The organism is Hymenobacter setariae (genome assembly GCF_007713685.1).
GTDB classification, from domain to species: domain Bacteria; phylum Bacteroidota; class Bacteroidia; order Cytophagales; family Hymenobacteraceae; genus Hymenobacter; species Hymenobacter setariae.
Map to the genome: position 1 here is coordinate 283700 of NZ_VMRJ01000004.1, position 115343 is coordinate 399042.

General features: G+C 58.3%; 97 protein-coding genes, 1 pseudogene and 1 riboswitch (1 of these 99 cut by a window edge). Of the genes and pseudogenes, 51 read left to right on the plus strand and 47 right to left on the minus strand.

The window, feature by feature from the left end; translation table 11 throughout:
* From FNT36_RS16080 to FNT36_RS16100, 5 genes are all read left to right on the plus strand, one after another.
* A partial coding sequence (locus FNT36_RS16080) for a PA14 domain-containing protein (protein ID WP_233635973.1) occupies positions 1-1498 on the plus strand: 1498 nt, incomplete at its 5' end.
* Between the two features lie 200 nt (positions 1499-1698).
* Positions 1699-2679, plus strand: coding sequence for a methylmalonyl Co-A mutase-associated GTPase MeaB (gene meaB / locus FNT36_RS16085; protein WP_144849783.1), 981 nt, complete (start codon positions 1699-1701; stop codon positions 2677-2679).
* Between the two features lie 177 nt (positions 2680-2856).
* On the plus strand, positions 2857-4083 hold the full coding sequence (locus FNT36_RS16090; protein WP_144849785.1) for an amidohydrolase family protein: 1227 nt from the start codon (positions 2857-2859) through the stop codon (positions 4081-4083).
* Positions 4084-4091: 8 nt separating this feature from the next.
* On the plus strand, positions 4092-4604 hold the full coding sequence (locus FNT36_RS16095; RefSeq protein ID WP_144849787.1) for a nucleoside deaminase: 513 nt from the start codon (positions 4092-4094) through the stop codon (positions 4602-4604).
* 52 nt (positions 4605-4656) lie between these two features.
* Complete coding sequence (locus FNT36_RS16100; RefSeq protein WP_144849789.1) at positions 4657-5142, plus strand: hypothetical protein; 486 nt, start codon at positions 4657-4659, stop codon at positions 5140-5142.
* 8 nt (positions 5143-5150) lie between these two features.
* Here FNT36_RS16100 and FNT36_RS16105 read toward each other — a convergent pair whose 3' ends face one another.
* Entirely contained in the window at positions 5151-6620 is a 1470-nt protein-coding gene (locus FNT36_RS16105; RefSeq protein ID WP_144849791.1) for a pectate lyase family protein, read from the minus strand.
* Positions 6621-6827: 207 nt separating this feature from the next.
* Here FNT36_RS16105 and FNT36_RS16110 point away from each other — a divergent pair, with 207 nt between their 5' ends.
* A complete protein-coding gene (locus FNT36_RS16110; protein ID WP_233635974.1) occupies positions 6828-8453 on the plus strand; it encodes a S8 family peptidase in 1626 nt (541 codons plus the stop codon).
* A 126-nt stretch (positions 8454-8579) separates the two neighbouring features.
* On the opposite strand, the gene FNT36_RS16115 is transcribed toward FNT36_RS16110, so the two are convergent.
* From FNT36_RS16115 to folB, 8 genes are all read right to left on the minus strand, one after another.
* Positions 8580-11180 (minus strand): DUF5916 domain-containing protein, encoded by a 2601-nt coding sequence (locus FNT36_RS16115; protein ID WP_233635975.1) that lies wholly within the window; start codon positions 11178-11180, stop codon positions 8580-8582.
* Positions 11181-11361: 181 nt separating this feature from the next.
* Positions 11362-12231 (minus strand): DUF4097 family beta strand repeat-containing protein, encoded by an 870-nt coding sequence (locus FNT36_RS16120; RefSeq protein WP_144849795.1) that lies wholly within the window; start codon positions 12229-12231, stop codon positions 11362-11364.
* Positions 12232-12387: 156 nt separating this feature from the next.
* Entirely contained in the window at positions 12388-13182 is a 795-nt protein-coding gene (locus FNT36_RS16125; protein WP_144849797.1) for a DUF4097 family beta strand repeat-containing protein, read from the minus strand.
* 128 nt (positions 13183-13310) lie between these two features.
* Positions 13311-14198 (minus strand): HEAT repeat domain-containing protein, encoded by an 888-nt coding sequence (locus tag FNT36_RS16130; protein ID WP_144849799.1) that lies wholly within the window; start codon positions 14196-14198, stop codon positions 13311-13313.
* A 74-nt stretch (positions 14199-14272) separates the two neighbouring features.
* Entirely contained in the window at positions 14273-14824 is a 552-nt protein-coding gene (locus tag FNT36_RS16135; RefSeq protein WP_233635976.1) for an RNA polymerase sigma factor, read from the minus strand.
* Between the two features lie 187 nt (positions 14825-15011).
* Positions 15012-17417 (minus strand): M56 family metallopeptidase, encoded by a 2406-nt coding sequence (locus FNT36_RS16140; protein WP_233635977.1) that lies wholly within the window; start codon positions 17415-17417, stop codon positions 15012-15014.
* Entirely contained in the window at positions 17395-17823 is a 429-nt protein-coding gene (locus FNT36_RS16145) for a BlaI/MecI/CopY family transcriptional regulator (RefSeq protein WP_144849806.1), read from the minus strand. The genes FNT36_RS16140 and FNT36_RS16145 overlap by 23 nt, the downstream gene beginning before the upstream one ends.
* A 155-nt stretch (positions 17824-17978) precedes the next feature.
* Positions 17979-18356, minus strand: a complete 378-nt coding sequence (gene folB, locus FNT36_RS16150) for a dihydroneopterin aldolase (RefSeq protein WP_144849808.1) — start codon at positions 18354-18356, stop codon at positions 17979-17981.
* 142 nt (positions 18357-18498) lie between these two features.
* On the opposite strand from folB, the gene FNT36_RS16155 reads away from it, so the two are divergent.
* Positions 18499-18876 carry a cupin domain-containing protein gene (locus FNT36_RS16155; RefSeq protein WP_144849810.1) on the plus strand — a complete coding sequence of 126 codons (378 nt, stop codon included), beginning with the start codon at positions 18499-18501 and terminating at the stop codon, positions 18874-18876.
* Positions 18877-18885: 9 nt separating this feature from the next.
* Positions 18886-19677 (plus strand): SDR family oxidoreductase, encoded by a 792-nt coding sequence (locus FNT36_RS16160; protein ID WP_144849812.1) that lies wholly within the window; start codon positions 18886-18888, stop codon positions 19675-19677.
* A gap of 241 nt (positions 19678-19918) precedes the next feature.
* Here FNT36_RS16160 and FNT36_RS16165 read toward each other — a convergent pair whose 3' ends face one another.
* Entirely contained in the window at positions 19919-20959 is a 1041-nt protein-coding gene (locus FNT36_RS16165; protein ID WP_144849814.1) for a DivIVA domain-containing protein, read from the minus strand.
* A 122-nt stretch (positions 20960-21081) separates the two neighbouring features.
* On the minus strand, positions 21082-22023 hold the full coding sequence (locus FNT36_RS16170; protein WP_144849816.1) for a WD40 repeat domain-containing protein: 942 nt from the start codon (positions 22021-22023) through the stop codon (positions 21082-21084).
* A gap of 109 nt (positions 22024-22132) precedes the next feature.
* Here FNT36_RS16170 and FNT36_RS16175 point away from each other — a divergent pair, with 109 nt between their 5' ends.
* Positions 22133-22852 carry a 4'-phosphopantetheinyl transferase superfamily protein gene (locus tag FNT36_RS16175; protein WP_233635978.1) on the plus strand — a complete coding sequence of 240 codons (720 nt, stop codon included), beginning with the start codon at positions 22133-22135 and terminating at the stop codon, positions 22850-22852.
* 50 nt (positions 22853-22902) lie between these two features.
* Entirely contained in the window at positions 22903-23472 is a 570-nt protein-coding gene (locus FNT36_RS16180) for a thioredoxin domain-containing protein (RefSeq protein WP_144849820.1), read from the plus strand.
* Between the two features lie 105 nt (positions 23473-23577).
* Here the strand turns inward: FNT36_RS16180 and FNT36_RS16185 are convergent, their stop codons facing one another.
* The 13 genes and pseudogenes from FNT36_RS16185 to FNT36_RS16245 form a co-directional block, all read right to left on the minus strand.
* A complete protein-coding gene (locus FNT36_RS16185) occupies positions 23578-24450 on the minus strand; it encodes a transglutaminase-like domain-containing protein (RefSeq protein WP_144849822.1) in 873 nt (290 codons plus the stop codon).
* Between the two features lie 176 nt (positions 24451-24626).
* The gene (gene poxB / locus FNT36_RS16190) at positions 24627-26354 is read right to left on the minus strand and encodes a ubiquinone-dependent pyruvate dehydrogenase (protein ID WP_144849823.1); all 1728 of its coding nucleotides are present in this window, start codon (positions 26352-26354) and stop codon (positions 24627-24629) included.
* Between the two features lie 58 nt (positions 26355-26412).
* Entirely contained in the window at positions 26413-27141 is a 729-nt protein-coding gene (locus FNT36_RS16195) for a hypothetical protein (RefSeq protein ID WP_144849824.1), read from the minus strand.
* Entirely contained in the window at positions 27128-27529 is a 402-nt protein-coding gene (locus tag FNT36_RS16200; RefSeq protein WP_144849826.1) for a GntR family transcriptional regulator, read from the minus strand. The genes FNT36_RS16195 and FNT36_RS16200 overlap by 14 nt, the downstream gene beginning before the upstream one ends.
* Before the next feature lie 12 nt (positions 27530-27541).
* The gene (locus FNT36_RS16205; RefSeq protein WP_144849828.1) at positions 27542-28315 is read right to left on the minus strand and encodes a hypothetical protein; all 774 of its coding nucleotides are present in this window, start codon (positions 28313-28315) and stop codon (positions 27542-27544) included.
* Positions 28299-29156, minus strand: a complete 858-nt coding sequence (locus tag FNT36_RS16210) for an ABC transporter ATP-binding protein (RefSeq protein ID WP_144849830.1) — start codon at positions 29154-29156, stop codon at positions 28299-28301. Before FNT36_RS16210 ends, FNT36_RS16205 begins: the two co-directional genes overlap by 17 nt.
* A 270-nt stretch (positions 29157-29426) precedes the next feature.
* Positions 29427-30215, minus strand: coding sequence for a DUF2490 domain-containing protein (locus FNT36_RS16215; RefSeq protein WP_144849832.1), 789 nt, complete (start codon positions 30213-30215; stop codon positions 29427-29429).
* Positions 30216-30414: 199 nt separating this feature from the next.
* Positions 30415-30663, minus strand: a pseudogene (locus FNT36_RS16220) (HigA family addiction module antitoxin); the annotation flags it as partial.
* Positions 30664-30766: 103 nt separating this feature from the next.
* Positions 30767-31249, minus strand: a complete 483-nt coding sequence (locus tag FNT36_RS16225) for a hypothetical protein (protein WP_144849834.1) — start codon at positions 31247-31249, stop codon at positions 30767-30769.
* Entirely contained in the window at positions 31234-31659 is a 426-nt protein-coding gene (locus FNT36_RS16230) for a surface-adhesin E family protein (protein WP_144849836.1), read from the minus strand. The genes FNT36_RS16225 and FNT36_RS16230 overlap by 16 nt, the downstream gene beginning before the upstream one ends.
* Before the next feature lie 43 nt (positions 31660-31702).
* Positions 31703-33331, minus strand: a complete 1629-nt coding sequence (locus FNT36_RS16235) for an acyl-CoA carboxylase subunit beta (protein ID WP_144849838.1) — start codon at positions 33329-33331, stop codon at positions 31703-31705.
* A 159-nt stretch (positions 33332-33490) separates the two neighbouring features.
* Positions 33491-34501 (minus strand): MlaD family protein, encoded by a 1011-nt coding sequence (locus FNT36_RS16240; protein WP_233635979.1) that lies wholly within the window; start codon positions 34499-34501, stop codon positions 33491-33493.
* Between the two features lie 131 nt (positions 34502-34632).
* Positions 34633-35478 (minus strand): N-acetylmuramoyl-L-alanine amidase family protein, encoded by an 846-nt coding sequence (locus FNT36_RS16245; protein WP_233635980.1) that lies wholly within the window; start codon positions 35476-35478, stop codon positions 34633-34635.
* 154 nt (positions 35479-35632) lie between these two features.
* Here FNT36_RS16245 and FNT36_RS16250 point away from each other — a divergent pair, with 154 nt between their 5' ends.
* Positions 35633-38638, plus strand: a complete 3006-nt coding sequence (locus FNT36_RS16250; protein WP_144849842.1) for a putative LPS assembly protein LptD — start codon at positions 35633-35635, stop codon at positions 38636-38638.
* Between the two features lie 76 nt (positions 38639-38714).
* Here FNT36_RS16250 and FNT36_RS16255 read toward each other — a convergent pair whose 3' ends face one another.
* Entirely contained in the window at positions 38715-39251 is a 537-nt protein-coding gene (locus FNT36_RS16255; RefSeq protein WP_144849844.1) for a 2'-5' RNA ligase family protein, read from the minus strand.
* Between the two features lie 92 nt (positions 39252-39343).
* Positions 39344-40348, minus strand: coding sequence for an SMP-30/gluconolactonase/LRE family protein (locus tag FNT36_RS16260; protein ID WP_144849846.1), 1005 nt, complete (start codon positions 40346-40348; stop codon positions 39344-39346).
* 139 nt (positions 40349-40487) lie between these two features.
* Between FNT36_RS16260 and FNT36_RS16265 the strand changes: the two genes are divergently transcribed.
* Together FNT36_RS16265 and FNT36_RS16270 are read left to right on the plus strand one after the other, a co-directional pair.
* Positions 40488-42659 (plus strand): hypothetical protein, encoded by a 2172-nt coding sequence (locus FNT36_RS16265; protein ID WP_144849848.1) that lies wholly within the window; start codon positions 40488-40490, stop codon positions 42657-42659.
* Between the two features lie 170 nt (positions 42660-42829).
* Entirely contained in the window at positions 42830-44746 is a 1917-nt protein-coding gene (locus FNT36_RS16270) for an ABC-F family ATP-binding cassette domain-containing protein (RefSeq protein WP_144849850.1), read from the plus strand.
* A gap of 156 nt (positions 44747-44902) precedes the next feature.
* Here the strand turns inward: FNT36_RS16270 and FNT36_RS16275 are convergent, their stop codons facing one another.
* The 3 genes from FNT36_RS16275 to FNT36_RS16285 form a co-directional block, all read right to left on the minus strand.
* Positions 44903-46015, minus strand: a complete 1113-nt coding sequence (locus tag FNT36_RS16275) for an acyltransferase family protein (protein WP_144849852.1) — start codon at positions 46013-46015, stop codon at positions 44903-44905.
* Between the two features lie 235 nt (positions 46016-46250).
* Entirely contained in the window at positions 46251-46583 is a 333-nt protein-coding gene (locus FNT36_RS16280; RefSeq protein ID WP_144849854.1) for a hypothetical protein, read from the minus strand.
* Positions 46584-46731: 148 nt separating this feature from the next.
* The gene (locus FNT36_RS16285; protein ID WP_144849856.1) at positions 46732-47067 is read right to left on the minus strand and encodes a cupin domain-containing protein; all 336 of its coding nucleotides are present in this window, start codon (positions 47065-47067) and stop codon (positions 46732-46734) included.
* A 145-nt stretch (positions 47068-47212) separates the two neighbouring features.
* Here FNT36_RS16285 and FNT36_RS16290 point away from each other — a divergent pair, with 145 nt between their 5' ends.
* Together FNT36_RS16290 and FNT36_RS16295 are read left to right on the plus strand one after the other, a co-directional pair.
* The gene (locus tag FNT36_RS16290) at positions 47213-48589 is read left to right on the plus strand and encodes a type IX secretion system plug protein (RefSeq protein WP_144849858.1); all 1377 of its coding nucleotides are present in this window, start codon (positions 47213-47215) and stop codon (positions 48587-48589) included.
* 318 nt (positions 48590-48907) lie between these two features.
* On the plus strand, positions 48908-49156 hold the full coding sequence (locus FNT36_RS16295) for a hypothetical protein (protein ID WP_144849860.1): 249 nt from the start codon (positions 48908-48910) through the stop codon (positions 49154-49156).
* An 84-nt stretch (positions 49157-49240) separates the two neighbouring features.
* Here the strand turns inward: FNT36_RS16295 and FNT36_RS16300 are convergent, their stop codons facing one another.
* Positions 49241-50065, minus strand: coding sequence for a polyphosphate kinase 2 family protein (locus tag FNT36_RS16300; RefSeq protein WP_144849862.1), 825 nt, complete (start codon positions 50063-50065; stop codon positions 49241-49243).
* Between the two features lie 202 nt (positions 50066-50267).
* Here FNT36_RS16300 and FNT36_RS16305 point away from each other — a divergent pair, with 202 nt between their 5' ends.
* The 6 genes from FNT36_RS16305 to FNT36_RS16330 all read left to right on the plus strand — a co-directional run bounded on the left by FNT36_RS16305 (position 50268) and on the right by FNT36_RS16330 (position 55955).
* Complete coding sequence (locus FNT36_RS16305) at positions 50268-51245, plus strand: M48 family metalloprotease (protein WP_144849864.1); 978 nt, start codon at positions 50268-50270, stop codon at positions 51243-51245.
* Between the two features lie 113 nt (positions 51246-51358).
* Positions 51359-52186 (plus strand): DNA-formamidopyrimidine glycosylase, encoded by an 828-nt coding sequence (gene mutM, locus FNT36_RS16310; RefSeq protein WP_144849866.1) that lies wholly within the window; start codon positions 51359-51361, stop codon positions 52184-52186.
* A 16-nt stretch (positions 52187-52202) separates the two neighbouring features.
* Positions 52203-53384 carry a UDP-4-amino-4,6-dideoxy-N-acetyl-beta-L-altrosamine transaminase gene (pseC, locus tag FNT36_RS16315; RefSeq protein ID WP_144849868.1) on the plus strand — a complete coding sequence of 394 codons (1182 nt, stop codon included), beginning with the start codon at positions 52203-52205 and terminating at the stop codon, positions 53382-53384.
* Positions 53381-54277: an aldo/keto reductase gene (locus FNT36_RS16320; protein ID WP_233635981.1), complete on the plus strand. Its 897-nt coding sequence runs from the start codon at positions 53381-53383 to the stop codon at positions 54275-54277. The genes pseC and FNT36_RS16320 overlap by 4 nt, the downstream gene beginning before the upstream one ends.
* Entirely contained in the window at positions 54259-55065 is an 807-nt protein-coding gene (locus FNT36_RS16325; RefSeq protein ID WP_233635982.1) for an SDR family NAD(P)-dependent oxidoreductase, read from the plus strand. Before FNT36_RS16320 ends, FNT36_RS16325 begins: the two co-directional genes overlap by 19 nt.
* 155 nt (positions 55066-55220) lie before the next feature.
* Positions 55221-55955 carry a cytidylyltransferase domain-containing protein gene (locus tag FNT36_RS16330; RefSeq protein WP_144849872.1) on the plus strand — a complete coding sequence of 245 codons (735 nt, stop codon included), beginning with the start codon at positions 55221-55223 and terminating at the stop codon, positions 55953-55955.
* Between the two features lie 12 nt (positions 55956-55967).
* Here FNT36_RS16330 and FNT36_RS16335 read toward each other — a convergent pair whose 3' ends face one another.
* On the minus strand, positions 55968-58112 hold the full coding sequence (locus FNT36_RS16335; RefSeq protein ID WP_233635983.1) for a T9SS type B sorting domain-containing protein: 2145 nt from the start codon (positions 58110-58112) through the stop codon (positions 55968-55970).
* A gap of 241 nt (positions 58113-58353) precedes the next feature.
* Between FNT36_RS16335 and pseG the strand changes: the two genes are divergently transcribed.
* The 6 genes from pseG to FNT36_RS16365 are packed head-to-tail and all read left to right on the plus strand — an operon-like array spanning position 58354 to position 65282.
* A complete protein-coding gene (gene pseG / locus FNT36_RS16340; RefSeq protein WP_233635984.1) occupies positions 58354-59397 on the plus strand; it encodes a UDP-2,4-diacetamido-2,4,6-trideoxy-beta-L-altropyranose hydrolase in 1044 nt (347 codons plus the stop codon).
* Positions 59398-59413: 16 nt separating this feature from the next.
* On the plus strand, positions 59414-59956 hold the full coding sequence (gene pseH / locus FNT36_RS16345) for a UDP-4-amino-4,6-dideoxy-N-acetyl-beta-L-altrosamine N-acetyltransferase (RefSeq protein WP_144849878.1): 543 nt from the start codon (positions 59414-59416) through the stop codon (positions 59954-59956).
* 49 nt (positions 59957-60005) lie between these two features.
* On the plus strand, positions 60006-61076 hold the full coding sequence (gene pseI / locus FNT36_RS16350) for a pseudaminic acid synthase (RefSeq protein WP_144849880.1): 1071 nt from the start codon (positions 60006-60008) through the stop codon (positions 61074-61076).
* Positions 61073-62368 (plus strand): glycosyltransferase family protein, encoded by a 1296-nt coding sequence (locus FNT36_RS16355; protein WP_233635985.1) that lies wholly within the window; start codon positions 61073-61075, stop codon positions 62366-62368. The genes pseI and FNT36_RS16355 overlap by 4 nt, the downstream gene beginning before the upstream one ends.
* A gap of 9 nt (positions 62369-62377) precedes the next feature.
* Complete coding sequence (locus tag FNT36_RS16360; RefSeq protein WP_144849882.1) at positions 62378-63781, plus strand: DUF7033 domain-containing protein; 1404 nt, start codon at positions 62378-62380, stop codon at positions 63779-63781.
* A 19-nt stretch (positions 63782-63800) separates the two neighbouring features.
* Positions 63801-65282, plus strand: coding sequence for a lipopolysaccharide biosynthesis protein (locus FNT36_RS16365; RefSeq protein WP_233635986.1), 1482 nt, complete (start codon positions 63801-63803; stop codon positions 65280-65282).
* Positions 65283-65353: 71 nt separating this feature from the next.
* On the opposite strand, the gene FNT36_RS16370 is transcribed toward FNT36_RS16365, so the two are convergent.
* From FNT36_RS16370 to FNT36_RS16395, 6 genes are all read right to left on the minus strand, one after another.
* Positions 65354-65896, minus strand: coding sequence for a PAS domain-containing protein (locus FNT36_RS16370; protein WP_144849886.1), 543 nt, complete (start codon positions 65894-65896; stop codon positions 65354-65356).
* A gap of 7 nt (positions 65897-65903) precedes the next feature.
* On the minus strand, positions 65904-66263 hold the full coding sequence (locus FNT36_RS16375) for a hypothetical protein (RefSeq protein WP_144849888.1): 360 nt from the start codon (positions 66261-66263) through the stop codon (positions 65904-65906).
* 136 nt (positions 66264-66399) lie between these two features.
* On the minus strand, positions 66400-67857 hold the full coding sequence (locus tag FNT36_RS16380; RefSeq protein WP_144849890.1) for an amino acid permease: 1458 nt from the start codon (positions 67855-67857) through the stop codon (positions 66400-66402).
* Positions 67858-68059: 202 nt separating this feature from the next.
* Positions 68060-68169, minus strand: a riboswitch (SAM riboswitch).
* A 53-nt stretch (positions 68170-68222) separates the two neighbouring features.
* On the minus strand, positions 68223-69185 hold the full coding sequence (locus FNT36_RS16385; protein ID WP_233635987.1) for a DUF6438 domain-containing protein: 963 nt from the start codon (positions 69183-69185) through the stop codon (positions 68223-68225).
* A gap of 75 nt (positions 69186-69260) precedes the next feature.
* Positions 69261-69911 carry an HD domain-containing protein gene (locus FNT36_RS16390; protein WP_144849894.1) on the minus strand — a complete coding sequence of 217 codons (651 nt, stop codon included), beginning with the start codon at positions 69909-69911 and terminating at the stop codon, positions 69261-69263.
* 45 nt (positions 69912-69956) lie between these two features.
* A complete protein-coding gene (locus FNT36_RS16395; protein ID WP_144849896.1) occupies positions 69957-70712 on the minus strand; it encodes a glycosyltransferase family 2 protein in 756 nt (251 codons plus the stop codon).
* Between the two features lie 118 nt (positions 70713-70830).
* Here FNT36_RS16395 and FNT36_RS16400 point away from each other — a divergent pair, with 118 nt between their 5' ends.
* Both FNT36_RS16400 and FNT36_RS16405 read left to right on the plus strand, forming a co-directional pair.
* The gene (locus FNT36_RS16400; RefSeq protein ID WP_144849898.1) at positions 70831-71130 is read left to right on the plus strand and encodes a YciI family protein; all 300 of its coding nucleotides are present in this window, start codon (positions 70831-70833) and stop codon (positions 71128-71130) included.
* Between the two features lie 29 nt (positions 71131-71159).
* A complete protein-coding gene (locus tag FNT36_RS16405) occupies positions 71160-72047 on the plus strand; it encodes a DUF1571 domain-containing protein (RefSeq protein WP_144849900.1) in 888 nt (295 codons plus the stop codon).
* Between the two features lie 73 nt (positions 72048-72120).
* Here FNT36_RS16405 and FNT36_RS16410 read toward each other — a convergent pair whose 3' ends face one another.
* Positions 72121-72993 carry an SDR family oxidoreductase gene (locus FNT36_RS16410; RefSeq protein ID WP_144849902.1) on the minus strand — a complete coding sequence of 291 codons (873 nt, stop codon included), beginning with the start codon at positions 72991-72993 and terminating at the stop codon, positions 72121-72123.
* A gap of 190 nt (positions 72994-73183) precedes the next feature.
* Between FNT36_RS16410 and FNT36_RS16415 the strand changes: the two genes are divergently transcribed.
* From FNT36_RS16415 to FNT36_RS16425, 3 genes are all read left to right on the plus strand, one after another.
* Complete coding sequence (locus FNT36_RS16415) at positions 73184-74041, plus strand: Rossmann-fold NAD(P)-binding domain-containing protein (protein WP_144849904.1); 858 nt, start codon at positions 73184-73186, stop codon at positions 74039-74041.
* A gap of 41 nt (positions 74042-74082) precedes the next feature.
* The gene (locus FNT36_RS16420) at positions 74083-75381 is read left to right on the plus strand and encodes a BaiN/RdsA family NAD(P)/FAD-dependent oxidoreductase (RefSeq protein WP_233635988.1); all 1299 of its coding nucleotides are present in this window, start codon (positions 74083-74085) and stop codon (positions 75379-75381) included.
* Between the two features lie 110 nt (positions 75382-75491).
* Positions 75492-75944 (plus strand): PA2169 family four-helix-bundle protein, encoded by a 453-nt coding sequence (locus tag FNT36_RS16425; protein ID WP_144849908.1) that lies wholly within the window; start codon positions 75492-75494, stop codon positions 75942-75944.
* Between the two features lie 314 nt (positions 75945-76258).
* On the opposite strand, the gene FNT36_RS16430 is transcribed toward FNT36_RS16425, so the two are convergent.
* Positions 76259-78241 (minus strand): DEAD/DEAH box helicase, encoded by a 1983-nt coding sequence (locus tag FNT36_RS16430; RefSeq protein ID WP_144849910.1) that lies wholly within the window; start codon positions 78239-78241, stop codon positions 76259-76261.
* A gap of 420 nt (positions 78242-78661) precedes the next feature.
* Positions 78662-78859 (minus strand): cold-shock protein, encoded by a 198-nt coding sequence (locus FNT36_RS16435; RefSeq protein ID WP_144849912.1) that lies wholly within the window; start codon positions 78857-78859, stop codon positions 78662-78664.
* A gap of 275 nt (positions 78860-79134) precedes the next feature.
* On the opposite strand from FNT36_RS16435, the gene FNT36_RS16440 reads away from it, so the two are divergent.
* The gene (locus FNT36_RS16440; RefSeq protein WP_144849914.1) at positions 79135-79557 is read left to right on the plus strand and encodes an acyl-CoA thioesterase; all 423 of its coding nucleotides are present in this window, start codon (positions 79135-79137) and stop codon (positions 79555-79557) included.
* Here the strand turns inward: FNT36_RS16440 and FNT36_RS16445 are convergent, their stop codons facing one another.
* Positions 79558-80043, minus strand: a complete 486-nt coding sequence (locus FNT36_RS16445) for a hypothetical protein (RefSeq protein ID WP_144849916.1) — start codon at positions 80041-80043, stop codon at positions 79558-79560. It lies immediately after the preceding gene.
* Positions 80044-80061: 18 nt separating this feature from the next.
* Here FNT36_RS16445 and FNT36_RS16450 point away from each other — a divergent pair, with 18 nt between their 5' ends.
* From FNT36_RS16450 to FNT36_RS16465, 4 genes are all read left to right on the plus strand, one after another.
* Positions 80062-83586 (plus strand): UvrD-helicase domain-containing protein, encoded by a 3525-nt coding sequence (locus FNT36_RS16450; protein ID WP_144849918.1) that lies wholly within the window; start codon positions 80062-80064, stop codon positions 83584-83586.
* A gap of 177 nt (positions 83587-83763) precedes the next feature.
* Entirely contained in the window at positions 83764-85479 is a 1716-nt protein-coding gene (locus tag FNT36_RS16455; RefSeq protein ID WP_144849920.1) for a S8 family peptidase, read from the plus strand.
* 38 nt (positions 85480-85517) lie between these two features.
* Positions 85518-86522 carry a YitT family protein gene (locus FNT36_RS16460; RefSeq protein ID WP_144849922.1) on the plus strand — a complete coding sequence of 335 codons (1005 nt, stop codon included), beginning with the start codon at positions 85518-85520 and terminating at the stop codon, positions 86520-86522.
* A 131-nt stretch (positions 86523-86653) separates the two neighbouring features.
* Complete coding sequence (locus FNT36_RS16465) at positions 86654-87490, plus strand: MOSC domain-containing protein (protein ID WP_144849924.1); 837 nt, start codon at positions 86654-86656, stop codon at positions 87488-87490.
* A gap of 22 nt (positions 87491-87512) precedes the next feature.
* Here FNT36_RS16465 and FNT36_RS16470 read toward each other — a convergent pair whose 3' ends face one another.
* Positions 87513-88538 (minus strand): LacI family DNA-binding transcriptional regulator, encoded by a 1026-nt coding sequence (locus tag FNT36_RS16470; RefSeq protein WP_233635989.1) that lies wholly within the window; start codon positions 88536-88538, stop codon positions 87513-87515.
* 128 nt (positions 88539-88666) lie between these two features.
* Complete coding sequence (locus tag FNT36_RS16475) at positions 88667-90946, minus strand: GH92 family glycosyl hydrolase (protein ID WP_144849928.1); 2280 nt, start codon at positions 90944-90946, stop codon at positions 88667-88669.
* Positions 90947-91478: 532 nt separating this feature from the next.
* On the opposite strand from FNT36_RS16475, the gene FNT36_RS16480 reads away from it, so the two are divergent.
* The 5 genes from FNT36_RS16480 to FNT36_RS16500 all read left to right on the plus strand — a co-directional run bounded on the left by FNT36_RS16480 (position 91479) and on the right by FNT36_RS16500 (position 100983).
* Entirely contained in the window at positions 91479-94634 is a 3156-nt protein-coding gene (locus FNT36_RS16480) for a SusC/RagA family TonB-linked outer membrane protein (protein WP_144849930.1), read from the plus strand.
* Positions 94635-94652: 18 nt separating this feature from the next.
* Positions 94653-96221 carry a RagB/SusD family nutrient uptake outer membrane protein gene (locus tag FNT36_RS16485; protein ID WP_144849932.1) on the plus strand — a complete coding sequence of 523 codons (1569 nt, stop codon included), beginning with the start codon at positions 94653-94655 and terminating at the stop codon, positions 96219-96221.
* A gap of 74 nt (positions 96222-96295) precedes the next feature.
* Positions 96296-97006, plus strand: a complete 711-nt coding sequence (locus FNT36_RS16490) for a basic secretory protein-like protein (RefSeq protein ID WP_144849934.1) — start codon at positions 96296-96298, stop codon at positions 97004-97006.
* 120 nt (positions 97007-97126) lie between these two features.
* Positions 97127-99427 (plus strand): GH92 family glycosyl hydrolase, encoded by a 2301-nt coding sequence (locus tag FNT36_RS16495; RefSeq protein ID WP_144849936.1) that lies wholly within the window; start codon positions 97127-97129, stop codon positions 99425-99427.
* Between the two features lie 134 nt (positions 99428-99561).
* Positions 99562-100983 (plus strand): glycoside hydrolase family 125 protein, encoded by a 1422-nt coding sequence (locus tag FNT36_RS16500; RefSeq protein ID WP_144849938.1) that lies wholly within the window; start codon positions 99562-99564, stop codon positions 100981-100983.
* 167 nt (positions 100984-101150) lie between these two features.
* On the opposite strand, the gene FNT36_RS16505 is transcribed toward FNT36_RS16500, so the two are convergent.
* Positions 101151-102056, minus strand: coding sequence for an NAD(P)/FAD-dependent oxidoreductase (locus tag FNT36_RS16505; RefSeq protein ID WP_144849940.1), 906 nt, complete (start codon positions 102054-102056; stop codon positions 101151-101153).
* Between the two features lie 460 nt (positions 102057-102516).
* Positions 102517-104112 (minus strand): PAS domain-containing sensor histidine kinase, encoded by a 1596-nt coding sequence (locus FNT36_RS16510; protein ID WP_144849942.1) that lies wholly within the window; start codon positions 104110-104112, stop codon positions 102517-102519.
* Positions 104113-104498: 386 nt separating this feature from the next.
* On the opposite strand from FNT36_RS16510, the gene FNT36_RS16515 reads away from it, so the two are divergent.
* Positions 104499-104711 (plus strand): DUF2461 family protein, encoded by a 213-nt coding sequence (locus FNT36_RS16515; RefSeq protein WP_144849944.1) that lies wholly within the window; start codon positions 104499-104501, stop codon positions 104709-104711.
* 115 nt (positions 104712-104826) lie between these two features.
* Complete coding sequence (locus FNT36_RS16520; protein ID WP_144849946.1) at positions 104827-106434, plus strand: tyrosine-type recombinase/integrase; 1608 nt, start codon at positions 104827-104829, stop codon at positions 106432-106434.
* Between the two features lie 418 nt (positions 106435-106852).
* Here the strand turns inward: FNT36_RS16520 and FNT36_RS16530 are convergent, their stop codons facing one another.
* On the minus strand, positions 106853-107476 hold the full coding sequence (locus tag FNT36_RS16530; protein WP_394348945.1) for a hypothetical protein: 624 nt from the start codon (positions 107474-107476) through the stop codon (positions 106853-106855).
* A 99-nt stretch (positions 107477-107575) separates the two neighbouring features.
* Between FNT36_RS16530 and FNT36_RS16535 the strand changes: the two genes are divergently transcribed.
* Positions 107576-107830 carry a hypothetical protein gene (locus FNT36_RS16535; RefSeq protein WP_144849952.1) on the plus strand — a complete coding sequence of 85 codons (255 nt, stop codon included), beginning with the start codon at positions 107576-107578 and terminating at the stop codon, positions 107828-107830.
* A gap of 64 nt (positions 107831-107894) precedes the next feature.
* Here the strand turns inward: FNT36_RS16535 and FNT36_RS16540 are convergent, their stop codons facing one another.
* A complete protein-coding gene (locus tag FNT36_RS16540) occupies positions 107895-108479 on the minus strand; it encodes a recombinase family protein (protein WP_144849954.1) in 585 nt (194 codons plus the stop codon).
* A gap of 295 nt (positions 108480-108774) precedes the next feature.
* Here FNT36_RS16540 and FNT36_RS16545 point away from each other — a divergent pair, with 295 nt between their 5' ends.
* The 6 genes from FNT36_RS16545 to FNT36_RS16570 all read left to right on the plus strand — a co-directional run.
* Positions 108775-109989 carry a PAS domain-containing sensor histidine kinase gene (locus FNT36_RS16545; protein ID WP_144849956.1) on the plus strand — a complete coding sequence of 405 codons (1215 nt, stop codon included), beginning with the start codon at positions 108775-108777 and terminating at the stop codon, positions 109987-109989.
* Positions 109990-110052: 63 nt separating this feature from the next.
* Positions 110053-110979: an alpha/beta fold hydrolase gene (locus tag FNT36_RS16550; protein WP_144849958.1), complete on the plus strand. Its 927-nt coding sequence runs from the start codon at positions 110053-110055 to the stop codon at positions 110977-110979.
* Positions 110980-111222: 243 nt separating this feature from the next.
* Positions 111223-112323 carry a glycosyltransferase gene (locus tag FNT36_RS16555; RefSeq protein ID WP_144849960.1) on the plus strand — a complete coding sequence of 367 codons (1101 nt, stop codon included), beginning with the start codon at positions 111223-111225 and terminating at the stop codon, positions 112321-112323.
* Between the two features lie 111 nt (positions 112324-112434).
* The gene (locus FNT36_RS16560; RefSeq protein WP_144849962.1) at positions 112435-113346 is read left to right on the plus strand and encodes an LEA type 2 family protein; all 912 of its coding nucleotides are present in this window, start codon (positions 112435-112437) and stop codon (positions 113344-113346) included.
* 373 nt (positions 113347-113719) lie between these two features.
* A complete protein-coding gene (locus tag FNT36_RS16565) occupies positions 113720-114916 on the plus strand; it encodes an MFS transporter (protein ID WP_144849964.1) in 1197 nt (398 codons plus the stop codon).
* A gap of 43 nt (positions 114917-114959) precedes the next feature.
* On the plus strand, positions 114960-115343 hold the 5' portion of the coding sequence (locus tag FNT36_RS16570) for an HAD family hydrolase (RefSeq protein WP_144849966.1). The gene runs 354 nt beyond the window's last position; 384 of the gene's 738 nt are visible here — the first part of the coding sequence; its start codon is at positions 114960-114962; the stop codon falls past the right edge of the window.

The following is a 115343-nucleotide window of genomic DNA, read 5'->3' on the forward strand; positions in this document are numbered from 1 at the left end:
TGTGGACGTGCCCGCCGATGGCGAATACACTTTCTACACCTCGTCGGACGATGGCTCGCAATTGTTCATTGGTTCGACGCTGGTCGTGGACAACAACGGGGCCCACGGCCTACAGGAGCGAGCTGGCAAAATTGGCTTGCTTAAGGGCAAGCACGCCTTCACCCTGACTTTCTTCGAGAACGCGGGTGCCCAGTTGCTCACGGCCAGCTACGCTGGCCCCGGCCTGGCCAAGACCCAGATTCCGGCCGCTGCGCTCTTCCGCACTGGCACCGCCACCACGCTGCCGGCTGCCGGGGCGCTGCGCGCGCCTGAAAACCCAACCAGCACGACAGCGGGTTTGACCTATCAATACTACGAAGGCACCTGGCTCGAACTGCCCAATTTTGCGGCGCTGACCCCCACCAAGACGGGCACCACCACTACCCCTACCCTAGACATGCGTAACCGGGACGACGACTTTGCCGTGCGCTACACCGGCTTCGTGGACGTGCCCGCCGATGGCGAATACACTTTCTACACCTCGTCGGACGATGGCTCGCAATTGTTCATTGGTTCGACGCTGGTCGTGGACAACAACGGGGCCCACGGCCTACAGGAGCGAGCTGGCAAAATTGGCTTGCTTAAGGGCAAGCACGCCTTCACCCTGACTTTCTTCGAGAACGCGGGCGCCCAGCTGCTCACAGCTAGTTACGCCGGCCCCGGCTTGGCCAAAACTCAGATTCCGGCTGCCGCGCTCTTCCGCGCTGGCAATAGCACTGGCACCGGTACTACAGCTAGCACTTTTTACCGGGCTATCAACCTGAATGGGCCGGCCCTTACGCTGGATGGTAACGCCTGGGAAGGCCGCACTACCACCAATTTTTGGTATGCTGGCAATACGCACGAAAACCAGGGTGTGGCGCTAGTGCCAGCTACCGACGCCGACCGCGCGCGCATGATTCGCTCGTTTGTGTGGGGCGGGGCGCCGAGCGTCACGCTCAGCGCCGTGCCTACGGGCGACTACGACGTGTATGTATACGTGTGGGAAGATAACAACTCCGAGACCTTCAGCATCAAGCTAGACGGCAAACTAGTGCTGAGCAACCACCAAAGCGGCAGCGCTGGCTCCTGGCAAAAGCTGGGCCCATGGCGGACCACCGTTGCCAATGGCACGCTCACGCTGAGTACGCAAGGTGGCGCCGCCAATCTGTCGGGCCTAGAGGTATGGCGCGCTGCCACCACCTCCACCCTAGCTAGGCAAGCCACCACAAGCAGCTTGGCCCAGGAAGAAAAGCTGGCCCTCTACCCCAATCCTAGCTCTTCGCAAGTGTACCTAGGCACCGAGGCCTCGAGCCAAGTAATAGTGCGCGACAGCTACGGCCGCGTGCGCCTAACCCAAGACCAGGCCAACGCCAATACGCCCCTCGACACGTCGGCCCTACCCAATGGCATTTACACGGTAGAAGCCCGCTCGGCCACGGGGCGCACACTGCGCAATAACCTGGTTGTGGCCCATTAAGCCACGTCCAGACCTGGCCGGCCGACGCAAGCAGAAGCACTACACGAGCGGCCGCCAACACCAAGGCCGGTGCTGCCCTAAAACTAGGGTAGCACCGGCCTTGGTGTTGGGTGGGTATTGCTAACAGCAAGCGTAGCGCCCAGGCCGCGTCCGGTACCAACCGGGCCAATACTTAACCTAGGCGGCGCTATTTTGCGGCCGTGCCTGCTCCTACTCTCACTGCTGCCGACTACGCCCAGGGCCTGGCAGCCGGCCAGCGCGGCGTGCTGGCCCGCGCCATCACCTTGGTCGAAAGCACCTTACCCGCTCACCAAGCCCTAGCCCAGCAAGTTTTGCAAACTGTGCTGCCGCGCACCGGTGGCGCCCTGCGCCTCGGTATTACGGGCGTGCCGGGGGTAGGCAAGAGCACATTTATCGAGGCCCTAGGTCTGTATCTGGTCGAGAAGCTGGGCAAGAAGCTGGCTGTGCTGGCCGTGGACCCCAGCTCGCCGCGGGGCGGCGGTAGCATTCTGGGCGATAAAACCCGAATGCCGCAGCTCACGGCGCACCCTAGGGCGTTCATTCGGCCATCGCCGGCTAGTGGCAGCCTAGGCGGGGTAGCTCGCGCCACCCGCGAGGCCCTGCTGCTGTGCGAGGCGGCCGGCTACGATGTCATTTTTGTGGAAACCGTGGGTGTAGGCCAGAGCGAAGTGGCCGTGCACGGCATGGTCGATTTCTTTCTGCTGCTCATGCTGGCCGGCGCCGGTGACGAGCTACAGGGCGTGAAGCGCGGCATTATGGAAATGGCCGACGCCCTGCTCATCACCAAAGCCGACCACGGCAACGAGAAAGCCGCGCGCCGCGCCGCCCGCGACTACGAGGGCGCGCTACACCTGTTTCCGCCCGCCGCCAGTGGCTGGGCCGTGCCCGTGCGCACCTGCTCGGCCCTCAGCGGCGCGGGCCTGCCCGAGGCCTGGGAGGTCATTGAGCAGTACGCGGCCCACACCCAGGCCAGCGGCTACTGGCAGCACCGCCGCGCCCAGCAGCAATTGCAGTGGCTCGAAGAAGCTGTGCGCCAGGCGCTCGAAAGCCAGTTCTACGGCCGGGCGGGCGTGCAAAGTGCCTTGCCTAGCGTGCGCCAGGCCGTGGCCGCGGGGCAATTGACGCCGTGGGCCGCCGCCGAGCAGTTGCTGGCGCACTAGCCGAGCGAGCAGCTGCCTTGGTAGTCCTGGGCAACTGCCAGCAATAGCGGGCCAAAAGCGTTTTTTACTCAGAGCCCAGGCCTATTAGCTCAACCTTTCCGGGGCTAGCCGTATAGCCAGGAGCCAGCGCACGGGCGCGGGCTTTTCTTTCTGCGGCTGCGGCCCGGCTAGGTCCTTATGCTAGATACACTCGTAAAAAATGCGCGCCTCGACGGCTACGAGGATAGCGTAGACATTGGTATTGTGGGCGATACCATTCAGCTGCTGCAAGCCACCATCACGGATGCGGCCCGCACCGTACTGGATGCCAACCACCAATTTGTGTGCGCCGGGTTCTACGAAACCCACATTCACCTCGACAAGTCCTGCATCCTGGACCGCTGCTCGGTAGAGAAAGGCGGCCAAGAAGAAGCCGCCGAAGAGTCGAAGAAGGCTAAGCAGGATTTTACCGAGGACGACGTGGTTGCGCGGGCGAGCCAGGTGGTCGAGATGGCCATTAAGAAGGGTACGATGGGGCTGCGCACGTTCGTTGAAACCGACCCTAGGGCCGGCTTACGCTCGCTGGCAGCCCTCAAGCGGGTGCGCACCACCTACGCCCACGCCCTCGACATCGAGCTGTGCGCCTTCGCCCAAGAGGGCCTGACCCAGGAAATGGCCACCTATGAGCTGCTGCGACAGGCGTTGCAGCAGGGCGCCGACCTAGTGGGTGGCTGCCCCTATACCGACCCGGACCCCGACCGCCACGTGGAGCTGATTTTTGACCTAGCCGAGGAGTTTGGCGTCAACGTAGATTTTCACCTGGATTTTGACCTAGACCCCACCCAGTCGGGTATCCCGAAGATTGCCGAAGAAACCCGCCGCCGCGGCTATCAGGGGCGCGTGTCGGTGGGCCACGTCAATAAGCTGAGCGCCATGCCCTCGACTCAACGCACCGAGCTGGCACAGCTGCTGCTAGAGGCCGGCATTGCCCTAACGGTGCTGCCGGCCACCGACCTGCTGCTGATGGGCCATGGGCAAGACCACCTCGTGCCACGCGGCATGGTGAATGCTAATGAACTGCGGGCCCTGGGCCTGCACACCACCATTGCCAGCAACAACATTCTCAACGCCTTCACGCCCTACGGCGATGCCTCGCTGGTACGCATGGCCAACCTCTACGCCAACGTGGCCCAGCTGGCCACCGACGAGGCCATCCGGGCGGCCTACGAGATGGTGACCACCGAGGCCGCTCGGCTGCTGGGCCAGCAAGCCCGCCTGCGGGTGGGCGGCCCGGCCACCTTTGTGCTGCTTGAGGCAGCTAGCGCCGTTGACGCTATCCGCACCGTGGCGCAGCCGCTGCTGGGCTACAAAAACGGGCGCCCCACGTTTACCAATTCGCCCGCCATCCTCCATTCGCCTGCCTAGGTCTTCTCATGCCCCAGCCCCTCACTCCTACCGACTTACCGTACCTGCGGCGATGCCTCGCCTTGGCCGCCGAAGCCCTGCAAGCAGGCGACGAGCCTTTCGGCTCCATTTTGGTTGATGCGCAAGGCCAGGTGCTGGCCGAGGCGCGCAACCAAGTCAATGACCTCAATGCCTTGGCCCACCCCGAGCTGGCCCTGGCGCAGTGGGCGGCCACCCACCTAGAATCCGCCGCTCGGGCGGCCACTACCCTCTACACCAGCGGCGAGCACTGCCCTATGTGCGCCGCCGCCCACGGCTGGGTAGGCCTAGGTAAAATAGTGTACCTGAGCTCGGCCGAGCAGCTCACCAAGTGGCTACAGGAGATAGGGGCGCCGCCCTCACTCGTGCAAATGCTGCCCATCCAGACCGTTGTGCGCGGGGTTGAGGTGGCGGGGCCAGCCGACGGCGAGCTGTTGCAGGCTATTAAGGACTTGCAGGTGAGTTATCACACCACAGCACTCAACGAACAACGGAGTAAATAATTGACTTCTTTACTATTAGCGTGAAGAAGAACCATGGCCCGCGCCTAAACTTATGGCTATCAGCATACTGAACTACCGAGAATGGGAGTTTGAGCTTGACCGCGAACTCACGCAGCAGATTTATGCCCGCGTGGCCAACAGCGGCGCCGATGCCTGCTCTTGCAACGACTGCAAAAACTACGTGGCTTACCGCGACCACGTTTTTCCGCCTGAGTTTACCTCGCTTCTAGCTGCCCTGGGTATCGACTACCGCAAGGAGGTAGAAGTGTTTCGCTATGAGCTACTCCCTAGCGGCCTGCACCACATCGCGGGCTGGTTTCACTTTAAGGGGCGGGTAGTGGTGGGCCCCGACTATCGAGACCCACTGCCAAAAGGTGGGCATACTATCCACCTAATCAGTATTACCGATAACTTTTCCGTCGGCTTTGCCGAAGGCAGTGACCTAACCCATTTCCCGGAGAAGACCGGCTTAGTACAAGTCGAGTTTGAAACGGCTATTCCTTGGGTAATTGACAAGTCGTTGGAACCCGGCGATTAAGCTAGTGCTTACATTTTCGCCAGCTCGCCTAGGTATACTTCCAGCATGGGGTAGCCGCCCGGCCCCGTTTTGGCGCGGTCGGCGGCGTCCTTCGGGTTAAGCTTATGGGCCGTTTCCCAGGAGTCGGGCATGCCGTCGTGGTCGGTATCGGTGGGAGCAGGTGCCGCTTTTAGCACGGGCCAAGCGCGTTGCGTAAGCGCGTAGGGCGTGCCGTGGGGGTAGCCGCCGGGCGCGTCGATGAGCCGGCCGGTGCGCAGGCGCACCTCGCGCACTAGGCGCTGGTCGAGGGTATCGCGGGCGGGGCGGGTAGCGCCGGCGCCGGCCAGCACCAGCGGGTAGGCTTCTTGGGCGGGCTGCGTAGCCATGGGCCCTAGGTCGAAGGGTACGGGGGCCTGAGCCAGCACCGTGTCGGCGCGGGTGCCTTCGTGCATTTCCACGCCGCGCCAGTTGTGGCGGGTTATGTCGGCACTAGCTTCTTGGTAGTTGCCGGTGAGGTAAAACTTGCCGTAGGGCAAGGGGTTGGCACCCTTGTCAAGCTTGTAGGGATTGAGCAGGCGGGTGCGCACGGCGGGCTTGGTGCTGGGGCCGGGCTTGTAGTAGTTGTTGACAATGTTGTAGTTGCCGCCCTCACCAGCATACACGTTGTTCTCGCCCCAGTCGTAGATAACGTTGTTGCGAAAGTCGCAATTTTCGAAACCCGCCGCATGGGTGTAGCGGCTGCCATTGAAGCGCGGGGTGCGGCTGTTGCAGTGCACAAACAGATTGTGGTGCATGCTGGCGTGCTGGCCGCCCCAAATGCCACCGTAGCCGTGGCGCTCGTAGTCAGTGTCACCCTTCTCGAAATGGTACGAGTAGTTGAGCGGCGGCCCAATGAGGTTCCACTGCAAGGTGGTGCTGTCGCCTTCGTATACCGAAAAGCACTCGTCGGTGCTCCAACTCATCGAGCAGTGGTCGATGACGAGCCGGTTGTTGCGCGTGCCACCTAGGGCGTCGTCGCCGCCCGCGCCGTCTACCATACCCTTATTCTGGTTTTTATCGCCCATCCGGAAGCGCAGGAAGCGGATGATGACATTATCGGCCTTCACCTGCACTGGGTAATCAGCCAGGCAAATGCCACCGCCGGGGGCCGTTTGGCCCGCGATGGTGGTGTTGGCTCGGTTAAAGGTGAGCGGCGACAGCAAGTGAATGGTACCGGCCACCCGAAACACGATGGTGCGGGCCGGGGCCTTAGCGGCGGGCAGTTGCACGGCGTAGCGCAGACTGCCGGGCAGGTTGTCATCGCGCAGGTTAGTAATCTCTAGCACCGTAGTGGGCACGGCGGCGGTACCGCGCCCGCCAGTGGTGTAGCGCCCAGCGCCCTCAGCGCCTGGGAAAGCGAGCAGCCGAGCGCCGGGCGCCGAGGGTGCCGGGCGCACGGCCCAGCCCGCCAGTAGGGTCGCCACAACTAGCGCAGGGCGTAGGCCTAGGTCAATAAACATCAGTAAAAGTGTAGGGTGGGAAAAGGAAGCCGCCCGGTGGGTGGCTCGCAAAGATGCCCGCCCAACTAGGCTAGCTGCGCTCCGTGGTGCCTTTTCTTTTGCGCAATCGTTGTCGGCAACGTTGCCAGGCGGGCGCGGGGCAGCGGCCCGCGCCGCCGTATCTTGGCCTTGATTTAGTTTTTGTTTGCTTTTACCGAGCTGCCAGCTATGCTGTCTTCCCTTATTTCGCTGCGCGCCATGCGCCGAGCCGCCCTAGGCGGTGTTTTTTGTATCACGGCCCTAGGGGCGCAGGCCCAGCTAGCGCCGGCTCAGCGCTGGCAGCACCTCGACCAGCAGGCCGATGGCGTGCCGGGCATCAGCGCCGACCGCGCTTACCGCGAGCTGCTGGCCGGCCGCACCCCCACGCCCGTGCTGGTGGCCGTCATTGACTCGGGCATCGACTCGGTGCACACCGATTTGAAAAGCATCTTGTGGCGTAATACCCGCGAAATAGCCGGCAACGGCAAGGACGATGACAAGAACGGCTACGCCGACGACGTGCGCGGCTGGAGCTACCTAGGCGGCAAAGACGGCCGCAACGTGGACGTCGAAAACCTGGAATCGACCCGCATCTACGCCCAGGGCCGCGCACGCTACGAGGGTAAAAAGCGCGACGACTTCTCCAAGAAAGAGCAGCGCAGCTTCGACCTCTACGAAACGGCTAAGACAGCCCACCTCCAGGCTCGCACCGAGGCCACAACCACTGTGCAGCGCATTGAGGGCTTACTGGCTCTCATCGGCCCGGCTGCCGATGCCCTGCGCCAGCGCTCCGGTAGTGCCGCCCTCGATTCGGCGGCCCTGCACCAAGCTGCCCAGGCCCAACCTGCCGTGCCCGGTGCGCCCCAGCTCTACGCGCTGGTGCACCGCCAGCAGGCCCCCGGGGCCGAGCCCGTGCTAGCCCGCGTGCGCGCCGCCCTGGCTACCACCAAAAGCAAGCTCGAAACCCAGCTCAACCCCGACTTTAACGGCCGTACCGCGGTGGGCGACGACCCCACCAACCTGAAGCAGCGCGACTACGGCAACGCCGATAGCCAGGGCCCCGACGCGGGCCACGGCACGCACTGCGCGGGCATTATTGGGGCCGTGCGCACCAATGGCGTGGGCATGGAGGGCGTGGCCGATGCCGTGCGCATCATGAGCGTGCGGGCCGTGCCCGACGGCGACGAGCGCGACAAAGACATTGCCAACGCCATTCGCTACGCCGTAGACAATGGCGCGCAGATTATCAGCATGAGTTTTGGCAAAGACTTCTCGCCGCACAAGGTGGCTGTAGACGAAGCTATGCGCTACGCTGACAAAAAAGGCGTGCTGCTGGTGCACGCCGCTGGCAACGACAGCCGCGACCTCGACGCCAGCCCCAATAACTTCCCATCAAACTCTTACCTCGATGGTAAGACTATTCCGAACCTCATCACGGTGGGTGCGAGTAGCCGCTTCAACACCCCCGACCTAGTAGCCGGCTTCTCGAACTACGGCCCGCAGCACGTGGACGTGTTTGCGCCCGGCGTGGCCATCTATTCCACGGTGCCGGGCGGCGGCTACGACCTCAAGAGCGGCACTAGCATGGCCTGCCCCGTGGTGGCTGGCATGGCGGCCGTACTCAAGGCCTACTACCCCACCCTCACCGCCACACAACTCAAGCAATGCATCCTGCAGTCGGCCGTGGTAAATCACACGCAAGTGCGCAAGCCCGGCACCAAGACAATGGTTGACTTCGCCACGCTGTCGCGCACCGGCGGCATCGCCAATTTGTATGGCGCGGTGCAGCAGGCGCAGCAGGTAGCAGGCAAGTAGAGCGGCGACGTTTAGAAAGAGAAGGGGGTAGGAAGCTGGGAAAGCGGGAGAGTTATTGTTTAACTCCCGCTTTCCCAGCTTCCTACCCCCCTTCCTTATTTGAGCAATGCCTGCCCTACTAGGCCCCTACCCTTTTGAGCGAAGCGGCCGCCTCCGCAGGTTGAGGTAGTCAAGATAATACAAGACTTTGATGGACACGTTGTTGTTGTGCGGCGTGTTGGCGGTATTGGCTAGGTTGTCGAAATACAGCGGGGTGGCCTCACTGCCAAGCAAGTACGACGAGGTAGCGTCCTTCCAAACCAAGCTCACCTGCGAGCCGGGCGCAAACCACCACACCAAAGCCGCGTCCACGTTGAAGGCGCTGAAGCTCGTGTCGTGGTTGCGGGCGTAGGTAGGCAGCATTTCCTCGGCCCCGCTGGGGCGCAGGCGCGCAAACTCGTGGTAGCGCACCGCGCTCACGTAGTGCCGCACGCGGGTGGTGAGCGAAAGCCGATTGGTGAAGGTGTAGTTGGCGTTCAGGGTATTGGTGAACGTGGACACGTTGCGGCGACCTAGGAGCACGTCGGTACCGAACGTGGCCAACAGCGGCTGGTCGAGCGGGTTGTTGGCATCGAGCCCATCGTTGACATAGCCTATCTGATTGTGCTTGAAATCGTAGTCGAAGGTGTAGCGAAAATTGAGCTGGTCATTGACCCGGTAGCGCGGGCTCAGGCTCAGGCCGTAGCTGATGCGCCGGGGGCGGTCGAAGCGCTCATCCAGGGCGTAGTACCGCATGCCCGCGTTCACGTCGAAGGCCAGCTTCTTGCGGTAGTCGGACGACACAAAGCCTCCTAGGTTGAAGTTGGCGGGCACCCGCACGTAGTACAGGCCCAGCGGGAAAGTACGCGGCTCGTAGTAGTCGTGTTTGGGCAGGTCCAGGTTAAAGTCGCCGCCGATAGTGAGGAAGTTCTTGGTAAACGTGGTATTGACGCTGCCGTACAAACCCGCATCTTGGTAGAGGCTGGGCTTGAACAAGAACGACTGATAGGCCCCTAGGCTGGTATAGAGGTTGTTGACCTTGCCAAACTGCTCGTACTTGTTGTAGTTGACCGTGGCCGACTGCGAGATATTGTTGTTGCCGAACAGGATGCCTAGGTCATTGGGGTTGTAGCTATCCGACTCGATGCCGTGGTCCACATTCCAGGTCCAGTTGCCCGATATTTTGCCGTAGTTGAGGTAGTATTTGTACCCGTTTTGGTCGTCGATGGGCTTATCCGAGTTCAGCACCGTGCCCCGGCGCCGCGAGTAGTTGACCTGCCCCTTGAGGGCGTACTGATTGCGCTTGTCGGCAAACTTGAAGAGGCCAGCCGTCACGTTGGCATCGTAGGTGCTACCAAAGCGCGTGACGTTGGTGTTGATGAGCGAAACGTAGCTGTTGTGCGGCAGACTCTGGTCGAGCACCACAATGTTGTAGTTGGTCAGTGGCTGGGTCAGCACGTTGCGCCGCTGCTCGCCGGTCGAGTCTTGCACCACGGCGTAAGAGGCGGCCGACACGGCATTGAACACGCCCACGCCCAACCCCTTGCGGGTGCGGCCCGATACCTTGGTGGCGTTGAGCAGGCGCGTGATGCCGGGGTTTTGGAACACGGCTTCGCCCTTGCCTAGGTTGCCTTCTACGTCATTAAAGCCCAGCGGCTGCGCCCCTACCCGCCGCGAGTAGAACAGCCCACCTTTATTGAACAGCTCGGTGCCTTCGGTGAAGAACGGACGGTTTTCCTGGTACTGCACCTCGAAGGGCGACAGGTTGAGCACCTGGTTGTCGCTGATGGTTTGGCCAAAGTCCGGGATAAGGATGGCGTCTAGGGTAAAACTCTCATTAATACCCCACTTGATGTCGGCGCCAGCGTTGAAGCTGGTGCTCATGTTGCGCTTGCCCTGCTCATTGTAGGGGTAGTGGTTGACGTAGCTGCTGACGTAGGGCGTGAGCGAGAGGCGCAGCGGCGGGTGCAGGTTTTCGAGCCCCGTGAGCTCGCCCCACTGGTTTACGAAGCCGTCTACCTCAGGCTTTACCTCGTTCCAGAAAAACTGTTGGTTGTCCTTCTTACGCTGCCGAAAAAACTGCACGCCCCAGGTTTGCACCGGCGCCTGGGCAAAACGAATGGCCGAGTACGGAATGCGCATTTCCACGGCCCAGCCCTTGCCGTCGGGAAGCGGGGCCACGCGGCTGTCCCACACGGCGTTCCAGGCGTCATCCTCGCCATTGGCCGGCGAAATACGCTGGTCGACCTGCACTCCTGTACTCAGCACGAAGAACGAGTAGCCGTTGAGGTGGTCGCGGTAAGGGTCTACGTAGAAGGCAAAAAAGTCTGTATTGCCAATGTTATCGCGCTGGGTCAGCTCGCGCCGAATACTGTCGGAGCTGGTTTCCAGCATCTTGGCACCCACGTACAGCGCCACGTCGTCGTAGAGCACACGCACCTCGGTGGGCAGACGCTCGCGGGGCCCTGGGTGCGGCCGAAACTGCGTAAACTGACTCGTGGTGGGAGCTGTGGCCCAAACCGCCTCATCGAGCACCCCATCGAGCTTGATGGGAGTGGCCGTGCGCTGGGCGGCCAGCTGGCGGCGCGCCACGGCGGTCGCTGCCTTAGGGCCGGGGGCCGATTGTGCGGCTACCTGGCCGGCAAAAGCCAGACACAACAAGCTCAGCAACCAGCGCGACAACGCCCGCTGGGTAGGCAACAAAAACATGATGGGTGGGTGAAGTAACGGGTGTAGCAGGGCCATAGACACGCCTTGCCCTAGGTTCGTTGTCCGGCACCGAAAATTTTTCTATCCTCGCTTATCTGGCTTTTAAGCCCAAGCGTAGGCCTTTATACCCTTCACCAGCCCGGGCGCGCGTTTAGCGCAGCGTAACTCGCACCAGAGAGGGTTACTTCTGCTTACGGAAAAACACGTCGCCGCTTACCGAATGCAGCGTGACGAGGGGCCCGCCGTTGCCTAGGCTGCCGTGCAGCTCGTAGCCCACGTAGGTGCGCTCCTTAAGGTTGCTGAAGGTCACGGCCGGGTCGGCGTACACCTCACCCGAGATGGTTTTCAGGTTGAGGGCGGCGCTCTGGGTGGCGGGCCAGCTCACGTCCACGTCGCCGCTGATGCTGGTAGCATCTACGGGGTTGTTGCCTAGGTTGCTGAGTTTCACATCGCCGCTTACGGTGCGCAGCGTTAGCGGGCCGGTGAGGTCAGTAGAGCGCACGTCGCCGCTAATGGTTTTGGCCGTCACGGCGCCATTGAGGCCGCTCAGGTCGAGGTCGCCACTGATGGTATTGAGGCGCAGGGCCGTGCCGGCGGGCACCGTTACTTCGTAGTCAATTTTGGTGCAGTAACTGTAGTCGTTGCCCCGGTGATTGCTGAGCGTGGGGCGCAGGCCCCCCGTTTTTTCCGAGCGCTTGTAGCCCACGTTGAGGCCGTGCGAGCCGTTGTTGCGGCTGCCACCGTCGCAATCGCCCGTGAATTTGGTTTGGCGCAGTTTCTCCTCATCCAGCTTCTCCACTACGCTTAGCTCGCCGCCCGCGGTTTGCAGCTCCAGGCTGTACAGGTCGTTTTGCTGGTTGTCATTGATAACCACACTGGCCCGCACGCTGAGGCCGGCACCCGCCCGCACCTTGATGTTGTGGGCGTATTTCAAATCGAGGTACACGCCCTGGCCCGCAGCCAGCGTGGCGGTTTGCGTGACGAGGCGCTGGGCCAGGGCCGGGCACGAGCCAGTAAGTAGTAGGCTGGCAGCGAGTAAAAAACGGTTCATCGGGCAGGAGAATTAGAGTAATAAAAAGGATAGGTTGTCATTGCGAGCATAGCGAAGCAATCGCACCCGGGCGGCACCCTAGGCGAACTCGTTTTGATGCGATTGCTCCGCTATGCTCGCAATGACAATCGCCTCTACCTCAACTTGGCAGACTGTTTACTTCGTCTTTCTCACGAAAATATCACCGCTTATCGTCTTGAGTGAGAAGGTAGTACCGCCACCGTTGGCGCGGCCATCCACCGTTTGGCCACCCACGTGCTTGAGGCCGCTGCCGCCCCCTAGGTTCAGGTCGAAGTCGGTGTAGATTTCGCCCGAAATCGAGCGCATCGAGAGGCTGAGGCGCGAGGGCGCGGGCAGGGTCACGTCCACGTCGCCGCTCACCGACGACACAGCGTTGGGCTGGGTGGGCACCACGTTGAACTTGATTTGGATGTCGCCGCTGATGGTGTTGGCCACCACCGGGCCGCTCACGTTCAGCAGGCGCAAGTCGCCCGATTTCAGGTTTACCTCGATGCGGCCCGAGATGTCGCGCATCGTCAGGTCGTCCGAGCCGCCCCAGCTATCGGCAAAGGCCACGTCGGTTTGGCGGGGCAGGCGCACGGTGTAGTGTCCATCGCTGCGCGAGGTACGCGCCACCCGGATGGTATTGTCGCCGGTAGGCGTCACGGCCAACCCTAGGCGGGTGTTGTCGGCTGCGCCGCCGCTGTACACTGGGCGCAGGCCCTGGGTCAGCGCTTGCTTCATGGCCGGCGACTCTTGAAAATTACCGGAACCCTTGATAATCAATTCATCACCGTCGTAGCCCTCCACCGTCACGTCGCTACCGCGCATGTCGAGTATCACTTTGCGGTTGGTGGAACTATTGAATTTCTGTCGAAACTCCTGGGCGCGCAACTGCGCCGGCAGGGCTAGCACCAGGGCCAGCAAGGTTAAATGCCACGTATTTTTCATGATAGAGCGAATAAGCGAAAGCAAAAAGGCAGCTTGCAGCACGGAGTGGCACTCCGCGCCCCACCTAGCTACAACGATGGCGGTGGGGATATAAAAACGGAGTGCCACTCCGCTTGTATAGGCTGAGGTTAAATCAATTGACCTATGCCACTCTCGGCCTGCTGGCGCACGGCGGGCAGCGCTTCGGGCTGTTGCGCCAGCTGCTGCAGCTCGGGCACGGCGCGCTTTTCGCGCAGCGTCACCAGGGCTTCGATGAGGGTAATCTGCACGTTAGGGTCGGTTTGCAGGGGCAGGGCCTCTACCAGCGCCGGGCCCACGCGGGGGTCGTTGCGCAGCCGCACCAGGGCCTCGCAAGCGGCCAGGCGCACGTTGGGGTTGGGGTCGGTGTCGAGCGTATGAATGAGCGTGAGCACGGCCGGGTCGTTGGGCTCGCTCACTAAGGCTGGGGCCTGGCTTACGAGCTGCAAGCGCTGGCTGGCCGAGGCCGGCTGCTGCCGGGCGGCGGCCAGCCGCGTCGAGAGCGTAGGCTGCTGGGGCTGCTCGGCAGTGGCCACTGTGGCGGCGGGCTGGCCGCCACGTAGCAACAGACCTAACACCGCGCCGATAGCCACCAGCGCCACGCTGGCCGCGATGCGGAGCCAGTTATTCGTGCTTAGGGTTTGGTGCTTAGCACTTAGCTCCTTGGGCTCTGGTGCGGCTGGCAAGGCTTGGCCGCCGCGCTGAGCGCTCAGAGGGCTGGGCGAAGCCGTGGCCAGCTTCGCCTTTTCTGCCTCTAGCATGGCTAGGAAATTATCGCGCAGCTCTAGGGGGGGGACTTCGGCAGGCAATGCGTCTAGGTCAGCAAAAAGCAGGCGCAACTCGGCCAGCTCGGCCTGGCAGGCGGGGCAGTCTGGCAAGTGCGCGGCTAGGTGCGCCGCTTCGGGCGGCAGCGGCTGGCCGTCGGCCAGCTCGGGCAGCCAGGGCCGCAACTCGGCGCAAGCGGCATTAGGGTGAGCAGGATTGATAGCGGAAGACATTGTGGGTAATTGTTAGTTGTTAAGTATCAATTGCTAATTACTCTGACGTATAGACTGTTAAAAAGCATTAAAACTCAGCTTAGATATATTTTACGGAGCGCATCGAGCGCCCGGTGGGCTTTTACGCGGGCGGCGCCGGCGGTGCAGCCCAGCTGCTCGCCGATTTCGGCGTAATCGAAGCCCTGGAAGCGGTGCAGCACCAGTACCTCGCGCTGGGCGGCGGGCAGCAGGGCCAAGGCTTCGTGCAGGGCCTGCTGCTGGTCGTGGTAGGCGCGCTGGGCCTGGGCGGCGCGGCCGTGGGCGGCCGTTTTTTCTACTTCTTCTAGGTCGGCGCTGGGGCGCTGGCGCTGGTAATGGTCGGCCCACACGTGGCGGGCTAGCTGGTAGACCCAGGCCCGGAAAGACTGGCCCGGCTGGTAGCTGGCGCGGTAGCGCAGCACCCGCATAAATACGTTTTGGGTCAAGTCTTGGGCCACCTCCCGGTCGCCGTTTGCGAGCCGGGCTAAGAAACCAAACAGCGGCCCCTGGTAGCGCTCAAACAGCCCGGTGAGGCAGTCGAGCTCGTCGGCCCGCACCCGCTCCATGAGGACTTCATCGCTGAATTGGATAGCGGCGGCGGCAGACATACGGGCAGCGAAAGGGTCGGAGGAATCAGGTTTTGAAGGGAGTACCGGCAGCGTGTCCATTCGTTACAGCGAGCTAAGAAAATTTTCTTGAAAAAAGGGGGCGACCTCCCTTTCCGGGCACAAAAAAGCGGGCTAGCTACCTGTTTATCAGATAACCAGCCCGCTTCTGGGCCTAGCAGGTAGCCGCTTAGTTTTCGTCTACCGTGATGCCGAAGTTCGTTTTGCTGCCCTTGATTTTAGTTGTGGGCAGGTTCAGCAACTGGCGGTACTTGGTGGCTTGCTCGGGCGTGAGGGCTTTGCCATTCACGCGCCCACCCTGGTCGTTGAGGTTAAACGAGAAGTGCTTGTCGTCCTGAATCAGACCGTCGTTGCGTAGCGCCTCGCGCAGCTTAATAGTATTGGGCGCGGTCGGCGGGGCCGGCGGGAGCGGCGCATTAGGCGCACCGGGGGCACCAGGCGCACCCGGGGCCGCTGGGGGCACGGGCGCAGCCGGAGCCACCGACCGGGGCGCCCGGGGGGGCCTAGGCGGTGCAGGCACCTGAGTTAGAGGCTGGCGAGCGCTAGAGCGCTCTAGCGCCCGCAGCTCGGCGGCATCGGCGGCAATGCGGGCGCGCAGCTCGGCGCGGCGGGCGGCTAGTTCGGTACGGTCGTTAGCACGGTCAGCTTGTTCGGCCTCGCGGTCGGCGCGGGCAGCCTCACGGTCGGCCTGAGCCGCATCGCGGTCGGCTCTACCAGTTAAGTCAAGCAGTTCAAACTGGCGTTGCGCTTTTAAAAAGCGCCGCTGGCCGTCGCGTAGGCGCTGCTGCCCTTCTTGCATGCGGCGCTGTGCATCCCGCCATTTTTCCGGGTTGTAGGCCAGGCCATTGCCAAGGTTGTAGGCGAGGCCATTCAGGTTGAGCCGTAGCTCTTGGCGAGGCTCAACCGTTAGACCTTCCAGTGCCTTACCCTGGGCTTTCAGGCGCCCTAGCTCGCGCTCCATTTGCTCCCGCTGCTCGGTGGTCAGCTCTTGGTTATTCAGGGCTTCAGCCAGGCCAAACTGCGCCATTTCGTTGGCTCGGTCGGGCGACATGTTGAAGCTGTACGTGCGGGCCCTAGGGCGCTCCAGGCGCTCCACCCGCACCGTCTCGTTGGGCACGCGCACTACTTCTACAGTGCGCACTTTTTCCTTCTTGTCGCGCTTGGCTTTTTTGCCGGAGGCGTCCGTTTCTACGGGCTGGCCGTTCACGAGCAGGTTCACGATGCGGCCCTTTTTGTCTTTCTCGATGACGACGGTGCTGGCCCGGTCGCGGCGCGGCGGGCGGCCTTGCAGCGTGGTAGCCATGCGTACCCGCGGCGCAGCAACTACAGCCGGCGTGCTTACTACTTCTTCACGCAAGTCGCTTGCATCGGCGGCGGGCCCAGCCATGACTACGGGGACTTTCTGAGTTGTATCGGCGGGAGCCAGCGCTTGCTTGCCGGTAGTAACCAAGGCCTTCACTACTCTATTACCAGCCGGGGCGGCTAGCGCTACGCCAGTACTCAGGCCAGCCACGCCTACCACACCCAGCAGCAGGGCCAGCAGGCCTTCGCCCAGTGTGGGTGCCTGGGGCCGACCTAGGGCCAGCCGCCGCACCCGCGCTAGCAGCGAGCCACGCCCGCCGGTGCCGGTGGCGGCCAGCGCTAGGCGCGGCGCCGTAGCCGGAGCGGCTTCTAGCTCGGCAAGGGCGGCCAGGGCACGGGCCACTCGCAGGCGGTCGCCGCCGCAAAGGGCCGCGGCTTGGTCGTCGCAGCAGTTTTCGCGTTCGGCCCGTAGGCAGCCGGCCATAAACCACACCGCAGGGTGGTAAAAGAATAGCACCTCCACCACGGCTAAGCCCAGGTTGAGCAGGTAGTCGCGGCGCACGATGTGGGCCAGCTCATGCGCCAGCAGCGCTTCTAGAAGCGCCGGGCTCAGGCCCGCCACTGCCCCTAGGGGCAACAGAATGGCTGGCCGCAAATGCCCCAGCACTAGCGGCCCCGCTACCCGGGCCGACTCGAGCAGTGCCACCGGTTGCCGCACGCCAGCTCGGCGCGCTAAAGCGGCTAGTCGCTGCTGCCACTCGGCACCTAGGGCTTGGGTACCTGCCCGGCGCAGCCTGTTGGTGTACACCAGGCCCCCAGCCAACCGGCCGCTCATCAGCAGCAGGCCCAGCAGCCACACTCCTACTACCGCCGGTAGGTACGGCTCTAGGTTACGCGCATTAGCCTGAAGCCACGCGAGCGGCGCCAGCTGGCTAGCGGCGGCCGGGGCGGCCAGATTAGTTGCGGCCGTGGCATCGGCAGCCAGTACCGCGTTGCTGGCCACTGGGCTAGCTGCCACCCATTGGCCGGTAGTTGCCGGCTGGCTTTGATAATAAAAGTTGAACGTCAGCCCCACGGCCAGCACGAGCGTGGCCAGCGCACCGGCCGACACTGCGTAGCGCACCTCGGCCCGGTGCCGGCGCAGCAGCGGCAGCACGCCCGCCAGCAGCACGGCCAATGCCCCACCCTGCCACAGCGAGTGCAGCAGCGCATAGCCAACGCCCCGCACCAGCGCGGGCGACAATACTTCTCTAAGCACCTGGGGCGTTGTCATCGGGGTTGGGATTGGGTTGGTTAGCGTTTTGAATCTCAATGTCATTGAGCAAGCGCCGAATCTGGGCTAGCTCGTCGGGCGAGGTGCGGCGGTGACCTAGGGCCTGCATTACCAGCTTCAGGGCCGAGCCGCCGAAGGTGGCTTCCACAAAGCGGTCTAGCAGCAGCCCTTGGGTATCCTGCTCGCGCACGGCCGCCCGGTAGATGTGGCTGCGGCCTTCGTCGTCGCGCTGCACGAGGCCTTTGTCCAGCATCAGCTGCATAATTTTCAGCGTGGTGGTGTAGCCCACCTCGCGGCTTTTGCTAAGCTGCTCATTCACGGTGCGCACCGTAGCGGGGCCGTGCTGCCACAGCACCTGTAAGATTTCCAGCTCAGCGTCCGTAGGTTTGGGAGGTGCTTTGGCCATAGTCAGACGGAAAAAGTTTCATACGAAGTATTTCGTAGGCCAAAGATTGTACGACACATTTCGTAGATGCAAGAATAACATACGAAATTTATCGTATTTTGAATCAACGCATTGATAGTCAATGCAATTATTTTTACAAGCTGACTTTATTACTTCTACGCCTCCTTGGTATGCGCCTGGGCCTTGCGGCTCAGTGTCACCCGGGCGCGGTGGCAGATGCCTCCTAAGGGCGGGTTGAATTTCGAGATACTCACGCGCCCGCGCTTCACCTGCGGAAACTCGTTCATGATGCGGTCTAGAATGCGGTGCCCTAGGTGCTCGAGCAAGCGCGCCGGCAGCTGCATCTCGGCCAGCACGAGGCGGTAGAGCACCTCGTAGTTGACGGTTTCGGCCAGCTTATCGGATGCGCCGGCGGCGTGCAGGTCGGTTTTGAGGTGCAGGTCGACACCGTATTTGTTGCCGATTTTTTGCTCTTCGTCGTAGTAGCCGTGGAAGGCAAAAAACTCTAATCCTTCGAGTGCGATTTGGCCCATGGGGGTAAGGAAATGACTTCGTGAATGATGCGGCCTAGGCCCGTCGAGGCCAGCCGCCAGGGCAAAAGTGCGGCGCAAATACTGCCCGGAGCCGCCTTAGCGGTTTGGCGGCTAACTTGGCCCGCTCAACCATCTCCTTCGCATGGAACCCACCCCTCAGGTTACGCACCACCGCTGGAACGACATGCCCGTCGACCAGCTTTCCGATACCATTGGCCGCCGCCTTATCACGGGCCAAGACATGATGCTGGCTCACGTGTACCTCAAGAAAGGCGCCATCGTGCCCCGGCACCAGCACATCAACGAGCAGATTACTTACATCTTGGAAGGTGCGCTGCGCTTTCACTTAGGTGATGACGCGGGCGAAGAAGTTATCGTGCGGGCCGGTGAAGTGCTCTGCATCCCGTCCAACGTGTGGCACCAGGCCGAGGCGCTCGAAGACACCCTCGATGTGGACGTATTCAGCCCGCCCCGCCAAGACTGGCTCGATGGCAGCGACGCCTACCTCCGCCAGAAATAATCCTTACTCATGGACCTAGGAATAAAAGGAAAAGTAGCCCTCGTAGCGGCCGCTAGTAAGGGCTTGGGCCGGGCCGTGGCCGAAGAACTGGCCGCCGAAGGCGCCTCGCTGGTGCTGTGTGCCCGCGGCGCTGAGGCCCTCCAGCAAACGGCCGCCGCCATTGAAGCCGCGCATGGCGTGCCCGTGCTGGCTGTAGTGGCCGACGTCTCGACGCTGGACGGCGTGGCGAGCGTGACGAAAGCCGCGCTGACTCGCTTCGGGCAAGTCGATATCCTGGTGACGAATGCTGGCGGGCCGCCCTCGGGCACCTTCGAGCAGCACGCCCCCGAGGCCTGGGAGGCTGCCACCAAGCTTCTGCTCACTAGCGTAATCGAGCTGACCCGCGCCGTGCTGCCCGGCATGAAAGAGCGCGGCTGGGGCCGCATTCTTAACATCACGTCCATCGCCGTGAAGCAGCCGGTAGCCGGCCTGATGCTGTCGAATAGCTTGCGCGCTGCCGTCACCGGCTTTGCCCGCACGCTGGCCACGGAGGTGGCGCCCTTCGGCGTCACGGTCAATAACATCTTGCCCGGCTACACCCGCACCGACCGCGTCGAGCACCTCGCCCAGGCCACGGCCGACCGCGAAGGCATCTCTACGGAAGATGCTACCGCCCGCTGGACCCGCGAAATCCCGATGCAGCGCCTAGGTGAACCCGCCGAATTTGCGGCGCTGGCAGCGTTCTTGTGCTCGGCACGTGCCAGCTACATCACGGCTAGCTCCATCCCGGTAGATGGCGGCTGGATAAAGGCGCTGTTGTAAGCTTCAGCGGCTCTACACAACACCGCTCTAGGCTTGCCATGAAAAACGAACCCCTCCCCCGCGCCTGTCATGCTGAGCTTGCGAAGCATCTTCTCACGATATAAACGACCTAGCGTGAGAAGATGCTTCGCAAGCTCAGCATGACAGGCGTAGGGGGAGGGTTTCTTCGCTTGATAATGTACAGAAACAAAGAAGGCGCTTGGTAGCTACCAAGCGCCTTCTTTATAAAGCAATGTGCTTCTTAAATCTCGTCGAAAAATGACTTCTCTGCTACCGGTTCGGCCGCGGCTTGCTTCATGCCGGGGTGCGTCATCGGCTCAGGCTGCTGAATCTCCGGGTAGTCGGGGCCGATGGGCTGAAACTCGGGGCGGGCGGGCTCCACGTAGGGTGCGGGCGGGTCGGGCACAGGCGAGGGGCTAGCCGGGTCTACGTGCGGTGCGGGCGAAATACCAGGGTTTTCGGAAGGCGCGTTGGGCCGCTCAATATCGGGGCTAGGCGCCTGGTTAGGGTCGCGGGGGTCGGGCTGCTGGCCCGGCTTGGGGTTGTAGCCAGCAGGCTGAGCTAGGCGCTCGGCACGGGCAGGCAGGCCAAACTCGGCGCTGGCTGGGGCGCTGGGGGCGCTAGCTACTGCGGCGGCCGACGGGGTAAAAGCAGGAATGTTCGCGTTCATGGCGGGGGTGGGCTTAGGTTCGGGGGCCGCCGGTTCGGCGGGCCGCTTTACCTGTACGCTTGCCGCCCGCGAAAGGATGGCCGCCGGGCCATTTTTGGGGCGGGTGCGGGCCCGCTCTACTTTTTCTAGGGCGTCGGAGGCTAGGTGGTGCAGGTCGCGCACTAGCGTGTCGAGCTGCTGCTCTAGGCGCTGGCAGTCTTGGCCTAGGCCAGCCACTTCCTTCTGCATGTCGGCCACCGTTTTTTCGGCGGTTTGGTAGGCCTCGTCCACGATGGTGCGGGCGCGCTGGCGGGCTTCGGCCAGCGTGTGCTCGGCCTGGAGCTGGGCCTCGCGGCGGCGCAAGTCGGCATCGCGCTGGGCCTGCTCGGTGATGGAGTTGCCGGTGTCTTCGGCCGTTTTAAGGGTGCGGTAGAGCGAGCTTTCCACCTCCCGCATCTTCTGTACATCTTGCTGGGCGTGCTCGAGCTTGAGGCGCAGTTCGCGGTTTTCGTCACCTAGGCGCTCCCACTGCTGCGACACCATGTTGAGGAAGGCCTGCACCTCGTCCTTATCCACGCCCCGGAAGGCTTTCTCAAACGTTTTTTGCCGAATATCAAGGGCGGTAATTTTCATAAATCAAGTAGCAATGAGCAAGAATAATAAATAAGCGAAAAGGCCTGAAAAGTTGTAAAAAAAAGTAGCAATGACCGACGAGCAACGATTTCAAACCGAGTGAAATTGCACTCTGCTCACTGCTAGTTGCTCATTACCAATTGCCACACGGCTAGGCTACGGTCATCGCTACACGAAACTAGCCGTTGCTGGCTACCCGGCCAAACCAGCTTATTGACGGAGGTGCCGTGGCCGGCCGCCCGCGCTCGGTCGAGCACCCGCAGCAGGGCTAGGCTATCGGCGTCCCAGAGCTTGATGCTTTTGTCGAGCGAGCAGCTACCTAGGTAGCGCCCATCGGCGCTAAACGACAGGTTGTTAATAGCATACATATGCGCAACAACTTCATCGACCAGCGCATAGCCAGCCGTGGCGTAGCGGCGCAGGTGGGCATCGCGCCCCGCCGCCAGCAGGTGCTGCCCATCGGGCGAATACGCCACGGTGAATACCGAATTGGTGGCTTCGGTGAGCGTCGTTTTTACAGCGAGCGAATCGAGGTCAAGCACTCGTACTAGGTGGTCGGAGCTGCCTACTGCCAACTCGTGCTGCGTTTCGCTCAGGGCTAGCGTGCGCAAGCTTTTATCGGTGATGCGCAGCAGGTTTTCGAGCCGAAAGTCGCTGCCTCGCAGCACAGCCAGCGTGCCATCGGCCAGGGCGCAATACAGGCGCTGGCGCGACTCCGAATACACCAAGTCGAAGATGGCTACTGGTGGTAGCGCAGTAGCGTACACGAGTGCCTTATTCTGCAAGTCAAGCACTTGCACGCCCTGAAAATTTTGCCCTAGGGCCAGTAAGCCGCGTGTCGGCAGCTCGCACAGCGCGTACACTGAGTTATCAACCCGCGCCAGTAGCTCGCCATCTTGAGCGGGCTCGGCTACATTCCAGGCCACCACGAGGCCATCGGCGCCACTCGAAAAAATACGGTCGGAGCCCGGCCGACCAGCCAGCGCGTACACGGCATCGCGGTGCCCAGCCAGGGTGGCAATGTTGCGGGCATTGGGGCGAGAGGCAGGAGCGGAAAGCGACATTAGAAAAGGGGCAAGCGGCGCAATGGGCGCGCAAAGGTCGGGCCTGGGCGGCAGTGCGCGGGCGGGTAGGTGCTATTTTCGCCGCTTGCCCGCCTGGGCACTGCCACCTATGCCGCTTCATTCCATCCGCCCGCTGCCCGGCGGGGCCCACCTAGGCCTTTGGCACCTCACCGAAACGCCCCTCGCGCTGTGGCCCCAGTTGTCCGCCCCCGATGCTTACCGCCCCCTGCTGCCCGCCCGCGCCGATGTCCCACGCCAGGCACAGTGGCTGGCCGGCCGCGTGCTGGTGCAACGAATGCTAGCCGCCGTGGCTCCTGATTCTGTGGGCCTGCTGCTGCACAATGATGCTACTGGTCGCCCCTTTCTGGCCAGCGGGCCCGACCTAGGGCCGGCCGTGTCACTGTCGCATTCTGGCGAGTGGGTGGCGGCGCTGCTGGCCCCGGCCGGCGCGGCCGTGGGCGTCGATGTGGAGGTGGTGCGCGACAAGGCACTACGCATCGCCCGCAAGTTTTTGACTCCTGAAGAATTGACTGCTAATGAGCTTATTATAAATAGCCAGCCGACGCTCGCTATCGAGCTGTTCAGCCTGCTGTGGAGCGCCAAGGAAACGCTTTATAAACTGGCCGGACAGCGTGGCATTATCTTCCGCCAAAACCTACTGCTTGACTTGCCAGCCCCTCCTACCCCACCCGCCACCTGGCCCAGCGCCGGCGAGCTGTCGGCGCGGCTCGAGCTAGCCGGCCGCAGTTCTCGGCACCGGATTTGCTACTTTCAGCCGGCCGGGGGCTATGTGCTCACCTACTGCTACTCACTTCCTTCTCTTACTTAGCGGCATCTACGCCATTCCTGCCTATTTCCTGGTTTCATTTTACTCCACCCATGTCGATTCGCAAACTTTCTTTAGTCCTAGCGGCGGCGCTGCTGGCCGCCACCATCACGGTGGGCGTCGTGCGGGCGCAGAGCGGCACCGTTAGTGATTTCACGGTGCAGAAAAACGGCGGTGGCAGTGCCTCGTTGAGCGCCTACGCTGGCCAGAAGGCAGTGGTCGTCATCTTCGTAAACCCGGCCTGCGCCTTCACCCGCCTCTACCAAGAGCGCCTCGCTGCGCTGAATAGCGCCTATAGCGGCCGGGGCGTGCAGTTTATGTTCGTTAACGTGCCCATCAACCTCGATGCCAATGAGGGCGGCGGGGCGTCGCTGGCCACCTACTCCGATGAGGCGGGCGCAGCCAGCGCAGCCCTAGGTGTCACTAAAACTACCGAGGCCGTGGTGCTGCAGCCGGCCGGTGGAGGCTTTGCGGTGCGCTACCGCGGCGCCATCGACGACAATCCGCAAGTAGCCGGGGGCGTGCAGCAGCGCTACTTGCAGCAAGTGCTCGACAACGTACTGGCCGGCCGGCCCGCCGGCGTGGCCGATAAACGGGCCGCTGGTTGCCTTATCAAACGATAGACTCACCCTAGGTCATCAAATAAAAAAAGCTCGCTGCCGTATTGGCAGCGAGCTTTTTTTACTGTTTAGCTTGAGCAACTCAGGCTTTGCGGTCCGGGCTACCGCTTAGTCTTCCTCACTTTCTGTTTCGGGCTTGGGCTTGTCGTCTGTTAAGATGGCTAGGAGCTGCGAGACTTCTTCGGCCTTGCCTAGCTCTTGCAGCTTTTCGAAGCTCACTTGCAGGTTGCGCATGGCGCGGCGCACGATGTCGAGGTTGGAACAGGGCTCATAAAAAGCCTCTTGCGACGTGATGCCGAGCTGGCCTACGTAGTGCTCGATGTCAGCCCGCGACAACACCACACCACGGTTGTAGCAGTTGATGTAGAACGGCTCAAACGCTTTGTTCTCGGGCTGGTAGGTGAGCACAAACAAATTAGGCAGATTCACGCCAAACACGGGCAGGTCGAGACGCTGGGCCACCAGCAGATAGATAACGCAGAGCGAAAGCGGATTGCCACGCTTGGTTTCTATCACGCGCTGAAGCATGGAGTTGGCCGGCGAGTGAAAGTGCTGGGTATTTGCCGAAAACTTATGGTTGCGGAAAATAACGTGGTTGAGCATCTGCACCTGGTCGGCGGGGTGCATCTCGGAACGCAGCAGCGTCCAGGCCTCGAAGCGCAACTGCTCGATGGCCCGGTTGAGGGCCTGCAAGTCAGCGTCAGGGTACTGGTAGGAGTTGAGCAGCCACATGCCCTCTAGCAGGTCTTGGGCACCGGCATCGCGCCACACTCGCAGCCGCTGCTGCAAGCCCTCAAACTGGAGTTGATGAATGAGGTCTTCGAGGCGCTGCTGCTGCTGAGGGTCAAGGGTTTCCTCCCACGACTCCTCTAGATACGGAATTATGGTTTCGCCCAGGTTCTGAATTTCACTCTGGATTTGGGGGGCAATTTCCGGGTCGTCGAGTAGCGAAATGAGGGCTTTTATTTCTTTCGTCGTCATGCTGATAAAGGCAACCCCGGTTGTGCGCCGGGGGCGAAATTTAACAGCGCCAAGCAGAATTTGTGTTCATTCTGACAGAGTTCTTTGCACAAAAAATAGCCAGTGAGGGAGTAGCAGCCGCATCTTGGGGGGCGGCTGCTACTCCCTCACTGGCTAGTAAAAGCCCTAGGTGTTCGCTAGCGCGTCAGATTGGTTTTAGCCATTTCGAGCAGTTCACCGCCGCGCCCATCCATGAGGGCTTTGAGGGCATAGAGACCAAAGCCGGTGGCCTGGTGGCGGTCGATGGTGGGCGGCATACTCAGCTCTTGGCGCTTCACCACGGCATCGACTACCACGGGGCCGTCGTGGGCCAGAGCTTCGCGCAGCACGCTTTCGAGTTGAGCGGGGTCGCTCACGCGGTAGCCTTTGACGCCCGCTGCCTCGGCCAGTTTGCCAAAATCAGGATTGTCGAGGGTAGTGCCGTATTCGAGCGTGCCGGCGGCTTTCATTTCTAGCTCCACAAAGCCGTAGGCGCTGTTGTTGAAGATGATAACCTTCACGGGCACTTTGAGCTGGCGCAGGGTCAGCAGCTCGCTTAGCAGCATGGCAAAGCCACCATCGCCACACATGGCAATCACCTGGCGGCCTTGCTCTGCTAATTGAATACCAATAGCTTGCGAGAGCGCATTGGCCATACTACCGTGGATGAAGGAGCCTAGCAAACGGCGGTGGCCATTCATGTGTAGGTAGCGGGCGGCCCAGATGGTGGGCGTACCCACGTCGCAGGTGTATACAGCGTTGTGGGCACCTAGCTCATCGAGCAGGCGGGCCACGTGCTGCGGGTGCAGGCTGGTATCGCCGGCGTCGCCAGTGGCGAGTTCGGCTAGGTGGGCATCGTCTTCGCGATGGCGCTGCTGGGCGGTGCGCAAGTGCGCCGAATCGGTACGAGTGCGCAGCTGTGGTAGCAGCAGCCCTAGGGTCTCGATGACAGAGCCATGCAGGCCCACTTCTACCCTAGTACGGCGCCCTAGGTGCTCGGCGCGTTTATCGATTTGCACCACCCGGGCATTTTCGGGAAAGAACTGCCGATATGGAAAGTCGGTACCTAGCATCAGGATGCCGTCGGCATCCATGAGGGCGTGGTAGCCGGCCGGCATGCCCAGCAGGCCAGTCAACCCTACATCGTAGGGGTTGTTGGGCTCGATGCATTCCTTGCCACGCAAGGCGTGCACCACGGGCGCCTGCAATGCCTGGGCGGCTTGCAGCAGCTGGGCGTGGGCGCTGTCGCAGCCTATGCCCGCCAAGATGGTCACTTTTTCGCACTCGTTGAGCAGGCGGGCGGCCTCGGCAATCTTGGTGCTGGCGGGCACTAGGGCGCTAGAATGACCTAGGGACGGAATACGGGGCTCGGGCGCGTCGGCCTTGAGGTGCAGCACATCGCCGGGCACTACCAGTACCGATACACCTCCTAAACCTATCGATGCCTGAATGGCACCCTCGACCATGCGCACGGCCTGCTTAGGGGTAGCTATTACCTGGCAGTAGTGGCTGCACTCTTGAAACGTGCGCTCGGGGTGGGTTTCCTGAAAATAGCCCGTACCGATTTCCACGCTCGGAATTTGGGCGGCTAGGGCCAGCACTGGCATGCGGCTGCGGTGGCAGTCGTAGAGGCCATTGAGGAGGTGGGTGTTGCCGGGCCCGCACGAGCCGGCGCACACGGTCAGGCTGCCCGTCATGCGGGCCTCGGCGCCAGCCGCAAAGGCCCCGGCTTCTTCGTGCCGCACTTGAATAAATTCTATCCCCTCGCGCGTCCGGATGGTGTCAGTCAGGCCATTGAGCGAGTCGCCCACCAGTCCGTAGACCCGTTTGACCCCTGCTGCTTGCAGCGTGTCAATGATAATTTCAGCAACTGTTTTCTGAGGCATGTAACCAAGTAGTTAATAAGCTAATGACTTCTGCTTACGGCTACTTTAGCCTCCACGTTCATTTTTGCACCAAGCTCCGCAGGGCGGCGCCGCTCAAAAAGGCTTGCGCACTATCCGACACCTGGTAGCGCAGTCCCGGAATCAGGATATTCTTCATCTTCAATTCGCTTTGGTGCCGCAGGTCAAGCTGGGCCGCTGCAATGCGGTTATCGGCTTCGATGTTGAGGCTAGCGTGGCTGCCGGGCATGGCCCCGGTGGTGGCGCGCAGCATGCTTAGCTGGTTGCCGGTCAGCTCTACGTGGCTGCCATTGTCGGCCCGCACGGTCAGGCTGTCTTGCACGAAGCCTTGCACCCGCACTATGCGGTTGTCGGGGTAGCCCTTGTCAACCCGCCGCTGGCCGGCTTCTAGGTACACCGCATCGGCACTCACGGCCGTGAGGCGCGGGCAGCTAATCACCACGCCGTCGCCCCAGCCTAAGAACTTCTGGCGCTCCGGAAAATCGGCCTCTATCACCAACCGCGTGCCTTGCTGCCGCACGTGCACAAACTCCTGCGCCCGGGGATTGATGCGCACGCTAAACGGGCCAGATACTATCTTAACACTCACCGTAGTGGCAGCCGGCACAGCCACTTCGCTGAAGCCCGTGAGCGGCAGTGTGGCAAAGCCGCGTAGGGGGTCTTTATAGGTACCTAGGCGGTATTCGGTGCGTAGGGCCATGTTGTAGGCCGTGAGTGAGGCCAGCAGCACCAACACGGCGGCCAGCAGAAATTTGCTACTGTTTTTCATGGGTCGAAAGCGAAGGAATGGCGGCCTGCGCGGCCTTGAACTGCTCGTAGCGCTGAGCCAGCTCCTCAAAGCCGATGCCCAGCAGCGAAATAGTATTGAAGAAATTGGGCAGCTCTTGCTGCAAAAACCGCTCGCGGCGGAAGGCCTGCACCTTCTGGCCCGCATCGGGGGCCACAAACATGCCTAGGCCGCGCTTATTATAAACCACGCCCTGGCCTTGCAAAAACTCGTAGGTGCGCATCACGGTGTTGGGGTTTACTTGCAGTTCGGCCGCTAGGTCGCGCACCGACGGTATTTTTTGGTCGGGCGGCCACTGCTGGCGCAGGATATTCTCGCCCACGTACCCAGCTATTTGCAGGTAAATGGCTTCGTTATCATTAAATTCCATAAGAGTTTCATGTTAAAGCTGCTTCTCGGTGAGCCGGGCGTAGGAGGCCGCCCACAGCAGCATGGCCAACGCAATAGGCAACAGCACCATAAGAAGCTGCCATTGATTATCAGGTAGTGAAAGCAAAGACGATTGCATTCCCTCCCCTACCCACACATCGCTGAAGGGGGCAATAGGCCGACTGCTCGGCAACAAGGCTAGCATCACTTGCCGATTCACTAGCAGCAATAGTAGCATCGAGCCAAAAATCAGAAAGGCAGTTTTGATGACATGCAGCCGCTGGAAGTAGATAGCTCCCCACAATGCGACACTATGCAAAAGCACGTAGCTTAGCAGTGGCGAAACCCACTCGCTAGCTCCACGCGAAAAATCATACAACTCATACGGGTGCCCATTGCTACCAACCTTGAGTATCAATAGATTGACACCCGTAAAAACCACTGCGTAAATTACTAGAAACAGTGGTAGCGAGTAGAACCATGCCACAAGGTATTTTTCGATGTGGGAGGTAGGCAGCAGCAACGCCGTGGCGGCTCGCTTGGGGTCACCAACTTCGGCGAACACCGTCGAGGTAAACACCCCGCCTGCTGCCAGAAGCCCGAATATGAATAGGATTAGCTGCATCTCGTGGTCAAGCGGCCAATGTCGCAGATACGTAAGACTGCCGAGCACCACTGCAATGCCGCCGGCCAGCACAGCGACGCTTATTGCGTAGCCCTTTATATGCTCAAGAGTGTGCTTGCGCAGCAAACGCCCAAAGCGGGCGAGATTAAAGTACTGGTTCATGTTGGCGCTGGGTTAGGTAGGAAGCCACGGCCGATTGCGGGCCGGTTAAGGCATTGAAAAGCAACTCTAAATCGACTTTGCTGTAAGCCCCGGCGTGGTTGGGCCGGATGACTTGCTGGCCGCGCGCCGCTACTTCGGCATATAGCACATCGGGGGGCGCCGTGCCCACTGGCGCCGTGCCAAAGCTGAGTTGCTCAGCTAGTTGGTCGATAGTTTCGTTGAGCACTATCCGGCGCTCGTGCAGCACCAGCACCGTATCGATAAGGCTGTCGAGGTCGCGCACCTGGTGCGTGGAAATGATAACGCACCGCTCCTCCCCTAGCGCCCGCGCCACTAGCTTGCGAAATTGTGCCTTGCTCGGAATATCAAGGCCGTTGGTGGGCTCATCCAGCACGAGCAGGCTGGTGTTGGTAGCCAGGGCAAAGGCAATCAGCACCTTCTTCTGCTGGCCGTAGCTGAGGGCCGTGAGCTGCTTCATCGACGGCACGTCGAGCTCGCGCAAGTACTCGTGAAACGCGCCTTCATCAAAGCGTGGGTAGAACACGCCCGTGCTGGCCGCTAGCTGCGTAGCCGTGACGGGCGGCACCTGCACATCCTCGGGTAGAAAGAACAGGTCTTGCAGCGTGTCGGGCCGGCGCCGGGCGGCGGCGTGGCCGTCGAGCTCGCAGGTACCCGACTGTGGGAAGGCCAGCCCCACGATGTTTTTGAGCAAGGTGGACTTGCCCGCCCCGTTTTTGCCAAGCAGGCCATAGATGCGGCCGCGGAGCAAGTCTAGGTTCAGGTTTTCGAGTTGGAGCGCTCGGCGGGAGTAGCCAAAGTGCAGGTTACGGATGCGGACCATGTGAGAGGCGCTTTAGTGTTCTACGTTACTAGTGCACTACAAACGTAGACACATTACGCAGCATTGATACCATTTGCTGCATATTTATTTTTACTCCCCGGGAAAAGTATCGCCTCCCGTTGCTGCGGCCATGGCACAAAAGTGCCTAAACATGCCACCTAGGGCATTTTTTAGAAGCTCCTGTGAGATTATGGTAATGCTTAGCCGCTAGCGACTGCGTCCGGGTTTTAGCTGAGCAAAGTTGCCATACTAGCCTAGGTAGGCCAGCGCTTAGTCGGGCTGCGAGGGCAGCTTTTCTACAGGCTGCGCTTTGGCGTTCTTATGCAAAATCTTGTAGGTCACGTTCAGCACCACATTGTTTTTGGCGGCCGTGTTTTGCAAGATGAACTGTCCCTGGCTGGCGGTATAGTTGTAGTTAGCTTGGTTGACGTAGCCGACCTGCAAAAACAGGTGCTTATTAAACTGGTAGCCTACGCCACCGTACACGCGATTGCGCTCAAAAACGGGCCCCTTAGGGTTGAGAAAAACTTCGTCGTAAGCGACCAGGAAGGCGGTACCAGGCTCTATTTTTTGGTGCCCAAGCGGCAGAAATGCATTGAGGCGGTAGCGGAAGCGCTGCCGAAACTCGGTGCGGTCGTCGCGAAACGTAAACCACCGCTGCTCGATGCGGTAGCGGTGCTCCAGCTTGAGACGGTGCGTGTACTGCGTAAGTACCAGTTGTTCCCACAAGCGCTTTTCGGAGTTGAGGGGGCCGGCTCCTAGGTCTTGGTATTCAGAAGTGGTGTAACGCCCCCCCGCCACGGTTGCCGTGAAGTTGGGGTCGATGTCGAAGCTGCCCCCCGCCTTTATCTCGTTGTAGAAATAATCGTGGAATACGGCATTGGTGCGTATCTGTACCTCGGCAAAGCCGCCCCAGCGGTTGGTGGCGCTGCCTGGCAGCTGCACCGTGCCCACCAGCCAGCTTCCCCAAGGCTGCTCAGGGTTGAGAACAGATTGGGCATGAGCCCGCCCGGCCACCCCTAGGGTAAAAAGCAACCCCGCAAACGTAGAAATACGCATTTGATAACATTAGCAGCACAAATGTTCACAGCCGCTTCACAAAGGTATCGCGAATGCGAAGTACACGCGCTTAGTGAGAGGCCTCGCTACTAGCACAAGTTACGCCTCGCTAAACTCGCGCCAGTTTAGAGGGGCAACCTAATCATTGCGCTAAGCTCGCGCCGGTTTAATACAGCTTGAGTATAAAACAAAAAGCCGCCTAGGCAGCGGCTTTTTGAGTGAAGGCTGGAATGCGGTCAAAATTCGCCACGTGGGCACGCTGTTCTTCTTCAAGGTCGTAGTCATTTTGCAATCCTAACCAAAATTTGGGCGAGTTGCCAAAATAGCGGGCTAGACGTAGGGCCGTGTCGGCAGTAATATGACGCTTGCGCTTCAGGATTTCTGAGAGACGGGTTTGGGGAATACCTACGTCTTGGGCGAGGCGGTAGGCGGTGAGGTTGAGTCCGGTTAGAAATTCCTCCTAGAGTACTTCGCTGGGGTGGGTATTGGGGAGCGTGGACATAGTAAAACTACTTGACGGCAAATTTCAATCTACCTGACGATTAAGTAAGTCAGCTTATTCTCAATCGCAGTTGGCGTGCTTCAAATATGTGCTCATGACGTTCTACTCCAGCCAAATCTCGTACGTAAGCCATCAATTGATTCCAAGCTGCTCCATCATGCCAATTGTTAGTGAATAAGAGGCGCTCTTGCCTGTTTCTTCTATCTGTAATGTGGGCTATTAGCACAATACCTTCAAGTCCAAAGTCCTTCTTATCCGAATCACTAGCCCAACCATCACGCTCTTCTATACGACACCGAATACCCTGCCACTCTAATACGTTACCAGTTACTCGCTGCCTTTCAGGGTCTTGTAAATACGCAGTATAATATTCCCTTTTAAGCACTAAAGTTGTCTTTTCCGGTATTAATACTGTTTCAATAAAGTATAACGTCTTCACTGGAATCACCTTATCACTTGGATACACATAGCCATCTTGGCCAATACGGTAGACTATTGAACTCATAAAATTTTCTTTTAAAAAAGTTGACATGCTTTGTTGAGTAGCATTTCCCCTATACTATCAGGAATAACTTCATCCCAAGTCCTTTCATATTCCTCTTCCTTATAGGTATTTACTACTAAGCCTTTTGAGTTATAAACTACAACCTGATAAAGCATAAGTCGCCTTGAATTGCAATCAAAACTATATAACTTTACTTCAGATGCATTGGGAAAAACAGCATCTCGCCCATCTTTCGTATGAGTAGTCAATCTGGGAGATGTATGTCGTACCCAAACCTTTTTATTGTAGGTGTATGCCTCATTCGAGGCACTTTTCATTGAATAGGATTCGCCATTAGGGTCTTTTGCTACCAAGGCCCACGCTTGCGAATTCGCAGGTATATTTTTAGTAAGTATGATAGCAAAAATTATCAAAAATCTAAATAGTACGGTTTTCATGCAATTAACAAACGTGAACTATTGAATTGAACTGCAAGGTAGTTCACACCTGAATAACGCCCACGTTATATGCTTTCTCAATCGGCGCATGGTTGGCGGCGCTGATTCCTTGCGAGATAACCTTACGCGTTTCAAGCGGGTCAATTACGGCATCGACCCAGAGGCGGGCCGCTGCATAGTAGGGTGATAATTGCTCGTCGTAGCGGGCCTTGATGCGGTCGAGCAGTTCCTTCTCGGCTTCGGGCGTGATGACCTCACCCTTGGCTTTGAGGCTGGCGACCTGAATTTGGAGGAGCGTGTTAGCGGCCGCGGCGCCGCTCATCACGGCGAGTTGGGCGGTGGGCCAAGCCACAATGAGGCGCGGGTCGTAGGCCTTGCCGCACATGGCATAGTTGCCGGCGCCGTAGCTGTTGCCAACTATCACGGTGAACTTAGGTACCACGCTGTTACTCATAGCATTCACCATCTTGGCGCCGTCTTTAATGATACCGCCTTGCTCGCTCTGGCTGCCCACCATGAAACCCGATACATCGTGCAAAAACACCAGCGGAATACGCTTCTGGTTGCAGTTCATGATGAAGCGGGCCGCCTTATCGGCCGAATCGGAGTAAATGACGCCGCCCATCTGCATACCCGTTTTCTTGCTCTTCACGATTTTGCGCTGGTTGGCCACGATGCCCACGGCCCAGCCATCGATGCGCGCCAGCCCGCAGATAAGCGTTTGGCCATACAAGTCTTTATAGGGCTCAAACTCCGAGTTATCGACCAGCCGGTTGATGATTTCCATCATGTCGTAGGGCTTGGCGCGGTCGGCGGGCAGCAAGCCGTAGAGCTCTTTCTCGGGCAACCTAGGCGCGGCGGGCGTGGCGCGGCTGAAGCCAGCCGAGGGCTGCGCGCCCAGCTTGTCGAAGATGTTACGGATGTGGTCGAGCGCCTCCTCATCGGTGTCAAACTTATAGTCGGTCACGCCCGACACCTCCGAGTGCATAGCTGCGCCACCTAGGGCTTCGTTGTCGATGGTTTCGCCGATGGCCGACTTTACCAGGTACGAGCCAGCCAGAAACACCGAGCCGGTACCGCTCACTATCATGGCCTCGTCGCTCATGATGGGCAGGTAAGCGCCACCCGCCACGCAAGGCCCCATGATGGCCGAAATCTGAACAATGCCCATCGAGGACATCACCGCGTTGTTGCGGAAGATGCGGCCGAAGTGCTCCTTATCCGGAAAAATTTCGTCCTGCATCGGCAGGTACACGCCCGCCGAATCGACAAGGTAGATAATCGGCAGCTTGTTTTCGATGCTGATTTCTTGGGCCCGCAGGTTTTTCTTAGCCGTGATGGGAAACCAGGCGCCGGCCTTCACGGTAGCGTCGTTGGCCACGACCACGCACTGGCGGCCTTGCACATATCCTAGCACCACAACCACGCCGCCGCTGGGGCAGCCCCCTTCGTCGGGGTACATGCCCTCACCGGCAAAGGCGCCAATTTCAACTTGGGCGGCGCCCTTATCGAGCAGGTAGTTGATGCGCTCGCGAGCGGTGAGCTTGCCCTTGGCCTTATGAGCGGCAATACGCTTTTCGCCGCCCCCTAGGGCTACTTTTTCAAGCTTTTTGCGCAGCTGGTACGTGAGCTGCTGCAGATGGTCTTCGTTGCGATTGAACTCGACGTTCATAACTAATTGGGTGGGATGGGGAGAGTGGCGCGAACTTTCAATCCGCGAAGCTTAATGCTATTCAGAAATAAGTAGTCGCGCACTAAAAGTCCGCGCTACAAAAAAACCCGCCCCTAATTGGGACGGGTTTCAAAGTTATAAGCAGAGCGAGGGTACTTATTAGTTTGCAAGCGCACTAGCCGAAGTAACCTTTTTTTGCTCAGTCTTTTTCGTACCGTCGGGCTGCGTCGTGGTTTCCGTTTTCACTTTTTTCTTACCACCGCCAAACACCGAGAAATGCACGTAGTCTTTGGGGTTTTCTTTCATGTCGGCTAGCAGCGCGTCAGCACTGGCGGCCGTGGCGTTCAAGTTGTTGTAGAGCAGCGAGTCGTTGATGAGCTTGCCCAGCGAACCTTTTTTGTCGTTCAGAGCCGTGCTTACGCCCTTGAGCGACGTTTGCGCTTCGGCGAGGGTAGCGTTCAGGTTGCGCAAGGCGGGGCCTACGGGAGCCGCTTTGAGCGAATCAGACAGTTGGGTGAAATTGTTGGCGATGTGGTCGAGCTTAGCAGTGCTCTTGTTAAGCGCAGCGCTCATTTGAGCCAGGTTACGAGTAATCTGGTTGATATTGGCTTGGTTGGCGGCGATGAGGCGTTGCAAGGCTTCAGTGCTTTGGCGAGCGCCTACCAGAGTACCCTGGATGTTGGTTTGCGCATCCTTATTCAGGAAGCCGTTTAGGTGTGCCAGTGTTGAGTTCACGGTATCGAGCAGTACTGTGGCGCGCGCCTGTACTACATCGGTAAGGCTCACAGCGGTGGTCGTTTTCAGGGTTTCGCCCCCGGTAAACTTCTTAGAGTCAGACCCTAGCACTAGCGTGATGGTTTTGGAACCAAGTAGCGAGCCACTGAGGCCAGCCTTGGTCGAGTCGCCTACCGTTACGCCCTTTTCGAGCTCTATCGAGGCACGCACACTGTTGTTACTCTCGGGCTGTAGCTCCAGGTTTTTCACCTGCCCTACTTTGATACCATTCAGAATGACCGGGGCGCCCACATTAAGACCATCTACCTTGGGATAAATAGCATAATAAGTGCGGTCGTTCGACAACAAGTTGCTGCCGCGCAGGAAATTGAAGCCTACCGCCAACGCCACTAACGCTACTACGGCCAATAGGCCTACTTTTATTTCTTTAGACACAGTATTGCAGATTAAAGCTGATTCACGGGTTTTGAGGAAGTGCGGATGCTTGCGCAGTAGCAAGCCCGCCTAAGGCTTCCTAACGTAAACGCCGCCCGGATGTTTACCTCCCCCGTAGGCAAGTCACTAACTTACTCAGCTGGTCCGCCTTCGAGGTCGTGCTTATACTCTCGAAAAGCGCGATAAATACCGCCCGCAATAGCCTGCTGCCCGGCCTTATTGCCGAGATAATTTTCTTCGGTTGGGTTAGTTAAAAAACCCGATTCCACGAGTATAGAGGGCATCGTAGACTTCCAGAGCACGATAAAGCCGGCCTGCTTGACCCCGCGCGAGCTGCGCCCCACGCTGGTGCGAAAGTGTCTATCCACGCGCTGGGCCAGGCGCAGCGAGTTGGTGATATAGGCGCTCTGAAACAGCGAAAACAGAATGTTGCCCTGCGGCGAGTTGGGGTTGAAGCCGTCGTAGCGGCGCTGATAGTCTTTCTCTTGCAAGATTACCGCGTTCTCGCGCTTAGCTACGCCTAGGTTGGCCTCGGTCTTGTGCGGACCCATACACCACACCTCGGTGCCGTGCGAAGCGTGCGGGCCGGCATTGCAATGCACCGAAATAAAAAGGTCGGCGTGGTTGCGGTTGGCAATAGCGGCGCGCTCGTCGAGCTCCACAAACACGTCGGTGCGGCGCGTGTAAATGACTCGCACACCGGGGTAGCCTTCCTTGATGCGGCGCCCTAGGTCCAGGATGATGGCCAAGGCTACATCGGCCTCGTGAGCCGACTTGCCCGAGCAGCCAATGTCTTTGCCGCCGTGGCCAGCATCGAGCACCACCGTGCGCAGGCGGTAGCGATTGGCCTCGTCGGGGCTGGCAATTTCCAGCAGCTGGCTGTCAGCCTTTTGTTCAGCCGAAGGCTTGTGCCCGACCGGGTTTTGGCTGCTTTGGGCCGTCGTTTTAGAAGGGCCGGAAAAAAAGCTAGCAGCCAAGAGCCAAAAGCTAACAGCTAAGGAAGCAATAATCCGCACGTCGTTCGTTGGGGGAAAAAGGCGGCACTGGGGAATGCCGCCGCAGCAGGTTGGCTGCCTGCTATCTTTGTTTGTCTGGAACCCCAAAAGTAATTCGCCCGGCGCTACCTTTCACTTGCTGTCTTCTGTCTTTCCTTCGGCCACTGGCTGGCGCGCTTGCTTATGGGCTGGCTGGGTGCCAGCTTGGCTGTGCTTTTTTCTGCTGCTGTTAAGCGGCCCGCTGGCCTTCGCCCAGACCAAGGCGGACTCTACGTCGGCCCCGCGCACGCAGGGCAAACGGCGGGCGGGCTCGGCGCCTACCCAGCCGGTACGCAACATCTCGGCCGACCCCAACGAGCCCCAGAGCCCACCCCCACCCGGCCAAACCAACACTGGCCGGCCGCAGGTGCCGTCCGTGTCGCGCAAGCCGGCTCCTAGCCTCAGCGGCGATACCATCGGCTTGGCCCGCGATACCAGCCGTGCTGGCCGCCGCGAAGACTCGCTGCACCTAGCCGACCTCAAGCGCCGCAGCCCCATCGAGACAACCGTGAAATACTCGGCCACCGACTCAATTCAGTTTGATGTGACCAAGAAGGTAGCCCGCCTCTACAGCAAGGCCAACGTGGACTACGGGGCCATGAACATGAAGGCCGACCTTATCACGGTGGACTACGGCCGCAGCACTGTGCTGGCCAACGGCCGCCGCGACTCGCTGAAAAATAGGACCATTGGTAAGCCTGTGTTCAAGGACGGCAACGGCAACTATACGGCCGAGGAAATCGCTTACAACTTCAAAAGCAAGCGGGGCCTTATTTCGGGCGCCATAACGCAGCAAGGCGAGGGCTACGTGCACTCGGAAGTAGCCAAGCGCCAGCCCGACAATACAATACATAACCTAGGCACCACCTACACCACCTGTAACCTCGAGCACCCGCACTTCTACATCAGGGCGGCCAAGGCCAAGGTGATACCGGGCAAGGCCATTATTACGGGGCCGTTTCACATGGTTATCGGCGATGTGCCATTGCCCCTAGGTCTACCGTTTGGCTACTTCCCCATGCAGCACGGTGGGCGGGGCTCAGGCATCATTATTCCGACCTTCGGGCAAGCCCAGGACCGCGGCTACTACCTCTCGAATGGCGGCTATTACTGGGCCCCCAACGACTACCTAGGGCTGCGCGTGACGGGCGACCTCTACGCCGGCAACGCCGAGCGCTTTGGGGGCTTCGGCATCAATACCGAGCTGACGTACAACAAACGCTACCGCTACCGAGGCAGCGCCCGCATCTCGTTTACCAACCGGCCCATCAATTCTATTTTGGGCACTGGCACGGCCAGCACCAGCCCCGACTACATTGCCCCGCTTTCGCAGAATAGCTTCTGGATTACCTGGAGCCACTCGCCCACGCCCACGCCGGGCGGCGGGGTTTTCACGGCCAGTGTGCAGGCGGGTAGCTCGTTCTACAACCGCGTGAATACCCTCGACCCGCGGCGCTACCTCACCCCGGCCTTCAACTCGACGGTGAGCTACTCCAAGCAGCTACGTCACCTACCCATCAACTACTCTATTCAGGCCAGCCAAAGCCAGAATACGCAGACGGGCGTTATGGCCTTTACCCTGCCCAACCTGAGCGTGGGCGTGGCGCGCCAGTACCCCTACCAGTGGCTGGGCATCAAGCCCCACGGCGCGTGGTACGAGCAGTTTGCCGTGAGCTACAACTTGGTGGCCCAAAACCAGCTAACCAACGTGGTGGCGGCCCGCACACTCAGCTCGGGCCTGCCGCTGCTTGGCGGCAGCACCACGGCGTACAATATTCCCTTTAGCCTCTCGAACATAAAGCCGCTGCTGCGCAACGCTCAGAGCGCGGCCCAACACCAGTTTCAGATTACGCTACCCTCGGCCACGCTTATTCGCCATATTCAGCTGCAGCCTTCTGTGAGCTATGGCGAAACTTGGTACCCGCAGTCGCTGAACTACCGCTACATTGAGCAGGCTCAGGCGCTACGCATTGACACCACTCGGGGCTTTAGCCGGGCGTATTCTTATTCGGCCAACCTGTCGGCCACGACGACTTTCTACGGGCAGCTGAATTTCAAAAGCAAGAACATCAAGGCTATTCGCCACAAAGTCACGCCTAGCCTGACGTATGCTTATTCGCCTGACCTTTCTAAGTCAGCGGCTTACCGAGGCATCTCACAAGAAGACTACGATGCCCTGAACAATGACCTACGCGTAGCCTACAATGGTGGGCGCCTCCTCGACCCGACTACGTTCACGCGCTATCAGGGCTTCCTATTTGGGCAGACAGCTAGCGCGCGAGTGAGCGCCCTTAACTTCTCAGTGCAAAACTCAATTGAGATGAAGGTGCGTAACAAAAATGATACTACGGGCACCGAAGAGTTTAAAAAAGTGAGCTTGGCCGATGGCATCGACTTAGCCGTAGGGTACAACTTCGCGGCCGATGACTTCACCCCTAAGCTTTCGCCCCTAACGCTGAACTACCGCGTGCAGGTGGCGAAAAAGCTCAACGTGGTGATTAGCAGCGCATTTTCCTTTTACCAGCGCGATTCGACTGGCCGCAATACCAACGAATACCTATTCAACCAGCGTAATTTCAAGCTGGCGCGCCTCACGGCAGCCAACTTGAGCCTAGGGTACCAATTCAACCCCGCTGCGCGGCCCAAGAGTGCGGCTAACATACCTAGGGCCGTGGCACCTTCCAACGACCCTGTGCTGGGTTCGCCGCTGCCGGTGGCCATCTACGCCGACTATATCGACTTTGATATTCCGTGGGAGGCCAGCGTGCAGTACACAGCTAGCTACAGCACCAACTCTGCGCCCTTCCGCAATGCGGCTTACGCGGCCCTGGTACCGCTGCTCGCCAACAACTCCATCACGGCCACGGGCTCAGTCAAGCTCACCGAAAACCTGCGCCTGAGCTCCACGCTCAACTACGATTTGCGCGCTAACACCTTTGTGTACCCGGTTATCAACTTCACCCGCGACCTGCACTGCTGGCAGATTACGGGGATGTGGATGCCCGTGGGCCAAACCCGTGGCTACAGCTTCACTATTGCGGCTAAGAGCAGCCTGCTTCAGGACCTCAAGCTCAACCGCAACCGCACTATCTTGAACCGATAGGGTATCGCATAACAAAGAAGGGGGAGCGGTTAATAGCTATTAACCGCTCCCCCTTCTTCGTTTAAGCACCGTGCTTTTACCCCTTAAACTCAAATACCTCCTCGCGCACAAAGAAGTCGCCATCGGGACGCAGCAGGGCGAGGTTGGTGATATCCAGCTCTAGGTTAAAGGTTTGGTTGTTGAGAAACTGCAATACCGGACCTAGGAGCTCGGGCGTGGTGTCGTGCAGGGCCAGCGACACGTGGGGCAGCCAGAGGTCGGGGGCGCTATACTTGTCGGTGCGGCTGCACATGGGTGTAGCTACCTCCAAAATGCGATGGTGCAGCTGATTAAGATAATCGGAACGCAGCACCGGAATATGAATAACGGGCCGCTCGCCCGGAAACATACCCAGCCCCGTGGTGTGCGCCACGAAGGACGCGGTGGTATCGGCTATTTGGCGCAAGCCAGCCTTTAGTTGGTCGAGGTCGAGCGGCTCTACTAGCTGGTAGGTGAGGTGCGGCTCGGGCGTGGCCTGCACGTCGGTCAGGCCAAACTCAGTTTCCAGGCTCTTAATGAGGGCGTTGATGTGGTCGGATGCCGGCGACGGCAACAGGGAGGTAATAGCGAGCATGAACGAAAGAGCCGGAGCAATAGAAACTAAAAGCCGGGGCTGCCTGCGGCGGCCCCGGCCTCAAAGCTACTGTGAGGGCGCCAATGTCCTCCCTAAAACGCCACGCGGGTGAGGCTGAACTTCTCCACGGGCGGGTTCTGCATCTGCTGCAAAGCATTGAGGTATGAGTACAACACGTAGCTCTGGCCATCGCGCCGGGCCAGGGTGGTGGGGTACACGGCGCCCGTGGCAAAGCTGCCAGTTTGGGTTACACTCGCAAAATTGTCGGTGCTGCTGAGGCGGTACACCTGGCCCTGGGCATTGCAGGCTACCAGCAGGGTGTTATTGTCCGTGAGTTGCAAGCCATCGTCGCCGGTCAGGGTGAGGCCAGTAGTCGTCACTTTGGTGAAGCTGCTGGGGTTGGCTAGGGGCACCTTAATCAGCGCCCCCTCATCTGACTTGGCCACGATGAGGTAGCCGCCGGGGTGGTACACGATGCCGTTGAGGCCAAACGCGCCGGCTGGAGCGGCCAGCGCCGCATTTTCTAGAAATACTGTAGCCACGCCCTGTAAGTCAATCTTATAAATGATGGGCGCGAAGCTGTCAGTCACGTAGGCATTGCCCGCATCATCGACGGCGATGTCGTTGGCAAAGTGGGCCGCAGCGGCGGGCCGCAGGCTCCCTAGGTTGACGTAGCCGGTTCGGGTGCCACTCGTGACGTCGAAGATGGCCACGGCGGCCAGCTTGCGGCGGGTATCGTTGGTGGTGCGCGTAGTGTTATAGCCAGGGTCTGACACAGCCGCCAGCAAGCGGTTGCGCCCGCTGGCCTGGTCTAGCTTGAGGCCGATGGTGGAGACGAGCCGCTCATCGTCGGCAAATTGCCTGTACGTGCCATCGTCGGCTACTTGCCCAATGCGACCTGCCGTTTGAGAGCTTACCAAAAAGCGGTCGTTGTCGTCGTCGTACTGCGTGCCTTCGGGGTAGAGGCCAGCCTGCGTGAAGGTGACTTGGGCGGGGTCATCGTTATCGGTATCGTTGTCTTTGTCGCAAGCGGCGGCCGAGAGCAACAGCGTGCCACCTAGGCTGAGGCGCAGCAGGAGAGAAGAAGCAGAACGCATTGGTATTGAATAGTGAAGAAATGGTAAATTTTTACTTCTTACGAGTGTCGTAGCGCCGAAGGTTGAGCTAATTCTCTTGCCACCGCAACCTTACCCAAGCGCTTTGCCGTTAGGAGGCACTCAGCTTAAGTTTCTGCTTTTGAGTAACTCATCCCCTTCCGCCGTCGCCCCTCCCCTTTGGCAGACCTGGCTACGCCGAGTTGGAGCAGCGCTAGTAGTGCTGCTGGTGCTGGCAGTAGCAGCGCTGTGGCTGGGCCTCGACCCCTGGCTACGCCGCACCCTCGAAAAGCAAGTAGCCGAGCAAACTCACGGCCAGTACCAGCTCGGCATCGGCAGCCTGCGCACCGAGCTTTGGCCGCGGGCTCTGCACCTGCGCCGGGTAGTCCTGCGCCCCACCGCCCGCCCGCTAGCCGACACCCTACCGCGCCTCACCATGTACCTAGGGCGGCTCGACCTGCGGGGCCTGGGTGTGCTGGCCTTGCTACGCGGCCGCACCGTACCGCTCGATAGCCTAGTGCTCGATTCACTGCGCGTGCAGGTGCTGGCCTTGGCCAAAAAGCCCGCCCCCCACCCCACCGCGCCGCTGTACCAGCAGCACCCACTGCGGCTGGGCTACTTGGCCTTGCGGCACCTAGGGGGCACTTTTGGTCCTAAAGCCGAGCCTACCATCCAAGTCACGCGGGCCGATGTGGAAGCTCGCGATATTCTTTTTACTAAGGCCGGCTTAGCCGATACCCAGCGCTTAGGAGGCGCGGCGACCTGGCAGGCCCTAGTTCGCTACCCACAGGGACGCCTAGGCGGCCACGTGCTCACGCTAGCCAAGGCCAGCTTTTCCACGCAGCAGCAATCTTTCACACTCGACTCCCTTAGCATTGAGCCGCCTGCGCCGGGCCAGGGCAAGCCCGGCGCTACGCAAGTGACGCTGCTGCTGCCGCAGCTGCGCGTGCGGGGCGTGCAAGCGGCGGCCTGGCAGCACCAGCACCGCCTGCGCGCCGACTCGGCCATAGTGCAGCAGCCACGGTTTGCCTTTCGGCCGCCTGCGCAGGCGCCGCCGCCCCTATGGCAGCTGGCGGCCCCGCTGGCCCGCCGCACCGACCTAGGGCACTTAGCCATCAACGATGGATTTGTGGCCATTGTGGGGCTGCGGCATAAGCCCGTGATGCGCCATTTCTACGCTACGGGACGCACTATTCGGGTCGATTCGTTGGGTGGGCAGGCCAACCAGGGGCGCATCTTGTACGCCCGCAGCTGGCAAGCTCATAGTGGCCGCCTCACGGCGGTGTTTCGGCCCCCGGCCTACCCTACCAGCATCGAGCGCGCTTCCCTCGACACCAAGGCTCGCACCATTCGCCTGACTGGACTCGCCCTCGACCCCATCTTCAGCCCAGTGCAGCTAAACCGGCGGACGGGCTACCAAACCACCCAACTGCGGGTGCGCATGACTGAACTACGAGCCCAGGGCTTCGATTTCAACCTGCTTTCCGACCACAGCCACGTGCGGGTGGCGCGTATCAGTCTCGAAAAGCCTTGGCTAGGGCTCAATAGCGATGGGCGCGGCCCCATGGGGCACAACCAGTCGGTGCTCACGCCCGAAGCCATGCGCAAGCTGCGCCTGCACCTCGAAGTAGGCCGCCTCGATGTGCGCAATGGCACCATCGCGGCCCGCTACCGCAGCGCCGAAACACCTCGCGTGGGCACCCTATCGTTCGACCGTCTCAACATTACCCTGCGCCACCTCAGCAACAACCCACGCACCCAAACCCTAGCTAACCCGCTCACGGGCGAGGCCACTGGCTACGTACAAAACCGCTGCTACGTGCAGGCGCACCTGCGCGCGCCCATGCTCGACCCCCAGGGCCGCCATCACCTCTGGGGCTACTTTGGCGCCACGCCTTTTAGCATCCTCAACCCAATGGTGAAGCCCACCAAGCTCATTGAGTTTAAAAGTGGTATTGCCCAGCGCATTGCCTTCGACATGCACATCGACCGCCGGCGCGTGGCGGGTACTATGCAGGCCAGCTACTCCGACCTCAAAATCGCGATGTATAAGTACAAGGATGGCGAGCTGAAAAAGCCGCTCTTCAAGCGCTTCCTCAACGGGCTGCTCAATGGCCTTGTTATCCGCGATAACAACCCGCGCCCCAGCGGCCGCTTCGTGACGGGCGAGATGAACACCCGCCGCGAGCTGCGCTCGTCGGTGTTTTCGGCCTGGCGGCAGGGCCTCATCAGCGGCGGCCTGCACAGCGTGGGCGTGCCCCAAAAAATAGCCCAGAAGCTCAGCCAAAACAACGACACTGTGCCGCTGCCCTAGGTACCAGCTACTCTCAAAAACTACACGTACCGCCCGCCCCAGGAGGCACTTCCGAAGCTAAAAGGCTGTTCTAGTGCTAGAACGGCCTTTTTTATGCGCCCGCAGCAGCGCCGCTTGTGAAGTTCGCGCTGCTGTGCGCCGTACCTTTGTGCCTGCATATCCGCTGCGTAATGATTTCCATCTCCGACCTAGACTTTCACTTCGGCTCGCGCACCCTCTACGACGGGGCCAGCCTGCACATCAAACCCAAGGATAAAATTGGCCTGGTGGGCCTCAACGGCACCGGCAAATCGACCTTGCTGCGCCTGCTGGTGGGCGAGTACCGGCCCGATGGCGGCTCCATCTCGATGAGCAAGGACGTGAGCCTGGGCTTCCTGAACCAGGACTTGCTGAGCTACGACTCGCACGAGTCCATTCTCATCGTGGCCATGCAGGCCTTTGCCGAAGCCCTTGAGCTTCAGAAAAAAATCGACGAGATTCTGCTCAAGTTTGAAACCGACTATACCGATGACCTAGTCGACAAGCTGGCCAACCTGCAAGAGCGTTTTGAGGCCCTAGGTGGCTACACCATGCAGTCGAAGGCCGAAGAGATTCTGGAAGGCCTGGGCTTCTCGACAGAGGACTTGCAGAAGCCGCTCAAGACGTTTTCGGGGGGCTGGCGCATGCGCGTGATGCTAGCCAAAATCCTGCTCCAGCAGCCCTCGCTGCTGCTGCTCGACGAACCGACCAACCACTTGGACCTGCCCTCCATCAAGTGGATTGAGACCTACCTGGCGAGCTACGAAGGCGCGGTTATCATCGTGAGCCACGACCGCGAATTCCTCGATGGCACCACCAATACCACCGTGGAGGTGAGCGGCGGCAAGCTGCACCCCTACGCCGGCAACTACTCGTTCTACCAGGAAGAGAAGGTGTTACGCACCGAGATTCAGCAGGGCGCATACGACAACCAGCAAGCTGCCATCAAGCAGGCTGAGCGCTTTATCGAGCGCTTCAAGGCCAGCGCCAGCAAGGCCAAGCAGGCCCAGAGCCGCGTGAAGGCCCTCGACAAGCTAGAGCGCATCGAGGCCGTAGCGCCCGACGCCGCTCGCGTCAACTTCAAGTTTACGTTTTCGCAGCAGCCTGGCCGCCATATTCTGCGCATGGAGCATGTGGGCAAAAGCTACGGCGAGAAGCTCATCTTCCGCGACACGCACGTGCACATCGAGCGGGGCGATAAAATCGCGCTTATTGGCGCCAACGGCAAGGGTAAATCGACCTTGATGCGCCTAGTGGCCGGGGCCGAGCAGCCCACCGCCGGCAAGCACCAGCTCGGCCACAACGTGATTATGGCCTTCTACGCGCAGCACCAGCTCGAAAGCCTGACCATCGACAACGAGATACTGCAGGAGATGAACGAGGCCGGCTCGAAGCGCAACGAGATGGAGCTGCGCAGCGTCCTAGGTTCGTTTTTGTTCACGGGCGACGACGTATACAAGAAAATCAAGGTGCTGAGCGGCGGCGAGAAAAGCCGCGTGGCCTTGGCCAAAACCCTAATTTCGGAAGCCAATTTCCTGCTGCTTGACGAACCGACCAACCACTTGGACATGCAGTCGGTTAACATCCTCATTCAGGCCCTAGAGCAGTACGAGGGCACGTTCATTGTGATTAGCCACGACCGTTACTTCGTGGAGAATGTGGCCACCAAAATCTGGTATATCGAAGACTACCAGTTGAAAGAGTACCCCGGCACCTACCACGAGTACGAGCAGTGGCAGGATGAGCGCGAGAAAGCCGCCAAGAAAGCCGGCCTGCCCAGCCCCTCGGCGCCCAAGCCAGCCCCCAAGCCCGCTGCCGTAGCCGAGCCCGTACCCACGGTAAACAAAACTTCTTCGCCCGACCAAAAGAAGGCGTTGAAAGAGTTAGCCGAGGTAGAAGCCAACATCGACAAACTGGAAAAGGAAATGGCCGTGTACGAAAAGCAATTGGCCGACCCCAAGATTTACCAAAACACGGCGCAGCTCAAGGACACGACAGTGAAGTTTGAGCAAGTGAAAAAAGAGCTGGCGAAGCTCAACGACCGCTGGGAAATGCTGGCCGAGATGTAGCCAAACCAACCACAAAAAAGCCCCGCCAGAGTCTATAGGTTTCTGACGGGGCTTTTTTGTGGCCGCGCCTAATGATTTATTGCGTGCTGCTGTAGGCGGCCACCTGCCTAGCACTAACGGACCTAGGCAGGTGCAGGCAGCTAAACTAACATGGCATTACTTCAGCTTTTTTCGCAGCCAAGCTCTCACTGGCTCATCGTAGAGCTTCAGGCTGGCGTAAGCTAGTATGATAGCTCCCGAAAAAGTAAGCAGTGCATAAGGCCAGGTCTGCCCTAGGGTAATGCCTTTGTGATTGCTTATCCAGGCCACGTAGAAATAAACAAGTACATAGTGCGTCATGTACAAGGGGTATGAGATATTACCCAGAAATCGGCAAATCCTATCTTCTGCCTGGTTGTGGACCACCCCGCTAGCGCCGATGTACACGATGAGCGGAAAGACAATAATGATGCAAAAAGCGTCATACAACCCATTCAGCCACAAGTGCGTTGCCCCGCCTATCCTTGGCATCAGCAGCACAACGGCGACTAGTGCACTGCACCAAAAGAAAGCATTTTTGATATAGGTTGGCTTTGCCACCCGTGATAAAAGCAAGCCGGCAAAAAATGGAAATAGGGTGCGCGTGATGCCAATGCGTAGATGCTCGGCGTTCAGGGTCCAGCCACCCGCAACGTCGCCGTTCGGATTAGTTAGGGCAAAATGTAACAGTAATGCGCCGGCCGCTGCTACCAAACCAGCCAGCGCTTTATTGGACAGCTTTCGGATGCCGAGCGCGTAGAGAATATTGGCTACATACTCGAAAAACAACGACCAGCCAACGCTATTGAGCGGGTGCATTTCTTGCCAGCCCCGGATGTCCATCGACAGCGGAATGGGCAGCACCGTATAGCCTATCAGCATGACCACGAGCAGCTTCCACACCGGCACCGTATGGATGAGCGGCCAGATAGTAGAATCGGTAAAGTAAAAGCCCACGGCGCCGAGCGTCATGCCCAGCACCACGAGTGGCTGCAACCGCTCGAAGCGGCGCCGCAGAAAGCCCCCGATGGTCAGGTTGCTCCACCTGTCGTCGTAGGCATACCCAATGACAAAGCCGGACAGAAGAAAGAAAAAATCGACCGCTAGGTAGCCGTGATTGACAATATTGTCGAGGTGGCCGCTGGCAAGCGGCTCGGCCAGGTGAAAAAACACCACGATAATGGCCGCCACGCCCCGCAGCCCATCTAGTATTTGATAATGCGGCTTTGTACCTAATCTGTTATTGTCCATGCCTTTGCCTTAGGGTATTCAAGCAGCAGGGCACCTCTTCAGCTGCCAATGAGGTGGCTAAGGTCGTTGCTGAGTGGTGGCAAGTGCCCAGTACACTGGGCCACCTAGGGAGCACTCGTGCTGAGCTCGCTGCTAATTACCGAAAGAGAAGCTCGCTACGCGCTAGCGCAAAAGGCCCCCGCTCGCAGCGATTTGCTGCGAGCGGGGGCCTTTTGTTGGCGGAAATGAGTAAGTGTTATTTCAGATTAGTTACGCCTTTGATGAACTGAATGCCTCCAAACAGAATGGCACCCCAAAACACAAAGCCTACATCGGCTAGTGTAAGCGCGAGGCCGCCCACGCACCAGAGGCCGCCATACAACATATCTTTTTTAGCCTGGGCTTTTCGGACATCTTGCACGGGGTTTTCCAGTTCGCCCACCATAGCACTGGCGTCGTCGGCCGCGAGGCCTTTCAGCATTAGCAGGCGCTCTACTTCGGTGCTGCTTTTGCCACTGGCCAGGAGGTTAGCGGCGTACTGATACAGGTAGTTGTCGGGTTGCTGGTCGGCAGCTTGGCTTGCTTCCATCTTATTGTTTGCAGAAAAAAGTATAATTTAGTGTACTGATGCTCAACGCCCTGGCAATGTACCACCTAGGCCGAACTCTCACCAACTCCTATACTTTAACCTAGTAGCCCTTTGCTACTTTCGGACTGCCACCAGCGCACCTAGGAGCCTACTTGGCAGGCGTGCCCGCATTCCAAACCAGAATGGTGCAGCCGCCCGAGCCGGCGGGACTGCTGGCATAATGGTCGGTACCGGGCGGGTAGTAGAGATAAGAACCAGCCGCAAACGGGCGGCCGTTTTCCACGCCGGGGTCGCTGTACACGCCCTCTACCACAAATACCTCGTCGGGAGTGGCGTGAGCATGGTGGGGGTAGGTGTGGCCCGCTGCTATCTTGATGAGCACGCGCTTTTCGCCGGGCTCGGCACGCAGCACAGTGCGCGTGACGCCCTCGCTCACAGTTTCCCATATCTGGGCCTGCGGCTCGGTCGTTACTGCTGATTTCATACTAATTATGTTCACAAGGTGGGGAGTATTTTCAGCTAAACCAGCTGCTTAGGCCACTGTTTGCGCCAGCGGCAGCCCATGGCACCCTAGGTCTACTTTTCTGCAATGCTTCACCTTCGTATCTCCCTAGCCGTACTTTCGCTCTATGCGCTTTCGCCACCTTCCCTACCCACTTCTGCTGCTCGCCACGGCCTGCGTACCCCTAGGTACCCCTATCACCAATGCCGACCTGCCCGCCAGCCAGCAGCGAGCTGCCGCACCGGCCGCCAGCGCCCAGCTGCGCTACTACGACTACATCTACGACCCCAGCGTGAAGAGCGTGCAGTGCTACGTAGGCACCGGCACCACCTCTACCCTCACTACCACGGGCCTGGCCACCAACCCCACGGCCGTGCTGAGCCCGCCCATCGTGCCCCTCAGCCAAGAGCAGCCCATTACGCTGGAGTTTGACGTGCTGGGCGAGCAGCCGCCGCGCCTCACGGCCAAGCTCATCAACTGCGATATCAATTGGCAGCCCTCCACGCTCACCGATTTGCAGTTCTTAGATGATATTAATGAGATTAATATCAATAGCTACCGCACTTCCGTCAATACGAAGGTGCCTTACTACCACTACACGCTGGCTGTGCCTCGCGTAAAGCTGAGCGGCAACTACCTGCTGGTGGTGCAGGGACGGGGCGGGGCGCCGCTGATATCGCGCCGCCTGCTGGTGTATGAAAACCAAGTGGTGGCCAGCCTCGCGCCGGGCATCCTGGCCGGGGGCGTGGAGGCGCGCTACGCCTACCAGCAGCTCAATTTTCGCATCAACTACGCCGCCGTAGAGCTGTTGAACCCCGCTCAGGAAGTGAAAGTGGTGCTGCGCCAAAACTTCCGCTGGGACAATGCCCACTACAACCTGCGCCCCACCTTCGTGCGCGACGCCGAGCGCGTGCTCGAGTACCAGTACATCAACTACGAAAACGCATTTCCGGGCCTCAGCGAGTACCGCTACTTCGATATGCGCTCTTTGCAGGCCAATGGGTTGGGCATCGCGCGCCTAGGTCGGCAGGCCAACCCCGTGCAGGTAGAGCTGCTGCCCGAAGCCACCCGCAACGGCCAGGCCTACAACCAGTACGAGGACGCTAATGGCAAGCGCATCTTCGAGAACCGCGAGTTTGGCGAGGGCGCTATCAATGGCGACTATGCCCAAGTCACCTTCAACCTGCGGGCCGAGCGGCCCGCGCCGGGCCCAGTGTACGTGCTAGGCGCCCTCAGCGACTGGCAGCTTAAGGACGAGTTCCGGCTCACCTACGACAGCTTGCAGCAGCGCTACACCGGCCGGGCCCTGCTCAAGCAAGGCTACTACAGCTACAGCTACGCAGTGGCACCTAGGGCTGCCACTGCACCGCCAGACGAACTTTATTTTGAAGGCACTCACACCGAGACCGAAAACCAGTACGACCTGCTGGTGTACTACCGCCCGCCGGGCACCCGCACCGACTTGCTCATCGCTTACCAGTACCTCGACCTGAACAAGCGATAGCCCTAGGCCTCGTTGCTACAAGCATTTGCATTACTACGCGCAAAACCCCGCCCTGCCAAACATCCGGCAAGCGGGGTTTTGTCGTATCTTCACCAATAATTCATCTAAAATGGAGCGTATAGGTGCACTAAAACCTGGTGACATGGCTATTGGGTTTACCTAGGGCCACTTTTAGTAATCAGCAGCTTACCGAGTAGCCACTGGCTTGGTGAGTGAACGGGGCAGCTTCCTTGCATCTTCATCTTAGCGTAGTTAATTAGTCTCACTTTTGCTTCCCAATATTTTTAGTTTTTTCGAAAAAAATTCGTATCTTTGGTTATGCGTAAGACTCAGCTTCCTACTCCCCTTCCGGTGCAGCAATTTGCCCGCTGCGTAAATGATGCGAACCCACCCGCTGGCTACGTAGGCGACTGGCCCACGGCCGGCCGGGTATACCCGGTGCGCGTGCTGCCCCATGTGCGCAGCGGCCAGCCCCAGGTGCACGTGCTGGGCTTCTATGCCGAGCGGCCCTACGGCGCCTTTGCCGCCCACCGCTTCGAAGAAGTAGCCACCGTATGGCTTAACTAATAAATAACTGGCGTAAGAGGTAAGGGGGTGATGCTGTTCAGATTGTGCGAACAGCATCACCCCCTTACCTCTTACGCCAGTTATTTATTCTACTACCTGCGCGGCTACGTCGAAGTCGGCGGCGGGCGGCTGAGGGTTCATCTCGGCTAGGGCAGCCACCACTATCTCGGCAATGGCGAGGTCGCGGGCCCACTTGTGGTTGGCTGGAATGACGTACCACGGCGCATCGGGCGTGGAACAGGCCGCCAGCGCATCCTGAAACGCCTCTTGGTAGCTGTCCCACAGCTTGCGCTCCTTGAGGTCGTCTGGCTCAAACTTCCAACGCTTGGCAGGGTCGTCGAGGCGGGCTTGCAGGCGCTCGGCCTGCTCCTTTTTAGAAATATGAAGGAAGAACTTAATGATGCGGGTGCCGTCGCGGGTCAGCAGTTGCTCAAAGTTGTTGATGTCCTCATAACGCGGCACCCACACCTCAGGCCCAATGAGGTTGTGCACGCGGGTCACGAGCACGTCTTCGTAGTGCGAGCGGTTGAATACCCCAATGTGGCCTTTGCCTGGCGTTTGCTGGTGCACGCGCCACAAAAAATCGTGGTCTAGCTCTGCTTTGCTAGGTGCCTTAAAGGCCGCTACCTGCACCCCAGCCGGGTTAAGGCCCGTTAGCAGCTTGCGGATGGCCCCATCCTTGCCGCCCGTGTCAATGGCCTGAAATACCAACAGCAAGCTCTGGCGGTGCTCGGCGTAAAGATTTTCCTGCAAGTCGCTGAGTTGTTTGCGCAGTTCTTTTAAGCGCTCTTTCGCGTGCTTTTTATCCTTGAAGGGCTTGGTATTGTCGGGGTCGATGTCGGCGAGGCGCAGGGGCTTGCCGGGGGCCACGCGCACAGCGGGCGTAGTGGCAGAATGGTCGTGGGGCATAAGTCAAAAAACACAAAAGCACGGCCAGTAGTGGCCGTGCTTTTAGTAAACGAAAAAGGGGGGCTTTTGCGTTGTATAAATAGCTGAAAGCTGCCGGCTGACCCGGCTTTTTGGCGTCAGAATTGCCTTTGAAAAAAGCTTATCATTGCCGTGCTATGCTCGCAATGACACATGATTCCCCTCGCCTCTTTTCTTTTTACCAATGCCCTTTCTTCCCCGCTTTTTCCGCCCGCTGGCGGTGGCCCTAGGGCTGCTGGCCGCGGCCCCCGCCGCCCAGGCCCAAACCACCCCCGACCTGCCCGCCAGCCAGGCGGCCGGCATCATTCGTGAAATCACCGAGGCCGTGGGCTTGCAGCCGCGCTTCGAGCTGCGGGCTACTACCGTGGTGCCCAATGCTGCCGCCGTGGCCTACAATGGCAAGCGCTACCTGCTCTATAATCCTAAGTTTTTGGCGGCCGTAAACCGTGCCGGCCATACCGACTGGGGCGGCATCAGCATCTTGGCTCACGAAATGGGCCATCACCTCAATGGCCATACGCTGCGTAGCGGCGGCTCACAGCCGCAGGATGAGTTGGAAGCCGACGAGTTTTCGGGCTTTGTGCTGCGGCGCCTAGGTGCCAGTTTGGCGCAAGCTCAGGCCGCTATGGCTACCGTGGCCGACGATGAAGGTTCTGCCACCCACCCCGGCCGTACGCCTCGCCTGGCGGCCATCAGCCAGGGCTGGAACCGAGCCAATACCCAGTTGGCCGCCGTGGCCAAAGCTGGTACTGCCGCGCCTTCGGCCCAGCCTATCGCACTGGCGCCACGCCCCCAGGTAGCTGATGCGGACGAGACTGACGAAGCCATCAGCCGCTCGTCGAGCGCTACGGAGGCCTTGGCACGCGGAGTTTCTAATGCACCCGTGCGGCTAGTGGGCCAGCTCACTTTTCGCGATAACCCTGAGGTGCCCTTTTACCTCACCAGCGCCCTGAGCGTAGTGCGCCTAGCCGACGAGAGTAGCGAAACCGACGACGAGGCCAGCCGGGTGCGCGCTGCCGAGGTAGTGGGCCGCCTGCGCCGCACCGGCAACGCCGCCTTCCCCTACGTGCTCGAAGACAGCCAGCAGCGCGCCCTTTTCGTGACGCCTCGCGGCGATGTGTATAACAAAGCTGGTCAGCGCGTAGCTAAGCTCCACGACTAGCCGAAGTTTAAAAGCTCAACGTATAGCGTCCGTCATGCTGCGCTGCGAGCATGACGGACGCTATTTTTTGCGGCCTCGCTGTTCTTATTCCTTGCTACTTACTTATTATAGAGATGCCCGAACTACCCGAAGTCGAAACCTACCGCCGCTTCATCGATGAAGTAGCGGTGGGCCAGACGATTACTGGCCTCGAAGTGCGCGACGCGCATGTGCTGGCCGTGCCCGAAGACGAGTTGCGCGCCGCCGTGGTGGGCCGCACCATTACCGGCACTGGCCGGCTAGGTAAAAACTGCTTTTTGGAGCTGGATAACGGCCGCTTGCTGGTGCTGCACTTTGGCATGACTGGCGACATCGGAGCCTTTCGCGACGCCCCTGATGCCCCGCGCTTCACTCGCGTGGCGTGGCAGCTGGCCGACTCGGGGCTGAACCTAGCCTTTATTGACCCGCGTAAGTTTGGGCGCATCCGGCTGGCCGGCAGCGCCGAGGCATATCAAAAGGCCAAGAAGTTAGGTCCCGATGCCCTGCAAATAACGCCCGCCGAGCTGCACCAGAAACTGAACCGCCGCAAAGTATTTGTGAAGCCGCTGCTGCTCGACCAGAGCCTGACTGCTGGCCTAGGCAATTGGATAGTGGATGAAGTGCTATTTCAGGCGAAAATCCACCCCGAGCGCTTAGGCAACTCGTTTACCGAGAAGGAAACCAAGGCCCTGCACGACGCTATTCAGCTAGTGCTGACAACCGCCATACAGCACGAGGCCAACTACCGGCACTTCCCGGCCAGCTTCCTCATCCACGCTCGCGAGTGGGACGACTCGGCTACGCCGGGCACTGATGCCCACACTTTCTGCCCGCGCCACCCCAAGACCAAAATCGACAAAGGCTATGTGGGCGGCCGGGCCACCTACACCTGCCCTAGGTGCCAGCCTACGCCAGCCGGTTAGCGTACTTTTGCGGGCCATGCCCACGCCTCCCTCTCACCCCCTACCCTACGGCCGCCAGCACATCAGCGACGCTGACGTGGCAGCCGTGGTCGAAACGCTCCGCTCCGACTTTCTGACTCAAGGCCCGAAAGTGGCCGAGTTCGAAGCTGCATTTGCGACCTACGTCGGCGCCAAGCACGCCGTGGCCGTCACCAACGGCACGGCCGCCCTGCACCTATGCGCGCTGGCGCTGGATGTGCAGCCCGGCCAGCGCGTCATCACTACGCCTATCACCTTTGCGGCGTCGGCCAACTGCGTGCGCTATTGCGGCGGTGAGGTACACTTTGCCGATATCGACCCAGCCACGGGCCTACTTGACTTAAAAGCCGTTAGGAAGCTGCTTGAAGCGCACCCCAAAGGCCATTTCACGGGTCTGATTCCGGTTGACTTTGCTGGCTTGGCCGTAAACCTGGAAGAAGCCCGGGCACTGGCCGACGAGTTTGGCCTCTGGATAATCGAAGACGCCTGCCACGCGCCGGGGGGCTTCTTTTTGGACAGCCAAGGCCAGGAGCGCCGCTGCGGTAGCGGCCAACTGGCCGAATTGGCCATTTTCAGCTTCCACCCCGTTAAGCACATTGCCACCGGCGAGGGCGGTATGGTCACTACCAACGACGACGCGCTGGCTCGCCGCCTGCGCCGCTTGCGCACCCACGGCATCGAGCGCGAGGCCACCGGCCTACTGCGCCAAGACGAGGGCGGCTGGTACATGGAAATGCAAGAACTGGGCTACAACTACCGCATTTCGGATATCAACTGTGCCCTAGGTGCCAGCCAATTAGCTCGCGCCGACGAAGGCCTGGCCCGCCGCCGCCAGCTAGCCGCGCAGTACGACGCGGCCTTTACCGATATGCCGGGCATATCTGTATTGGCCCCTGGCCAGCCGGGCCACGCTTACCACTTATACGTTATTCAGGTTGAGAATAGGCGCGGTCTCTACGAGTTTTTGCGCACCAAAAACGTGCTAGCGCAAGTGCATTACGTGCCCGTGCACCGGATGCCGTACTACGAAAACCTAGGGTGGAAATTCGGCGATTTTCCGTACGCCGAGGCATATTATAGCCGCTGCCTCAGCTTGCCGCTCTACCCCACCCTCATCGATGAGGAGCAAGCCTACGTGGTAGCCTGCGTGCAGGAGTTTTTAGCCCACAACCCCGCGTGAGCACCGCGCCCGACACCGCGCATCTTGCGCAGCGCCTGGCCCTAGGCACCGCGCAGTTTGGCCTGGCCTATGGCCTGAACAACCAGACGGGGCAGCCATCTACCGAAGCCGTGGCCGAGGTGCTGGCCGCTGCCCAAGCCGCTGACCTCACGCTGCTTGATACTGCCGCCGCCTATGGCAATAGCGAGGCTCGGCTGGGTGAGCTAGCAGGCAAGAATCCGGCTTTTGAACTGATTACTAAGCTGCCAGCCGGACCGCCCGCGCAGGTGGCACAGCACCTGGCCGAGTCCCTAGGTCGGCTGCGGCGAAAGAACTTATACGGAGTCATGTTTCATGCCTTCAAGCCCTTGCAAGACGAGCCAGCCGCCTGGCAGGCGTTGCAAGCAGCGCGGGCGGCGGGGAAGGTGGCGCGCATCGGCGTATCGCTCTACCACCCGCACGAGGCTGAGTGGCTACTAGCCGAAGGCTGGGATATAGACCTAGTGCAGGTGCCCTACAATGTACTCGACCAGCGCTTTGCGGCCGTGCTGCCGCGGCTGGCGGCGCATGGGTTAGAAGTACACGTGCGGTCGGCCTTTTTGCAGGGTTTATTGCTGCGCGAGCCAGCCACGCTGCCCGATTTTTTTCGGCCCCTCACCCCCAAGCTGACACGCCTGCGCCACCTCGCGGCCGACGCGGGCGTGCCACTGCCTGCCCTCTTACTGCTGTTTGCGGCCTACGCGCCCGGCGTGGTACGCACCGTAATCGGCGTCGATTCGGTGGCTAATTTGCACGAAAACTTGGCCGCCGCGCCGCACCTAACCACCGCCGAAGCCCTACGCCCGGCCCTGGCTGAGCTGGCCGAACCTACTGACACTTTTATCCTGCCTTATACATGGCCGCCGCGCCCCTGACCGCCGATTTTTACCGCACTATGTTCGACCTCAGCGGCCAGGTAGTGCTGCTCACGGGGGGCTACGGGCACCTAGGGCAGGCCATCGCGGCAGGCTTGCTGGCCCACGGCGCACACGTAGTAGCGCTGGGGCGCGATGAAGAGAAATTCAAAAGTGCTTTTCCAGAGCGGCCCGCCACACTGCACTTCCTTGCCTGTGACGTGGCCTCGACTGACTCGGTGCGGGCGGCGTTCCGGCGCAGCCAGGAGCTGCACGGCCTACCGAGCGTGTTGATTAACAATGCCTACTACGGCCGCGGCCAACAGCCCGACGCGCTTTCCGATGAAGATTTTGCACTCAGCCTCGACGGCTCGGTGGGTGCGGCCTATCGCTGCCTGCGCGAGGTGCTGCCCTACTTGCGCGAGCGCGGCGCGGGCAAAATCATCAATGTGGCCTCTATGTATGGCATCGTGGCGCCCGACTTCGCGGCCTACGACGAGTACCCGCAATTTTTGAACCCGCCGCACTACGGCGCGGGCAAAGCGGCCATGATTCAGCTTACCAAGTATTTCGCCTCCTACCTAGGGCCCGAAAACATCCAAGTCAACTGCGTGTCGCCGGGTGCGTTTCCTTCTGACAAAGTGCGCGAAAAAGATGGCTTTGAAGGCGAGCTGCGCCGCCGTATTCCGCTAGAGCGCGTGGGCGAGCCCCAAGACTTGGCCGGCGCATTCGTATTTCTCAGCTCAGCCGCGTCGAACTTCGTAACTGGCCATAATCTCGTTGTGGATGGCGGCTGGACCATCCGCTGACGTCTTGTTATCTATCCTGTAGCGCAGCAAAGCCTCTCACACACCTAGGTCTGCGAGCGCAAGAAGTTACTGCGCTCCGCCAGCTGCTTCGCTGCGCGCTACAGGTATGGACGTTATTTCACAGCACATAACTTTCTATTCGCTAGAACAAAGCCATGACGCTAGCCCTTATTCAGGCCCGCCTAGGCTCGTCGCGGCTGCCGGGCAAGTCAATACTGCCGCTGCCCCTGTCGGCCCTAGGTGATACTAGCACCATTTTAGGCCACGTGGTAAGCCGAGCACGGCGAGCAGCTTGCATCAGTGAAGTCATCGTCGCCACCACTACCCAGCCGCTTGACGAGCCGCTGGTAGCCTTGGCCGCTCGCTTAGGCGTGGGCGTGTTTCGAGGCGATGAGCAGGACGTACTCAGCCGTTTTGCGGGGGCGTTGACGCAGGCGGGCAGTTTTCAAACCATTGTGCGCCTCACCGCCGACAACCCGGCCATTGACCCAGCTTTTATAGACGCGGCCGTAGCTCACCATCTCGCTACCGGGGCCGACTATACCTATACCAGCGGCCTCCCGCTAGGTACTAATATTGAAGTTATTAGCGCCGCCGCGCTGCTACGCGCTCATCAAGCTGCTAATCAGCCTGATGAGCGCGAACATGTGACACCTTACCTGCGCCGCCACCCGGAGCTATTCCGACTCGAAACATTGGCATTAGCGGTAGTGCCTGCCGTGGCCGGACTGCGCCTTACGGTAGACTACCCCAGCGATTACGCCTTGCTAAGTCTGCTATTTAGCCACCTAGGGTCTGATTTCTCGCTCACCGACCCGGCCGGGCTACCCGCCTTGCTGGCACAGCATCCGTGGCTAGCGGCCATCAATGCGGATAACGTGCAGCGGTAGCGCTGCTTCTTATTAGCTACCGCGTATCACTTCTACCCACCCTTGATGGCGCTCGCCGGTGGCGGGGTTATTGAGCAAATAGTAATAAAGGCCAGCCGATTGACCGGTTGCATTCCAACCATTATCATACTTGGCTCGGTCATATACCTGCCGGCCCCACCGGTCGAAGATGCGCAAGCTCCAGTCGCTAGGAGTTAGCCCCTTGAGCACAAAAAACTCGTTTTGTGGGTCACCATTAGGCGTGATAACGTTGGGAATAAGAACAGGGCAGTCCTTTGGGCTAGCCAATAGTGTAGCTGTGGTCGGGCAGCTAGTGGCCGTGGCTCGCACCTCTACCGAGTACTGGCCTGGTCCCCGCGCTACATAGGTAGCGCCCGTCGAGCCATCTTGCCAGCGATACAGCGAGCCAGCGGGTTGTAGGCTAGTTCGCAGCGTCCACACTGCGTTGGGGCACACCAGAGTATCGGCCCCTAGGCGCACTACAGGGGCATTGCTCAACTGCACTCGGCTAGTAGCTGTCCCTACGCAGCCCTGAAGCGTCGTTACCTGCACGCTATAGGTGCCACTAGCTTGGGCTAAGTAAGTAGCACCAGTACTACCATCTTGCCAGCGATAAGTACTACCAGCAGGTTGCCCACTTAGCCGCAGTAGCACCGAGGCGGCGCACACAGCCGTATCGGCAGGCAAGCGAGGCGTAGGAGGCGCACTGAAGGTTACTTGCCTGGTAGCCGTACTAGCACAGCCAGCGGCCGAGGTTACCGTTACGCTATACATGCCCGTAGCACGGGTCAAATAGGTTGCCGCTGTCGAGCCATCTTGCCAGCGGTACGTAGTGCCGGCTGGCTGCGCATTGGTGGTAAGAAGCAGTTGATTTCCGCACAGCGTAGTATCACGTCCTAGCCGCACTTGCGGCAATGGCGCCACCGTTACGGCCTGCGTAACGGTAGCCGGTGTAGCCAGCGAGGGGTCTGTTACAGTTAGCGTTACTTGATAGGTACCAGCGCTAGTGTAGATGTGGGTAGGTGTTAGTCCGGTGGCCGTATTAGCACTGCCCGAAGCAGGGTCGCCAAAATTCCAGGTAGCTACGGACCCAGCCAGTGTGGGCGTGGTAGTGCCTGCAAAAGACACCGCTGCCCCAGCGCAGCTTGGCGTGCTGGTAAACGCAGCAGTGGCTATTACAGGCGCTGCACTTTGTCCGGCCGGATAGTTGGGCAAACCTATTTGGGCTACTTTGCCACCTAGGTACACTGCATCAGCTTGAAATCCGCAGCCTGTCCCACGCACGTTAGGGTTGTTGATTACGGCTAGGTACGAGCTGTTATTGATAGACACGTACATCTTGCCATCTGGACCTATTTGCAAGCCACCAGAATTATCTGATGTATTCGCGATAACAATGCCAGAGTTGGCAATAGCAGCAGCTGAGCCAGCCTGCGTATCAAATTGATATACCTCTAAATAATTCAGGTTAGTACCGTAAAGCAACCGGCTGTCGGGTGAGAAAGCTACTCCATAACTGCGGAAAGTATAGCCTAGCTGAATATAATTGGACAGTCGGCCAGTGGCAGGGTTGAAGTCAAACAATTCAAAAGATGCATCTCGTACTCCAACAGCTAGCTTAGTTCCATTGGGCGATGCGCGCATATAGCCTACCGAATTGGCATTGCCAAAATTGCCGCCCCCACCGTTATGTATTGACCCAATATTTGTAACAACTGGCGTAGTCTGCAAGCCGCTAGGGCTCAGCAGGTAGGCGTAGAAAGCGTTCGTTTGCCAGCCGTGAACCAGCACCCAAGTATCGCGGCCGTTAGCATGGGGCACGGTAGTCAGCTTTTCTGTTAGTGGCACTGACGATACCTGTATTCCGCGGCTAGTTACTGCCCCCAAGCCACCTTGTTGAGCCATGTCAACCAAGCTGTATTTAAGGCCTCCAACCAACTGATTTTCAGCTCCATCTACTACAAACACATAGTACTGCTGCGCATTAGTAAGGCTTCGTACCGATATCACCCCCTGTGAGGCCGACTGATGCCCTCCTAGGTTGGCGCCATTCAACATTACTTGGTTATTACGGTTCCAAATATTCTCGCTGTTGCTGTAGAATAGTAATTGGCCGGCACCATCCGAAACTGTTGTGGTAGCTTCGTAAGTATTCATTGCGCTGCTCGTTACAGCTACTGGTGCCCCGGTAACAGGAAAGTTTAGCGCAGCATTGATGCCAAAGTACCAATTGCTATTTTCACGCTGGCCAAAGGCTGGTATGCGGCTGCTAAGTAGAAGTAAGCTTAACCCGAAAAGTACTTTTCTAATCATCTGCTGTTCTTGAGCAATATATTTTTACAATAGTACTACGGCCTGCTTTTATGGATGAGCAAATCTTCCCAAAACCTGCATCAACTTGAGCGCTTCCGCTGTTCCTCGCTTGCTATTTCGGGCTGACGGTAATGCCCAAATCGGATTGGGACACTTGATGCGCCTATTGGCTCTAGCCAACCAACTGCAAGGGCTAGCTCTTGGTACGTTTTTGGTGCGCGAGCCTACAGCCGCTGTTGGGCAAATGTTGGCAGCTAATGGCTGGATAGTGCAGCCGTTGCCAGCCCAGCAGTCTTGGCTAGCCGAAGCTGACTGGCTAGCCCAGCAAGTGCTACAACCTAGCGATGTGCTTGTACTTGATGGCTACTACTTTGGAGCCGACTACCAGCAACGGCTGCGCGTTAGTGGTTGCAGTCTCGTTTACGTCGATGATTTGCAAGCGTGGCCAGTAGTAGCCGACGTGCTCATCAATCACTCTCCGGGTGTCATGGCTACCGATTACCAAGCGCCGACTACTACGGACTTCTTACTAGGACCGGCTTTTTCGCTACTCCGGCAGCCATTTTTAGAGAGTGCCGCGTTGCCTCAGTGGCCTACAGCAATTGAGAGTGCGCTAGTCTGCTTCGGAGGTGCCGACCCACTGCGCCTCACCGTTCGTATCATTCGCGCCCTACAGGCTCTGCCTCAGCTACAGCGGCTGGGAGTGTTGTTGGGTAGTGCTTTCGGCGACGCAGCAGCCTTGGAAGAACTAGCTGCTACATCTTCAGGAGTTATTATTACTTTTCACCGCAACATAGAAGCGGCCCCACTGGCCAATTTACTACGCGAACATGACATGGCTATAGTGCCTGCCAGCACTGTGCTCATTGAAGCATTAGTGCTAGGTCGCCCTTCCATCACAGGTTATTATGTTGACAACCAGCGGGCACTAGCTTCCTACGTTCATGCACATCAACAGGCCTTTTCAGTCGGCAATTTTGCCGAACTTAACGATGCAGGCCTGCTGGCTAGGTTACATGATGGTATAGCATGGCTGGAAACCACCCCACGCCAGCCTTACGTGAAACAATTGAGGCCTGACTTGCTGCGAGCGAAAGTGCAACAATTACTTGACCGTGCTCTACCCTAACTACTTGCTATTACCTATGAATATTGACTTGCTGCGCCCGTTAGAACCCGAGCACCTAGAACTAGTACGTGCCTGGCGCAATTCGCCAGCTGTAGCTCAGTATATGTACACAGCCGAGCCCATTTCGGCCGAGCAGCAACAGGCGTGGTACGCCCGCATCAGTCAAGACGCGAGCACGAAGTACTGGCTGATTTACTATCGGGACCAGCCCGTAGGCGTTGCCAATCTCTATGACATCAGCGAACGCAACCGCTCGTGTTATTGGGCCTTTTATTTAGGTGAGGAAAACTTACAAGGCAGCGGCTTAGGGGCTAAAGTAGAACTAGCTGTATTGGAGTATGTATTTGAGGAATTAAAGCTTAACAAGCTGGCTTGCGAAGTTTTTGTGACCAATGAAAAAGTAATAGCAATGCACGAAAAATTTGGCTTTCGTCGCGAAGCCTACTTCCGGCAACACATTTACAAAGACAAAGCTTTTCTTGATGTAGTGGGCCTAGCTATGCTACGGCGCGAGTGGCAGCAGTTGCGCGATGCGTTGCGGCCACGCCCGCGCAGCTAGCTAGTGCTGAAGTGGGGTACCCGTGCAAGGTCCGCCTTAACTTTGCCTTATGCCTACGATTTCTATCGGTGGCCACGCTGTGGGCCCCGAATTTCCGCCCTTCATCATCGCCGAGATGTCGGGCAACCACAACCAGAGCCTCGACCGGGCGCTGGCCCTCGTGGATGCCGCCGCTGCCGCCGGCGTGCACGCTCTCAAGCTGCAAACCTATACCGCCGATACCATCAGCATGGATACGGGCTTCGTGATTCGCGAAGAGGGCAAGTCGCTGTGGGAAGGCAAGAGCTTATATCAGCTTTATAAAGAGGCCTATACGCCCTGGGAGTGGCACGCCGCCATTTTCGAGCGGGCGCGACAGCACGGACTACTGGCGTTCAGCTCGCCGTTTGACGAGTCAGCGGTCGACTTTCTGGAAAGCCTCGACGTGCCAGCTTACAAAATTGCCTCTTTCGAGAACGCGCACTGGCCATTGCTGCGCCGAGTGGCAGCCACTGGCAAGCCCGTTATTGTGAGTACTGGTGCGGCTACGCTCAGCGAGATTGACGAGGCTGTGCGCGTGCTGCGCAATGCAGGCTGCCGCGAGCTAGTGCTGCTAAAGTGCACTAGTACCTACCCCGCCTCGCCGGCCACTACCAACCTGCGCACGATACCCGTACTAGCCGAAACCTTCGGCTGCCCAGTAGGCCTCAGCGACCATACCATGGGCGTGGGTGCCAGCGTGGCTGCCGTAGCGCTGGGCGCCTGCGTCATCGAAAAGCACTTCACCCTGCGCCGCGCCGATGGCGGTGTCGATTCGTCCTTTTCGCTGGAGCCTGAGGAATTGAAACTCTTAGTTGAGGAAACCGAGCGTGCTCACCAGGCCCTAGGTACTGTGCAACTATGCGTGCAGACCAGCGAAGAGAAAAGCCGCATTTTCAAACGCAGCATTTACGTAGCCCGACCGGTGGCAGCGGGCGAGGAATTAACCGCGGACAACTTGCGCATTATCCGCCCTGGCGATGGATTACTGCCCCGCCATTGGGACGTAGTATTGGGGCGCCGCGCCGCCCGCGCCCTACAGCCCGGTACGCCGCTGACCTGGGACGCGCTGCTAGGCGAGCAAGCTGCGCCGCAGTCGTGAGCAGCCAAGTAATCCGGCTGCGGAATATCTTACAACTACGCTTCACGAACTTATTCGCCGGGTTACCTGCATCGGTACTGAATAGCATTTCGCCCGCCAGCCCGCTCAAGCGGCTAGCGCGGGTGGCGGGCTATGCAGGGCTGCGGCTAGTGGGGCACCTATTTCAGCCCATCCACAACGCCGACCAGCTGCATGGCGCGGTGTGGCTCTATGTGGTGAGTGCCAACAACTATGACGCGCTCAGCTTCATCAAGGACGCCCGGCCTGAGGCAGTACTAGTAGCGGGCCAGGGCAAGAATATCGGGCGCTACGGCAAGGCCGTAAATAGGCTTTCGCTGCGGCGCAAACTATTGTATTACTGGCAATACCCTGCCGCCTTGCTCGGGTTGCGGCGCGAAGTAGGCAACCGGGCGCTGCGGTTCTTTGACCTCGTTTTTTACGCCTTAGGCTACTACGAGGTGTACAGACGGGCCTTGCGCCACTACCGGCCACAAGCTGTGGTTTTTGCCAATGACCACAATGACGATGCCCGCGCTCTGCTACTAGCCTGCCGCGCCGAGGGCGTGCCTACTGCCTACGTGCAGCATGCCAGCGTGAGTACCAATTTTCCGCCCCTAGGCTTCGACCTCAGCCTGCTCGAAGGCCAGGATGCACTTGATAAATACCACCAGTGTGGCCCTGTGCGCGGCCGAGTCGAGCTGGTAGGTATGCCCAAAGCTGACGCCTTTTTGGCGCAGCGCAACACCGCGCCGCAGGTGCGCCGAGTGGCCGTGGCCTGCAACCTGCTCGATGAGCTGCCTGCCCTGGCTGAAACCCTTGCCTACCTGCTACGTGAACTGCCCGCGCTTACTTTTACCCTGCGCCCCCACCCCGGCGACCAGCGCGACTTCAGCGCCCTGCGCCACGCCCTGCCCGGCTTGCACTGGAGCGACCCGCACAAAGAAAACGTCTTCCAGTTTCTACAAGCCCACGACGCGCTAGTGGCCGCCGACACTAGCACCCACCTCGAAGCCACGCTGCTCAACGTGGCTAGCGTGTACTACCGCTTTTCGCCTACGCCCACGCTGGCCGACTACTACGGCTACGCCGCCCACGGCCTCAGCGAGTGGGCACACTCGCTGCCCGAGCTGGCGGCGGCCCTAGGTCGGCTGGCGCAGCACAAGCCGCTCGACCTGTATCGCCGCGCCGCCTACTACAACGCCACCCTAGGTACGCCCGACGAAGGCCACAGCCGCGAGCTGGCTGTGCGCCAGCTAAGCGAGTGGCTGGCGGGCCCAGCGGCAGGGGCGTAGTTTTGATTTATGCTGCCTCCTTTGCCACCTCTACCTGCGCCACCCGTAGCCATCTCGGCCGAGATACGGCTGGCGTATGTACTGCGGCATTTCAGGCTGGCCTATCCAGGTGCGCCTACCGTTTTGGTAGACTACGCGGGCACACAGCCGCAGGTGGAAATTGCGAATTCGGGCGCTGGTTTCTTTGCTACTAATGAGCCCTACCCGACCGCACCTAACTGGCGCGATTGGCAAGGTCAGCAAGTACCATTTTTCTTTGATAATGCGCCTGAAATACCGCTACTTATTTTACGAGAAAACAAAGCATTTATTTCAGCTGATATCATTTCGGCGGCGTTTTACTTGCTGAGCGGCTGGCAGGAATATTTCTCAATTGAGCGCGACCGGCACGGGCGCTTTCCCTACAAGGCAAGCGTGCAGAAGCACTACGGCTTCGTGACGCTGCCGGTGGTTAATTATTATTTCGACGTGCTGCGCATGGCAGTAGAGCACGTGAGCAGGCAACCCTTGCAGCCCCGCTCTTGGGACAGCCAGCAAGCCAACTTCGCTGCATTCATTTCGCACGATGTCGACAATCTATGCAGCGCTTGGAAAGCTCCTATCAAAGCAGCCTTGCAGCAACGCCAGTTCGGCCGCTTTGGCAAATTAATTTGGCAGCATCTAACCCAGCCCGATGCCTGGGATAATCTAGAGGAGGTGGCAGCGGCGGTGGCGCAGTATGGAGGTCGGTCTACGTTTTTTATTCTGCCAACTCGTCGGAAAGCTCTCAATGGTACCCCCAACGCTGACTATCGCTTAACACGACAGAGACAACGGCAATTATGGCGCTTAGAAGAGCAGCACTTCGAAATGGGAGTGCATATGCCCCTTACGGGTGATAAGATGACGCTACCAAACGTTTCAGCCTTTGACTTACCGTTTCACGCCATTGGCTGTCGTTTTCATTACCTCAACTGGGAGCCACGCCTTACACCGATTACAATCAGTGTAAACCCCATAGCGGCGGCTAGTAAGTTTCAGTACGACTCTACATTAAGCTTTGCCGAGCATTTTGGATTTCGCCATAGCTATTGCTTGCCCTTCTACCCTTTCGATTTTGCGGTCAGACGGGCAGTTGATTTCCTCGAAATTCCACTTAATGTGATGGATGCCACGCTGCACCATCCCAACTACTTGCAGCTGGAACCTAGCGAAATTCTACCGGCGCTCGCGCCAATGTTTGCTGAGATAAAACGCTTTGGGGGCGTGGCCTCGGTACTATGGCACAACCAGAACTTCGACCCAGCCAACCAACAAAATGGCCCGCGCCAGTTCCATGAAATCATGGCGCATCTCCAGCGGGAGGGCGCAACTTTTCGCACTGGCCGCGAAATCTGGCAAGAATTTACCGCCGAGTCAACCCAACACTCTTAACTCAAAACTCCTAACTCATTTGGGTATCGTTCAGCGGCAGGGGCTGCGCAACACCGTTATTTCCTACGTCGGGCTGGGCATCGGCTTTGTCAATACTACGCTGGTGCTGCCTAGGCTGCTGGAGCCGGCACAGCTGGGCCTGACGCAAGTATTAGTATCCTTGGCCACGCTAGGGGCGCTGGTGTCGGCACTAGGTTTTACCAATACTACGCTGCGGTATTTCCCCTATTTCCGCAATCGCGAAACGGGCCATTCGGGCTACTTACCACTGCTGCTAGGCGTGCCGCTGGGGGTATTTGGGCTAGTGGCACTGGCGCTGTGGCTGGGCCGGCCGCTGGTGCTGCGGTGGTATGCCCACGATGCGGCGCTACTAGGCCCGCACTACGGGGCTATGCTGGCACTGGCGCTGTGTATTTTGGTTTACAACCTACTAGAATCTTATACCAAGTCACTGTTTCACACCTCGTTTTCCTCGCTTCTTACCGACGTGCTCCAGCGCTTGCTTATCGTAAGCTCGGCGGCGCTTTATGGGGCAGGCTACCTCACCTTCGATGGCTTTGTGATGGCGTACCTAGGCAGCTATGCCGTCATTGCGCTGCTGCTGCTAGGCTACCTAGGGGTTATTGGCGAGCTACACCTGCGGCCCACACGTGCGGTGCTGCAAGTACGACCCATGGGCGAGCTACTCCGCTTTGGCAGCTTCGCGCTGCTGGGTAATATTTCGGGCACAGTGCTCGTCACCATCGACTCGCTCATGCTGGGCTCACGCAGCTTTACCGACGCAGGTATCTACGCCATTGCCCTCAATATCAGCACGGCGCTGGCCATTCCCTTTCGAGCACTGTACAAGACGGCCTACCCGCTCATTGCCGAGTATTGGAAAGAGGGCGCGACCGCCAAAATGCTGGATTTTTACCAGCGCACCACGCGCCTCACCACCGCGCTGGGCGCCTACTTGGCCCTAGGTATCGGCCTCAACTTGCCCTTTATCTACGGCCTCATTCACAAGCCAGCGTTTGCCACCGGCACGGTGGCGGTGCTACTACTGCTGGCTGGCCGCCTCACCGATGGCATCACGGGCGTAAACGGCATTATCGTGGTCACATCGCCGCGCTACCGCTACGATTTGCTGTTCAATGTAGGTTTGTCGGGCCTTATCATTGGGCTCAATGCGCTGCTGATTCCGCGCCTAGGGCTCACGGGAGCAGCCTTGTCTAATGCCCTGGCACTGGCCAGCATCAACTTGGCACGCACCTGGTTTGTGTGGCGCAGCTTTGGCTGGCAGCCGTTTGACCGGCGCATTTTTTACATCCTAGGGCTGGCGGCGGCGGCTGGTGCGGTAGCCTGGGCGCTGCCAGCGCTGCCCAACATCTGGCTGACACTGCTATTGCGTGGTGGCGTGCTCACGGCGCTCTATGGCGGTGGGCTGCTGCTCACAAACTGGGTGCCCGAGGTGTCGGCGGTGGCCCAGAAGGTGCGCAGCTTAATGGGCAACAAATAAGCCTCGATGAGCGGGCGCAACGCGAAATTTCGCATTGCGCCTGCCCATCGAGGCTACCCCTTATAACTCAATTAGTTGCTAGCTTCTTGGGCTGTGGGCGTCAGGGCCGCCAGCTTAGCGCGCAGCTGCTGCACCTCGCGCTCCAGCTCCAGGTTACGAAAGGTCACTTTCACCTCTAGGTCTTGGTACGAGCGGGTCAGCTGCTCCTGCATCTGGCGCATGGGGGTCACATCGGAAATGGTGCCGATAAAGCGGTAGACCTTGGTGCGGGCCTCATCGAAAAAAGCTCGGCCCGTGGCCTTGGCCCACACAAGGGGCTGGCCCGGCAGTTGCCAACGAGTGCGGTACTCAATGTCATAGCTGCCTGAGCCGGCTGGGTCGAAGGCCTGCTCTACGGCGGCCACGGTGGCGGCCCGGTCGTCGGGGTGCACCAGCTCGACAAAGTCAGCGTAGGTAACCGCGGCGTCGACTGGCACGCCAAACAGCTCTTTGCAGCGGGGCGACCACTCTAGGGTATTGGCTACCAAGTCATAGTCCCAGGTGCCCACGCCCGCAGCATCAACAGCCGTTTGCAGGCGCTCGAAGGAGGTAAAATCGGAGGTTGTCAAGGGCATTTAAAAGCTAGGGATAAACCAAGAACAGCTCCAGGCCCGACTGAAAATACAGCACGAGTGTGCGGTACGCGCCATCGGCCGAGCGGCGCAGCCGCGTGACCAGGGCCGTTACGCTTTCGGTGGCTAACTGCAGCTGCAAATAGGGACGGCTCAGCAGGCTGTCACGCTCCACCGTCCAGCGGCCAGAGGCGGGGGCCGCCCCTGTCTCAAGTTGCCAATGGCCATCCTGCAGGTGCAGAAAGGTGGCCTGCGCCAGCGGCGTAGCCGGGTCGGCCTGACTGAGCACGCGGTCTACCACGCGCCAGCTACCGTGCAGATAGGGGTCGGGTACTTGTTGCAGATTGACATCAAGCAGATACTGAGTCATAAAGGAGAACAGCTTATAGCTGTTTAGTCAGGGTGAGAGGTAGCAGCTAAGCGCTAGTACCACACAAAGGTACCGCCCTATTTTTTACCTGAAAAGTACCTAAGCTAAACAATTAGAAATGATAACTCAGCCGCTGTTAAGGCTGCTGCTCGCCCCTAGCTTGCCGTCCGAGCTTGCTGTGCTTTTTACCGTAGCCGAAGTAGATGGCCATACCCACTGCCAGCCACACGGCCAGCCGCAACCACGTTTCCCAGGGCAAGCTTACCATCATCACAAGGCAAGTAACGATACCTAGGATGGGCACCACCGGCACCCACGGCGTACGGAAGCTGCGGGGCGCATTGGGGTTCGTGCGGCGCATAATGAGCACCCCTAGGCACACCATTACGAAGGCTAGCAGCGTGCCGATACTCGTCATTTCGCCTACTACCGAGATGGGCACAAAGCCCGCAAACAACGCGATAAAGGCACCTAGGAGCAAATTCGACTGCACTGGCGTGCGAAACGTGGGATGCACTTTAGAGAAGGCTGGCGGTAGTAGCCCGTCTTTCGACATTGAGAAAAATACCCGCGACTGCCCCAGCAAATCAACTAGAATAACAGAGGTATAGCCAATGAGAATAGCTCCGATGATAGCGCCACTCAGCCAGCCATAAGGCGTTTTTTCGATGGCGATGGCCACTGGCGCGGCACTGTCCTTAAACTCTTTGTAGTTGGCCAGGCCAGTCATGACGTAGCCAAACAGCACGAACAAAATGGTGCAGACAATGAGCGAGCCCAGGATGCCGATGGGCATATTGCGCTGCGGATTCTTGGTTTCCTGGGCCATGGTAGCCACAATGTCGAAGCCAATAAACACGAAGAACACTACGCCCGCCCCGCGCAAAATGCCGCTCCAGCCAAATTCGCCAAAAGTGCCCGTATTAGTCGGGATGTAAGGATGGTAATTGGCCGGGTCGATATAATTCCACCCTAGGGCGATGAATACCAGCACCACGGCCACCTTCAAGGCTACCACCAAGGCATTGAACCAGGCCGAGCCCGATGTGCCCCGAATAATGATAGCCGTAATGGCAAGCACCACAGCCATGGCCGGCAGGTTGGCGTAGCCGTGCACGACTGAGCCATCGGCCAGGGTAGCCGTTTCGAAAGGCGAGAGCACCAGCCGCGCGGGCAGGTGCAAGCCGTACTTATCCAGAAACTTGAGCAGGTACTGCGACCAGCTGATGGCCACCGTTGCCGCGCCCACCGAGTACTCGAGCACAAGGTCCCAGCCGATTATCCAGGCAAATAGCTCGCCCATAGTGGCGTAGGAGTACGTGTAGGCCGAGCCCGCTACCGGCACCAGCGCCGCAAACTCGGCGTAGCACAGCGCCGAGAACGCGCAGCCTACTGCCGCCACCACGAAGGAGAGCGTCACGGCTGGCCCGGCGTGGTTGGCCGCCGCGAGGCCCGTGAGGGAGAACAAGCCTGCCCCGATAATCACCCCAATACCTAGGGCAATGAGGCTGATGCCGTTGAGACTGCGCTTGAGCGTGCCGGTGCCCGATTCGGCCGCTTCCTGCCGCAGCAGTTCGAGTGATTTTTTTAGCATAAAGTGTATCGTAGACTCCGCGAGCCTGCGCTTAATAATGACCCAACTACTTCCGTACGCAGTTGCGCCCGGCTAGTCGTAGTCAACCCTTAAAAATGAAAGACTTACTTGGTGCTTACCCGGCTCAACAGCACCCGGCACCTTGTGCAGGGCTACCAACTACGTGAGAAATACCAGGAAAAAGAGAAAAAACAGCCACGGGCTTTTATATGGGCCACCATAGTTTGGGGGCCGGTCGGTTGGCACCGTTCCGCTGAGGCGGGGGTTGCCGGCGCGTCGCAGAGCCTATCTCTCAGCGCCTCTTTATAAAAACAAGCTTGGGCCTAGGTAGCCGTACTTGACTAGGGCAAAGGTACGCTAGGTGACTACTTCCACGCTTGTGAGCCGCGCAATGCAAACAATAATTTGTACACCCGCTGCAAGCCAAATGTACCCTGTTCGCCATAATCCACAATGGTCTTGACCTTCCCGTTGGCATAGGTAATAGTTAGCGTACAGGTAGGTTGGTCGCTAATACCGACCGAATATTTTTCTTCCAACTGTGGAAAATCTAAGTAATTAAGCAGAGTCCATAGCTCCTTTATAGTCGGCGCATCAACCATCGCGGTGAATGTTCCCTTTTGCTTATTATATGCTTTGGCCCGGTAGGTCGCGGCCCCATTGCGGGACAGGCACAGGTCGAATATCGGGCAGCTGCCAAAGCAGGCTTCCGTGCTGAGCGCTATCTGTTGGATTTGGTAGTCTTTCGGTGCTCGGTTGTACTCAATAAACCCTGGCTCTTTGAAGACCAACGTATCGGCTTGACACACTAGTTGCGGGCTAATATTAGCTCGCAGCTTCTGCAGCCTACCGTACAAAACATGGGCATACCGAATAATTGGCTTTTTGTTCAGATAACTTACTTGAGCCACAGCACAATTATACTCACCCTTAGCTAGCCAAACTGACTGCAAGCCTGGCTGGCGCTTGTTTAAAATGCAAATAATATTTCTTGCCGACAAAAAATGTTTGCTATTGCGGCCAGTTACCAGCAAATCAGTGCGTCCATCTCCGTCAAAATCAGCTTTCACCCAGCTCCGACGTTTTTCTGGGCTGAGACACAACTGTGTAGTTGTACAGTTTGGGGCAAGCGAGTCAGCTACTATAAACCCATAGCAATAGTCTCCCCAACGCCGCACGAACTGCTGTACCTGCGCACGTGTAGTAAGGCTATCTATTGCTGTAGCAGTTTGCACACCACTTAATGTTTGGTAGTTGTCATTCTGCTCACAGCCGACGCACACAACGGCTGACAGACCTAGGAACCAAGATAGAGAGCGGATGAGCATAGTAAGAAAGGCCATAAGTAAGTCTAGGCTTTTGCGATGCCAAACTCACACATAATGCACAAACTGTCTATTCATCTACTCAGGCAACCCGTCTTGCCCCCAGGCGTTGAGTTCGGCTTGTAGGTTGCGGCGGGCGGGCGCGTCTAATTCCCCGCGCAGAGCAGGCGTGTGAAAGAGTACTGGGGCAGCGAGCAGCTTGGCGAGCACTTTGCTGCGGCCGGGGCGGTAAAGCTCTTCAGGTACTAGCTGATACTCGCGGCGTATCTGGCGGGCATAGTCCCAGTAAGCTGCTTCTGAAGCACCTAGGATGCTTAAATCAGCATCCAGAAATAAAAGCAAGTCTGAATCAGCCGGTGGCTGGGGCTGGGTATGGTCTTGGGTACGCCGGATGAGGTCGGCCACGCGCTCGCGGCGAGTGGGCTCTAAGCTGGTTTCTTGCAGAAAAGCTAGCGCCCACTCAGCGCTCTTGGCTTCATTATCAGCGCGCAGGGCGTCATACACGGCGTCGTGGTACCAGACGGCTAGCTCTACCACTACCCCGTCCTGCAAGGGATGCGCCTCTACCCTATTCAGCAGGTTTTCAATGTGCCCTAGGGTGTGGTAATGGCGCTCGGGCGCATCGTAGGCGTCGGCCAAGCGCTGTAGCTCGGCTTCGCGGCGGGTGGTGTCGGGCAGCAAGGGCGCAGTAAGCGCGTGCCAGCGGGCGGCGAGCGTAGGCGTAAGCATGCGCCAAAGAAACGCATACTTACGCTTAATCGCTGAATTGGTCTTCTAGGGCTCGCCCACGCCTAACTGCTGTAGCTGGTCGGCATACTTGGCGTATATCACCTGTAGGTCGGCGCGGTGCTTGTCGGCATCTACGCCGATACTCACGTTGTGCGTATGAAAGCGGTGCAGGTGACTGATGTGCGGGCACACCACTGGCAGGTGCCCAGCCAGCAAAAAGCGCACGTAGAGGTCTAGGTCTTCGGCCATGGCTAGCTCGGCATCGTAGCCGCCTACCTGGTCAAACAGTGCCCGACTGTAGCATACGTTGCCTTGAATAAAGTTTTCGGCCCGAAAAATGGCTTGCAGCATTTGGCGCGGCGACTCAAACTGCCAAGCGTAATAATCCTCGTTGGGCAGGTAGCGGCGCTGCTCATCCATGCGCAAGAAATCGGCCACTAGCCACGGGCGGCCGGGGTGGCGCTGTATCTCGTCGGCGTAATGAAACAGAGTGCGCTGCAGCATGATGTCGTCATCATCGAGCGGCACAATCCAGGTATCGGCCTGGGCCTGAGCCACGAGTTGGTTGCGGCCCCAGCCGGGGCGCTGCAGCTCGGGGTGCTGCCAGTAGCGGAGGGCCGAGCCAGGCTGCGTAGCCGCCTGGGCTAGCACCTCGGCGGTCTGGTCCGAGGAGCCGGTTTCGTAGAGTAGGTGCTCCCACTGTACCTCGAGGGGAGCGGCGGCAGTGGCGCGCACGCTGGCAATAGCTTCGGGTAAAAGGTCTGCCCGCTGGTGCGTAGGCGTGATAACGGTAAAGTGCATGAGGTTTTTAACTGAGAAACTAGCGGCCTAGGCTACCCAAAGGCCACAGGCAGGCACCAACTTTCTGCCGACCCGCGGCGTTATGCCAAGAGCCGGGCTAGTGGTGGCCCGCCCGCTTATGCCTACGTTTGTTGTTACCCTACGTTTACCCGACTCGTTCGGCGAGGACTTCATCGCCCTCATTCCCAGTCACCGGGATTTTATAAATCGCCTGCTTGCCGACCATATTATCGAGGCCTACGCCATCAGCGCCGACCGCAGCCGTGGCTGGGTTACGATGAATGGCGAAAGCGCGGCAGCCGTGCGCGCCGTGGTCGAGCAGTTTCCGCTCTACCAGTACTTGCAGCGCATCGAAATAGACGAGCTTTTTATCTTTGACAGCGCGGCCGCTCGGTTTCCGCGCATTAGCCTCAATTAGTTTTCTTTCGCTTTCCTTTCTTCTGCACTTTGTCTTTCCGTATTGCTACCCGCGCGTGCGCCGGGCGTTTTAGCTTCCTAGGTGTGGCCGCTGGGCTGGCCCTGCAAGTAACGGCTCACCCAGCCGCCGCGCCGGCCCTGCCATCCATCACCACGCCACAATTGATGAGCCAGCTCACGGTGGCTATCCAAAACCTGAAAACCCTGCGTTGCGCCGCCGATGCCAGCGAACGTATTGGCACTAAATACGTCAAGGACCACTCGGTGATGAAGCTTGCCTTCAATCCGTTGCGCGTGTACCTTAAAAATGGCAAAGGCGTGGAGGTCCTTTACCTCACGGGCCAGAATAACGGCGACGCTTGGGTCAACCCTAATGCTTTTCCCTACGTCACGCTCAGCTTGGCGCCCGAAGGCTCACTTATGCGCAAAGGTCAGCATCACACGGTGTTGCAAGCAGGCTTTGGCACTATTACCGACCTACTAGAAGGGTCAGCCAACCGGCCCGACAAGTCATTTAATCGCTCGTTTCGCTACGCAGGCGATACTACCGTGCAGGGCCGCCCGCACTACATCCTGCGCTCCGATTACCCGCAGTTTCGCTACGTAGTCTACAAAGCCAGCAAAAACGAAACGCCCGCAACCGTGGCCGCTCGCTTTGGCTGCGGCGAGTACCGCATTTTGGAGCGCAATAAGCTCGATGTTGGTGAAAAGCTGGCTGAAGGCCAAGTGGTGCAGGTGCCCAATGCGTATGGCCGCCGTACCCTCGTGGTCGTGGACCCTAAGACCTTCCTACCCACAGCCGTGGCGGTGTATGACGACCGCGGCCTCTACGAAAAATACGAGTTCTCCAACGTGGTAGCCAACCAGCCCATTCCGCCGGCTGAATTCACAAAAACCTACCAAGGCTACCACTTCTAAACCACAGATTCAAACGGGTTGGACGGATAGAGCGGATACGCCTGCCTCCGACCAATCCGTTTGAATCTGTGGTTTAGCGGCGCATGGTTTTTTCGATTTGGTCCCACATAGCTGGGGTAAGGGCACCTAGCTTATTAAACTCGCCGGCGCCATTGAGCCACTCGCCCCCGTCTATGGTGACAACTTCTCCATTGACGTAAGCCGAAAAATCGGATACTAGGTAGGCTGCTAGGTTGGCTAGCTCCTGGTACTGCCCCACGCGCTTGAGCGGCACACTGGCAGCCGGGTCGAGCTGACTAGCCAAGGGCTCAGGAAAAAGCCGACTCCAAGCGCCTTCTGTGGGGAATGGCCCCGGAGCGATAGCATTGGAGCGAATGCCGTACTTGGCCCACTCCACGGCTAGCGAGCGCGTAAGCGCCAGCACTCCCGCTTTAGCCGCTGCCGAGGGCACCACAAAGGCCGACCCCACCGAAGCGTAGGTAGTTACAATATTAAGAATAGTGCCAGGCTGCTGCTCCGCTATCCAGCGCTTGCCCACGGCCAGGGTGCAGTTGTAGCTGCCTTTCAGCACAATATCCACAATTACATCAAATGCTTTGTGGCTTAGGCGCTCGGTCGGGCTAATAAAATTACCGGCCGCATTGTTCAACAGCACATCCACCCGGCCGAATTCTTCGTAAGTGCGCGCTATCATTGCCTCTACGGCTTCATACTTCCGCACATCACATGCTACGGCCAGCACCTTCCCACCCGTTTGCTGGCGTAGCTCGGCCGCCGTCGCCTCTAGTACCTCAAGTTTGCGGCTTGTGATGGTCACATTCGCCCCTAATTGTAAAAAGTACGTAGTCATGGCACGGCCTAGGCCAGTGCCTCCCCCCGTTACGATGATGGTCTTCCCCGCCAAAGCATTGTCGCGGAGCATGGGTTGAGTGTTGGTTGGGCTCATGGGGACTTACTGTTTTTTACGCAACGCAAAGATGACACTATACAACTGAAAAATACTGAACGTCTATTGTCGGGCTTTTAACCGGCAAGAAGGCCATTTCAACGAAATGCTCCGGTATTATTTTAAGATTTATGTGCATCTTGCATACTTATTACTCAAGCTTAGATTTAAGCATTAGTTCAAAATCTTCATGCCTTTTTCCCCTGCTACTACGGGCGCTACCGTAGCAGTGCTGGGTTGCGGTTGGCTAGGTCTGCCACTGGCCCAAGCCCTCCTAACTCAGGGCTATCGAGTACTGGGAACTACCACTACCCCTGAGCAACTGCCGGTGCTGGCAGCTGCAGGCATCGAGCCTCACTTACTACAGTTGGGTGCTGATTTCAGTGCGGACGACGAGCTTCGTTTGACCGGCATTCTCCGCCAAGCCAACATTCTAGTTATCAATATCCCGCCTCGCGCAGCAGTAGCAGGCGGCTATCCACAGCTGTTGCGCCCGGTGCACCGGGCAGTAGCCGCGGCTCGCCTGCAGGCGGTATTGTTTGTGTCGACCACTGGCGTGTATCCCGATGAGCCTCGGCTTATGCGTGAGCAGGATGCCATCAGTACTCGCGATGCCTCGTCCGACGTGCTGCGTACCGAAGGTCACTTTGTGCCGCGCTATGGGCAGTGGCAAAGCACGGTGGTGCGCCTAGGTGGCCTCATAGGGCCAGGCCGGGCGCCGGGCCGCTTCTTGGCTGGCCGCCAAAACCTAGCGCAGGGCGATGCCCCCGTTAACCTACTGCACCTTACCGACGCAGTCGGCGTGCTAGGCACTATCATCAAGGAAAGTATCTGGGGCTATACCCTTAATGTCTGCGCTGCCTCGCATCCGCCGCGCCGCGAGTTTTACGTAGCCGCCGCCGAGTACCTAGGCCTTACGCCTCCCACCTTCCGCCCCGAGTTCAGCACCAGTAAAATCATTGATAGCAGCTTGTTGCGCACGCTCGTGCCCTACACATTCCAGCACGATGACGTGCTAGCTGCCATTCCATATTGTAGCCTAACGTAATCGGCAGGAGGTATCTTTGTAAGATGCCGTTGTCTCTTTCTTTGCCCCCTGTTGCGCCAGTAGCACCGGGCCCGGTAGCCGGGCCTATTGTTGTGCTAGGTGGTGGAGCAGCGGGCTTTTTTGGCGCTATTGCCTGCGCCGAAGCTCACCCTACGCAGCCAGTGCTTCTGCTCGAAAAAAGCCCGAAGCTGCTCGGCAAGGTGCGTATTTCGGGCGGCGGGCGCTGCAATGTCACGCATGCCTGCGAGTCGGCGGCTCAGCTCATTCAGCACTACCCGCGCGGCGGTCGGCAGCTCAAGGAGGCTTTCCAAAAGTTTGGGGTCGTTGATACTATCGCCTGGTTTGCCAAGCGTGGCGTCGCACTCAAGACAGAAGCCGACGGCCGCATGTTTCCGACTACCGACAGCAGCGAAACCATCGCCCGCGCCCTCGAAGACGCTGCCCGCCAGGCCGGCGTGCGCATCTTCACCCGCACTGCTGCCGAGCAGATTGTGCCGCTACCCGCGGGCGGCTTTTCGCTTACGCTCAGTGGCGAAGGCAGCGCGGCCCTAGGTACCACGTTGCAGGTGAGCCGCTTACTAATAGCCACGGGCGGCAACCCTAAGTCGGGAGCCTACGACTGGCTGCGCAAGCTGGGTCACACGGTGGCCGAGCCGGTGCCCTCGCTTTTCACCTTTAATGTACCGGCCTCACCCCTGCGCGAGCTGCCCGGCGTGAGTGTACCCCATGCCCGCGTGGTGATAGCTGGCGAAAAGCTACAATACGAAGGCCCGCTGCTGGTAACGCACTGGGGGGTGAGCGGCCCTGCCGTACTCAAGCTATCGGCCTGGGGCGCCCGCCGCCTGCACGAGCTAGGCTACCATAGCACAGCCCTCATCAACTGGGTACCGGCCCACACCGATGAAACGCTGCGGCCCTGGGTGCAACAGTTTCGCCTCGATAATGGCAAAAAGCAGGTGGCGGCCCATCCGCAGTTTGGCTTGCCCACGCGCCTGTGGCGCACACTGGTCGAGCAGGCCGGCCTAGGTCCCGAAACGCGCTGGAGCGACGTGCCAGCCAAATCCCAAAACCGCTTGCTAGAGCTACTGCTACGCACGCCGCTGCAAGTGCAAGGCAAAACGACCTATAAAGAAGAATTTGTAACCTGCGGCGGTATTCCGTTGGCCGAGGTCAACTTCAAAACCATGGAAAGCCGCCGCGTACCAGGCCTCTATTTTGCAGGCGAAGTACTTGATGTGGACGGCATTACGGGCGGATTCAATTTTCAGGCGGCTTGGACTACGGGCTTTCTGGCGGGGCAGGCAATGGCGGCAGCCACAGCACCGCAGGTGGTAGCCTAGGGTGGCCGAGGGCAGCACAAAATAGGGGTATCTCGGCGCTGGCCGTAACCTTGTGGGCGCTGTGCTAGTAAACCCAGCAGAACCCTCCCACTTTAATTTTCTTTCCTGTCATGGAAGCCAAAGTAACCCAGACCGCCCTCAACGCCCTCATCACTGTTCTTAAGGATGGCCAGAAAGGCTACGCCGACGCGATGGTTGACGTAAAGGACCAACACCTGAAAGACCTGTTTAAGAAATATTCGGCCCAGCGCGCTAGCTACGTTACTGAGCTGGAAGACCAGATGTTTAAGCTTGACCTTAAGCCTGACACTAACGAAGGCTCGTCGATTGCTGGTGCTATCCACCACGCTTGGATTGACCTGAAATCTGCTGTAACCGGTCACGATAACCACGCTATCCTTGCCGAGTGCGAGCGCGGTGAAGACGTAGCTAAGAAGGCTTACGAAGAAGCTTCTAAAGTTCAGGACCTGCCCAGCGAACTGAAATCAATCATCGAGAAGCAGTCACAAGGTGTATTAGCTGCTCACAATGAAATCCGCAGCCTGCGCGATTCCTCTAAATAGACTACCCTTATTTAACTGATGTGGCAGAGCCACCGCATTTAGCGGACTGACCATTATTAGTTTACCACTCTTCCTTTTTCTTGAAAGCAAACTAAAAGGGCCACCCGTTGGGGTGGCTCTTTTTCTTGTTTTACTCTTTTTCAAAACAATAGCCTATTGATGGCTTCTTGCGCTTTTACCTATCCCCTAGGTATTACTATCAGCAACGAAGGGGCGCAAGCAATACTAACTTAAAAAAGGCCACCTAACGAATTAGGTGGCCTTTTTTAATTAGCTAGACAGCCTGCCACAAACAAGCGTGTCTCCAATATAATCTATTCGTCGAAGCTTTCGCGCTTGCCGCCGTAGCCACCGCGGTTGCCACCGTAGCTACCGCCACCTTGGCCACCTTTGTAGCCGCCACGCTGGTAGCTGCCGCCTTCGCGGCTACCGCCACCAAAGCCCCCGCGGCTACCGCCGCCGTAGCTGCTACCGCCATCGCGGTTGCCTTTGTAGCCACCGCCATAGCTGCTGCCACCTTCACGGCGGTCGCCGTAGCTACCACCCCGGTTGTTGCTGCCGTAGGGCGGGCGGCCACCTTCGCGGCGGTCACCGCCAAAGCCACCACGACGCTCACCGTCGCCGAAGCCCCGGCGCTCGGGACGGTTCTGGCCTTCTTCTTTAGCAGCCGCATCTTGCACAGGCGTAGCAATGCTAAACGTAACCGGCTGACCTTGGATGCTGCTACGACCTAGCTGGCTTACTACCTCATCGGCAAACTCAGCAGGCACTTCTACAAAGCTAAACTTATCGTAGAGGGCGATATCGCCTACTTTGTTGCCTTGCAGAGCCGTGTTCTCCGAAATCAATTCCACTACATCGCGGGGATGCAAGCGGTCTTTCTTGCCCATGCTGATGAAGAGGCGCGTGTAGCCGGGGCGGCTAGCCCCACGCTCGCGGCCAGCGTCGAGGCTTTGCTCAGCGCGCTTGTCTTCTTTCATCGTCATCTTGAGCAGCGCGGCGGCGATGTCAAGCGAAGTCACGTCTTCGCTCTGGTCGAGCAGGCGCTGCACGCGGCTTACGTACTTGTCGAGGTTGCCTTTCTCAATCACTTCTTTGATTTGATTGAGGAACAACGTGGTTTTCACCTCCGACACATCAGCAAAGCTAGGTACTTGCTCTAGCTTGATATCAGCCTTGGTGAAGCGCATGATGTCGCGCAGCTTGTAGATGTCGCGGCCACTCACAAAAGTGAAGGCGCGGCCATTTTTGCCAGCGCGGCCCGTGCGGCCAATGCGGTGCACATAGTACTCCTCGTCGGCAGGCAGGTCGTAGTTAAAGACAGCTTCTACGTTATCAACGTCGATGCCGCGAGCAGCTACGTCGGTAGCGACTAGGATTTCTAGAGTGCTTTTGCGGAATTTATCGAGCGTGTTCTGGCGCTGAGCTTGGCTCATGTCGCCGTGCAGGCCATCGGCAAAATAGCCCTTGGCTTGCAGGTCCGATACAATCTCATCAACCATGCGCTTCGTGTTGGCGAAGATGATAGTCGATTTGAGGTTGTACATATCAAGCACGCGCGTGAGCACGTCCTTCTTCTGTGGGCCGCGCACCTCGAAGTAGCTCTGCTCAATGTTCGACACCGTCATCTCCTTGTGGTTGACCTTTACCGTCTGCGGGTCGCGCTGGTATTTTTTGGTCATCTCCAGGATGGGCTTGCTCATCGTGGCCGAGAAGAACACCGTTTGGCGGTTCTCGGGCATTTTGCTAAGCACATACTCGATGTCGTCGCGGAAGCCCATATCGAGCATTTCGTCGGCTTCGTCGAGGATAATTTTGGTGGCTTTGTCGAGCTTCAGCGTGCCGCGCTCGATGTGGTCCATTACGCGGCCGGGCGTACCGATTACGATTTGCACACCGCGCTCTAGGGCACGGAACTGGCGGTCGTAAGACGAGCCACCATAAATCGGCACTACAGCCAGGCCTTTCTTATACTTGCCTAGCTTCTGGATTTCGCCCGATACCTGCACCGCAAGCTCGCGGGTGGGGCACAGCACAATTACTTGTACATCACGGCTATCACCGTTAACGCCCTCGATAGCGGGGATGGAGAAGGCGGCCGTTTTGCCGGTGCCAGTTTGGGCCTGGCCGATTACGTCTTTGCCAGCGAGCAGCACGGGGATAGCGGCCGACTGAATCGGCGAAGCTTCCTCGTACCCCATCTCGGTAATGGCGCGCTGCACCTCGGGCGAGAGGCTCAACTCATCGAAACGCACTTTTGCTTTATCAGCAGTTTTTTCTACTTTTTCGGGTTCCATATCGGAATGAAAGAGGGTATACGGCTACCCTAGGTTCCAAACCCAGGTAGCCTAAGGGGAATGAGACTACGCTCTGAAAACAGCCGGCTCAACAGCGGCGGCGCTTCTTCCCCCTCAACCTTTCCTAACAACGACAAGGCGGAAAAAATACGACCGAACTAAACGGGAACTACTCGGCAGCCTACTTCTTTACTCTGGGCCACCCCGGCCACTAAAATGGGGCCGTTCTCAAATGCGGGTGCAAAGGTACGTATTTTATTTGAAAAAAGCTATTATTCGTCTATTTTTAATCAGCTATTACTTGTATACCTCTAGGCCAATGCCCCTCGCGCCGACAACGACCTAGGGTAGTATAAACATAAAAAAGCGCGTTCCCGAGTTGGAAACGCGCTTTTTACAGCACTTTAAAGATTCACTAGCTTAGAGCAGCGATACTTTAACAGCGTTCGGGCCTTTACGGCCTTGAGCTTCTTCGTACTGAACTTTGTCTTTCTCGCGCAGCGACTTGGCATCTACGAGGTCCGTGACGTGAACGAAGATGTCTTCGCCAGTTTCGTCGTTTTTGATGAAACCAAAGCCTTTGGTCTCATTGAAGAATTTTACCGTTCCGGTCGGCATGATAAAAAAAATAAATTGGTGTCGTCAACGCCCGGCGTAACGCTGGGGACCTAAGATGTAACTACACCGGAGCGGACCGGAACAGCAACACAGAGCCTTGAGTTGCGCCAAAGATAGACAGAATTTCCGAACTTCACCCGTCGGCCAAAAAAAACTTCAGTTGAGTTTGTTGGTACTACTTAGCTGGCCAGCAGCACTAAGCTAGGGGCTTTGGGTTATCCTAACTGCTCCCACATGCGAGCCGCCAGCTTTCTGCCCTCCCCTACTTAGCGTTTATGGACACATCTAGCGCCCCCGCGCACGCCTTTCAGCACACCTTCACTGTCGAAGACTCAGATATTGACCAGCTCGGCCACGCCAACAATGTGGCTTATGTGCGCTGGGTGCAAGATGTAGCCGCCGCCCACTGGCATTCGCTCTACCCACCTAGCGCCGAGCAGTCGCCACAGGTGTGGGTAGTGCAGGAACACCAAATACGCTATCTGCGCTCGGCTTACGCGGGCGAGGAGCTGCGCGCCCTCACTTGGGTGGCCGACGTGAAAGGCGCCAGCTCGAAGCGTTGCACTCGCATCGAGCGTGTGGCTGACAGCCAACTGCTATGTGCAGCTGAAACGCAATGGGTACTGCTAGATGCGGGCAGCGGCCGGCCTATACGCGTACCGGGCGAAGTGGCGGAGCGGTTGATGTTCAGCCATTAATCAAGCAAAGCCGTGAATGCGAATAACGCTCGCCTTTTTGGTCTTTAGGTTGATAGTGGTGTTAAAAAAGCTGCTACCACCGTCGAAGACAATGACTTCTTCAGAGTTTAGATTTCTGTAATGAGAATCGTTACCCACTTCTTTAGCAAACGCATTTATCTCGACTAGTTTATCACCATTCTGACTAAGCGTGACTTTATACTGTATTCCATAGTTTGGTTGTACAATTCGCATATCACTAAATCGCTTAGAAATCCGTCGATTGTAATCCCTAACTGCATTTGCTAGAATATTCTTCATCAACTCAAGCTCTACTGAACTAAGCTCTGTGGCAGAGGGCAGCTTATAATATTCGTAGCTAGGACCCTTCGTGTTGACAATACTGTTATGCGCGAACGAATTAGATGCGGAATGACCAGAAAGTAGTCGAGCGTTTACTAAAACTAACCAGGAAGCTAGTAAAACTTTGTTGATAAGTACGCTCATAGATTTAAGAATCGTTTAATGCCCGCCCCTTTCCGCATCTATTCCGCCTCGGCCGGCTCCGGCAAGACGTATCAATTAACAAAAGAATACCTCAAACTGGCCCTAGGGTACCCACAGCCCGCCGACCCCACGGGTGAGCGCAGCTTCAACCCAAGTTATTTTAAGAGTATTCTGGCCATCACCTTCACCAACGATGCGGCGGGTGAAATGAAGGAGCGCATTGTAGGGGCGCTGCGGCGCTTTGCGCAAGGCACTGAGGACAAGCCGGATGCACTACTGGCAGAGGTAGCGACCGAACTGGCGCAGGAAGAGCAGTTTCCGCCGCACCTAGCTACGCCCGCTGAGTGGCAGCGCGAAGTGCGGCGCCGGGCAGCGGCCACCTTCAAGCTGGTGCTATACCACTATGCCGACTTTGCGGTGAGCACGATTGACTCGTTTGTGCAACGCATTGTGACGGCCTTCACGCGAGAGCTAGGATTGCCAGCGTCGTTTGAGGTGGAGCTGGATACTGATAGCGTGCTGCGCTCGGCGGTGGCCGCGCTGCTCGATAAGGTGAACCGCGACCCGCAGAGCAAGCTCTTGAGCCAAACGCTAGCTGACTATGCCCTAGGGCAAGCCGAACAGGGCCGCAACTGGAATAAGCTGCCCGATGAGCTATTGGACTTCGGCCGCAACTTGTTTAGCGAGAGTGTGCATGAGGCGGTGGCGCAGCTCGGCCAGAAAACAATGGCCGACTTCCGAACGCTGGACCAGGAGATACGCCAAAGGCTGCACGAAACCGAAGAAGCCGTACAGGCCCAAACCGACCGCGCCCTAGCAGCGCTAGCCAGCGCCGGCATCGAGGCCGAGCACCTAGCGGGCGGGGCCAACGGCATTCATGGGCACTTTCGCAGCTGGGAGCGCTGGCTAGGCGCCCCCGACGCCAAGGCCGATTTTCCGACGGCCACTGCCCGCAAGGTGGTGGAGAGCGGCAAGTGGTGGAGCGACAAAGCCAAAAAAGCCGGCTTGGTGCCGGCTGTGGAAGCTGTGCAGCCCGAACTGGAAGCGGCGTTTGGTGAGTTGCTGGATTTGCGCTTGACGCATCTACCCAATTACTTGCTGCTAAAGGCCTTGCAGCCATTCTTATTCCATGCCTCGCTGCTGAGCGAGTTGAACAAGCTGGTGGAGGAAATCAGCCGCGAGCGCAACGTGGTGCTGATTTCAGAATTTAACCGACGCATTGCAGCCATTGTGCTCAATGAGCCGGTGCCGTTTCTGTACGAGCGCCTAGGGGAGAAATATCGCCATTTGCTAATTGATGAGTTTCAGGACACGTCGGTGCTACAATGGAACAACCTGCTGCCGCTGGTCGAGAATGCGGTGGCCAACGGCGGCCTCTCGCTGGCGGTGGGCGACGCCAAACAAGCTATATACCGCTGGCGCGGCGGCGAGCTAGAGCAGATTCTGCGTCTCTACCAGCGCGACACGGGCGCCCTAGCATCGCGGGCCCGCGACGCGGACATGCAGCGCCTGCTGAGCGAGCGCTACTACACCCTGCAAAGCACGCTGGAGCCGCGTTCGCTGGCGGTCAACTTTCGGAGCGAGCCCGCCATTATTGGGTTTAATAATGAGTTCTTTACCTATGTGCGCGAGCGCAGTGTAGAGGGTGAGCTAGTGGCCGGCATTTTTGAGGATGGTTTTCAGCAAGCAGTGCCGGAAGCTGCGCCTAGGTCTCTACCAACCGGCTATGCGGACATAAGCGCTGGTGCGTCAGCAGGCCATGTTGAACTACTTTTTACCCAGAAAGATGCTCCGGCCCGCCGCTACGTGCCCACCACCGGGCAGTACCTCGACGAGCCCTTGCCGGGCTACCCAGCTGAGGCAGTACTCGACTATAATGAGAGTACCTGCTACCTGGCCTTGCAGCTTATCGAGCAGGCTCTAGCCGAGGGGCACCAACTACGCGAGGTAGCCGTGCTATGCCGCACGCGCTGGCAGAGCCGCCTGGTGGCCAAGTTCTTAAAAGAGCGAGGCTTTCCTATTATTTCGGCCGATTCGCTGGCGTTGCAGTTTGCTGAGGTAGTAAACCTGCTGGTGGCCATTATGCGGGTGCTGCACCAGAGCGGCGACACGCTGGCGCGAGCCGAGGCCCTACTGCTGGTCGATAAGGTGGTGCGGCGCGAGCCCCCTACCCCCGAGCGTGCCCGCCACATTGCCGCGGTAGCTAATGACAAGGAGAGCGGCAAGCCGTTTTTTGATGAGCTGCGCCGCCTGGGCTTCGAAGTAGAAGAACACAAAACGGGCAACCTAGGGCTGTATGAACTAACCGAGCGGCTACTAGGCATTTTTGGGCTGCTGGGGGCCAATGCGGAGAGCGATTATTTGTTCCGCTTCCTGGATTTGACGCTGGAGTTCAGCCTCAAACACGGCAACAACCTAGGGAGCTTTCTTACCTATTGGGACGAGCGCAAGGGCGCGCTTAGCATTAATGCGCCGGGCGGCACCGATGCTGTTACCATCACTACCGTGCACAAGGCCAAGGGCTTGGCCTATGGCATTGTCATTGTGCCCTTTGCCGACTGGACGCTGGTGCCCCGCACCGACACTATGCTGTGGGGCCACCTCGAAACGGCCCACAAGCCCCTACCCGATTTGCCCGACGTGGCCGTGGTGCGGCTCAACAAAAGCTTAGCCTACACGCCCCTGGCTGAGCAGGATGTGGAGGAGCGCGAAAAAACGCTGCTCGACGGCCTCAACACGCTGTATGTGGCCTTCACCCGGCCACGGCATCGGCTTTACATCATCAGCAAGGCGCCGGCCGAGCCGCGCAAAACCACCGGCGAACTACCCCTAACGGCTACCCCTGAGCCGGCCGCTACCCAGGGCCCGGCCCGCGATGTAGCCGACCTGCTAGCTGGCTACCTGCGCCACCTAGGCCGCTGGCAAGAAGAAACGACCAGCTTTGTGCTGAACCCAGGCACTACCCAGGCCCCAAGCACAAAGCCGCAGAAGCCAAGTGCCCACTTCGCCCTTACCAACTTGACCTCCACGCCTTGGAGTGAGCGGCTGAAGCTACGCCGCCATGCCACTACCGTATTTGACTTTGACGAGCAGGAGCACCTAGGCGAGTTCAACCGCAAGCTGCACTATGCCCTGCGGCGCTTGCTGTCGGCCCAGGACCTAGGGCGCTCGCTGCGCCAGCTGGTAGCCGAAGGCATCATCAACCAAAAAGAGCGGCCCGAACTCGAAACCAATTTGAAAGCGCTACTAGCCGACCCACGCCTGGCGCCCTACTTTGCCGAAGGCCTAGCCGTGGAAACGGAGCGCGAAATACTGGTGGGCGGCCACACGCACCGCGCCTACAAGCCCGACCGCATAGTGTTTGGCGAGGGTCCGAGCCGCGCTACCCAAACCGTGACCATGCTCGATTTTAAGTTGCCCCCGCCGCAGGACATTCATAAAATTCGTCTGCGCGAGTATGCCCGCCTGTTTCGGGAGCTAGGCTATGCCGATGTGCGTGGAGTTATCTATTACTTCGGCTCGGGCGAGGTAGTGGAGGTATAGCATCTTTTTTGGACTTTTGGGTTAGCCGATGGAGTTTTTTTGGCAGTCCGTTGTTTCCGGCCTATTCGCAATCAATTGCGCGTGGCTACGTTACTCTTCGGTTTGGCGCAACACCCGCGGCCTCGCGTCCGTCTATCCGTGCGCGGTCGTTTCTTGCGCCGCTTTTATTTCTCCTGAATGATTTCTAACCGCATTTCCTGCTGGCCGCGCCTGGCGCTGGCTGTTTCGTTGAGCATCCCCGCTACCGTTGTGGTAGCCCAAACTACCCCTACTCCCATTCCGGAAGCCGCCGCGCCTGCTACCACGGCTACTCCGGCTGGCCCCACCGTGGCCGAAGCCGCTGCTGCCCAATGGTATCTGCGTGACCCACAGCAGGACAAAACTCCCGGCGTGGGCGCCACCCGTACCTACGCCGAGCTGCTAAAAGGCCGCGTGCCCACCGCCGTGGTGGTGGCAGTTATTGACTCGGGCATCGACACAGCGCACGTGGACCTCAAGCCCGTGCTCTGGCGCAACCCCCGCGAGATTGCTGGCAATGGCATCGACGACGACAAGAATGGCTACATCGACGACATTCACGGCTGGAACTTCCTAGGGGGCAAAGACGGACGCAACATCTCGGTCGAGACCCTAGAGGTTACTCGCGTAGTAGCGAAGCTAGGTCCACGCTTCGCGGGCAAAACCAGCACGCAAGTAAAAGCTGCCGACAAGGCCGACTACGCCACTTATCTGCGGGCAAAGAAAGCCTACGATGCCAAACGCAAAGAGCTCACCGAGCAGCTCCAGCAGGCCGACCAAGGCACCAGCCCCATGGTATCGCTCTTCGACGCCCTCAAGCAAAAGCTAGGGGTTGAGAAGCTCGACACGACGACGCTGCGCAAAGTGGCGGCTCAAGTACCCGATGCTAGCCTGAAAACCGCGCTCTCGTCGCTGTACAAGGATATGCAGCAAGGCGGCATTGCCGATACCGACGCGCTGGTAGCCGAAATCAACAACGAGGTAAAAGACCAGCGCGACCAACTGAACTACAGCCTTAATACGAAGTTTAACGCTCGCGCTGACATCGTGAAGGACAACCCCGAAGATGTGACCCAGCGCGACTACGGCAACGCCGACGTAACCGGCCCCGACGCCTTGCACGGCACCCACGTGGCGGGTATCATTGCGGCCGCGCGCGACAACAACCTAGGTGTGCAAGGCATTGCGGGTGCGCCGGTGCGCGTGATGAGCGTGCGCGCGGTGCCCAACGGCGATGAGCGCGACAAAGACGTGGCCAACGCCATCCGCTACGCTGTAGATAATGGCGCGCAGATTATCAACATGAGCTTCGGCAAGGAGTTTTCGCCCCAGCGCCCGGCCGTGGAAGCCGCCTACAAGTATGCCGAGGCCAAGGGCGTGCTGCTCGTACACGCCGCTGGCAATGAAGATGATAACCTTGACGTGGCGCCTCACTACCCGGCTGCCTTCTACCTCAACGGCGCCGTGCCCACCAACCTACTGACCGTGGGCGCCTCGGGCCCTACCGACGACGAAAGCCTACCCGCCAGCTTCTCCAATTACTCTAAGCGGCAAGTAGATGTGTTTGCGCCCGGCGTAGGCATCTACTCTACGCTTCCGGGCAGCAAATATGGCTCGGAGAGTGGCACCAGCATGGCTGCTCCCGTGACGGCAGGCGTGGCGGCGGTGCTCAAGTCGTACTTTCCTAGCCTCACGGCGGCCGACCTAAAGCGAATTATTCGGGAGTCGGCGCAGGTGCACCACACGCAGGTGCTGGTACCTGGCGAAGGTGGCAAGAAGGCTGATTTTGCGACACTTTCGGCCACTGGTGGCATCGTTGACCTGTACGCGGCAGTGCAACTAGCGCTACAATTAGAAACAGCTAAAAAGCAATAAATCTTGGCGGAAGCAGGTTTTCTTACGTAAACTGGGTCATGCTTCCTCAATTATTCATTTTAGAGCGACTACGGCGGTTGCGGGCCGATGGACCGCAACCGCAGCTAGCCTTAGCTGCCGATGTAGCCGCCCACCCTGCTATTGCCGACGCGCACCAGCCAACCACTGGCCCAGCCGAATCGAACTTTAAGCGCCGGACCATCAGCGTATTTTACCTGGTGGCCGGCGTTTTTTCGGCGGCCCTAGGTCTGGAGGCATTCATGCTGCCCAACGGTCTGTTCGACGGTGGCGTCACGGGTATTTCGCTGCTCGCCGCACGGCTGCTGCCCGGCGACCCGCCGCTGTCGGTGCTGCTGGTGGTGCTCAACCTACCTTTTGTGTGGCTAGGCTACCGGCAGATGGGCCGCGGCTTTGCGTTGCGAGCATTGGCGGCCATTTTGGCGCTAGCTGTGGTGCTCGAAACGGTGCATTTCCCGGTAGTGACGCAGGATAAGATGCTGATTGCCGTGTTTGGGGGCTTCTTCCTGGGTGCGGGCATCGGCATGGCCATGCGCGGCGGTGGCGTGCTCGACGGCACCGAAATTCTAGCTGTGTACCTCAGCCGCAAGGCCAGCCTCAGCGTGGGCGATTTTGTGCTGGTACTCAATATCTTGATTTTTATCATCGTGGCCTTGGTGCTCGATGTGCCTACAGCACTTTACTCCATTCTCACGTACCTGGCTGCTTCCAAAACCATTGAGTTTGTGGTCAATGGTATTGAGGAATACACGGGCGTTACGATTATATCGGAGCACAGCGATGCTATCCGCCGGGCTCTCACCGAGCGCCTAGGCCGGGGCGTAACGGTATACGCCGGCCACCGTGGCTACGGCTCGCGCGGCGAGCGCCCCAATCCCATTGACATTGTCTTCACGGTGGTCACGCGCCTAGAAGTGACCCAAGTAACGGACGAAGTCAACCGCCTAGACCCCAAAGCATTCATTATCATGCATAGCGTGAACGACGCTAAAGGTGGTATGGTGAAAAAGCGAGCGCTGCATTAACTAAGCTGAGTTGGTGCTGTTAGGAGCTTAGAAGGCTACGAGATGAGCAAGTGACATTACTCACCTGCTCATCTCGTAGCCTTCTCGCTTTGATACACCGCCTCACTTAACTACCGCCTAACTTTGCGGGCATGTCTGCCCTTCCTTCTGCTATTACTCTTTCGGGTATTTTCATTTACCCCGTCAAGTCGCTCGGCGGCATTAGCTTGCCCGCGGCCAACCTTACGCCACTGGGCCTGCAACACGACCGCCGCTGGCTGATAGTAGATGAGCGCAACCGCTTTTTGACCCAGCGCGAGCACGCCGAAATGGCGCTGCTGGCTGTGGAGCCCGCCTACAATGGCTTTTTGCTGCGCCACCGGCAGCGGCCCGAGCTGCTGCCCCTTTATGTGCCTTTTGAGGCGACGCCTGAGCGCACGCTATTCGTCACTATCTGGGACGACATGGTGTTTGCCTGGCGCGGCGCACCCGAGGCCGACGAGTGGCTGAGCGAAGCCCTAGGGCAAACCTGCAAGCTGGTGTATATGTCCGACATGGTGCGCCGGGAGGTGGACCCCGACAAGCCTGAGCTTAACCCCACGGGCACGCTTGTCAGCTTTGCCGATGGCTACCCCTACCTGCTCGCCAGCGAAGAATCACTGGCTGAGCTTAATGCCCGGCTAGCCGAGCCGGTACCCATGAACCGCTTCAGGCCCAACCTAGTAGTGCGTGGCCTCGACACTGCCGATGCCGAAATGCAATGGGCCAATTTTCAGATTGGTGGCCATGCCTTCCGGTCGGTGCGCGGCTGCGGGCGCTGCGTAGTAACGACCATCGACCAGGCCACGGCTCAGAAGAACTCTACTTCCGAACCGCTGCGCACGCTCGCCACCTACCGCAAGCAAGGCAACAAAATCATGTTTGGCCAAAACGTGACCGGTCCCGCCAGTGGCCAGCTGCGCGTGGGCGATGCCGTGGTGCTAGGCTGAGGCAGGCAGCAACGGCCCCAACCTAGGCGCTCGGCCGCATGGACGACGCACGCACCACGAGCTGCGGCGCCAGCTGTAGCTGCACAATGCGGCCAGTTTCGGCCGGGTTTTCGAGCGAGGCTAGCAGCGTGCCTATTACCTCTTCGGCCAAGGCCTCAATGGGCTGGGCCACTACCGTAATAGGGGGCGAGTAAAGCCTAAATAAGTCGTTATCATCGAATGAGATAACGGCTATTTCTTCCGGGATGCGGCGACCTAGGCGGCGCAGTGCCTCTAGCCCGTACACACCTAGGTAGTTGGTGGCAAACATGACGGCATCGCAGGTCGTGCAGTCTTCAAAAAAGGACTGCGCATCCTGCACCAACTGCTCAGTGTCTTGTGGAAATTCGACTTCGTGCACCAGTGGAGACAGGCCAGCCTCGCGCAGCGCCTGGGTGTAGCCCTGGGCGCGGGCGTTCATCTGCGTTTGGTCGAGGCGCGGCATGAGCAGGGCAATGCGCTTGAAGCCTTGGCTTAGCAGGTGCTGAGTAGCCTCGTACATGCCCGTTGCGCCATCAACCACCACAGCATTGGCTTGCACACCAGGCAGTAGGCGGTCGAACAGTACCAGTGGCTTGCCACTGCGCACCAGGGCCCGCACCTCCGCCTCTACCCCATTGGGCAAAGCCAAAATGTAACCATCGACGTGCCGCTCCTGAAACATGGTAAGCAAGTCGCGGGTCTTGGACGAGTCGTTGTTGGTGCTGCAAAACAGCATGCGGTAGCCTCGAGCTAGGGCCTTTTGCTCAATTAAGGCCGCCACAGTGGCGAAGAAGGGGTTGGCAATATCTTCTATTACCAAGCCAATAACGTGCGTTTTGCCCGTGCGCAGGCTTTTAGCTAGCTGGTTGGGCTTGTAGCCCACTTCCTCCACATACTTGAGAACGCGCTCGGCCACGCTGTCGCTAATGCGCTTCTCCTTAGCCTTGCCGTTGAGCACCAGCGACACGGTGGCAATGGACACCTCCAGGTGCTTGGCGATGTCGTGAATAAGTAATTTCTTTTTCAAGTCTAACTCGGTTGGAATTGTTATCCTTAGTCTATTGATTTTCTAGGCTACAAAGTAAGCCTATAGCTCAGGTTAAAGGTATAGCCTGGGCCACTAAAGCCCAGGCTACGTCCTAATTTTCCTGCCTTTTAATATACTTCTTTGGGCCGGTTGGCCGGGGCCGTGCCGAAGGCGCGGTTGGGCTGCGGGCCCATAGTGAGCTGCAACGTACCACCCGCCACAATGTCGCGGTGCAGTAGGTAGGTGTTAGCATACGGCTGGCCGTTGAGCGTAGCCGACTGAATGTAAATATTTTGTGGGCTATTGTTTTGCACGTTCACCACAAACGACTTACCCTGGGGTAGCCGAATGGTAGCTTTATCGACCAGTGGGCTCCCTAATACATAGGCCCCGCTGCTGGGGCTAACGGGGTAAAAACCCATTGATGACATGATGTACCAAGCAGACATTTGGCCGCAGTCTTCGTTGCCGCTAATGCCGTCGGGCTGGTCCTTATACATCTCGCGTAGCACCTGGCGTACCTTTTCGGCGGTTTTCCACTGCTGGCCGGCGTAGGCATAGAGGTAGGTGGTAGCGTGGCTAGGCTCATTGCCGTGGGCATACATACCAATGAGGCCCGAGATATCGGGCGAGGCACTTTCGCCTAGGTTGCCCTGCACAATAAATAAGCTATCAAGCTTTTGGGTAAAAGCGGCATCACTGCCAAATAGCTTAATGAGGCCCGGCACGTCGTGCGGCACCAGCCACGTGTATTGCCAAGCGTTGCCCTCGGTATAGGGGTTTTGGCGGTGGATGGACTGAAACGCGTTGAACGGCAATTGAAACTTACCATCGGCCGTGACGCCGCGCATAAACCGGGTCTTAGGGTCGAAGTAGCGCTGGTAGTACTTAGCACGCTTGCTGTAGGTGTCATACGCTTCTTTATCACCGACCTTCTTGGCTACCTGCGCAATGCTCCAGTCGTCGATAGCGTATTCCATGGCCTTGGCCACCGACTCGTTCTCTTTATCGGCCGGAATAAACCCTAGGGTCTTGACGAAGTTCACACCCTCGTCGTCGCGGGTGCTGCTCTGCTTGAGGGCGGCTAGTACTCGCTTGCCGTCGAGGCCTGGGGTACCCTTGAGGTAAGCCTCGGCCAGAGCCGGTACGGCGCTGTAGCCCACCATAGTGCCGGTTTCGTTGCCCATCAGGTGCCAGATGGGCAGCTTCTGCTGCTGGTCATTGATGGCTAGCATCGTCTGCATCATGTCGCCCACTCGCTCGGGCTGAGCCAGGGTAAAGAGCGACTGCTCGGTGCGGTAAGTGTCCCAGAGCGAGAAGATGGTGTAGTTGGCAAAGGGCGCTTTGGCGTAGACTTTGCCATCGGTGCCGCGGTAGTCGCGGTTCACATCGTTGAACAGAGCGGGCGCAAACCAAGCATGGTAGAGCGACGTGTAGAACGTGCGCCGCACCACTGGGTCGTTGCTTTCAATGGTGACCTTACCTAGCTCCTGGTTCCACTTGGCCTCGGCGGCTTGCTGCACCTTAGTAAAATCCCAGCCTGGTATTTCGGCCTGAATATTAGCTAGCGCATTCTGCGCGCTCACTGGCGAAATACCCACTTTTAGCTGCAAGGTGCCCGGCGACTTGGCAAACGTGAATACGCCCTTCACGGCCGTTCCCTTGCCCGACTTGCCGCTTAGGGCCTGCGCATCGTTGTAGAGCGCAAAGGCGGGTACTGGTGCCGACACCTTGATGGCAAAAAACAGCTGCTGGTTTTTAGCCCATCCCTTCGAGAAGCGGTGCCCAATAAACGTCTGGGCATCAACCTGCTCCAGGTAGGTATCGGTAGCCTTATCGTCGATACCCTCCTTAAGGTCGATGATGACGCGGGCGGGCTGGTTGTTTTTGGGGAAGGTGTAGCGGTGCATGCCCACGCGCTCAGTGCTCGTGAGCTCGGCCCGGATGCCGTAGTCGTCGAGCGTCACGGCATAGTAGCCAGGCTGGGCTTTTTCGCGCTGGTGCGAAAAGCGCGAGAGGTAGCCCTGGTGCGGTGCTTTTTGCTGCCCCTTGTCAGTCTTGAGGGCACCGGTATAAGGCATAATCAGCACATCACCTAGGTCTGAGCCTCCAGTGCCACTAAGGTGAGTATGTGAAAAACCCGTCAGCAAGCTATCCGAATAATGATAGCCCGAGCACCAGTCCCAACCTTTAAAAATATTTTGCGGCCCTAGCTGCACTGCTCCAAAAGGCACATTAGCCCCAATGAACACGTGGCCGTGCCCACCAGTACCGATAAATGGGTCGACGTAGGAGGTAAGCTTAGGCTGCTGCGCGTGTACCGCAGTGCCGGCTAGCAGCAGGCCACTAGCCAATAGGGCACCTAGGCCAGCTGCTCGCCGCCGCTTAAGCAGGAAATAATCAAGCATCTTGAGAGTGAGGGAGAAAGGGTGAGAAAAGACAAGTTACAGAGACAATAGCCTGTCATGCGCTGCAAACTACAGGTAACAGTCCAGCTTACTACGCATAATTGAGCCACCAGAAGGCCTACTTGCGCCAACAAATATGCTAAAATGTTTAAGCAAAAATTTGGTTGCTCCCAAAAAAACCTACATATTTCGGCCATTAATCATAGATTATTAATCTTCCACAACGACTCTCAAACTTACTTATATAATCAACCCAATAGTAGCTATCACCTAGCTACTCGATGCCAATTTATTACTTTAATAAGTATTTATTTTAATCTATCCATCAACCATTATTACACACTCGTCATTATCTAACAAAATCTATTAACTACCAATATCTTACAAGGAATTAATTTACTCTTTGGGTTAGCCGGCCATCCCACTTATGCAGGCTACAAAACCCATATTGCTAAATCCTTTAATTGAATCTTCATTTTGTTGTGGATAGCTTCTCCAGTTATCTAGTTAGTTCCCACCCAATCCCCTTTTTATGTCCCTTTCTTTATCAATCAGGAGTCTGCGCGGGCTGCCGCTACTACTGCTGGCACCGGTAGCTACGCTACCTCTTTCGCAGGCTACAGCGGCTGGCCTACCCCCCGGTGCCATATACCGCCCCGCTGAAGTAACGGTGCAGGGCACCGTGAGCGACGATAAGGGCAGCCCGCTACCCGGCGCCACCATCGTACTAAAAGGAGCAACAGGCGTGGGCGTAACGGCCGATGCTGATGGCAAATTTTCGCTATCGGTGCCTGACGCTAACGCCACACTGGTGATTTCGTCGATAGGCTTCGTAACGCAGGAAGTATCCCTAGGTGGCAAAACCACGCTTGCTATCCAGTTGGTATCTGATAACAAGGCCCTGGACGAAGTAGTAGTAGTTGGCTACGGCACTCAAAAGCGCTCTGACCTAACCGGCGCTGTAGGTAGTGTGAAGGCTTCGGAGCTCACCGAGCGGCCTATCGTGAACGTGGCGCAGGGCCTGCAAGGCCGGGTAGCCGGCGTTGATGTTTCGCTCAACTCGGGTCAACCGGGCGGGGCGCCCCAGATTCGGATACGGGGCTACAGCTCTATTTCGGCTGGCAATGACCCGCTTTACGTAGTCGATGGCGTGTACTGGCGGCAGGGCATTACCACCCTCAACCCCAATGACATTGAGAGCATAGAGGTGCTCAAGGATGCCTCGGCCACCGCTATCTACGGGGCGCAGGGCAGCAGCGGCGTAGTGCTCGTGACCACCAAGCGTGGGCGCAAGGGCAGTACCATCTCCTATGACAACTATGTGAGCCTAAGCACGCTGGCTCGCAAGCAGAGTGTGCTCAATGCACGCGAATTTATGGCCACTGAGGACTTGGCCTATCAAAACATTCAGAAGTACGACCCCACGGGCTGGGCAGCGGGCAACTACGCCAGCAAAGACCCGCGCCTCAAGCGCCAAGCCTTGACAGCGGCCAACAGCGCTCACCCGCTGTTTGATGACAACTTGAACCCTCTCTACGATGTAGACTGGCAGAAAGAAACCACGCAAACCGGGGTAGCCCAAAGCCACAACCTATCGTTTTCGGGGGGCAGTGACCAGCTCACCTACGGGCTGTTTCTGAACTATACCAATGCCAACGGCATCATCCGCAACACTTACCAGAAGCGCTATCAGGCCCGCCTAACGATAGACAACCAGGTGAAGAAGTGGCTGAAAATTGGGGGTACCATCAACTACGCTAATATTGAAGACCGCCTGGGCAACCGCTTTACGGGGGGCAACAATATTCCGCGCATGATGATTGAGATGATTCCCATCGTGCCTATTCAATATGCCGACGGGACCTATGGCAAGCGCCAGGATTACCCCGACATGGAAAGCGGCGATAACCCGGTGGCCATCTCGCGTGAGGATACAGAAATAACTCGCAACCAAACGTTCTCGGGCAACTTCTACGCCAACGCCAACATTCTGCCAGGCCTGGATTTTCGGACCGTACTCGGGGCCAACTTCAGTTCGCAGCTCAACCCGTACTTTGCCAGCAACCTCATTCAACTGCGGGGCCAGCGCAACTTGGCTGGTATCGATGCTTTTGATGGTAAGAGTGTACAGTGGCAGAACTACTTGACCTATAATAAGCAGCTTAATACCGATAATCTACTGAACGTAGTAGCTGGTGTTGATGCTTCTAAATACTGGAGCCAGAGCTTAGGTGCCAGCACCAACGGCCTGCTCGACAATGCCTACGGTTACTACAACCTAGGGGTGGGCGCAACGCCCAACACGCCTGGTTCCGACTACCAGGCCTACCAGTTGCTCTCGTACTTCGCCCGAGTTAACTATACGTTCAAAGACCGCTACTTGCTGACCGTGACTGACCGTATAGATGGGGCCTCGCGCTTTGGGGTTAACTCCAAGTATGCCAACTTCCCATCGGCAGCCATTGCGTGGCGCATTTCGCAAGAAGATTTCTTGCGCGATAACTCGACTATTACCGACTTGAAGCTGCGCTTCGGCTACGGCCGCACCGGCAACAGCAACTTTGGTAACTACAGCTCGCTTGACCAGCTGGGCAGCAACCAGTACGTGTTTAATGGCACACGCACTTCAGGCATCACTACTGGCTCGCTGGGCAACCCCAGCCTGCTGTGGGAGCGCGCTGGCCAGTATGACCTAGGGCTAAATGTTGGCTTGTGGCAAAACCGCATCTCTTTCGAGGCCGACATTTACCAGCGCACGACCAGCGACCTGCTGCTTGACCGGCGGATTCCGCAGTCGAGCGGTTATAGCAGCATCATCAGCAACATCGGTAGCGTACGCAACCGCGGCCTAGAGCTGAGCTTGAACACGGCCAATATCCAGGGCAAAGACTTTACCTGGTCAACTACATTCAATATCTCGTTCCTCAAAAACGAGGTACTGGCCCTAGGTACGTCTAACGAAGACCTTTTCCCTGGCCCTAACTTCCTCAACGAGACCAACGTGTTGCGCGTGGGGCAGCCAGTAGGCTCGCTCTACGGTCTCATCCGCGAGGGTACTTGGAGCACGGCTGAGGCCGACCAAGCCTTGAAATACAACAAGCTGCCCGGCGACTTGAAGTTCCGGGATGTGAATGGCGACGGTCAAATCAATGACGCTGACCGCGTGATTCTGGGCAAAAACATTCCCACGGGTTTCGGTAGCTTCATCAACAACTTCCGCTACAAGGGCCTCGATTTGCTGCTCGACATTCAGTTCACCTACGGCAATAGCAACATGAACCTGACCGAGCACTCGGCCCAGGACCGCACGGGCCAGGCTAACAGCTACACCCGCGCGTATGCCGATGCCTGGACGCCTGACAATCAGAACACGAGCATTGCGCAGGTACGCCCCTCCTACGTGCGCTACGACACCACTATTGACTCTTATAAGGTAGAGGATGGTTCCTTCATCCGGGGCCGCAATGCATCGCTGGGCTACAACTTCTCGCCGGCGGTGCTGGAAAAGCTCAAGATTTCGCGCTTGCGGGTGTATGTATCGGCTCAGAATTTCTTCTTGCTCACGAAGTACACCAGCTACGACCCCGAGACGAATACCTACACCGGCAACGCCTTTGCCCAGGGTATTCAGTTTTTCGACTACCCCAAGGCCCACACCTATACGGCTGGCCTGAACCTCTCCTTCTAACTGCCCACCCTTCTTTATATGTTTTCTACAACCCGACTGTTTGCTAAGGCGCCCACGGCCCTAGGAGCGGCCCTGCTCCTCACGGTAGCCAGCAGCTGCTCTGATTTTTTGAAGCAGGACATTCGCTCGCAGCTGACTCCCGACACGTATTTCGCCAACGGCGACCAGGCACAAGCCGCCATCAATGGCCTCTACGACAACCTGCGCATTATGAGCAGCACTGACGTGGGCTACGGCGAGTCGATGTGGGTGGGCCTGGAGCTATTTGCGCAACACGCTACCAGCCTCGGCCAGAGCCAGTTCAACAACCAGATTCTTAACCAAACGCTGGACGCTAACAACCCCTACTCTTCCAATATGTGGAACAATGCCTACTACGGCATTGGGGCGGCCAACTTGGCGATAGCCCGCATTCCGGCCATTACCATGGATGAGGGGCAGAAAAAAGTATTGTTGGGGCAGGCCTATTTTATACGGGCCTTCCTGTATTACCATCTTGTGCGCCTCTACGGCGATGTGCCGCTCATTACGACGCCTATCGACGGTAACAGCCCCGACCTGTACCCGGCCCGCGCGGCCACGGCCGACGTGTACAAGCTCATCGTGAGCGACTTGCAGGCCGCCGAGTCTGCGGGCCTACCCATAGTAGACCGCACGGGCCGCATCACGCAAAGTGCAGCCAAGTCGCTGCTAGCTAGCGTGTACCTGACTATGGCTGGCTACCCGATGCAGCAACCGGGCAATTACGCGCTAGCCGCCGCCAAAGCTGCCGAGGTAATTAACGCGGGTAATTTTCCGCTGTTTGTCACCAAAACCGTAAAGACTGCGGCAAACCCAACGCAGACAGATTCTGCTACTTACATCAACCTGCACAACAACGCCAGCAAGAACCAGGGCGAATTAATTCTGCAGGCCCAGTATCAGTTTGGTATTGCTACCAATGCCATCAGCCCACTCGTAGTACCCTATTTCGCGGGCATCTCGAATTACAACGATGAGTTTGGGGCGCTTATCCCCACCAACGGCTTCTTCAACTCCTACGAAAGCGGCGATTTGCGCACCAAGGAGCGGCAGTTTTACTTCTCGTCTTACCCACGCTTTAAGGCACCGGCCGGCACGGTCAACTTCAACGCCCACGCACTGTATAAGTATTTCCACCTGGAAAGCGCGCTGAGCACTGTAACGCCTGACTGCGACGAAAACTGGACACTGCTGCGTATGCCTGAGGTTATGCTCATTTATGCAGAGGCCAGCAACGAAGTCAGTGGTCCTAATACCTTGGCCTACGCTCAAATTAACGCTATTCGGAGCCGGGCCCAGCTGCCTGCCCTTAGCGGCCTCAGCAAAGATGATTTCCGCACTGCTGTGTGGAAGGAGCGCTACCACGAACTAGCCTATGAAAACAAGGCTTACTTCGACATTCAGCGCACCCGCAAGGCCTACGATGTAGTCAACAACCGCTTTGTAGATGCCGTTGGCTTCAAAAATGAGGTCGGCAACGCATTTCAGTCGAAATACTTACTTTGGGGCATCCCTAGGGCTGAAATCCTCACCAATAACAAGCTGACCCAGAACCCCGGGTACTAGTCCTGTTTCGCCCCTAGGTGCTCCTGCGCGAGGACCTAGGGGTTTATTTTTTGGTCATTTTAACCCGGTTTTTTGTGCATAGCGCTTTTTTACTTTTCCCCCTGGCCCTAGGGCTGCTGGCGGCCCCGGCCGCCGCCCAAACCACCGATGCCACCGTGCCCGTAGGCCGCGACTCGCTTACCCAAAAAGGCTACACGCTGGTTTTCATTAACCAAGACCCCGCCCTGTCGGCCGTCACGAAGAAGCGCATGGTAGATGCCTTCTATAAAGTGTACCCGCAGGAAGCCAAGCGTTTTAATCCGAAGACGCTCCGTAAGGTCACGTTTTTTGTCAACCCCGCTTACACGGGGGTGGCGGCTACCGGCAACGGTGTGGTTGACTACAACCCCAAGTGGCTACACGACCACCCCGAGGACATTGATGTGGTAACGCACGAGGTCATGCACATTGTGCAGGCCTACCCCAACGGCAGTGGGCCGGGCTGGCTTACGGAGGGCATTGCCGACTACGCCCGCTACGTGTATGGCGTGAACAACCAGGCCGGTAACTGGAAGCTGCCCGAGTATAAGGAGGGCCAGAGCTACACTAATAGCTACCGTATCATGGCGCGCTTCCTGGTGTGGCTCGACCAGCACGGCTACCCCAAGCTGGTGAACCAGCTCGACAACGCCGCCCGCACCCGCACTTACACTCCCGAAATCTGGAAGCAGCAGACCGGTAAAACCCTCGACGAGCTTTGGGCAGCCTACGCTGCGGCGCCGGCCGTGCAGCTAACCTACCGCTAAGCGAGACTATAGCCTAGGTAGGAGCCATACCGGCTGCCCCTAGGTACCTCGCGCGAGCAATTCGTCTTTATCCATCACTTTTTGGCGCCGCTTAGCCGCAGCGCTGCTTTTCCACACCGAATGACCAAACGTTTCTCTGCCCTGGCCACTTTGCTGCTGGCAGCGGGCCCAGCCCTGGCCCAAGGGCCCACGGCATCGGCCGCAAACGACTTTGCGCAGTGGGTCAACCCGCTCATTGGCACCGATTCGAAGCCAAGCTTGTCGAATGGCAACACCTACCCGGCCATCTGCCTGCCCTGGGGCATGAACTTCTGGATGCCCCAGACCGGTAAAATGGGTGATGGCTGGGCCTACCAGTACGCGGCCGACAAACTCCGGGGCTTTAAGCAGACGCACCAGCCCTCGCCGTGGATGAACGATTACGGCCAATTTGCCATCATGCCCATCACGGGCAAGAAGGTATTTGACCAGGACGCCCGCGCCAGCTGGTACTCGCACAAGGCCGAGGTGGCCGAGCCCAACTACTACCGCGTGTACTTGGCCGACCACGACGTGACCACCGAAATTGCGCCTACCGAGCGGGCCGCAAGCTTCCGGTTCACCTTCCCCAAAACGGATAGCGCTTACGTTGTAATTGATGCCCTCGACAAGGGCTCGCACGTGCAGGTGCTGCCGCAGCAGCGCCGCATCGTGGGCTACACCACCCGCAACACCACCGGCGTGCCCAAGGACTTTAAGAACTACTTCGTGCTGGAGTTCGACCACGACTTCACCAGCACGACCCTGTACCAAGACAAAGCGGCTGCAGCGGCCGGCACCCTCGACGTGACGGCCAACCACGCCGGCGCCATCGTGGGCTTCAAAACCCGCAAGGGCGAGCGTGTGAATGCTCACGTGGCCTCGTCGTTTATTAGCCCCGAGCAGGCCATTCTTAACCTAGGCGAGATTGGCAAAAAGGACTTGGAAACCGTGCGCCAAGAGGGCCGCACCGCTTGGAATAAGGCCCTAGGTCGCATCGACATCGAGGGTGGCACCGACGACCAGCGCCGCACGTTCTACTCGTGCCTCTACCGCTCGCTGCTGTTTCCGCGCAAGCTGTATGAGCTGGATGCCAGCGGCAAAGTAATGCACTACAGCCCCTTCAACGGCCAAGTGCTGCCGGGCTATATGTACACCGACACCGGTTTTTGGGATACGTTCCGGGCGCTGTTCCCTTTCCTGAACCTGATGTACCCCGAGATTAACACCGAGATTCAGCAAGGCCTGGCCAACGACTTCAAGGAAAGCGGCTGGCTGCCCGAGTGGGGCAGCCCCGGCCTGCGCAATGTGATGGTGGGCAACAACTCGGCTTCGGTAGTGGCCGATGCCTACCTCAAGGGCATTCGGGGCCAGGATATGAACGTGCTCTGGGACGCGTTGCAGCACGGTGCCAACAACGCCGGCCCGCTCGACGCCGTGGGCCGCAAGGGCGTGCAGTACTACAACAAGCTCGGCTACGTACCCTACGACGTTAAAATCAACGAAAACGCCGCTCGCACCCTGGAGTATGCCTACGATGACTTCGCCATTTACCAGCTGGCCAAGTCCCTAGGTCGCCCCAAAAAGGAAATCAACCTCTACGCCCAGCGCAGCCAAAACTACCGCAAGCTGTTCGACAAAGAGTCGGGCCTGATGCGCGGCAAAAACCAGGATGGCACCTTCCAGAAGCCATTTAGCCCCTTTAAGTGGGGCGATGCCTTCACCGAGGGCAACAGCCTGCACTACACCTGGTCGGTGTTTCACGACATCCAAGGCCTGATGGACCTCATGGGCGGCAAGCAGAAGTTTGTGGCTACCCTCGATACCGTGTTTGCCCTACCGCCCGTGTTTGATGATTCGTACTACGGCGGTACCATTCACGAAATCAGGGAAATGCAAATTGCTGGCATGGGTAACTATGCGCACGGCAACCAGCCCATCCAGCACATGATTTACCTCTACAACTACGCCGGCCAGCCCTGGAAGGCGCAGTATTGGCTGCGTGAGGTGATGAACCGCCTGTACCTGCCCACCTCGGACGGCTACTGCGGCGACGAAGACAACGGCCAGACTTCGGCTTGGTACGTGTTCTCGGCCCTAGGCTTCTACCCCGTGTGCCCGGCCGTAAACCAGTACGTGCTTGGCGCGCCGCTCTTCCCGAAGGCTACCCTGCACCTGCCCGGCGGCAAAGACGTGGTGCTGAACGCCCCCCAGAACTCGGCCACCAACCGCTATGTGAACCAGCTGACGCTGAACGGCCAAGCCTACGATAAGAACTACCTAGAATTCGAGACCCTGAAGCAAGGTGCTACGCTCAACTTTGAGATGAGCGCTACGCCTAATAAGACGCGCGGCACCTCGGCAGAGGCTGCGCCTTACTCATTCTCTAAAGCTAAAAAGTAGTTTTTTAACGTCCGTCGTGCTCAGTTGGCAAGCCGCTTGCCGAAGCATCTAGCGAGATACTTCGGTAGGTGAACGCTAGATGAGCATGACGGACGTTCTATTTTTACCCGGATTTCTGCTACCCACCCCTTTATATGAATCGTCGCACGTTCGTTCAACAAGCTTCTTTGCTCACGGGCAGTCTCGCCTTGCCTTCCACCATTTTTGCCGCCGCGGCGCCCGCTTTTCCAGTGGTGCGGCCGGTAGCTGCCAAGCGCCGGTTTCGCAGCAAGGCCGTGGAGGCGGCCATCACCGAGTTTAAGAAAAAGGTGAAAGACCCCGAGCTAGGCTGGCTCTTCGACAACTGCTTTCCGAGTACCCTCGACACCACCGTAACCTACGCCCAAACGGGCGGCCGTCCCGATACCTACGTCATTACGGGCGACATCGACGCCATGTGGCTGCGCGACTCGTCGGCCCAGGTGTGGCCCTATTTGCAGCTCATCGACAAAGACCCCGAGCTGCGCAACCTGATAGCGGGCGTTATCAACCGCCAGACGCGCTGCGTTATCAAAGACCCCTATGCCAACGCCTTTTATGGCGACGACACCAAGGTGGGTGAGTGGAAAACGGACAAAACCGCCATGCAGCCCGGCGTGCACGAGCGCAAGTGGGAAATCGACTCGCTCTGTTACCCCATCCGCCTGGCTTACCATTACTGGAAGAAAACTGGCGACAAGCAACCCTTCGATGCGCAGTGGCAGCAGGCCGTCAAGACCACGCTGCAAACCTTCCGGGCCCAGCAGCGCAAAAACGGCCTAGGTCCCTATCACTTCCAGCGCGAGACCACTAACGCCACCGATACCCAGCCCATGAAGGGCTACGGCTACCCAGTGCGGCCGGTAGGCCTTATTTGCTCGGCTTTCCGCCCCAGCGACGACGCCACGCTCTACTCTTTCTTGGTACCCAGTAACTTCTTTGCGGTGGCCAGCATGCGCCAAGCCGCCGAAATGCTGACTGCGCTAGCTCCGGCCGAAGCTGCCACTGCCAAGGACTGCACCGCTCTGGCTGATGAGGTAGAAAAGGCGCTGCGCGAGCACGCCGTAGTGAACCACCCCCAGCATGGCAAAATCTACGCCTACGAGGTCGATGGCTTTGGCAGCCAAATACTCATGGACGATGCCAACGTGCCCAGCCTGGTAGCCCTCCCCTACCTAGGCGCTATGCCCACCACCGACCCCATCTACCAGAACACCCGCAAGTTCTTGCTTTCGGAGGCCAACCCTTTCTTCTTCAAGGGCACGGCGGCCGAGGGCATCGGCGGCCCGCACGTGGGCCAGGACATGATTTGGCCCATTGCCATTACCACCCGCGGCCTCACTAGCACCGACGACGCCGAAATCCGGGCCTGCATTCAGAGCCTCAAGGCCACGCACGCGGGCACGGGCTACATGCACGAGTCGTTCCACAAAGACGACCCCAAGAAGTTCACCCGCTCGTGGTTTGCCTGGGCCAATACGCTGTTCGGCGAGTTCCTCTGGAAAGTGTACCAGGAAAAGCCGCAGCTACTGGCCTAGGTCGGTTATAGCTTGCTTTCTGAGACCTTAGTGCAACAAAGCAACAAGTCGAATTAGCAGCGCAAATACTTGCCTATTTGGGCAGCCAAAAGCAAAAAGCCGACTAGCCACTTCCACCGTCCCCTTGCTGTAGGGATACGGCGGAAGTGGCTAGTCGGCTTTTTCGGCTACGCTTCGAAGATTAATTCCCGATTGAGCGCGGCCCCTGCCATCATGCCAGCGGCTACAGCCGCACCTACGGCCCGCATGGGGCTGGTAGCATCGCCCGCCGCATAGATACCCGGCACGCTCGTTTTCTGCATGTTATCAACCTTGAGGTGGCCTGTTTCGGAGTGCGTGCAGCCCAGCGCTTGGGGCAGGGCGCAGTGCTGCTCGAAGGGCAGCCGGGCATATAGCGCGGCCAGTGGCACCGTGCGGCCATCGGCTAGGTCTAGGTGGGTCAAGTAGCCCTCTTGATGCACTAGCTGCCGCAGGGGCGTTTCTTCTATGGCGATGCCGCGGGCGCCTAGCTGCTGCCGCTGCGCGGGCGACAAGGTGGCGGGGCCATTGGTGAAAATGGTCAGCTTATCGGTCCAATTGCGGATGAGCGGTCCCATCTCGGCCGCCACCTCACCATTGGCCAAGATGCCGGTGGGCTGCTCCCGGTACTCGTAGCCGTGGCAGTACGGGCAGTGAATAGCCGAAATACCCCAGCATTCGGCGAAGCCTGGCAGGTCCGGCATTAGGTCACGAATACCTGTGGCAAACAATAGTTTGCGCGCTTGAATAACGGCTCCGCTATCCGTCTCAACGGTAAACTGGCCGTTCTCGCCCGTAGCTGCTATGGCCAGTTCCTGACGTAGCTGCACGGTAGGATACGCCAGCACTTGCTCGTGGGCCACTGCTGCCAGGGCTGCGGGCGTACTACCATCTCGTGTCAAAAAATTGTGCGAGTGGGGCGTTTGCTGGTTGCAGGGCTTACCGCTGTCCAGCACTACTACACGGCGTAGGGCGCGCCCTAGGGCTAGCGCAGCTGACAGCCCCGCGTAGCTGCCGCCAATAATAAGTACATCTGCTAGTTTGGAATCGCTCATCTTGTAAGCCTTTGTAAGATAATAGTATGTGTAATCGCAGCCGCTGCTTTACCTAGCCGGCGGCAAGTAACTTGTCTACTTAGGCAAGCCGGTCTTGCTTACTCCTACAAGTCCTTGCATTGAATACCTCGAAGGCTGCCGCGCTGCAAAAGTAGCATGCCACATAATAATGCAACAACGTTTCATATTGTTTAAAATAAACAAATTTTTTGCCTATTTTTGCAATAATGTTGCAAATTGATGCTATGCCCGTTTTGAAGATTGGTTAGGGATGCAGGGCACCTAGGCAACCCTGCCTATAGGCGTTAACAAGCGGTAGGCGCGCCTCACCGCTTTCCGATTCTTTTCTCTGGTTTGGTTTTAGAGAAAGCGCGAACAGACCCTGGCTTTTAGCTGGGGTTTGTTTGCCGCGCGGGCCTCGGAATATGCACGATACAAAGCCCGTTGGGGGTAACGCCGCCTAGGCGAGCGGGCCTGCGAGTGGTAGTGTAACGGTGAAAGTAGAGCCTACCCCTAATTGGCTCTGTACTGTGAGCGTACCGCCTACATTATCTACCATTTTCTTGACCATGTACAGCCCTACTCCCGAGCCCGGCACGTGGCTGTGCAGGCGCTTGAACAGCTGGAACAAAGCCTTTTGCTGCTGCTCACTCAGCCCTAGACCGTTGTCTTGCACTTCCAGGGCTAGGTAGCCTGGGGCTGTGCGGCGGCTGCGCAGGTGTATCAGCGGTGGCCGTTCGGGCGACCGATATTTGATGGCGTTGGAAAGAAAATTATAAAAGATGCTACGCAACAGCTTGGGCGATGCCAACAGCTGCGAGCACTCGGCCAAGTCCACGGTGAGTGTGGCGCGAGCAGCGGTGAGTTCGGGTAGGATGTCGAGGCGCACGGCCTCGACTAGGGCCGACAGCTCAACCAGCTCGGTAGCGTGTTTTAGAGCCTCGGGTTGTATCCGCGTCACCTCGGTGAGGTACCCTAGGGTTTGCTGAAAGCGCGCTACGGCGCCATCCATCAGTCCGAGTAGGCGGGGCACTAGCTCGGCTTGCCAGGCTTCGACGGGCAGCTCTTGGCGCAGGGCCGACAGCAGTCCTTCAATATTGGCGATGGGCGCCCGTAGGTCGTGCGACGCTGAATACACGAACGTATCCAGGTCGACATTGGTACGCGTGAGGCGCGTATTAATGGAGGCCAGCTCCCGGTTGGCCGCCTCTACCTGCTGGCGAGCCAGCACCCGCTCGGTCGTATCAACCAAAAAAGCCAGAATACCATGCGTTTTTCCCTGCTCATCAGTTAGGGGCTGGTAAGTGAAGTCTATGTATCGCTGCTCGGATTGGCCAGTGGTATAGTCAAATAGCTGCACCGAATGGTCGGTGCCCGTGAAAGGCTGGCCCGTTGCGTAAACCTGGTCGAGCAGGTCGATAAACCCTTGGGCTACTAGCTCCGGCATCACATGGGCTACGCGCTGGCCGACCTCAGCCCGGTGGGCCGATAACACCTGGTACCGGTCGTTGAAGGATACATAGTGATGCTCGGGGCCGCTGAGTGTGGCTACCGCAGCGGGCACCTGCCGCAATAGCTGCTGCAGCAGGCTTTGCTGCACCGCCAGCAGGGCTGGACGTTTATCCTCATTGCTAGGCGTGGGTGCTGCTGCCGAGTGAGGCTGGCTGCCGGCATAGGTCAGGCTGACTACCAGCAGCTGCTCATACCGCTGAGCAGCCCAAACGGAATAGCCCATTAGCCCATCGTGCTGAAAACAGTCGGAGCAGCAAGCTATTTGGCCCGCCAAAAACGCATTGCGATAAAAGACGAATGCACCGGACGCTATGGCCGGAAAAAGCGTCAGCAACGAAGCTTGCGGCCGCTCGGGTAGCCGCAATAGTTGCTGAGCCGCCGCATTGAGTTGTACCAAGTTAAAATCGGTAATTTCTTTCCCCCTAGCGTTGTACACCGGCCGCAGCAGTAGCATGGCGGTTGGTGTACAAGTCAGCAGCACATCTACCAACCCGGCTGGATTAGTGGCGCTGTCCTGCGATAGAGAGAGAGGGAAAGCCGCCATGGGAGGATAAAGAGAGCAAGGATTGCGCCGACGAAGATACTCGGATAAACCGCTTAGGCTTACTGTTATTAAGGCATTAGCACTAAGTTTTTTACTCTTTTTACCTAGAATAATACCGAAGTGTTACTGACGAGCTGCCGGGACAGCGCCGAAGGGTAGCTGCTGCTTGCGCTAAGTAAATGCTACCTAGGTGGGTACCACATGAATCTCTTGGCCTACTGCCGGGCCACTGCTAGATTCTAGCAGGCGCTACCATCCGCAGGCACAGCCATATGCATACGTGTGTGCCGCAACCGTATCTAACCGCGCGCGTTGGGTTACGTGCGGCAAGAAGATTCTCTTAGTTCGAACGTACCTACCCGTCGCTTTTTCCCGCGCAGCCCTCAATGGACAATGCTTTTATTCTGGATTTTTTGCGGCGCCTAGCTGCCAATAATAACACGGCTTGGATGCAAGAGCACCGCGCCGACTACCTGCGCGCCCGCGACAATTTTGCTGACTTGGTAGCCGAGGTAATTCGCCAAGCCACGCCGATAGCGCCCGAATTGGCCGAGCTCACGCCCGCGCAGGCGATGTTTCGCTTGCATAAAAACGACTGAGCTATAAAAGCGCCCTTGCAGACTGGAAAAGCATTTTTAGTTTCAATCGGGATACAAATTTTGGGGTTATAGGATACAGAGTCGACATTTGCAGTCTGATTTAACCTCCTTGTTCATGGCTCGTCCCAAAGCAGAAACCCCCACCTGCGTCCCCTATCTGCGCGGGAATGCCTTGTCCGTGCGCCTCTCATTTGCTGGGCTCAAATACCGGACGCCAAAAATTGATAATGTCGAGCCGGAATTCATTATGAAGAACGGCTACGTCAAGCCTTCGCACGAGAACTACCTGGACCTCAATGAGCGCCTGGGCAGTGCCATACAACGCTTGGAACAAGCCTTCCGTATCGCGCAGGCAGCCGGTGAGCTGACGGAGCAGCGGCTAGGGGTGGAGTATAAACGGTTGACCGGAGAGGCAGAGCAGGCTGCGCGTCATGCCCAGAAACGAGCGGAGGTGGAAGAGCAAGTAACTGGTTTTCGCCGCCGCCTACGGACGGAGCGCGCCATTAATCAAAGCGTTCATAACGAAGACGTCGAGGACCAGATTCAGCGGCTTCACGAGCAGCTAAAGCAACTCAACGTACGCCGTGACAACCAGCGGCGGGAGGCGGGCACCTACGACGACGATAAGCTCATTACCTTCCTGGAAAAGTACGCGACCCGTGATGGCATCGCCACAATGGCGGACGCCACCCGGCGCTCGCATTCCAGCTTTATCGAGACCGTCCGCCAGTTCGAGTCCGCGACCACCGTCCAGGAGGTAGACGAGGAGTGGATGGTCAGATTCCAGGATTGGCTCATTTCCACACCTTCTAACAAGCCCATTTACCAAACGATACCTAACCCTGCCTACGCGCCGGGGAATGGACAGAAGCAGAAAATGAGGGGTAAAATCCTTTACTACAAGACCGGGGATACTAGGAAGAATGACACCATTCAGACCTACTTGCAGAAGGTCACGAGTTGCCTGAACTACTACCAAGCGCGCCCATCCAAACTACCGAAGGGCGTGACCATAAACGACTCCTTCAAGCTCTACAAGTTTAAACTTAAGCCAAAGGAGGATAACGTAGTTGCGCTGGAAGAGCACGAGCTTTTTCAACTACTGGACTTCACCGATTTTGCCATGCGCGAGCAAGAGCGCGCCAGGGACATCCTGCTTTTCCTCTCCGCTACCAGCCTGCGGCACTCGGACCTCGTGAAAGTCACACCCAGCGCGGTCAAAAACGGCATCATCAACCTCACGGCGCAGAAGACCTCACACCACAGTATCGAGGTGAACATCCCGCTGAACGTGATTTCGACCGCAATTCTTAAAAAGTATGCCTACAACATGGTCAACTGCAAACTCAGCTACCACAAGGTCAATCGGCGCATACGAGAGGTGCTGAACCACAACGGGGGTAAGACCTTCCCCAGCCTGCAAGAGCCCGTGGAGGTGGTCAACTACTCTGGGGCGCGCCCTGTGGGTAAGACCTCTACCCGCGCCAACGAAATCGGAACGCACTCAGGCAGAAGAACTTTTATCAATATTTGCCTGGATTATAACGTCCCTGTCAACAAAATCATCGGGATGACCGGACACCTGAACGTGGCGACCTTGATGATTTACGCCAACAAGCGCAAGGATGTCAAGAAGCACATGTCCAATATCTTCCAGCTCCCCGCCTACCCCGCCCAGGATTACGGGGTGGTCGAGTTGGCAGAGGTAGTACAGGAGGTGTAAAAAAGCCCCCTGGTGATGACACTAGGGGGCTTTTTTGCAGATAACGAGTGAGCTAATTTCTATTCAAAATCCGTTTCATGTTCTCATTATTCGCTATTGCAGAAAGGTCGGTGACCTCAAGAAAATTACGGAGACCTTCATAATCATCCTTAGTCAAAAGGACGATTGAATTATCCGACATAGTGATTATATACTCAAGGGAAGAATCCTTTTTGCGCTGAGCATCCTGGTCCTTGGCGATAGAGACAATTTGGTCCGTATTTATAATAGTCGCAACGCCCGAAGGCAAGGTAAACTCTAAAAAAGCCATATAATGTATTGTTTAAATTTGTGGATGATTGCTAACGCACGTTGTACCATCTAGGTTATGCTCAGCAACAAAAAAGCCCCCTAGCTTCATCACCAGGGGGCTTTTTTGTTAATTGGACCAAGCAGCGTAAATAGCCGAGAATTCCGTCTTCAAACGAGCCACCGTGAGCTTTCCAATGTTATCAGCACCGTGGTCCTTAACGCCTTGCATGTGGTTAAGGTGGAGCGGGTAGACTGCCTTATGGAGCTTGGTAAGCTGGTCGTCTCCTTTGACCACTTCGAGCACCTTCTTGATTTGCGCGGGGGTAAGGTGGAGCTTGGTCAGGCGCTCCTCCACTTTGCTTTTGATATCCTGCGCTGCAGGGGCTGCCTGGATAACTTGGTTTATCGTCGCAGGCTCGTCCTTGTTTACCCGCATCACTGGTGCCGTAGGCGCGGGTGGCACTGAGATTACAAGCTGGTTCTTGTCCTTATCCTTGGTACGGGGAATAGAAAAGGTGATGTGAGTGGTTTTCTTACCAGTCTTGGTAGCTTCCCATTTCGCCCCGTAGCCTACCCGCGCAAAATCCGCAAATACTGGCTTAAGCACACGTCGCTTGAAGTCGCCGAAAATTGGATACAGGTCAGCGTTCTCAAGCAACCAAAACTTAAGGTTTTCCAGGCTTTCTTTTTTTCTGGTGAAATCCTTATCTCTCGTATTCAGGTTTTTCCAGCTCTCCAAAATCGAATACATCTTAACAGCGTTCGGATTCCTTAAGTCTAAGGCAGTCTGGACATCTAAGCGGGTGTAATTGCCAACAGCAGCAAGATTGAGCAGGTGCTATATCCAGCTATGCTGCTTAATGACGAGGTTGTAAACGAATTGGCAACACGGCTGGAAATCGGCGTACCTGCTACAGCCCTTCCGCTGATTAAAGTGAATGGGCTAACCCGTAGCGAGATGTTATTGCTGCATCGCTACGGAGTAACTCAACCAGAAACTGGCTGGTCAGCAGTAGCTGTGATTGTTGAAGCGGCGCTAGGAACTGAGCGGGCGCAACAACTGGCTACTATTTGGCCCGAAAGAGCCTCCAGCCTCGCAGCATAACTAATTGTTTCTAATTAGAGGGTTCCTTAATAAGCAGATACTATTGGGAAGGTGGTATGAGTAGCTAAGGGATATAGTACTTCGCGACGGTACTAGCGGAAATACCCAGTTTTTTCGCTACTGCATAGTTCGAAAGACCACTGTATTTTAATTTCTGGATTTGCTCCACAATAATAGAGCTTTTAACAGGTGGTCCTATATGTATTCCTTCCGCCTTACGTCGGGCCATCCCGGCCTTGGTGCGCTCGCTAAGGCGTATACGTTCCTGCTTGGCCAAGGTGGCGAGGATAGAAATGATAGCCTCCTGAAAGAGCCCCACCGAATCGAGGTATTGCTCGGTGAGGGACTTATAGCCAACGCCCCAGCCTTGTAGTTGGTTAAGATATTGCAGGGTAGGTAACGCTCCTTCGCGGCTAAAGCGGTCCAAGCTCCAAAACAACACCAAGTCGAAGCGTCGTTGGTGCGCATCGGCAAACAGCGCCTGAAACTCAGAGCGCCTGCCGGTCCCGCCCGACTCCTGCTCCACATACTCTTTGTAGATAGAATAGCCGTGGGCCTGGGCAAAGCGCCGCAGTTCGGGCAACTGGTTTTCGGTGCTCTGACCTTTATCCTTGGTCGAAACGCGGGCATAGAGGGCGACGGTTGTCATACCTCTAAGATACTCCAATAAGGGTCAGTAAAATACGGCTCAAAAAAGGGCCTCTACGCGCTGGAAATGCCCTCGATAAAACCATCCAATAAGGGCCCCTGCCTGTTGCAGGTAGCCCCAGTGTGACACTATGCAGATAAGTGCTCTTAGAGACCGACTGGCACTCACACTTTTATTATACGCCTAGCGTCTAAGCGACACTGAGTCTGAAATGCCTAATGGGTGCTGCACAAGCTACGGGTTTCACCCGAGTTGTTAGTTAGCACGTAAGCGCTCCTTGTTTGTGCCCGTCCCGATGCCCGACACCACCCCAGAATCTCCCGAGCGCTCGGCCACTGCACCAACACAACAACCCCTGCAACAGGAAAACCACCAACAAGCTACGGCGGACGCGGCGCAGCTACTGCACCAGCAGCAGTACGAGCAAAGCCAGGTTCGTTTCCGCACGGTGTTTGAAAACTCGCCGCTGGGCCAGAAAATCATTACGCCCGACCTGATGATTCGCCAAGTGAACGTGGCTGTGGTGGACATGCTCGGCTACAAGAGTCCTGAGGAGTTGATTGGCCGGCGCATTCTGGAATTTGCCCATCCCCATTTTCGCGACGACTGGCATCGGCTGCAGGCCCAACTCTGGGAGCACAAGCTGCCGCACTTTGCCCTGGAAACTTGCCTGGTGCGCGCCAATGGCTCTTCGTTCTGGTGCCGGGTGACCTCCGTGCTGTTTCCTGACGAAGGAGCTGAGCTGGGCTACACCATCCTGGAGGACATCTCGGAGCGCAAGGGGTTGGAAAACAAGCTTAAACGCCTTTATGATGCGCAGGAAACCATCCTGCACCTGGCCACCCACGACCTGAAGGGACCGATTGGGCATATTGAGTTGCTGGCTGACCTGCTGCAACGGGAAGTAGCCGGCCGGGCAGACGCCGGCCCGCCCGCGCCAGAAATGCTGCGCTACCTGGCCTTGATTCAGGGAGCCTGTGCCCATGCTACTGCGCTGCTCGGAGACGTGCTCTACGTGGGCGACCTCGACGCCAATGAGCTGCACAAGCAGCCCACTGACCTGCGCACCTACCTACCGGCCCGGCTGGAACTGCATCAGCTTGCGGCCGCTAAAAAAGGCGTGACGCTGGCCCTGGATTTAGCAGCAGATAGACTCTTTGCACCACTGCACCCCGAAAAGTTTGGCCGGGTGCTCGACAATCTGCTCAACAACGCCCTCAAGTTTACCCCGGCCGGCGGCACCGTAACTATTGGTGGGCACGAACACGAGGGCAAAGCCTGCTTGAGCGTGCGCGACACGGGCATTGGCATTCCGGGCAAGCTGCTCGGCAACTTGTTCGACAAGTTCAACCCCACGCGGCGCGCGGGCCTGCAAGGCGAAACGACCACCGGCCTAGGTCTCTTTATCGCGAAGCAGATTGTGCAGCTGCACGGCGGCGATATCTGGGTAGAAAGCCGCGAGCGCGAGGGCACCTGCTTCTTTATTGAGTTGCCGAGTAGCAATAGCTAATCGCCTCGATAGCACTACTTAGTGACTCTATAAACTGCAGTCAATCGCCTTTTTACCTCGTTTATGCGCACAGAAGGTCATTTTGCTGGCTTGTATTACACCTTATTCGAGCCAAATCAGCCCGCTAAAGCGACGCTGCTCCTGCTACACGGTATGGCGGAGCACCACCGGCGATACGCAGAGTTTGCGGAGTATCTAACGGCGCAAGGGATTGCCGTGCTAGCCTATGACCAGCTGGGCCATGGCCGCACCGCGCAAACCGACGCAGAGCGGGGCTTTTTTCAATTGACAAGCCCCGTCGAGCGCCTTATCCGGGATGCGGAGCAAATGGCGACTTACCTGGCCGAGTTGTTTCCCGGCATGCCGCACTTCATTCTGGGGCACTCCATGGGGTCGTTTGTGGCCCGCTGCCTGCTCCAGCAAGCCGGGAATAGCTTCCAGGGAGCCATCTTGATGGGTACGGCTGCTCCTACACCGGGGGCGAGCCTCGGGCTGGCACTCCTAGGTGTGCTGAACAAGTTGGTACCCCGGCACCGCACGAAGTTGCTTAATAACTTCTTTGGGTGGGTGAACAACCGCCGTTTTAAGGAGCCGGCGCCTAACGACTCCTTGAAGTGGCTGAGCGCCAATCAGCAGAACCAGCTGGCGTATCTGCACGACCCGTTGTGCGGTATGCCCTTCACCAACAATGGCTTTTTTACCTTGCTCTCCCTGATGAAGCAAGCCACCGACGGGCCGTGGACCAGGGGCATCCCCACGGCGCTGCCCCTCTTGCTGGTGAGTGGGGCAGACGACCCGGTGGGCCAGTTCGGCCGAGGCGTTCGCCGCGTGGCGCAGCAGCTGCAGCAAGCCGGCTTTCAGCGAGTGCGGCAGGTGCTCTACCCCGGCATGCGGCACGAGATTCTGCAGGAAGTTGGCAAGCAGCAGGTGTACCAGGACATTGCCGCCTGGCTTGGCGCACTCGTTGCCCCAGTGGCAAGTAAGCCCTAGGGGGTGGCGTGCCAACGGCCTGAGCCTTATACGCCAGCAAGTAAGTTGACCCAGTGCAGGTAGATGAGCGCTTGCCCGACCGCCTGGCTAAAGCCCGCGCTACGCCGGTTATTACGTAGTAGTTTAGTAAGTGTTTATACCAAATAATTATCAGTAAATCAGTATTTTAATTGCAGCTAAAAGGCCCCGGTCCGCCGTAAGAAGGTAGTTGCCCGACCGCTACGCGGGCCGCTCCCCCGCTGCTTGTCTATTGTTTTTTCTGCGCTTGTATTTGGGGTATTTTTTGGGCTCTATGGCTTGGTGCTGGTGCGGGCGGCCTGGCCGCGGCCCGCGTTGCCGCCGCTAGCGCACTACCCGCGGGTGAGCATCCTGGTGGCCGCGCGCAATGAGGCGGCCCTCATCGAGCGGTGCCTGCAAGCGCTGGCTGAGCTGAACTACCCAGCCGATAAACTCGAAATCCTCCTAGGTGACGACGCTTCGACCGATGACACGGCGGCCGTGGTGCGGCGATTTATTGCCGACAAGCCGCACTTTCGGCTGCTGCCCATCCGCCACCGGCTGGGCACGGCCCGCGGCAAAAGCAACGTGCTGGCTCACCTCTACCGGGCGGCCACCGCCGATTACTTCCTGCTGACCGATGCCGATATGGCCTTGCACCCCGACTGGGTGCAGACCATGCTGGCCGCCGCGCCCGCCGGCGTGGGTGTGGTCACGGGCATTACCACGGCGGGCGGTGGGCTGTTTGGGCGCTTGCAGGGGCTCGACTGGCTATTTGGCCTCAACCTCATTCGGCTGCTCACCGACTGCGGCCTGCCCATCGCGGCCGTGGGCAACAATATGCTAGTAACGCGGGCGGCCTACGAGTCCATCGGCGGCTACGAGGCGTTGGCCTTCAGCATCACCGAAGACGTGCAGCTATTCGCCCAGCTGGTAGCCCGGGGCTGGCACTACCGCAATCTTATCGACCCGCGGGTGCTGGGCATCTCGGTGCCGCAGCCCACGGTGCGCCTGCTGCTGCACCAGCGCAAGCGCTGGATGAAAGGGACCGGCCGCCTGCCCTGGCAGCTAGGGCTTTTGTTCAGCTCCTACGGGGTGTTTTACACGATGCTGGGTTGGTCGGAGCTGCCGCTCGGTACCATCGGAGTCTTGCTGGCGACCAAGGTGCTGTGCCAGACCTTATTCCTGCTCCTCACGCTGCGGCAGGCGGGGCACCGCGAGCGCCTACCCGTGCTGCTGCTCTACGAAGGCTACCTGCTGGTCATGTCGCTGTCGGTGCTGGCCTACACCCTGTGGCCCGGCGTGCTGCACTGGAAGGAACGCCGCTACCGCTGGGCCGAAGCCTAGGTAGCCAGCTGACAATAACCGTCAGGACCAGGGCTTCCTTGGCTGCTAATAGCTGATTCATTATCAGCCTATACGCTTCCCAATATCCATTTCTATTTACTAATCCTTTTCATGACTATTACTTCCACAGCCGGGCGACACCCGGTGCTTACTACCCTGCTGGTGCTGGTGGGCCTATTCCTAGTAGGCGGCGGCATCACCTACCTCGCTACCGACCACGGCAAGGCCCTGCTGCCTACCCTAGAGCAGCCCTCCTTTACGAGCAGCAACATTACCCGCGAGCATATTAAGGGGCAATTTCTGGTGAGGCTACGCAACCACGCTCCCATCGACCTGCGCATTGATAGCTTGCGCTACTCGGCCCGCGTCGATGGCAAGCAGCTAGCCCAAGGTCACAAAGACCGCCCGCTCGTGGTGAAAGGCCACGCCCTTAGCAGCTTGTCCTTGCCGCTGGAGCTGAACCTACCCCAACTCACGCACCAACTAAAAACCAGCCAGCGCGACTGCGTGACGGTGGAGCTACACACCGTACTATACGCCAACCTGCCGGGCGTGGGGCCCCAAAAGCTGCCTATCGACGTGCGAAAGCGCGTGTACATCCCAAAGCTGCCCAAAATAGAGGTGGCCGACGTCGATATCACCAAGCTGGGCTTGAAGAAAGGCGAAGCCATTGTGACGCTGCGTGTGACAAACTACGAGCCCATTGCTTTCACCGTCAAGCAGGTGAGCTACCGCTTCCAAATAGAAGATGACTTGGATGTGAAAGGCCAGGAAACCAAGGATGTTACTTTCAAAAAGAAGGGCACAGAGCTGATGCCGATTCACGTAAAATTTGCGCCTAGGTCTATGCCTAAGGTGCTGTTTAAGACCATCTTCAAACCCAAGAAAACTGATTACAAGCTGACGGGTAACGCTACCGTGGCGGCCGGCCCCGCCAGCGCCCGCGATGCTACGATGCAGTTCAACAGCAGCGGTACGGTGAAGGACTTGAAAGAGCTGGCGAAAGGCGCGAAAGACAACTAGTCGCGCCCTGCCTGGCCGCACTTCACCAAGCCTAGCCAGGCTAGAAATACCGACTAGGAAACTGCTGATGAGTAGCTCCCTTCAAAGCTAGTCGTCTAGCCAGTGCCCCTGCTGGCAATACTCACTAGCCCGCACAGCTCACAGGCTGTGTAAGCGGCGATGCGAACTTATCTGCCGTATACACCTACTAGGCGATACCTCACACAACGTGCGGAGAGCGTATAGCCTGCGCCGGGCCTCGCATAAGTGTCCGGCCTTAAAGGGCATTGGCAGCCTCCTACTCTCTGTTCGGGCAGCCACGCACTCCTATCGGTAGCACTAGCCTAGCCGATGCGGCAAGGCATCGCCCCATTTACAAGCATCAATTTTCGTAGTGAACACTAAATTATTTCCGCTCGCTTTGGGCGGCCTGGCCATCGGCACCACCGAGTTTGTGATGATGGGCCTACTGCCCAGTATTGCCCAGGATTTTCGCGTTACCATTCCCGAGGTAGGCTACGTTATTTCGGCCTACGCGCTCGGGGTCGTCATTGGGGCGCCGCTGCTCACAGTGCTGGGGCACAACCTGGAGCCCAAGCGACTGCTGCTGCTGTTGATACTGCTCTTCACGGTTTTCAACACGCTTTCGGCCTTTGCCCCCAACAATACGGTGCTGTTTTTCACGCGCCTCTTGGCGGGGCTGCCCCATGGCGCCTTTTTTGGGGTAGGGTCGGTGGTGGCGAGCCGGTTGGCTGCGAAGGGCAAGCAGGCGCAGGCCATTTCGACCATGTTTGCGGGCCTCACCATTGCTAATTTGCTCACGGTGCCGCTGGGCACCTACCTAGGTCAGCATTACTCGTGGCGCTACGCGCTGGGGGGCGTGGGCGGCGTGGGCCTGCTCACGCTGGCCGCGATTTACTTCATCTTGCCGGCCTTGCCGGCGCAGCCAGCCGGCAACTGGCAGGGCGAGCTAGCGCTGTTTAAGCGGCTCGAAACCTGGCTTATCATTCTGCTGACAGCCATCGGCACGGGCGGCATGTTTTGCTGGGTGAGCTACATCGCCCCGCTCATGACGGAGGTATCGCACTTTCCGGCTTCCTACGTGCCCTACATCATGATGCTGATAGGGCTAGGCATGTTTGTGGGCAATGTGGTGGGCGGCCGGCTCGCCGACCGCTTTTCGCCCCTCACCGCCGCTACCACCTTGCTGCTGGCCATGGGCGGCACGCTGCTGGCCATCTACTTCGCCTCCGGCAACCAAGTGCTCTCGCTCGGGCTCACCTTTTTGGCGGGCAGCTTTTCGCTGGCCCTCGCTGCGCCCATCCAGATTTTAATGATTCAGTCGTCGAAGGGTGCCGAGATGCTGGGCGCGTCCATCACCCAAGCGGCCTTCAACATGGGCAATGCCCTAGGGGCTTTTTTGGGTGGGGTGCCCATTGCCCTAGGCTACGGCTACACCTCGCCCGCGCTGGTGGGGGTAGGCCTGGCCCTAGCTGGGGCGGGCTTTGCCTACGTGCTGGCGCGCGTGTCGGGGCAGCCACCACTGGCCCCGACCGCGCAGGTAACCGCTGATTCCGTTGCCGCTTTCTAAAACTCTCGCACCCTATCATTTTCACTTCTTATCCTGTTTCCTTATGCCTGCTTTACAAGCCCTCATTTTTGACATGGACGGCGTTATTATAGATAACACGCCCATCCAAGCCCGCGCCTTCCAGCTGCTGTTTCGTGACCTCGACCTGAAGGCCGATGCTAACGACCTGCTACGCCGCTTCAACGGCATGCCTGCCACCGAGATTCTGGAGCAGCTATTCGACGAGCCCCAATCCAAGGAAGACCTGAAGAAATACGCCGACCAGCGCGAATTTCTTTACCGCACCCTGTACTGGGACGAGCGCCAGCCATTGGCGGGTTTAGTCGAGTTTTTGGCAGCAGCCCGCGCCGCCGGTCTTAAGATTGGTCTGGGCAGCGGCTCGGCCAACGATACGCTGAGCTACATTCTGGACCACCTCGACCTGCGC

Excerpts from the sequence above, each read along its gene's own strand:
- FNT36_RS16090 (WP_144849785.1), top strand. The coding sequence starts at position 2,857 with ATGCTAGATACACTCGTAAAAAATGCGCGCCTCGACGGCTACGAGGAT.
- FNT36_RS16095 (WP_144849787.1), top strand. The coding sequence starts at position 4,092 with ATGCCCCAGCCCCTCACTCCTACCGACTTACCGTACCTGCGGCGATGC.
- FNT36_RS16100 (WP_144849789.1), top strand. The coding sequence starts at position 4,657 with ATGGCTATCAGCATACTGAACTACCGAGAATGGGAGTTTGAGCTTGAC.
- FNT36_RS16105 (WP_144849791.1), bottom strand. The coding sequence starts at position 6,620 with ATGTTTATTGACCTAGGCCTACGCCCTGCGCTAGTTGTGGCGACCCTA.
- FNT36_RS16110 (WP_233635974.1), top strand. The coding sequence starts at position 6,828 with ATGCTGTCTTCCCTTATTTCGCTGCGCGCCATGCGCCGAGCCGCCCTA.
- FNT36_RS16115 (WP_233635975.1), bottom strand. The coding sequence starts at position 11,180 with ATGTTTTTGTTGCCTACCCAGCGGGCGTTGTCGCGCTGGTTGCTGAGC.
- FNT36_RS16120 (WP_144849795.1), bottom strand. The coding sequence starts at position 12,231 with ATGAACCGTTTTTTACTCGCTGCCAGCCTACTACTTACTGGCTCGTGC.
- FNT36_RS16125 (WP_144849797.1), bottom strand. The coding sequence starts at position 13,182 with ATGAAAAATACGTGGCATTTAACCTTGCTGGCCCTGGTGCTAGCCCTG.
- FNT36_RS16130 (WP_144849799.1), bottom strand. The coding sequence starts at position 14,198 with ATGTCTTCCGCTATCAATCCTGCTCACCCTAATGCCGCTTGCGCCGAG.
- FNT36_RS16135 (WP_233635976.1), bottom strand. The coding sequence starts at position 14,824 with ATGTCTGCCGCCGCCGCTATCCAATTCAGCGATGAAGTCCTCATGGAG.
- FNT36_RS16140 (WP_233635977.1), bottom strand. The coding sequence starts at position 17,417 with ATGACAACGCCCCAGGTGCTTAGAGAAGTATTGTCGCCCGCGCTGGTG.
- FNT36_RS16145 (WP_144849806.1), bottom strand. The coding sequence starts at position 17,823 with ATGGCCAAAGCACCTCCCAAACCTACGGACGCTGAGCTGGAAATCTTA.
- folB (WP_144849808.1), bottom strand. The coding sequence starts at position 18,356 with ATGGGCCAAATCGCACTCGAAGGATTAGAGTTTTTTGCCTTCCACGGC.
- FNT36_RS16155 (WP_144849810.1), top strand. The coding sequence starts at position 18,499 with ATGGAACCCACCCCTCAGGTTACGCACCACCGCTGGAACGACATGCCC.
- FNT36_RS16160 (WP_144849812.1), top strand. The coding sequence starts at position 18,886 with ATGGACCTAGGAATAAAAGGAAAAGTAGCCCTCGTAGCGGCCGCTAGT.
- FNT36_RS16165 (WP_144849814.1), bottom strand. The coding sequence starts at position 20,959 with ATGAAAATTACCGCCCTTGATATTCGGCAAAAAACGTTTGAGAAAGCC.
- FNT36_RS16170 (WP_144849816.1), bottom strand. The coding sequence starts at position 22,023 with ATGTCGCTTTCCGCTCCTGCCTCTCGCCCCAATGCCCGCAACATTGCC.
- FNT36_RS16175 (WP_233635978.1), top strand. The coding sequence starts at position 22,133 with ATGCCGCTTCATTCCATCCGCCCGCTGCCCGGCGGGGCCCACCTAGGC.
- FNT36_RS16180 (WP_144849820.1), top strand. The coding sequence starts at position 22,903 with ATGTCGATTCGCAAACTTTCTTTAGTCCTAGCGGCGGCGCTGCTGGCC.
- FNT36_RS16185 (WP_144849822.1), bottom strand. The coding sequence starts at position 24,450 with ATGACGACGAAAGAAATAAAAGCCCTCATTTCGCTACTCGACGACCCG.
- poxB (WP_144849823.1), bottom strand. The coding sequence starts at position 26,354 with ATGCCTCAGAAAACAGTTGCTGAAATTATCATTGACACGCTGCAAGCA.
- FNT36_RS16195 (WP_144849824.1), bottom strand. The coding sequence starts at position 27,141 with ATGAAAAACAGTAGCAAATTTCTGCTGGCCGCCGTGTTGGTGCTGCTG.
- FNT36_RS16200 (WP_144849826.1), bottom strand. The coding sequence starts at position 27,529 with ATGGAATTTAATGATAACGAAGCCATTTACCTGCAAATAGCTGGGTAC.
- FNT36_RS16205 (WP_144849828.1), bottom strand. The coding sequence starts at position 28,315 with ATGAACCAGTACTTTAATCTCGCCCGCTTTGGGCGTTTGCTGCGCAAG.
- FNT36_RS16210 (WP_144849830.1), bottom strand. The coding sequence starts at position 29,156 with ATGGTCCGCATCCGTAACCTGCACTTTGGCTACTCCCGCCGAGCGCTC.
- FNT36_RS16215 (WP_144849832.1), bottom strand. The coding sequence starts at position 30,215 with ATGCGTATTTCTACGTTTGCGGGGTTGCTTTTTACCCTAGGGGTGGCC.
- FNT36_RS16225 (WP_144849834.1), bottom strand. The coding sequence starts at position 31,249 with ATGTCAACTTTTTTAAAAGAAAATTTTATGAGTTCAATAGTCTACCGT.
- FNT36_RS16230 (WP_144849836.1), bottom strand. The coding sequence starts at position 31,659 with ATGAAAACCGTACTATTTAGATTTTTGATAATTTTTGCTATCATACTT.
- FNT36_RS16235 (WP_144849838.1), bottom strand. The coding sequence starts at position 33,331 with ATGAACGTCGAGTTCAATCGCAACGAAGACCATCTGCAGCAGCTCACG.
- FNT36_RS16255 (WP_144849844.1), bottom strand. The coding sequence starts at position 39,251 with ATGCTCGCTATTACCTCCCTGTTGCCGTCGCCGGCATCCGACCACATC.
- FNT36_RS16260 (WP_144849846.1), bottom strand. The coding sequence starts at position 40,348 with ATGCGTTCTGCTTCTTCTCTCCTGCTGCGCCTCAGCCTAGGTGGCACG.
- FNT36_RS16270 (WP_144849850.1), top strand. The coding sequence starts at position 42,830 with ATGATTTCCATCTCCGACCTAGACTTTCACTTCGGCTCGCGCACCCTC.
- FNT36_RS16275 (WP_144849852.1), bottom strand. The coding sequence starts at position 46,015 with ATGGACAATAACAGATTAGGTACAAAGCCGCATTATCAAATACTAGAT.
- FNT36_RS16280 (WP_144849854.1), bottom strand. The coding sequence starts at position 46,583 with ATGGAAGCAAGCCAAGCTGCCGACCAGCAACCCGACAACTACCTGTAT.
- FNT36_RS16285 (WP_144849856.1), bottom strand. The coding sequence starts at position 47,067 with ATGAAATCAGCAGTAACGACCGAGCCGCAGGCCCAGATATGGGAAACT.
- FNT36_RS16290 (WP_144849858.1), top strand. The coding sequence starts at position 47,213 with ATGCGCTTTCGCCACCTTCCCTACCCACTTCTGCTGCTCGCCACGGCC.
- FNT36_RS16295 (WP_144849860.1), top strand. The coding sequence starts at position 48,908 with ATGCGTAAGACTCAGCTTCCTACTCCCCTTCCGGTGCAGCAATTTGCC.
- FNT36_RS16300 (WP_144849862.1), bottom strand. The coding sequence starts at position 50,065 with ATGCCCCACGACCATTCTGCCACTACGCCCGCTGTGCGCGTGGCCCCC.
- FNT36_RS16305 (WP_144849864.1), top strand. The coding sequence starts at position 50,268 with ATGCCCTTTCTTCCCCGCTTTTTCCGCCCGCTGGCGGTGGCCCTAGGG.
- mutM (WP_144849866.1), top strand. The coding sequence starts at position 51,359 with ATGCCCGAACTACCCGAAGTCGAAACCTACCGCCGCTTCATCGATGAA.
- pseC (WP_144849868.1), top strand. The coding sequence starts at position 52,203 with ATGCCCACGCCTCCCTCTCACCCCCTACCCTACGGCCGCCAGCACATC.
- FNT36_RS16325 (WP_233635982.1), top strand. The coding sequence starts at position 54,259 with ATGGCCGCCGCGCCCCTGACCGCCGATTTTTACCGCACTATGTTCGAC.
- FNT36_RS16330 (WP_144849872.1), top strand. The coding sequence starts at position 55,221 with ATGACGCTAGCCCTTATTCAGGCCCGCCTAGGCTCGTCGCGGCTGCCG.
- FNT36_RS16335 (WP_233635983.1), bottom strand. The coding sequence starts at position 58,112 with ATGAATACTTACGAAGCTACCACAACAGTTTCGGATGGTGCCGGCCAA.
- pseH (WP_144849878.1), top strand. The coding sequence starts at position 59,414 with ATGAATATTGACTTGCTGCGCCCGTTAGAACCCGAGCACCTAGAACTA.
- pseI (WP_144849880.1), top strand. The coding sequence starts at position 60,006 with ATGCCTACGATTTCTATCGGTGGCCACGCTGTGGGCCCCGAATTTCCG.
- FNT36_RS16360 (WP_144849882.1), top strand. The coding sequence starts at position 62,378 with ATGCTGCCTCCTTTGCCACCTCTACCTGCGCCACCCGTAGCCATCTCG.
- FNT36_RS16370 (WP_144849886.1), bottom strand. The coding sequence starts at position 65,896 with ATGCCCTTGACAACCTCCGATTTTACCTCCTTCGAGCGCCTGCAAACG.
- FNT36_RS16375 (WP_144849888.1), bottom strand. The coding sequence starts at position 66,263 with ATGACTCAGTATCTGCTTGATGTCAATCTGCAACAAGTACCCGACCCC.
- FNT36_RS16380 (WP_144849890.1), bottom strand. The coding sequence starts at position 67,857 with ATGCTAAAAAAATCACTCGAACTGCTGCGGCAGGAAGCGGCCGAATCG.
- FNT36_RS16385 (WP_233635987.1), bottom strand. The coding sequence starts at position 69,185 with ATGCTCATCCGCTCTCTATCTTGGTTCCTAGGTCTGTCAGCCGTTGTG.
- FNT36_RS16390 (WP_144849894.1), bottom strand. The coding sequence starts at position 69,911 with ATGCTTACGCCTACGCTCGCCGCCCGCTGGCACGCGCTTACTGCGCCC.
- FNT36_RS16395 (WP_144849896.1), bottom strand. The coding sequence starts at position 70,712 with ATGCACTTTACCGTTATCACGCCTACGCACCAGCGGGCAGACCTTTTA.
- FNT36_RS16400 (WP_144849898.1), top strand. The coding sequence starts at position 70,831 with ATGCCTACGTTTGTTGTTACCCTACGTTTACCCGACTCGTTCGGCGAG.
- FNT36_RS16410 (WP_144849902.1), bottom strand. The coding sequence starts at position 72,993 with ATGAGCCCAACCAACACTCAACCCATGCTCCGCGACAATGCTTTGGCG.
- FNT36_RS16415 (WP_144849904.1), top strand. The coding sequence starts at position 73,184 with ATGCCTTTTTCCCCTGCTACTACGGGCGCTACCGTAGCAGTGCTGGGT.
- FNT36_RS16425 (WP_144849908.1), top strand. The coding sequence starts at position 75,492 with ATGGAAGCCAAAGTAACCCAGACCGCCCTCAACGCCCTCATCACTGTT.
- FNT36_RS16430 (WP_144849910.1), bottom strand. The coding sequence starts at position 78,241 with ATGGAACCCGAAAAAGTAGAAAAAACTGCTGATAAAGCAAAAGTGCGT.
- FNT36_RS16435 (WP_144849912.1), bottom strand. The coding sequence starts at position 78,859 with ATGCCGACCGGAACGGTAAAATTCTTCAATGAGACCAAAGGCTTTGGT.
- FNT36_RS16440 (WP_144849914.1), top strand. The coding sequence starts at position 79,135 with ATGGACACATCTAGCGCCCCCGCGCACGCCTTTCAGCACACCTTCACT.
- FNT36_RS16445 (WP_144849916.1), bottom strand. The coding sequence starts at position 80,043 with ATGAGCGTACTTATCAACAAAGTTTTACTAGCTTCCTGGTTAGTTTTA.
- FNT36_RS16450 (WP_144849918.1), top strand. The coding sequence starts at position 80,062 with ATGCCCGCCCCTTTCCGCATCTATTCCGCCTCGGCCGGCTCCGGCAAG.
- FNT36_RS16455 (WP_144849920.1), top strand. The coding sequence starts at position 83,764 with ATGATTTCTAACCGCATTTCCTGCTGGCCGCGCCTGGCGCTGGCTGTT.
- FNT36_RS16460 (WP_144849922.1), top strand. The coding sequence starts at position 85,518 with ATGCTTCCTCAATTATTCATTTTAGAGCGACTACGGCGGTTGCGGGCC.
- FNT36_RS16465 (WP_144849924.1), top strand. The coding sequence starts at position 86,654 with ATGTCTGCCCTTCCTTCTGCTATTACTCTTTCGGGTATTTTCATTTAC.
- FNT36_RS16475 (WP_144849928.1), bottom strand. The coding sequence starts at position 90,946 with ATGCTTGATTATTTCCTGCTTAAGCGGCGGCGAGCAGCTGGCCTAGGT.
- FNT36_RS16480 (WP_144849930.1), top strand. The coding sequence starts at position 91,479 with ATGTCCCTTTCTTTATCAATCAGGAGTCTGCGCGGGCTGCCGCTACTA.
- FNT36_RS16485 (WP_144849932.1), top strand. The coding sequence starts at position 94,653 with ATGTTTTCTACAACCCGACTGTTTGCTAAGGCGCCCACGGCCCTAGGA.
- FNT36_RS16495 (WP_144849936.1), top strand. The coding sequence starts at position 97,127 with ATGACCAAACGTTTCTCTGCCCTGGCCACTTTGCTGCTGGCAGCGGGC.
- FNT36_RS16500 (WP_144849938.1), top strand. The coding sequence starts at position 99,562 with ATGAATCGTCGCACGTTCGTTCAACAAGCTTCTTTGCTCACGGGCAGT.
- FNT36_RS16505 (WP_144849940.1), bottom strand. The coding sequence starts at position 102,056 with ATGAGCGATTCCAAACTAGCAGATGTACTTATTATTGGCGGCAGCTAC.
- FNT36_RS16510 (WP_144849942.1), bottom strand. The coding sequence starts at position 104,112 with ATGGCGGCTTTCCCTCTCTCTCTATCGCAGGACAGCGCCACTAATCCA.
- FNT36_RS16515 (WP_144849944.1), top strand. The coding sequence starts at position 104,499 with ATGGACAATGCTTTTATTCTGGATTTTTTGCGGCGCCTAGCTGCCAAT.
- FNT36_RS16520 (WP_144849946.1), top strand. The coding sequence starts at position 104,827 with ATGGCTCGTCCCAAAGCAGAAACCCCCACCTGCGTCCCCTATCTGCGC.
- FNT36_RS16530 (WP_394348945.1), bottom strand. The coding sequence starts at position 107,476 with ATGTATTCGATTTTGGAGAGCTGGAAAAACCTGAATACGAGAGATAAG.
- FNT36_RS16535 (WP_144849952.1), top strand. The coding sequence starts at position 107,576 with ATGCTGCTTAATGACGAGGTTGTAAACGAATTGGCAACACGGCTGGAA.
- FNT36_RS16540 (WP_144849954.1), bottom strand. The coding sequence starts at position 108,479 with ATGACAACCGTCGCCCTCTATGCCCGCGTTTCGACCAAGGATAAAGGT.
- FNT36_RS16545 (WP_144849956.1), top strand. The coding sequence starts at position 108,775 with ATGCCCGACACCACCCCAGAATCTCCCGAGCGCTCGGCCACTGCACCA.
- FNT36_RS16550 (WP_144849958.1), top strand. The coding sequence starts at position 110,053 with ATGCGCACAGAAGGTCATTTTGCTGGCTTGTATTACACCTTATTCGAG.
- FNT36_RS16560 (WP_144849962.1), top strand. The coding sequence starts at position 112,435 with ATGACTATTACTTCCACAGCCGGGCGACACCCGGTGCTTACTACCCTG.